Here is a 110,784-nt window from a genome sequence, read left to right as displayed (position 1 = left end):
AGTATGAGGCGGCCGATTGCTGCGAGCACAGGCGGGCGAATTTGCGCGCCTCCTCGTAATATTTGCTGTTTGCCTCGAGGTTCTTCTTCTGCGTCTCGTTCTTGGCCGCCCAGGCTTCGCCGCCGGGCTCGGGCAGTCGCGCGCCGCCGAACAGGATCACCGTCGAACGGATACCGCGCTCGGCCAGGATCATTTCCGGCTTCAGGAGTTCGAGCTGCAGCCGCACCGCGCGCAATTCGCGTCGCGTCATGAAGTCGGGATCGTTCCAGGCAAGCCGGTAGGTCTCGGCCCGCGTCTGCGGCGTGTCCGGCACGCTTTTCGACCGCTCCAGATCCTCGTCCGAATGCGGCAGCGGCGTCCACCCCGCCTTTTCCATAGGTGTCATCAAATTACCCGTCCAAATTTCCTTGACTGCGCCGTCCCATGACGCAGGTGCGATTGACCCCCATGGAGCCTTAACATAAGCAGGTTCCGCAGAAGTATCCGGCGGTTTTGCGACAAGAACCTGCTTATGCAAAGACCCAGACAGGCGAAGCATGCCTGGGGTCCGCGCGACTTTCAAAACAGGTTAAGGCGCAGCCCCTTAACAGCTTGGTAATGGAGCGAATTCATGTCGAAGCCCGATCTGGCGAGCCTCGAAAAGACCATCGAGAAGGCCTTCGAGGAGCGCGACACGATTTCGACCGCGACCCGCGGCGAGACGCGCGACGCCATCCAGGCCGCGCTCGACCTGCTCGACCGCGGCGCCGCCCGCGTCGCCGAACGTCAGCCCGACGGCAAATGGCACGTCAACCAGTGGTTGAAGAAGGCCGTGCTGCTCTCCTTCCGGCTCAATCCGATGGCGATCATCAAGGGCGGCCCGGGCGAGGCTGTCTGGTGGGACAAGGTGCCGTCCAAGTTCGATGGCTGGAGCGCCGTCGATTTCGAGAAGGCAGGCTTCCGCGCCGTGCCGTCGTCGATCGTTCGCCGTTCCGCCTATGTCGCGCCGGGCGCCGTGCTGATGCCATCGTTCGTCAATGTCGGCGCCTATGTCGATACGGGCACCATGGTCGACACCTGGGCCTCGGTCGGCTCCTGCGCCCAGATCGGCAAGAACGTGCATCTGTCGGGTGGCGTCGGCATTGGCGGCGTGCTGGAGCCGATGCAGGCCGGCCCCACCATCATCGAGGACAATTGCTTCATCGGCGCGCGTTCGGAAGTCGTCGAGGGCTGCATCGTGCGCGAAGGCTCGGTGCTCGGCATGGGTGTCTTCATCGGCCAGTCGACCAAGATCGTCGACCGCGCCACCGGCGAGATCTTCTACGGCGAAGTGCCGCCCAATTCGGTGGTCGTCGCCGGCTCGCTGCCGGGCAAGCCTTTTCCCAACGGCGAGCCTGGCCCCAGCCTCTACTGCGCCGTCATCGTCAAACGCGTCGACGCCAAGACCCGCTCCAAGACATCGATCAACGAATTGCTGCGCGATTGATCTTTTCGCCGGGCGGGCGCACCTTCCGCCGGCGCGACAATCCGTCGCGCTGGTTCAACGTGGAGGGGTGACATGGACTGGAAATACCTGCTGACCAGCTATGAGGGTCGTATCAACCGCGCGAAGTTCTGGGCTTGCGTTGGCGTCATTTTCGTTGGCGCGGTCATCGCGATGATCCTCGACAACATACTGGGCACGACATTCAACCAGATGCCCTACGGCTTTATCTATTTGCTCTACGGGCTGGCCATGCTCTATTCGGTCTTCGCCGTCTACGCCAAGCGCTGGCATGATCGGGGCAAGTCCGGCTGGTGGAGCCTGATCATCCTGGTGCCCTTCATCGGCGCGATCTGGTTTCTGGTGGAATGCGGCATTCTCGAAGGCGCCAGGGGTGCCAATCAATACGGACCGGACCCGCTTGCCTGACAGTTCAAATCTCACCTGGCTTTTCTTCAAGACATCGGGCCGCGTCAGCCGCGCGGCCTATTTTCTTGGTGGCCTGCTCGTCGCCATCATCCAGGCCTTCCCGCTCTACCGCTTCACGCTGGTGCCGGAAGGCTCGGCCGAGAGCAATATGTGGTCGTTCATCTTCTTTATCGCCTTCATCGCCTCGCTATGGTCGAACATCGCGCTGGCGGTGAAGCGGCTGCACGACCTCGACAAGCCGGGCATCGCCGCGCTGATCCTGTTCGTACCGGTCGTCTCGATCGTCGCCTTTCTTGTGTTGTGCCTGTTTCCAGGGCAGCCTGGGTCCAACCGCTACGGCCGGCGCACCAACGAGCCGGCGCAACCCTGAGCCGGTTGATCTCAGGTCGAATCGACCTGAGATCTGAATCCGGCTCTAAATCAAAGAGATAGAGCATGATGTCGTCCGAAAGCCGCTTCACACTTTTCGGCATCATGCTCTGAGGGCCGATCGGACATGCGCTACCGCACGCTTGATCCGGAACTGATCATCGACACCGCCGAACGGCTTGAGGAACGCGTTGCCGAGCGCTTTCCCAATGCCGGGCTGCGCGGCGTCGCCGCCGAACTGGTGTCGCTGTCGCGCGATCTGGCCAAGGCGGCCCAGGCGCTCGAAGCGCCGATCTGGTGGCTGCGCGGGCTGATCATCGCCGCCGTCCTCGCCGGCGCATTGATCTTCCTGTTCGTCGGCACCATTCTGCCCCTCATCCACATCTCCCAGGCCGACGATGCGGTGCAATCGGTGCAAGGCATCGAAGCCACGATCAACATGATCATCCTTGCCGTGCTCGGCCTGCTGGCGCTGGTCCGCACCGAGGAGCGCATCAAGCGCAAGCGGGTGTTTCGCCAGCTGCACGGCCTTCGTTCTCTGATCCATGTCATCGACATGCACCAGCTGACCAAGGATCCGGCGGCACTCTCGGCCAGTTTCAAGCCGACGGCACATTCGCCGGCCCGCATCACCAATGCCGCCGACCTGGCGCGCTACCTCGACTATTGCTCCGAAATGCTGTCGATCACCGGCAAGATCGCCGCGCTGTTCGCGCAGTCGGTCAATGACGATGTCGTCATCGACGGCGTCAACGACATCGAAAACCTGGCGTCCAACCTGTCGCGCAAGATCTGGCAGAAGATCACGCTGATCGAGAACCATCCGGCGGCACAACCTGTTCCGGCACCAGGCCCGGCGGGCCAAGCCGCGCCGCTTCGGCCGCGCGCACCAAAGCGGTAACGCTTTTCAAGAACGGCGCCGGGGTCCCCGTCCTCTGGGCGAGGTCGAGCACCGCGCCTTGCAGTTCGCCGATCTCCGTCGGCCGGCCGCGCTGCAGGTCGTCCCACATCGACGAGCGCGCCTGCGGGTCGATCGCCAGCATGCGCCGCGCGAGCCGTTTGAACAGCCAGTCCGGCAGCCGCAGCACTGTCGGCAGCAGCGCCGGCCGCAGGCCCGCGATTCGCGCCGGCGCGATGCCGGAGGCCTTCATGGCCAGCAAGGCTTCATCGATCTGGCCGGCCAGGATCAGCCGCCAGCGGCGGTCGGCGAGTTCGCGCGCCAGCGGCAGGCCCGACAGCGCCACCAGCGCGTTGTTGAGGTTCATCAAAAGCTTGCCCCACAGCACGGCCTTCATGTCGCCATGCGTCTCGACCGCCAGCCCTTCGACATTGAGGAAACCGGCGACATCGAGAACGCCGCCATCCTCGATCATCACCTTGCCCTCGCTGGCGCGGTGGACGCGCAGCGGCAGTTCGCCGTCGGGCGATTGCACCACATTGAACGGCACCATGCCGGCCAGCACGGTTCGCTGGCCGGATCCGGCGCGCAGCCTGTCGGCGTTGTCGACGCCATTCTGCAGGCTGACCACCACCGCATCGGGTCGGGCATGGGCCTCGATAAGCGCCGCCATTTCCTGCGTCGCGCCGCTCTTGACGGTCACCAGGATCACATCCGCCTGCGGCAGGGCGACGGCTGGATCGGCGGCTACCCCGAGCGCGTCCGGCTTGAGCAGGCGATCGCGGCCGTCAAGGTCGCTGACGCGCAATCCGCCCTGCCGCATCGCCGCCTCGATGCGCGGCCGGGCCAGCAGCACGACCTGCCGCCCCGCAAGCGCCAGGCAACCGCCGACATAACAGCCGATGCTGCCGGCGCCGGCGATGACGATCCGTTTTTCCCCGTCTGCCATCTCTTAACTCCGCACCGGCCGGACTATACGACATGAAAACCATAATGTCGGCGGCATCGTCTGCCATTGCGCTGGCCCCTATGTCTGCCCGTGACAGGCCCACCGCTTTCGACTATCGCTTTTGCCATGACGCTGCCGACCGACCCCGCCGCAAACCTTGCCGCCCTTATCCGCTGTGCCTCGGTGACTCCCGCCGAAGGCGGTGCGCTGAGCGCGCTGGAAACGATGCTGAAACCGCTCGGCTTCCTGGTCGATCGGCCGGTCTTTTCGGAAGACGGCACGCCCGACATCGAGAACCTCTATGCAAGGCGGTCCGGCAACGGCCCGCATCTGATGTTCGCCGGCCATACCGATGTCGTGCCGGTCGGCGACGAGGCCGCCTGGACGCATCCGCCTTTCGCCGCCGAGGTCGCCAACGGCGACATGTATGGCCGTGGCGCCGTCGACATGAAGGGCGGCATCGCCTGTTTCATCGCCGCGATAGCGCGCCATGTCGAGACGCATGGCGGCCCCAAGGGCTCGGTCTCGCTGCTGATCACCGGCGACGAGGAAGGCCCGGCCATCAACGGCACGGTCAAGCTGCTCGAATGGGCCGCTTCCAGGGGCGAGAAATGGGATGCCGCGATAGTAGGCGAGCCGACCAACCCCGACGCGCTCGGCGACATGATCAAGATCGGCCGGCGCGGTTCGCTGTCCGGTTCGATCACCGTCAATGGCCGCCAGGGCCATGCCGCCTATCCGCAGCTTGCCGACAATCCGGTGCGCGGGCTGATCGGCCTGGTCGACGCCTTGCTGCATCCCGCCTTCGACAAGGGAACCAGGGATTTCCAGCCGACCAATCTGGAGGTCACATCCATCGATGTCGGCAATCCGGCTACCAACGTGATTCCCGCCAAGGCAACCGCGACCTTCAACATCCGCTTCAACGACACCTGGACGGCCGAGACCGTCCAGGCCGAAATCCACAACCGGCTCGACCAGGCGGCGAAGCGCAAGAAGTACCGGCCGGGCAAGAAGACGCCGGTCGACTACGACCTCGTCTGGCGCGACCGGCCAAGCCATGTCTTTCTGACCCGCGACGACAAGTTGGTCGACACGCTTGCCGGCTCGATCATGGCGGCGGTCGGCAAGAAACCGGCGCTGTCCACGTCGGGCGGCACGTCGGATGCGCGCTTCATCAAGGATTACTGCCCGGTGGTCGAGTTCGGCCTGGTCGGCAAGACCATGCATATGGTCGATGAGCGCGTCGCCCTTGCCGATCTCGAAACGCTGACGCGGATCTACCAGCGCTTCATCGAAGACTGGTTCGGGCAGGGCTGAGCAGCATGCTTTCGGCGGATGAAACCCAAGCTTCGCTGACCGGTGCCTGGCGGCTGATGCTCGGCAAGGTCGACGGCCTGCGCCTGCTCGACCTGTCGGCGGACGGTTTCTGGAATTCCTTCTACGCCATCGTCGTTGCCGCGCCGGCGCTGATTGTCGGCTGGGTCGGCATCGCCAACCAGATCGGCGATCCCGACGCCTTCGTGGGCCGTTTCAGCATGCTGGTGCGCCTGGCGACGGTCGATATCGGCTCCTGGGTGCTGCCGCTGGTCGCGCTCGCTTTGGTCGCGCCGCGCGCCGGCATTGGCGGGCGCTTCGTCCACTATGTCGTGGCCAGCAACTGGGCCTCCGCCATCACGGCCTGGCTGATGTTGCCCTCGGCGCTGATCAGGCTTTTCCTGACGTCGGCAAGCCAGGTCTCGAGCCTTGTGTCGCTGCTCCTGTTTGCCCTGTCGATGGTGCTGACCTGGCGCATGACCAACGCCACCATCGGCAAGGGCGCGGCGGTCGGCACCGCCGTTTTCGTCGGCATGTTCATCGCTTCGCTGCTGGTGCTGTTCGGGCTGCAGATGCTGCTTGGCATCACCGTGCCGGACGATATCGGGACCCAGAGCCTTTCCGCACCGTTCCCGGGGTAGAGCCTGCCGGCTCATCCTGAATAGAGCCTCCGGACTCTATTCAGGGATAATCGACCCCAATGAGGAAAAGCCCGTCGGGCGGCGCCACCTGGCCGCAGGCGGCGCGGTCGCGCGCATCGAGCGCCGCCTTGAGGTCGGCCTCGGTCCAGCCGCCATCGCCGACGCGCTTGAGCGAGCCGACCATGGAGCGCACCTGGTTGTGCAGGAACGAACGGGCCGAAGCTCTCACCTCGATCATGTCGCCCGCCCGGGTTACATCCAGCCGCTCCAGTGTGCGAACCGGGCTGTTGGCCTGGCACTGCGTCGAGCGGAAGGTGGTGAAGTCATGCCGGCCGAGAAGGAGTTTCGCGGCCTCGTGCATGGCGCCGGCGTCAAGCCGCTTCGGCACCCACCACACCTTGCCCTTTTCCAGCGCCGCGGGCGCGCGGCGGTTGAGGATGCGATAGAGATAGTGGCGGCCGGTGGCCGAGAAGCGTGCGTCGAAATCGTCGGCCACGACCGTCGCCTTCAGGATGGCGACATGCGCGCCCGCCGCCTGCAGATGGGCGTTGACGGCATCGCGCACCTTGTCGCCAGGCCATGTCTTGGCGAGCTCGGCATGCGCCACCTGGGCGCTCGCATGCACGCCGGCATCGGTACGACCGGCGGCGCGCAGCCGCACCGCCTCGCCGCAGAATTTCTCGATCGCCTGCTCGATCGCCTGCTGCACCGAAGGCTGGTCGGCCTGGTGCTGCCAGCCGGCAAACAGGCTGCCGTCATATTCGATGTCGAGGCGAAAACGCGGCATGCCGGCAGCTTATACGCTCTCGCCTAGGCGGCGAGAGCGGTGAAGGCCGAGGCATAGACCAGCCTGCCGGCCTCCGGAGCGTCGCCCCAGGCCAGCGCCTGCAGCGCCTCGCCCTGGTATTCGCTCTCGAACTTCTCGGCCCGCGCATGGCTGTAGCCGAAACGGCCGTAATAGGCCGGGTCGCCCAGCACCACCGCCAGCGTCTCGCCGGCATCCTTGAGCCGGATATGTGCCTCGCGGATCAGCGCGCCGCCAATGCCGCTGCCGTGGAACGAAGGTTCCACCGCCAGCGGCGCCAGTGCCACGGCCGCGAAGCTCTTGCCGCCATTCTGGACGAACAGCCGCGAAAACAGGATATGGCCAACCACCTGGCCGTCTTCTTCCGCCACCAGTTCGACGACGGCGTCGCCGCCAGTCACCAGCGCGTCGACCAGTCCGGCCTCCGCCTGCTGGCCGAAGGCGTGTTCCTCGACGAGGCGAATGGCCTCGCGATCCCGCGGCGTCGCCGCGCGTATCGACATCATGCTCATGAGAACTTCATTCCTTTTACGATCTTGGCTCCGCGCAGGAATTCCGACGCGGCGGCGGGCTTTCCGCCCGCACGTTGAACTTCGACCAGTCTGATCGCGCCTGCCCCGCAGGCGACCGCCAGCCGGTCATCGAGAATTCCTCCCGACTCACCCAAATCGTCCGAAAGCGACAAGCCTTCGGACAGCGTCGAGCGAAGCAGTTTCAGCCGTTCCATGCGGCCGCCAATGTCAATTTCGGACCAGGCACCGGGAAAGGGCGACAGGCCGCGAATGTGATTATGGACTTCGGCTGCGGGCCGCGTCCAGTCCACATGCGTCTCGGATTTATCGATTTTCCTGGCGTAAGTCACCCCTTCAGCCGCTTGCGCGGTAAATGTCAGGGTGTTCCTTTCCAGCTGCGCCAGCGCTTCCACCATCAGGGCAGCGCCGACACTCATCAACCGATCATGCAGATCGCCGGCCGTCATATCGGGTTCGATGGCGCATTTTTCAAGCAATCCCACCGGTCCGGTGTCCAGGCCCGCTTCCATGCGCATCACCATCATGCCGCTTTCCGGGTCTCCAGCCATGATGGCGCGCTGGATGGGGGCGGCACCGCGCCAGCGCGGCAAAAGCGATGCATGGCCGTTGATGCAGCCAAGCCGCGGTGCGTCGAGTATGGCCTTCGGCAGCAGCAACCCATAGGCGACGACCACGGCGATATCGGCCCGCAGGGCGCTGAAAGCAGCCTGCTCGGCCTCGCCCTTGAGGGATGTCGGCGTGCGCACCTCAATGCCCAGCCGCTCGGCCTCGCGCTGCACCGGCGACGGCGTCAGCTCCAGCCCGCGCCGACCGGCGGCACGCGGCGGCTGCGTGTAAACGGCTGAAATCTCATGTCCTGCCTCGGCAATGGCGCGCAGCGTCGGCACCGAAAACTCCGGCGTACCCATGAAGATGACGCGAAGGGGCATTTTTCTTCCGATACCCTGTTTCTTTCTGCGTACCGTGAGCCGGCTCACGCCCCTGCTTCAAACGGGTTTACCAGCTTCAGGTCAAGCCCGTCGAAGTCACGGACATTGCGCGTCGCAAGCGTCGCATCATGGGCGAGGCAGATCGCCGCGATCATAGCGTCGGAAAGACTGATAGGGCGCCCGATCCTTTCGCGTGCCGCACGCAGCCTGCCGGCAAGTCGAGGGATCGAACCGGCAAATTCCACGACACGACCAGCGAACTGCTGCGAAATCAGCTGATCGAGCACGCGAACATAGCGGTCAGATCCGGTCTTGTTCAAAAACCGTTCGGCACCGAAAGACTGCTCCATGACGAATGGTCCGCATATATAGAGGGCGAGAAGATCCTGTTTGCGGAACCAGGTGGAGACATTCGAGTCGGGCACCGGCTTGCTGGCCTCCGACACAACATTTGTATCGAGGACAATCACTCGAAATCCTCGACTGGACGACCGAAGTCGCGTTTCCTGTCTGCTTCGATTTCGTCCATTATCTCCGAGAACTCGTCGCCGATTGCGTTTTCCGCAGCGAACGCCGAACGAATGGCATCCCACGCGGAAAGTCCCGGTTCCGGCTTGGCCTCTTTCTCCGCGACCATGCCTTTGCGCAGAAGATCGATGGCCTTTCCGGACAGGCTCTGGCCGCCCTTGCGCGCTGCCTGTTCGATTTCGCGCTTCAAAGGTTCGGGAATATCTCTGATCAACATGTCGCCCATGGGCATCTCCAGGGTTTGATATCAATGATATCATTCCCGGAACCCTTGATCAACAAGAGCTGCAATCTTCCGCCGCCACTACCTAGAGAGTTCGTTAACGCAACACCAATAGTCTGCGCGTATGATTCGAGCACCTATCCCTAGGAGCCTCATATGCAGCGGGATCAAAAGCCTTTTGGGAAACGCAGAGCACCCTTCGCCGAGTTCAAAACAGTTGAAGAACAATATGAGAAAGGCGAACTGTCGAGGCGAAGGGAAAGCAATTTCGCGATTTATATCAGGCCCCTCGTAGCAGGGGCGATCGTCATGGTTTTGATTTTCTCACCAGAGTCCCGTGCGCTCGCAATTGAAATCGGCGCGAAAGGAATCGAGATAAGCAAAGAATGGGTTCTGCGTGGCTTGCTAGAGTAAATCCTATCCCACCAGCTTGCCCGGCGCCTTGTCCCTGGCGAGCTTCTTGAACTTCTTCACCACCATGTCGCGCTTCAGCTTCGAGATGTGGTCGATGAACAGCACGCCGTTGAGATGGTCGATCTCGTGCTGCAGGCAGGTCGCCATCAGCCCCTCGGCCTCCATCTCCTGCAGCTTGCCGTCGCGGTCGAGATATTTCACCCGCACGGAAGCGGGGCGTTCGACCTCGGCGTAATAGTCGGGGATCGACAGGCAGCCTTCCTCGTAGACGGAGCGCGCCTCGGCGCTTTCCAGGATTTCCGGGTTGATGAAGACATGCGGGGCCGGCGTTTCGTCTTCCTTGGCCAGGTCGATCACCAGCATGCGCAGCGGCTCGCCGATCTGGATTGCCGCCAGCCCGATGCCGGGCGCGTCATACATGGTCGCCAGCATATCGTCGGCAAGTTTACGCAAGGGCGCGTCAACACGCTCCACCGGCTTGGAAAGCTGGCGCAGGATGGGATCGGGAAGGATGATGAGCGGCTTGATCGGCATGGCGTCCCACGTAAGACGTTCAGCGAAAAGCGTCAACCGGTGCGCCTGAGCCTCGTTCACGTTTTGATCTGTGCCATCAGGCCGAATCGGCTATGCTGTCCACATGAATGATCTGAGCACCATCCTTTCCGAGCCCGTCGCACGACTTGGCGCCTCGACAATCACCCTCGGCCACGCCCTGGCCTTCGGCGCCTTGTTGTTTCTTGGCCTGTTCGTGGCGCTGGTCGTCGCGCTGTGGCGGTCGGCCAAGGCGCGCGCGATCGCGGCCGCGGAAGCCGCCGACCATGCCCGCGACGCCGAGGCGCGGATGGCCGGCATCTTGCAAAGCCAGGCCGAGATGCAGGGCCGCATGGGGGCCATCGCCGAAGTATTCGGCGCCCGCCAGGCGGAGCTGACGCAGTCGATTGGCCAACGCCTCGACGCCATGACCGGCCGCATCGGCCAGACGATGACCGAGCAGACCAAATCCACGCATGAGAGCCTGGCCAAGCTGCAGGAGCGGCTGGCCATCATCGACGTCGCGCAAGGCAACATCCAGTCGCTCGCCGGCCAGGTCGTGCAGCTGCAGGCCATCCTCTCCAACAAGCAGACGCGCGGCGCCTTCGGCCAGTCACGCATGGAGGCGATCGTCGCCGACGGTCTGCCGCATGGCGCCTATGAATTCCAGGCAACATTGTCGAACGGCAGCCGGCCCGATTGCCTGGTGAAGATGCCCAACGGTGCGCCGTCGCTGGCCATCGACGCCAAGTTTCCGCTGGAAGCCTGGAACGCCATCCGCGCCGCCGACGGCGCCGACCTGCAGAAGGTCGCGGCACAGGCCTTCCGCCGTGACATCGAGATCCATGTCCGCGACATCTCGGAAAAATACCTGATCCAGGGCGAGACCCAGGACACCGCCTTCATGTTCGTGCCGTCGGAATCGGTGTTCGCCGAGATCCACGAAAATTTCGAGGCTGTTGTCCACAAGGCGCACCGCGCCCGCGTCGTCATCGTCTCGCCGTCGCTGCTGATGCTGTCGATCCAGGTCATCCAGGCGATCCTCAAGGATGCCCGCATGCGCGAACAGGCACATCTGATCCAGGGCGAGGTGATCCGGCTGATGGAGGATGTCGCGCGTGTCGACGAGCGCGTGCGCAAGCTACAGGTCCATTTCGGCCAGTCGGCCAAGGACATCGACGATATCCTCGTCTCGACATCGAAGGTGACCAAGCGCGGCCAGAAGATCGAGGCGCTGGAGTTCGGCGCGCAGGCCGAAGGCGATGCCGCCCCGGACGCGCCGTCACGGGCACCGGCCGCCAAACTCGAGCCCGGCCCGCGCGTTGCCGATTCGAAGACCGGGCAGCTCAGGCTGCGCGTCGTCGAAGGCGACGACTGAACGGATAATTTTGCCTACGCCACAGCCACGATGACGTGCGCCTGAATTTTGGCGGCAACCGCGCCGCTGCCATGTCTGGCCGCAATCGCGGATGCGGCATAGTCCGTCGCGGCGTCGAGTTTGCCCGGATCCCGGGCCTCGATTTCGGTGCGAAGCACCGTTCCCTGGCAGTAAGCGACGGCCGGAATGCGCGGCGAGGGCGCACGGCTTTGTTCGGCTCTCGTTTCGATAGCCACACCGGAGAAGCCGGCCTCTTCCAGCTCGCTGCGGATCAGTGTTGTATCGTGGCAGCCATGCGGCGTGCGGGCGAGAAAGCGCGGCGGATCGTTCGGGAAAATCCTGGCCAGCGCATTGGTCACATCATCGGCAAACACATTCTCCTCAATGCGATCCCATACGTTGAACAGGAAATGTCCGCCGGGCTTCAGCACCCGCCTGGCCTCGCGGTAGGCGGAGGGGCGGCTGGGAAAGAACATCGCGCCGAACTGGCAGCAAACGAGATCGAAGGCCGCATTTTCGAACGGCAGCGCCATGGCATCGGCCTGGCGCCATTGGATGCGACTGTCGGGAGCCTGTCGCGAAGCGGCATAGTCGAGCATCGGCTGGTTGAGGTCGGTCACGACATAGCTTGCGTCAGGGGACAGTTTTGGCGCCAAGGCGCGGGTGACGACCCCGGTGCCGGCGGCGACTTCCAGAACGGCTTTGGGCGAGAAGGACGCCGCTCGCTGTGCGAGGTCCACGGCGAACGGCTCGAAAATCAGCGGCACCATGTAGCGGTCGTAGTTTTCCGGGATCGAGCCGGCAAACAGTTTGTCCGTTTCCAACATCGCTATCACCCGCCCTTTGATGGTGGGCGAGGCTAGCACATAATTGGTGGTTTGGGTCGCGTTCGACCGAGAGGCGGGTGCTACTGCTCTTCCACGATGCTTATGCCATCGAATTCCGGAAGCCAGTGCAAGGCCGACCGGTGCCACTTCTGTTGTGTCGGCACCAGATCCTCGCGTTGCCGCGCCGTGCCCACCCTGATCCCATAGACCTTCGGGCCGTCGCCGACCGAAGTGGCGTAAAGATGCGAACCGCACTCGCCGCAGAAGGCCTGGGCGCGCTTGGCGCCGCTCGATCCGGTCTTGATATAGATTTTTGGCGTGCCCCGGGTGATCCGGTAGTGATCCTCGGGCGCGGGAACGGTGACGCGAAAGGCCGTGCCGGTCAGCTGCTGGCAGTCCGTGCAGTGGCAGATGGAGGTCTTTGCCGGGTCGACCTCCGCCTCATAAGTGATGGCGCCGCAATGGCACCCGCCGTCGATCTTCATGGTCATTCCTCCGAAATCCGTCGCCTGATCTTAGCAAGGCAATGCGACGGGGCAACGGTGCAGTGCTGGTCCAGGATTAGCAATTCCAGGAAAAGTGTGAGCGGTTTTCCGTCCGGAATTGCGCAAAAAGGAGTTAGGATGCGGTTTCGATCAGCTTGCGCCGCTGCTCCCAGGTGCCCGTGGTCTGCGGCTTGACGAACAGCCGCGTGATTTCCGGCATCTCCCTCTTCAGCCGTGCCTCGATGCGTTCGACGCAGGCCTCGATCTCCGGCGCCGCCAGATGGTCCTCGAATTCGATGCTGAGGCCGGCAACGATCTCTTGCGGTCCCAGGTGGACGGTCAGGACGCCGTTCGCCCGCTGCACCGCCGGATCCTGCTGGGCGATCGCCAGCACCTTTCTCTGCACCTCGGGCGAGGCCGGTTCGCCAATGAGCAGGCCTTTGCTTTCACGGGCGAGGAAAATCGCCGTCGCGCCGAGGATGAGCGCGATGCCGATCGAGGCGGCGCCGTCGAGCTCCGGCATCTCCAGCATCTCCGCCGCCAGTATGCCGGCAAAGGCGACGATCAGGCCGAGAAGCGCCGCGCTGTCCTCGAACAGCACGGTGTAGACACTCGGGTCCTTGCTCGACTGCACCGCCTGCAGCCAGCCCTGCGTGCCTTTCTCTCGGCGGAACTCCTTCAGCGCCACCATCCAGGAGCTGCCTTCGAATAGGAAGGAGAGGCCCAGAACGATATAGTTCACCTTGACGTTGGCGGCAGGTTCCGGCGCTATGATGTGGACGATGCCCTCGTAGAACGACACGCCGGCGCCAAGCGCGAAGACCAGCAGCGCCACGATGAAGCTCCAGAAATAAAGTTCGCGGCCATGGCCAAGCGGATGCGCGCGGTTGGCCGGGCGCGCGGCGCGGTGCATGCCGTAGAGCAGCAGCCCGCCATTGCCGGTATCGACCAGCGAATGCACGCCTTCCGACAGCATCGCCGAACTGCCGGTGAAGAAGGCGGCGGCGAATTTGGTCAGCGCGATGGCCAGATTGCCGGCGAGCGCCGCATAGATGACCATTTTGGAGCCGCCATGCCCGGCCATGCAATTGGTCCCCGTTCAACGCACCCAGTCTAACGGCCGGGCGGCCGAAGCTCCACTACAACGCGCCAACGGCCAGGTCGTTCAAGATGCGATTTGCCCGGGACCGGCCGGCGGAAGACGGCGGCTATTCGACGATCTCGTCGGTCCACACCTTGAAGCCGGCGAGCGTGCCCGGGCCGAAAATATGGGTCAGCGGCACATCCGCAGCGTCACGGCCCGAGGCGATCAGGATGCGGCCGATGCGCGGTGCATTGTTGCGCGGGTCGAAGACGTGCCAGCGGCCGCCGAGATAGACCTCCATCCAGGCAGCGAAATCCATGCTCGACCATGGCTTCGGCATGCCGATATCGCTGATGTAACCGGTGCAGTAGCGCGTCGGGATGTTGAGCGCCCGACAGAAGGTGACGGCGAGATGCGCGAAATCGCGGCACACGCCGCTCTGCTCGCGATAGGTTTCCGCCGCCGTGCGCGTCGGCCTTGCGTTGCCGTAATTGAAGACGATGTGGTTGTGAACGAAATCGCACACCGCTTGCACGCGCGGTATCCCGAGCGGCGTATGGCCGAACAGCCGCCACGCTTCGCTGGCCAAAAGGTCGCTCTCGCAAAACCGGCTGGGCAGCAGGAACAGCAGCGTTTCCGCCGGCAGGTCGCGCACCTCGTGCTGCCAGGCCATCAGCTCGCCCATTTCGAAGGTACCGGGGGCGCGGATCACCGCATCCGTGCCGAAGGTGAACCGCCCGGGCGGAGCCACGAAGCGGTTGCACCAATTGCCGAAACTGTCGCGATAGCTCTCGATCGGCACCGGTGGGTTCGAGGTCAGGAAATCCGGGCGCTCGAGATCGGAGGCGCGGGAATAGTGGACATTGAGCATCGCGATGAGCGGCGTTTCCTGCGGGAAGTCGAAACTCATCTCGCAGCCGATGTGGATCCGCATTGTCGTCCTGACGGCCTGCCCGACGATCACCCGGCGAATGCGCGGGTCGATGCTGCAGTGCGAAGATGAACATGACACGGACGGCCATGGTTTACGAGCAAATTAGAAACCGGTTGAAAGCAGCCGGCCTGCGGTTACGACAGACACTGCCCTCTTGCAGCAAAGCGTTTCTCTTGTTTCACTTCACTCCCCGCAATTGGAGGAACGAATCATGGCTAAAGGTGCGATGAAGGCAGGCAAGGAAGCCCGCAAGCCGAAGAAGGATGCCAAGAAGCCGGCGCCCGCTCCCGCCCTGAAGGCGCCGCCGGTCAAGGCGATGCGCATCAAGGAAAAGTAGGCCTCGGCAAGTCGGGCGCGGCAAAATCTCACCGGCGGCGTCAGATGATGTTACCGGCAGGTGTTGATCGGGTGTTTGGACAACCCTATATCTCGGGCGCGGGGACGACCCCGCGCTTCCCCCGAAAATTCGGTCGGGACGACCCGCCACAATGATCAGCATCTGAGGATCGGATCCTGTCTCCGGCGCGATGCTGGATGGAGCGTTCCCGATGTCTTGGATTCTTCTGTTTTTCGCCGGCCTGTTCGAGATCGGCTGGGCGATCGGTCTCAAATACACCGATGGTTTCTCGAAACTGGTGCCGACGGTCCTCACCGTCGCCTCGATGATCGTCAGCCTTACACTACTCGGCCTGGCTTTGAAGGCGCTTCCCGTCGGCACTGCGTATGCGGTCTGGACCGGCATCGGCACCGTCGGCACGGCGCTGCTCGGCATCTGGCTGCTCGGCGAGCCCGCCACTGCGATCCGGCTCGCCTGCATCGCGCTGATCGTCTGCGGTATCATGGGGTTAAAGTTCGCGGCCTGAATGCGTCCAAGCGTCCGCACGCTCGAACTTGGCCCGAGGGCGCGGCCGCTGGCACGACCTGCCTCAGAGGCTCAACGCGTTGTTTTCACGCAAACGCCTTCAGGGCCGCTGCAAGGCGACCCTGATTCCAAATTTCGAAGCTTGGCCGCTAAGGCGTTAGCGGGCGGAGAAGCCTGGGGGCGTCCTGCCGGTGCGCTGCTTGCGTGCCGCATAGCGTGCGTCGCGTTTCGCCTTGCGTTCGGCTTCGTCAGCCAGCAAACGGGCGATGCGCTCGGTCTCTTCGGCTTCCTTGATCTTCGCTTCAGCCAGTGCCGCCTCTTCGGCCGCAATGCGTGCCGCTTCGGCCGCTGCCTCGCGCTCGGCCTTCTCGACCGCCTCGCGTGCCAGCTTCTCCTGCTTCAGCCTTGCCTTCTCGGCTTCGCGGATTTCGCGGGCCTCGAGGATCGCCTTGCGTTCGGCCTGTCGTGCCAGCACTGCGGGATCGTCTGCCGCCGGCTTTGACTTGAAGCGCTCCAGAAGCGCCTTCTTTGCCTCGTTCGCGGCATTGCGCCGCTCGAAAATGTCTTTTTCCCTGTAGATAGCCAAGTCCACTTCCCTGAAGTCAATTCGCGAGGCTTACATACGCGCGAATGCCGAGAGTTCAAGCGCCAAAACGGTATGCCAGCCATGAAATTCCGTGATGTTGCAGCCGGGAGACGCCTTTCCACCCAAACCGACATGCACTGTTCACCGTCCACGCCTCTGGCGGTAAGGCAGGTCGCTCGCTACGTCTAGCGGCAAAACCCAACACCAGGATGACATGACATGGAACTCGGTCTCTACACTTTTGCCGACGTCAGCCCGCAGCCCGGCCCCGGCGCCATCGGGCCACATGAGCGCTTGCGCAACCTGATCGAGGAGGTCGAACTGGCCGATCAGGTCGGTCTCGACGTCTTTGGTCTGGGCGAACATCACCGGCCCGATTATGCCGCTTCCGCGCCGGTCGTGGCGCTGGCCGCGGCCGCCGAGCGTTCCAAACGTATCAAGCTGACCAGCGCGGTCACCGTGCTCTCCTCGGACGATCCGGTGCGGGTCTTCCAGCAGTTCGCCACGCTCGATCTCCTGTCGGGTGGCCGTGCCGAGATCATGGCCGGCCGCGGTTCGTTCATCGAATCCTTCCCGCTGTTCGGCTACAATCTCGAGGACTATGACGAGCTCTTCGCCGAAAAGCTCGACCTGCTGCTTGCCATTCGCGATCAGGTGAAGGTCACTTGGTCCGGCAATCTGCGTGCACCGATCAACGACCGCGGCGTCTATCCCCGACCCTTCCAGGACAGGCTGCCGGTCTGGATCGCCATTGGCGGGACGCCACAGTCCGCCGCCCGCGCGGGCGCGCTCGGCCTGCCGCTGGCGCTTGCCATCATCGGCGGCGAACCGGCGCGCTTCGCGCCGCTGTTCGACCTTTACCGCGAGGCCGCCAAGCGCGCCGGCAGTGACCCGGCCGGTCTCGCCACCAGCATCAACGTGCATGGCTTCATTGCCGACACGACCGAGCAGGCGGCGGACGATTTCTACGGTCCGCAGGCCGAAGTGATGAACCGCATCGGCCGCGAACGCGGCTGGGGCCCGACGTCGCGGGCGCATTTCGACCAGTCGCGTGGTCCGAACGGCGCCCTGTTCGTCGGCAATCCGGAGCAGGTGGCCGAGAAGATCGTCGCCCAGCACAGGATTTTCAACAATGACCGCTTCCTGCTGCAGATGGCGATCGGCACCATGCCGCACGCCAAGATCATGAAGGCGATCGAACTCTACGGCACCAAAGTGGCGCCGATCGTGCGCAAGGAGACGGCGAAATCCGCGCCGGCCGTGGCCGCGCCTGTCGCCTGAGTCACATGAGTAATGGCCTGCGGATGCGGGCCTGCCGGCTAACGGAACCTTGAGGCCACGCCAGCGTTTTCGGTCGGCGGATTGCGCCGATTGCGGTGCGCCGTCGAGGGACCATGATGAAAACCGAACCCGACGCGTTGGCCGCAGGCGTTGCCGAAGCGACCGAATCGCGCGCCGTGGCGCGAGCCGATACCCATCTGATGCGCTCGCTGCTGGTCGGCATTTTCATCTTCATGACTGTCTATGCGCTCTACTTCGCCCGCGCCTTCTTCATGCCGGTCATGCTGGCTTTCCTGCTCGCGCTGACATTGACGCCGATCGTGCGGCTGCTGCGCAAGCGCGGCATTCCCGAAGTGGTTTCGGCGACCCTGCTGGTATTGCTGTCGATCGCCCTCTTTGCCAGTGCCGGCTACCTGCTCAGTGGTCCGGTCATCGACCTCCTCAACAACACCTCGTCGATCGGCCAGCAGCTCACCGAGCGGCTGGCGCAATTGCGGCGTCCGCTGGAAAGGATCATGCAGATCTCGCATCAGGTCGAACAGATGACCGAGACCTCGCAGGAGCCGGGCATCCAGAAAGTCGCGGTCGCCCAGTCCGGCATCCTGTCGTCGGCCGCCAGCAATATCCTGTCGGCGGGGACAAGCCTCACCATCATCTTCGTGCTGTCGCTGTTCCTGCTCTCCTCGGGCACGATGTTCTACGAGAAGATCATCCAGTCCTTCGCCAGCCTCAGCGAGAAGAAGCGGGCGCTGCGCGTCGTCTATGACGTCGAGCGTGAAATCTCGCACTATCTGCTCACCGTCACCATCATCAATGCCGGTCTCGGCACCGTCATCGGCCTTGGCCTGTGGGCGCTCGGCATGCCCAACCCGCTGGTCTGGGGCGTCGCCGCCGCCCTATTCAACTTCCTGCCCTATGTCGGCGCGTTGCTGACCATCGTGCTGGTCGCGGTGATGGCGCTGATCAGCTTCGACACCATTTCCTATGCGCTGCTGGCGCCGGCCTTCGTGCTGTTGTGCGATGTCGTCGAAGGCCAGTTCGTGACCCCGATGGTGGTCGGCAGACGTCTCGAGATCAACGCGGTGGCGATCTTCATCGCCATTGCCTTCTGGTCGTGGCTCTGGGGTTTCGTCGGCGCGCTGATGGCGGTGCCGCTGCTGGTCGTCATAAAAGTGTTCTGCGACCATTTCGAGGGGCTTGGCCATGTCGGCAATTTCCTCGCCGCACAGCAAACCGCCGTGGTGGAAGACGAACCCGTCGAGGAGAACAACAAGGCCGCCGCGTAGCCAACTCGCTGTGTTTGCGACGCCCGGACCGAATGCCTATATCCGGCCGTACAATGGCCGGTGCCCCTTCCCGATGAACGACGTTTCCTTCGACCTCGACGCCTATCTCGCTCGCATCGGTTACGCCGGTCCGCGGGATGCATCGCTGGACACACTGAAGACGCTGCATTTCCTGCACCCGCAGGCGATCCCGTTCGAAAATATCGATCCGTTTCTTGGCCAGCCCGTTCGGCTCGAGCGCGCCGCGTTGCAAGACAAGATCGTCTTTGGCGGGCGCGGCGGCTATTGCTTCGAGCACAATCTGCTTCTTATGCACGCGCTGAAGACACTTGGTTTCGAGGTGGTCGGCCTGGCCGCGCGCGTGCTCTGGGGCCAGAGCGAGGACGCCATCACCGCGCGCAGCCACATGCTGCTGCGCATCGAGCTCGATGGCCGGACCTATATCGCCGATGTCGGCTTCGGTGGCCTGACCCTGACGGCGCCGCTGCTGCTTGAGCCGGGCCGCGAACAGGCGACGCCGCACGAGACGTTCCGCCTCGTCGAGGCCGGCGATCATTTCCGCCTGCAGGCTGCCATCGGCGGCGACTGGCGCTCGCTCTACCGCTTCGACCTGCAGCCGCAATACGAGGTCGATTATTCCGTCACCAACTACTTCCTGTCGACCAGCCCGACATCGCATTTCCTCGGCACTGTCATCGCGGCGCGCGCCGCGCCCGACCGGCGTTACGCGTTGCGCGGCAACCGCCTGTCGATCCATCACCTTGGCGGCCGCACCGAGCAGACAGAGATGGCCACCGCCGCCGAACTCGCCGACACGCTGGAAGGCCAGCTCGGCATCATCATTCCCGACCGCACGGCTTTCGAGGCCAAAGTGCGTGAGAAAAAGATCGTGGAGACCAACGCATGACCGAAATGTCCGTTCTCGACCTGTCGCCGATCGTCGAGGGCAGCAACGCCTCGCAGTCGCTGGCCAACTCGCTCGATCTCGCCCGCCATGCCGAACAGCTGGGCTACAAGCGCTACTGGCTGGCCGAGCATCACAACATGCCGGGCATCGCGAGCGCCGCCACATCGGTCGTCATCGCCCATGTCGCCGGCGGCACCAAAACCATTCGCGTCGGCGCCGGCGGCATCATGCTGCCCAACCATGCGCCACTGGTCATCGCAGAGCAGTTCGGCACGCTGGCCGCCCTGTTTCCCGGCCGCATCGATCTGGGCTTGGGCCGGGCTCCCGGCACCGACATGAACACCGCGCGCGCCTTGCGCCGCAACCTCGAGGCCGGCGCCGATAATTTCCCGCAGGATGTTGTCGAGCTGATGGGCTATTTCCTCCCCGCCGAGGAAGGCCAGCGCTTGCGCGCCGTGCCGGGCGAGGGCCAGAGCGTGCCGATCTGGATACTCGGCTCCAGCCTCTATGGCGCGCAGCTCGCCGCCATGCTCGGCCTACCCTATGCCTTCGCCTCGCATTTCGCGCCGGCCGAACTCGATCACGCGCTGGACATCTACCGCTCGCGCTTCCAGCCGTCGGAACAGCTCGACAGGCCGCATGTCATGCTCGGCCTCAACGTTTTCGCCGCGCCCACCGATGCCGAGGCGCGGCTGCTGTTCACCTCGCTGCAGCAGGCCTTCGTCAATCTGCGCACCGGTCGGCCGGGAAGACTGCCGCCGCCGGTCGAGAACTATGACCGCGATCTCGACCCGATGGCCAAGACCATGCTCGGCCAGGCCTTGTCCTGCGCCGTCGTCGGTTCTCCCGAGACGGTCCGCCAGGGCATCGACGCCTTCGTGCGCCGCACCGGCGCCGACGAGCTGATGGTCACCGCGCAGATCTTCGATCATGCGGCGCGGGTGCGGTCGTTCGAGATCCTGGCTGACGCTCACAAATCGCTCTCGCAGGCGGCCTGACATTTATCCGCCAGGTGCTTTTGCCTGCAGCGATGCTCTGCTAAGTGCGGCGCATCCCCAGGCAAGAGCGAGCCTTCCCGTGACACATGATCTTGACGCCCGCACGCAGTTTGCCATCGATCTGGCGCGGCGCGCCGGCGAACTCGGCCTCGAATATTTCCGCGATCTGGAAAGCCTGGCCATCGAGAGCAAGGGCCATCAGGACCTGGTCTCGCAAGCCGACCGTGAGGTTGAGCTGTTCATCCGCGCGGCCATCGCCAAGGACTATCCGCAAGACGGCATTGTCGGCGAGGAACATGCTTCGGTCGCCAGCTCGACCGGCTATGCCTGGGTCATCGATCCCATCGACGGTACCGCCAATTTCGTGCGCGGCATTCCGGCCTGGTGCGTGGTGATCGCTTGCGCCACGGACGGGGAGACGGTCGTCGGCGTCATCCACGAACCGTCGACCGGCGAGACGTTTCACGGCCGGCTCGGCGGCGGCGCCTTCATCAACGGCAGGCCGATCAAGGCAAGCGCGGCGACCAGCCTGGAAGAAGGCTCGGTGGGAACCGGATTTTCGAACCGGGCCGAGGCCGAGAATATCGCCGTGCTGATCCAGAAGCTCCTCGCTGAAGGCGGCGTCTTCTTCCGCAACGCGTCCGGCGCCCTGATGCTGGCGTATGTCGCCTCGGGCCGGCTGCTTGGCTATGTCGAGGAACACATGAATGCCTGGGACTGCCTGGCCGGCATGCTGCTGATCAAGGAGGCCGGCGGTACCGTTCTGAAGGCGGATCCCAGGACGGTGCTGCAGAGCGGGACGCAAGTCATCACGGGCGGCAAGGGCGTCTTTTCGAAGCTGCAGGCGCTTTGTTCCGGGGTGTTCGCGGTTTAAGCGCTCACGCTCTGCGCGATTGCCCCGAGCGGCCGGCACGAATTGCGGATCATCAGCCGGCCCTTGAGCACCAGCTTGCGCGGCGGTGCGTCCCGGTTGCCGGCGAGCCGGTCAAGCAGCAGATTGGCCGCCTGTTCGCCGATCGCCTGCACCGGCTGCGCCACCGTGGTCAGCTGCGGCTGGAACACGTCGGACCACGGAAAATCGTCGAAACAGGCAACCGAAATGTCCTCCGGGCAGGACAGGCCGATGTCACGGATCGCCTTCATGGTGCCGATCACCATCGGATTGTTGGCCGAGAAGATCGCGCTTGGCCGGTCATGCAGCGACAACAGCTGCATGGTCGCGTTGTAGCCGTCAATCTCATGGAAATTGCCGGAGCGGATCAGTTCCTCGGCCACCGGCAGGCCGGCGGCATGTAACGCCTCGCGATAGCCCGTCATGCGGTCATGCATCGGCGAAATGTCCGATGTGCCGGTGATGTAGCCGATGCGCCGGTGGCCAAGATTGATCAGATAGGTGATGACGTCGAACACCGCGCGCTGGTTGTCGAGCACCACCGCATCGGTGTCGACACCCTCGCAGACGCGGTCGAGCAGCACGACCGGCACGTTGGCGGCATCGACGATCCCTTTGAGGATCGCACCATCGCCGACGCGGGCCACGATCAGCCCGTCGACCATGCGGTCGAGCAGCAGCCGGATCTGGTCGTCCTGTGTGTTCAAATCCTCGTCCGTGCAGCACAGCATGACGGCATAGCCGGCGCGGTCGAAGGCCTGCTGGATCACCGAGACGACATCGGTGAAGAACGGATTGGTGATGTGCGGCACCGTCAGGCCGATGGTGCGCGTCGTGCCCATCTTCAGGCTGCGGGCGATGGCATTGCGCTTGTAGCCGATATCGCGGATCGCCTGTTCGATGCGCTGGCTGAGTTCCGGGCTGACGGTCGCCGTCCCGTTGATCAGCGCCGAAACGGTGGCGACCGACACACGCGCGGCTTCGGCCACATGCAGCATGGTCGGCGCCGTCGATTTCCGCTGTCTCGTCCGTTTGTTTGCCGTCATTTTCGAAACGTTTCGCCGGTGTCTATTCGCTATACCTACGGAATATCAAGGTTTTTCGCAAGAATTGAAAAGCGCCAATCCGCCACTATCAGATAGCGGCTTGACAGTATCGAAACGTTTAGAATAGCGTTTGGGCGAGATTGACGACGACGGAAGGGAGGCCGCCATTGTCATGGAGCACAGGGATTCCATCGCCCATGGGCATGCTGCGGCGGACCGTTCCGGCGTCGTCCTGAGTGCCGACCGCATTTCCAAGAGCTTCGGCGGCATTGCCGCTCTGGTCGATGTCGGCTTCGAATTGCGGCGTGGCGAGGTCCATGCGCTGATGGGCGAGAACGGCGCCGGCAAGTCGACGCTGATGAAGATCCTCTCCGGCGTCTACACCGGCTACGAAGGCACGGTCAGCGTCGATGGGCGGCCGGTCAGCTTCGCCGGCGTGCGCGAGGCCGAGGATGCCGGCATCGCCATCATCCACCAGGAGCTCAACCTGGTGCCGGAACTCAGCGTCGCCGACAACATCTTCCTTGGACGCGAAAAACTGATCGCCGGGCTGATCGTCGATCGCAAAGCGAGCAGCCGTGCCGCGGGCGCCCTTCTGCAGCGGCTCGGCATCGAACTCGATCCCGAAGCGCGCGTCGGCGCCCTGCGCGTCGGCGAACAGCAGCTGGTCGAGATCGCCAAGGCGCTGTCGATGGCGGCGCGCATCCTGATCATGGACGAGCCGACCTCGGCACTGTCGCCGGCCGAATGCCAGCGGCTGTTCCGCATCATCCGCCAGCTTGCCGAGAGCGGTGTCGCCATCGTCTACATCTCGCACCGCATCGACGAGGTCATGCATCTGGCCGGCCGTGTCACCGTCTTCCGCGACGGTCGCCATGTGCTGACGCGGCCGATGGCCGAGCTCGACGAGAATGCCATCATCTCGGCGATGGTCGGACGGGACCTGCTCGCATCCTCCCAGGACGAGCGGGATCCCGGCGGCAGGACCGTGCTTTCGGTCAGCGATCTGTCGCTGTCGAAGCCCGACCGCCAAGGCTGGCGGCAGGTGATCGACAGCGTCAGCTTCGATCTGGCCGCCGGAGAAATCCTCGGCATAGGCGGCCTTCTGGGCTCGGGCCGCACCGAGATCATGGAAGCGATCTTCGGCTCAAGCGACGGCCGGACCGGCGGCAAGATCCGGCTCGACGGGCTGCCCGTGGATATCCGCTCGCCGCGCGATGCCAGGCGCCTGGGCATTGCGCTGGTCACTGAGGACCGCAAGACGCAAGGCCTGCACCTGCAGGCCTCGATCACGGACAATGTGGCGCTGCCGCTGGTCGGATCGCTGGCGCGTTTCGGCATCCGCTCGCTGGCGGGCGAACAAAGGCTGGCGCGGCAGGCGGTCAAGGCGCTCGGCATACGCTGCCAGGACATCGACCAGCCTGCCGGCACGTTGTCGGGCGGCAACCAGCAGAAGGTCGTCATCGGCAAGTGGCTGGCGACGAGGCCAAGAGTGCTTCTGCTCGACGAGCCGACACGCGGCATCGATGTCGGCGCCAAGCGCGAGATCTACGACCTCATCTTCCAGCTGGCGCGCGATGGCCTCGCCATCGCCGTCATCAGCTCCGAACTGCCGGAATTGCTGCATCTGTCGGATCGCATCCTGGTGATGGCTGACGGCCGCCAGACCGGCATCCTTTCACGCGGCGCGGCCAGCGAAGAGGCCATCATGCGCCTCGCCGCCCCACGCCGCACCTTGTCGAGACCAGCAGCATGACCGCTCTGAAACTCCTGTCCCGGACCAAGCTCTATTGGGGCCTGATCGCCATCTTCCTGATCGGCGTGCTGGGCTCGCCGGTGAGTTCCAAGGGCAACAACATCTTCCTGTCCTATGGCAATCTGCTCGACGTGCTGCGCCAGGTGTCGACCACCGGGCTGATCGCCACCGGCATGACGGCGGTGATCATCACCGGCGGCATCGATCTTTCCGTCGGCTCGCTGATGGCCATCTGCTCTGTGGTCTGCGCCATGCTGCTGACGGTGCCCGGCGTGACGCCGGGTGTCGTGCTGGGCGTGCCGACCGTTGCCCTGGTGGCGCTTTGCCTCGGCTTCGTCGTCACCCGCTTCATCTTCCTCAATTTGCAAAAATCCCGCGCCGGTCCTGACGCCGCCGCGCGCGATGTCCCGCTGGACAATGGTCGCGGCCTGGTCACGCCTGCTATCGTCGGCGTGGTTCTGTGCGGCCTGTCGCTATGGTACCTGCTGCCGCAGATCGAGCCCAAATTCGGCGTGCTCGGCGTGCTGTTGGTGGCGCCCTGCGTCGGCCTGCTGTTTGGTGCCATCAACGGCTTCATCATCGTTGCCGGACGGCTGCAGCCCTTCATCGTCACCCTGGCGATGATGGTGACGGCGCTCGGTATCGCCCGGCTTACCGCCGGCCAGAACAATGCGGTGCTGCCCGTCTACACCGGCTCGAACGCCACCGCCGATTTCGAGATGCTGCGCTCGCTGGTGTTCGGCGTCATCCCGATGCCCGGCCTGTTCTTCCTCGGCGCCATTCTGATCTATGGCGCGGTGCTGCGCTTCACGCCGTTCGGCCGCTATGTCTATGCCATTGGCGGCAATGAGGAGGCGGCTAGGCTTTCAGGCATCGCCGCCGGCCGCGTCAAGATCGCCACCTATGCCGTCTCCGGTCTGCTCGCCGGCATCGCCGCCGTGCTCTACGTGGCGCAGTACCGGCAAGGCAAGCCCGATGCCGGCGCCGGACTGGAACTCGACGCCATCGCCGCCGTGGTCATCGGTGGCACCAGCCTGATGGGCGGACGCGGCAGTCTCATAGGCACCTTCTGTGGCGTGCTGATCTTCGGGCTGCTCTCCAACATCTTGCAGCTCCACAACATCAATTCGAACCTTCAGCTGGTGCTGAAGGGGATGATCATCATCGGCACCGTGCTCGTGCAGGAGCGCAATGCCGGTGATCTCCTGGCCTATCTGCGTCTGCCCGGCGGGCAAGCGGCGCGCAAGGAAACGGCCGCGGCAAAGCGACCGTCGCAAGAGACCCCGTCTCTCAATCTCGGAGGAAACAAGAAATGACACGACGTGACATGCTGAAGCTTGCCGCCGTCGGAGCGGCACTTTTGACCACCACCGCGCTGCTCTCGAGCAATGCCTTCGCCCAGGACAAGAAGTGGAAGATCGGCTTCTCGCAGGTGACCACCATCGAGCCCTGGCGCGCCCAGTTCAACAAGGACATCATTGCCGAAGCCGCCAAGCATCCCGAGGTCGAGCTGATCATTACCGACGGCGAGGACAAGACCGAGAAGCAGGTCGCCGATGTCGAGAACTTGATCCGCCAGGAGGTCGACGCGCTTTTGGTGTCGCCGAAGGAATCCGCCGGCCTGACCGGCGTCGTGCAGCAGGCCATCGACGCCAAGATCCCGGTCTTCGTGCTCGACCGCAATGTCGACACCAAGGATTTCACGCAGTTCGTCGGCGGCGACAACAAGCTGATCGGCCGCGCGGCCGGCGAATATGCCGTCGAACTGCTCGGCGGCAAGGGCAAGGCGGCGGGCAATGTCGTCGAGATCTGGGGCGGCATGGGCACCCAGCCGGCACATGACCGCCATGACGGCTTCCACGAATTCACCGACAAGGAACCGGGCATCAAGTACCTGCTCGACCAGCAGTCGGGCGACTGGAAGCAGGACCAGGCCTACAATCTGATGGCCAACGCGCTGAAAACCAATGAGAAGATCGATCTCGTCTACGGCCACAACGACCCGATGGCCTATGGCGCCTATCTCGCCGCCAAGGATGTCGGCCGCGAGAAGGACATCAAGTTCATCGGCATTGACGGCCTGCCCAATGAAGGCGTGCAAATGGTGAACAAGGGCGAGCTGACGGCGACCTTCACCTATGTGACCCCGGGCGCGGAGGGCCTGCGCCAGGCGATCAAGTTCCTCAACGGCGAGAAGGTCGAAAAGACCATCACGCTGCCGACCGAAAAGATCACCAAGGAAAACGCCGCCCAGGTGCTGAAAGACAACGGCCTGTGAAACGATAAGCTTCTGCCGGGCGCCGATCGGCGTCCGGCAGGAGGAGACTACGCCAGCTTGGCCAGCAGCTTCATGAAGTTGGCGATCTCCTTGGCCGAGAGCGGCGCCAGCGTTTCCCTGGTGATCTCGCGCGCCAGCGGGATCAGGCGTTCGATGGCGTCGCGGCCTTCGGCGGTCAGATTGACCAGCAGCCGCCTTTTGTCGACCTCATGCTTGGAAAGCTCGACCAGGCCGCGCGCCTTCAGCCGGTCGATAACGCCTTTCACCGTCGCGGCATCCATCGCGATCAGCGTGCCGAGCTGGTTCTGCGAGGTCTCGCCGACATCGCGCAGCTTGGCGAGTGCGGCGAATTGCGGCGGCGTCAGGTCGCCGATATGCGCGGCGAAGATAGAGACATGGCGCTGGTGCGCCTTGCGCAGGATGAAGCCGACCTGCTCTTGCAGGAGGTAATCATGTTCCTCAGGCTCTTCGGCCTCGACCAGCTTGAGCTCCCCGCCGCTCACCGCAGTCCGTCCCAGGCCTTGATGCCGTCGGCGGCAAGGCCACCCATGCGGTTGTGGATGCGCGGGCCGCAGGTCATGGCCAGGCAGAACAAGATCTCGTCGGGGCGCGGGCCGTCGCTGATGCCGACTTCCATGGTGTCGAAATGGCTGCGCACATAGGCGGCGTTGATGTGGCCGAGCGGCACGTCCAGCTTCGAGCCGAAGGCGCCGACCTTTTTGGCCGAGGGCACGATCGCCTTGGCGTCGCCGAGCCGTTCGCGCATGGCGTAGCCGCCGGGCACGTGCCAGAGCGCGCCATGCTCCAGCTCGCCCGCCGTGCCGACGATGGCACCCTTGCCGTAGCCGTCGATCTGCTTGACGTCGCCGCCCAGTGCCGCGATCAACCGGTCGGAAAGCAGCAGGCCGAGCGGCTTCAGATCGTCCATGGCGCTCTGTAGATCCTCGACATAGCGCCCGGCGAACGGGTTCTTGACCACGGCCATGGCCGCGGCACGCCGCCGCGGCACGTCCGCGACCGGCCCGCCTTCGTGAAATATCTCTTCGCTCAGCACCGCGATCTTGCGGATCGGAAACTCAGGCATGGGCAACTTCCTCCCTCGGATTTTTTTTGGGCGCGGCAAGCGCCACGGAACCACTGATGCGGGCCTCGCCGCCAAGAAACAGCGCCGATCCGGCAATCAGGCCGCGCCGGCGAAAATCTTCGGCGACGGCAAGGCCATTGTCCAGCGCCCGCGCCACATCGCTGGCCGCAAGCGAGCCGACGCTTTGTGTCACCAGACGCGGGCCAAGATCGCTGTCGGGCGCGAGGTCCTGCGCGGGAATGCGCTTGATGGCGGGATTGCCGGGCAGGTCGACCGCATTGGCGATGAGCGTCGCCGCCGCATCGGCCTCGGCGCCGGTCCGCGCCAGCACGGTGACGGCGTCTGCAATGCCAAGCGAGAAGGAACGGCCGCGCCAGCCGCTGGTGGCGACGCCGCGAACGCCATCTTCGGCGCGGATCGTGATCCGGTCGGCCATGCCGTTCCCGGTGCCGGCGACCGCCAGACCCATCCATCGGCCCTTGCCGATGTGAAGGGCACTGTCGCCGCCATTGTTGACATAGGCGCGCTCGAGCCTGCGGCCGGCAAGCAATGCGGCGAGCATTTCGTCGGCTACCGATCCCGCGACGGCGGCCATCGGTGTGATGAAACATTCCGCCAGCGGCATGACGGCCGCTTCCATGCGGCGCGCCGTCGGCCCGTCGAAGGCGCGCGGGGCCAGGAAAAATGCCGGGAGCCGCAATTCGGGAAGCTCCCGGACCAGCTCGATCAGGATCGTCTGGAAACGCGCGACAGCTTGCTCATAGGCCAGGCGGCATTCCCGCGCCTCGCCAAAGGCCTCGACGATCAGATCGATCGGCCCATGGTTGAGATGCAGCCGCTTGCCGTCCTGCAGCCAATGCGCCTGCGGGCCGTCCATCGTCAGGCTCCGTTCGACGGGGCGCGCCGCAACTGCGCCAGCGGCGGCCATGGATTATCGGACGGTGCACCGGTGCCGTGGCGCGGGTTGAGGTATTCGCCGCCCTTGGCGACGATATCCTCGACACTGCGGATCTCGGCCTCGTAGCCGCCGAGCCTGACATAGTCGTCGCGGCGCAAGGTGAACTCTATCGGCGCCACCAGCGCCGGAGTCGGCACATAGCCGAAGGCCCCTTCCGGCACGCGCGTCACGTCGACCATCAGCGTGATGCCGCCGCCCGGCCAGACATAGACCGGCGCGCCGCCGACCGTCACATAGGTCTTCAGGCCTTGCACCGAACGGGTGAGATTGACCGGGTTTTCAGTGACGCCGGCGCGCAGCGAGCCGCCGGCGCCGCCGATGAACAGCACGGTGCACAAGGCCGGCTCGCAATTGTCCTCGATCAGATTGACCGACTTCTGCAGCCGCTCCGGAAACGGTTTTTCGACGGGCTTCAATTCGTCGTCGAGTTCGAAATAGGCGAACTGCTCGCCGGTGGTCGAAACCATCAGCAGCGACAGGCCCGGCCGCGCGCCCTTCTTGGCGTTCCATTCCCCGAGGATCGACAGCGGGTCGGAAATCGAGGTGCCGCCCCAGCCGAGGCCGGGCTCGGAGACCTTGAAATAGCGGCCCGGCGTCGAGCGGCGGCCAATGATTTTGATCCCCGTATCCTGCCAACCCAGCACCTTGCCGGCCTGATGCTCGGAGACGACGCCGGTGATATGGTCGTCGACCACCACCACCTCGTCGACCAGCCCGCGCCATTGCGTTGCGAACATGCCGATGGTCGCCGAGCCGCAGCCGACGCGCATGCGGTGTTCCTGCTTGCCGTCGATGACAGGTGGTTTGCCGGCTTCGACGATGATGGTGGCGCCGCCATCGATGGTCAGTTCCACCGGCTTGCGGTTGCACAGATTGAGCAGCGCGTCGCAGGTGGCGCGGCCTTCCGCCTTGGAGCCGCCGGTCAAATGATGCACGCCGCCCAGCGACAGCATCTGCGAACCATACTCGCCCGTGGTGACATGGCCGATCGCCTCGCCCTGCGAGCGCACGACAGCCGTTTCGGGTCCAAGATGACGGTCGGTGTCGATCTTCACCTTGACGCCGCAATACGAAAAAATGCCTTCGGTGACGACGGTGACGAGATCGACGCCCTCGACTTCCTGGCTGACGATGAACGGCGCCGGTTTGTAGTCCGGATAAGTGGTGCCGGCGCCTATTGCCGTGACGAAGCGGCGCCCGGTGTTGACCAGTTCGCCATCCCATGCCTCCCCTTCAGCAACGAAAGGCACGATTGCCGCGCCGGTTTCTGCCGCATGGTCGAGAATGGTCAGCGGATCCATGCGCACGATCCGGCCGCCGGAATTGCCATAGCGGTCGCAGGCGCCGGTGCGGCCATCGGCGATGTAGCACATGACCGGGCAGGCATCGCAGCGGATCTTCTCCGCCACCTGCTTCTCGCCGGGATCATGGGTCTCGAAACGCTCGGCAAGCTCGCTCATACGCGTGCCTCCTTTTCACGGATGCCAGCGCGGATGCGAGTCGGCGTCGCCGGAACCTTGGTGATGAGCACGCCGGTGGCGTGGCGGATGGCGTTGAGGATCGCCGGCGCCGTCGGGATCAGCACATGCTCGCCCAGCCCCTTGGCGCCGAACGGCCCCTCGGGATCGGGAACCTCGACCAGAATGGTCTCGATCGGCGGCACGTCGCCGATGGTCGGGATGAGATAATCGTGCAAATTCTCGGTGCGGCCGGGAATGTATTCCTCCATCAGCGCCATGCCGATGCCTTGCGCGATGCCGCCCTCGATCTGACCTTCGACCAGCAGCGGGTTGATCGCCTTGCCGACATCATGCGCGGCGGTGATCTTCAGCAGCTTCACCGTGCCGAGCTTGAGATCGACCTCGAGTTCGGCGATCTGCGCGCCATAGCCATAGACCGCATAGGGCTTGCCCTGGCCCTTGGCATCGAGCGGCAGCGTTGGCGGATCATAGGTCTCTTCGGCGCGGAAGACAAAACCATCGGCGTCCACATCGAGCGTAGCGAGATCGATGCGGCGGGTGGCCTCGCCCTCGCGGATGACAATCGCCGCGCCGTCCAGTTGCAGAGACGCCTTTTCGGAGACATTGGCAAAACGCAGGATCTTGTCGCGCAAGGCGCGGCCGGCTTTTTCGGTCGCCTTGCCGGTCACAAAAGTCTGGCGCGATGCGGACGTCTTGCCGGCATCGGGGCTGATTGCCGTGTCGGCGCTCTTCAACCGGAATCTTTCCAGCGGCAGGCCAAGCGCGTCGGCGCAGATCTGGGTGATGACGGTGTTGGAGCCCTGGCCGACATCGACGGCGCCCTGGTGCAGGATGACGGTGCCGTCGGCCGCGATGCCGACCCGGATGGTCGACGGATTGGGCAGGGAAGTGTTGCCGCAGCCATACCAGCAGGACGCGACGCCAACGCCGCGTTTTTTATCCCGATTGGCGCTGTTGAAAGCATCCACGTCGGCCGTCGCACGCGCCCAATGCGGCCGCAGCGCCTCGAGACATTCGGCAATGCCCACGCCGGACCCCAGAAGCTGCCCGGTAACCGTTTCGGATCCGTTCCGAAGGCAGTTTCTCAGGCGAAATTCGAGCCGGTCGATGCCAAGCTTGCCGGCCAACTCGTCATAGAGCGTCTCTTGCATGATCGTCGCCTGCGGCACGCCGAACCCACGGAAAGCGCCGGAGATCGGGCCATGCGTGTGGACGGCACGGCCCTCGGCACGGTAGTTCGGCGTCGCATAGGGGCCGGAAGCATGTACCGGTACGCGGTTGGCCACCGTCGGGCCCCAGCTGGCATAGGCGCCGGTGTTGAAATCGCCGGCAAAGATCATGCCGGTGACATGGCCGTTGGCGTCGGCGCCGATGGTCGCCTTCATCTCCGAGGGATGGCGCTTGGTGGTCGACATCATCGATTCGTTGCGGGTGTAGGCAAGTGCCGCCGGCCGTCCGGTCTTCAGCGCCACGAGGCCGATCAGCGGCTGCAGCGAAACGTCGAGTTTCGAGCCGAAGCCGCCGCCGGTGGCGGTCGGCACGATGCGCACCTTGTCGACGGCAAGGCCGAGCACCTTGGCGGTGTCATCGCGGTCCATGTAAGGCGCCTGGGTGCAGGCAACGACAACCAGCGTGTCGCCATCAAGGTAAGCATAGCCGGCTTCCGGCTCGATATAGGCGTGCTCGACATAGGAGGTGTCGATCACGCCCGTCACCGTAGCGGCCGCATTGGCAAGCGCCGCCTCGGGGTCACCGCGCTCGACGAAGCCGGAGGTCAGCAGGTTCGAAGGGCGGTTCCGATGGATCAGCGCCGCACCCTCGGCCTGCGCTTCGCCGGGCTGCAGCACATGCGGCAGTTCGGTCCAGTGGACCGGGAAATCCGACAGATCGAGATCGAGCATCGCCTCGCGCTCGCCGGCGATGACCGCCACCGCCTCGCCGCGCAGCCGCGCAAACCCTTCGGCCAGCGCCGGCTGGTCGGCGAACGGGGCAATGACGCCGAAACAGTTTTTGCCCGGAATGTCGGCCGCCGTGAAGACACCAACGACGCCGGGATGCGCTTTGGCCCAGCCGTCGAGATCGCCGAAGGCGAAGCTGGCGTGATAATGCGGCGAACGGACCACCAGCACGGCAAGCGCATCGGCCGGGAAGGAATCGCTGCCGAATTTCTCAGCCCCGGTCACCTTTGGCAGGCCGTCGAGCCTGACGGGCGACGCGCCAACGGCGTGGCCGGACTGGGGCAGGCAGAAATCGAGGCTTGCTGCCTGCTGAGAAGCCTCCATCACCGCCGCGATGATCTTCCGGTAGCCGGTACAGCGACACAAAATACCGCCCAGGGCATCCTGCACCTCGGTCTCCGTCGGGTTCGGCTTCGTATCCAGCAGCGCTGTTGCCGCGACCAGCAGCGCCGGCGTGCAGATGCCGCATTGCGCCGCGCCATGGGCGAGGAAAGAGGCCTGCAGCGCTGACAGCCGGCCATTGGCGAGCCCCTCCACTGTTGTCACCGAAGCACCGGCGGCCGAGGCCGCAGGCATCAGGCAGGCGCAGACCGGATCGCCGTCGACCAGCACCGTACAGGCGCCGCAATCGCCGGCGTCGCAGCCAACCTTGGTGCCGGTGAGCCGCAACTCGTCACGCAGCACCTGGGACAGCCGGCGCAGCGGCGGCACGTTGACCGAGACGGCGGCGCCATTGACCGCGAAGGCAATGTCTGTTCGTTCAAAGCCGAGGCCAGGCGGGACCCTACGCAGATCGAGCTGAGCTTCATCCACTTCAGGCAGAACCTGGTTCATGTCAGGCTGAGCTTGTCTCATGCCGCCGCCACCATATGATCGTTTGTCGGTCCGGCCGCCGTCAGCACGGCCCGCGCGACGATCTCGCGCACGGCATCCAGCCGATACTCAGCGCTGCCACGCACATCGGCGATCGGCGACAGTTCCGTCATCGGCGCGGACTGGATCGCATCGGCGAACCCATGATCGGCCGGCAACCCGCGTATGGCGGCCTCGACGCCGGCAAGCCGCTTGGCGACAGCCGAACACGATCCCACGGCGATTGCTGCCTCAATGACAGTGCCGTTCTCAACGGCCAGACGCGCCGCCACCATGGCAATGGAAATGACGAGGTAGCGCCGGGCGCCGAGCTTGACGAAGGCGGACGTGCCGCTGGCGGCAGGTTTCGGCACGCGGATAGCCGTCATCATTTCGCCAGGCTGCATGGCCGTGCGGCGGTTGCCGAGAATGAAATCCGGCAAGGGCAGATGGCGCGTCGTCGTTGCCGAACGCAGCTCGACCTCGGCGTCAAGCACGAGCAGGCCAGGCACGCCATCGGCGGCCGGCGAGGCGTTGCAGAGATTGCCGGCGACGGAAGCGACGTTCTGGATTTGCGGTGAACCGACCTCGCGCGCGGCCTGTTTCAGCGCGTCGAAGGCTGGCGGCAAGGGATGGCGGATGATGTCTGTCCACGTCGTGCGCGCGCCGATGACAAAGTGGTCATCCGTCTCGGCGATGCCGCGCAGCGCGGCGAGGCCGTTGATGTCGAGGACATTGTCGCGGAACGGCTTCGCGCCTTGCGCCGGATAGAAATCCGTACCGCCGGCAAGAACGCGCCACGCGCCCTCGCCAAGCAGCGCGAGCGCCTCGTCGACCGTGGTGGGTTTCGCGTAACGGATCACGCTTTGCCTTCCCAAAGAGTGGGCCTTCCCCGAAATGGCCCTCCCGGGGCGTTTACCCCAGGCATGATCTTGCCGGTTTGCAAAACCGGAAATTCATTCGTATGCAAATGATATCAAGCCGGGTGAAATTGTCAAAGCCAGAGTTTGGGCTGTCGTGCTTGCCGAGGGGCAGGCAACAAGATTGTTACGCCATCGGAGGTTGACGCGGCCGGCCATCTGGTCAAGTTTCTGCCTCCGGTCGCGTCAGCGGCATCTTTCTACTGGAGCCCGAGCCCAACGCAGAGAAGAAGGAGGCCCAATGGCCGACGAAGCGCTTGTTGTCATCGACCTGCAGAACGATTTTTGCCCGGGCGGCGCGTTGGCCGTGACCGGCGGCGACGAGATCGTGCCGCTGGTCAATGATATGATCCGGCACGCCGACCATGTCGTGCTGACGCAGGACTGGCACCCTGCCGGCCATTCCAGCTTTGCCTCCAGCCATCCGGGCGCACAGCCTTTCACCATGATCGAAATGCCCTATGGCCAGCAGACTTTATGGCCGGACCATTGCATCCAGGGCAGCCTCGGTTCGGATTTCCATTCCGGCCTTGCCTGGACCAAGGCCGAACTCGTCATCCGCAAGGGGTTTCGCCCCGCAATAGACAGCTATTCGGCCTTCTTCGAGAACGACCACACGACGCCGACCGGCCTCGGGGGCTACCTCAGGGAACGCGGCATCGACGCCATCACCCTGGTCGGCCTGGCGACCGATTTCTGTGTCGGCTTTTCGGCGCTGGATGCCGTCAGCCAGGGTTTCAAAACCACCGTCCGGCTCGATGCCTGCCGTGGCATCGACCTCAACGGCTCGCTTGATGCCATGCTGCGGCGCATGCGCGACGCCGGCGTGACGCTTGAAGACCATCTGTCGGACTGAACCGACGGTGGGGCATCAGGGGGGCTTTTCGCGGATCAGCGCAGGCATCATGACGGCTGCGGCGATCGCCTTCGCCATGCTGTTTCCGGGGGCAGCCTTCGCGGCCGATGAACACGCCCTGCCCGGCGCCTCGATGTCGCTGTGGTGGGCGCTGCCCTTCGCCGGCTTGCTGTTGTCGATCGCCACCGGCCCGCTGCTGTTTCCCCATGTCTGGGAGCATCATTACGGCAAGATCGCAGCCCTTTGGGCCGCGTTTGTGGTCGTGCCGCTGGCGCTTGCCTTCGGTCTGCCTTCGGCGACCGAGGCGGTGCTGCATGCGCTGCTCACCGAATACATGTCATTCATCATCCTGCTGTTCGCGCTGTTCACCATTTCGGGCGGCATCCTGGTCGCCGGCAACATCCACGGCACGCCGCTGGTCAATGCCGGGCTGCTGCTGGTCGGCGCGTTGCTCGCCTCGGTCATCGGCACGACGGGCGCCTCAATGATCCTGATCCGGCCGATCATCCGCGCCAATGACAACAGGCCGTTCAACGCCCATGTCGTCGTCTTCTTCATCTTCCTGGTGTCCAACATTGGTGGCTCGCTGACGCCGCTCGGCGACCCGCCGCTGTTCGTCGGCTTCCTGCGCGGCGTCGATTTCTTCTGGACGACCGCAAACCTCTACCGGGAGACGCTGTTCGTCGGCGGTGTGGTGCTGGCGGTATTCCTGGCGATCGACATCATCCTGCACCGGCGCGAGGCCGGAGCGCCGAAGATCAAGGACCCGACGCCGGATTCGAAGGTTCGCATCCGCGGCCTGCCCAACGTTCCGCTGCTGGCCGGCGTCATCGCCGCCATCCTGCTGTCGGCGACGTGGAAACCTGACGTCACCTTCTCCATTCAAGGCGTGACGCTGGAACTGCAGAACCTGGTGCGCGACGCCATCATCCTGGTGCTCGCCTTCGTGTCGTTGGCGGTTTCGCGCCGGGAATACCGCGCGGCGAACGGCTTCAACTGGGGGCCGATCGCCGAAGTGGCAAAATTGTTTGCCGGCATCTTCATCTGCATCGTACCGGTCATCGCGATCCTGAGGGCCGGCCACGAGGGCGCGCTGGCGCCGCTGGTCGCGCTCGTCACCTCGGCACAAGGCACACCCAACGATCTCGCCTATTTCTGGCTGACCGGAGCACTGTCGTCCTTCCTCGACAACGCGCCGACCTATCTGGTGTTCTTCGAGCTTGCCGGCGGCGACCCACGCCACCTGATGACCGAATTCGCCTCAACATTGGCGGCGATCTCGGCCGGCGCCGTGTTCATGGGCGCCAACACCTATATCGGCAATGCGCCCAACTTCATGGTCTATGCCATCGCCCGGCAGCGTGGCGTCGAGATGCCCGGTTTCTTCGGCTATATGGCGTGGTCGGGAGCGGTGCTGATCCCGACCTTCTTGATTGCGGGTCTTCTATTTTTCGGCTGATCAGCCAACGCCGACATAGCGCCTGACCGCCGATGGATCCGCGCGCAATTCCTCGACATCGACCGTCTCGCGATTGCGGCCGTTCTCGATGAACGAGACGCGGTCGGCGACCGACAGCACGGCATCGACCCGCTGTTCGACCAGGATGGTCGAGACACCCATGTCGCGCAGCTTCGACACCGTCTCGCGGATCTTTGCGATCATCGACGGCATCAGCCCTTCGGTCGGCTCGTCGAGCAGCAGCACTTGCGGTTCGAGGCAGAGCGCGCGCGCCATCGCCAGCATCTGCTGCTCACCGCCGGACAAGGTGCCCGAACGTTGCCGCAGCCGCTGACGCAGCAGCGGAAAGAGGTCGAGGACGTTTTCGCGCACGGCCTTGCCCTTGCCGCGCGCCATCAGCCCGATCTCGATGTTTTCGGCCACCGTCATCTCGGCGAATAGCCGCCTGCCTTGCGGCACATAGGCGACGCCGGCCTTCGGCACGTCGTGCGCCGGCAGGCCGGTCAATTCCTTGCCGGCGAGCTTGATCGAGCCGGCACTTGAAGGAACCAGTCCCATGATCGCCTTCAGTGTCGTCGTCTTGCCGGCGCCGTTGCGGCCGAACAGGCACAGCACCTCGCCCTCGTTCAGCACGAGGTCGAGCCCGTAAAGCACCTGTACCTCGCCGTAGAAGCAGTCGAGTCCGGCGATCCGCAATGCTTCCGCCTTGCCCGTCTCGGCCTTGCTTGTCTCACTCATGGGGCGGTCCCCAGATAGGCTTCCTGCACCGCCGCGTCGTCGCGGATGGCCTCGGGCGTGCCTTCGGCCAGAATCTTGCCGGCATTGAAGACGGTGATGCGGTCGGCGAGCTGCATGACGACAGGCATGTTGTGTTCGATCAGAAGCACGGTGGCGCTGCTGGTGATGTCACGCACAAGCGTGATGAAATTGTCGATCTCAGAGTCGGCCAGCCCTTGCGTCGGTTCGTCGAGGATCAGCAGGCGTGGCTTCAGTGCCAGGCCCATCGCCACCTCCAGCAGGCGCTGGTGGCCATAGGACAACTGCCCGGCCGGCATATGGGCGCGGTCGGCCAGGCCCGTGCGTTCGAGCGCCGACATGGCGCCGGCACGCACCGCGCCTTTCGATCGGCCATCGCTCAGCGTGCGCTGCACCGGCAGCGCGACATTGTCATAGGCACTGAGATTGGCGAAGACGCTGGTGATCTGGAACGTGTAGGCAATGCCCTGGCGCACCCTGACATAGGCCGGCTGGCCGGTGATGTCGGCGCCGCCGAAGACGATCACCCCCGAAGAAGGCTGGATGCGGCCACTGACCAGGCTGACGAAGGTGGTTTTCCCTGCCCCGTTGGGGCCGATGACAGCGCGGATCTCGCCCGGCATCAAGGTGAAGTCGACATTGTCGACGGCGCGCAGGCCGCCGAAATGGCGCGACAGGCCCTTGGTGGTCAAAAGCGGCGTCATGGCAACCACCCAAGCCAGCGCTGGCGGATGGTGCCGAGAACACCTTTGGGGAAAAACAGGACCAGCAGGATCAGCGCCACGCCGACGATCAGCAGATAGGCCGAGGTGTAGCCGCTGGTGACGTCGATGACATAGTACATGAAGACCGTGCCGATCAGCGGCCCGAGCGTTGTGGCGGCACCGCCGAGCAGCACCCACAGCAGCGGCAGGATCGAATATTGCACCGAGGCGAAGCTCGAGCCGACATAACCGAACAGCAGCGCATAGGCGGCCCCCGAGGCCGCGCAGATCGTGCCGGAGACGACAACGGCGATGAGCTTGTTGGAGAAGGTGTCGTAGCCCAGCATCTTCGTGCGTTCTTCGTTCTCGCGGATGGCGACCAGCACGCGGCCGTAGCGGGAGCGGACAATCGCCAGCGTCACCAGAAGCACGAGCGAGAACAGCGCCAGCGCGCTCATGTAGCGCACGGTAGGGTTGGTGAGATCGAGCGTGGCCGCTCCGAAATTGAGCACACGCGCCGGCTGCGGCACGACCTGGCCCTGATCGCCGCCGGTCCATGTTGCGAAATAGAGGATCAAGAGATAAAACACCTGCGCGAACATCATGGTGACGATCATGAAGGCGACACCCGTGGTGCGTAGCGCCAGCAGGCCGATCGCCAGCGCCAGCACCGCGCCACAGGCAATCCCGCCGAGGAAGGCCAGTGGCACGTTCCAGCCGAGCTGGATGATGGCAAGGCCGGCGCCGTAAAGCCCGGCGCCGAAGAACATGGCATGGCCGAGGCTGAGCAGGCCGACATAGCCGAACAGCATGTTGTAGCCCATGGCGAACACCGCCAGCACCATGATGCGGGCAAGCAGGCCGTGATAATAGTCCGGCAACACGAAGCTCAGCATGAAGAGCAGGGCGATGACGCCGAGATGCAGGGAATAAGCCTTTGCCGGCGAAGCTTCGCTCATCGCGATGCCGTCCCGAACAGGCCTTGCGGCCGGAACACCAGCACCATGGCGACCAGCAGCGTGGCGATGATCTTGGCCAAGGTCGGCGAGAAGAACATCGAGATGATGCCGTCGGAGAGGCCGATCAGCACGGCGGCGACGACGGTACCGCGCAGCGAGCCGAGGCCGCCGATGATGACGACGATGAAGGAGAGCAGCAGTGGATCCTGCCCCATCAGATAATGCGCCTGGCTGATCGGCACGATCAGCACCGCGGCAATCGCCGCCAGCATCGCGCCAAGCGCGAAGACGCCGCCATAGACTCGGCCGACCGCGATGCCGAAGGCCTGCGCCGTCTCGCTGTCATATTGCGTGGCGCGCATGACGAGGCCGATCCTGGTGCGCGTCAGCACCAGCCATGTCGCGATCAAGAGAAGCGCGGAAGCCGCAATGATCGACAGCTTGTAGCCGGAATAGCCGAACCACGGCAAAAGGATGCGGTAGCTGAACGGTGGCTCCACGGGCCGCGCCTCGGGGCCATAGAAGCTCAGTGCCAGCTGCTGGATGATGTAGAGCATGCCGATCGTGGCAACGATGGTGGCTTCCGGATTGTAGTTGAGCCGGCGCAGCACCAGCCGCTCGGCGACCAGCGCGATCGCGCCGACAATCAGCGGCGCGATCACCAGCGCCGCCAGGAAGCCGAGCGCCGGATGGCCCGATATCGCCGTCGAGATCGCCCAGGCGAGCACCGCGCCCAACATGAAGAACTCGCCATGCGCGACATTGACCACCCGCATTACACCGAACACCAGCGACAGCCCGAGTGCGGTCAGCGCAAGCACGGCTGATGTGACAAGGCCTTCGAGGGCGGCAAGGAGGAGGTGGGGACCGAAGTGCATGGTCTAAGGACCGGCGGATGCGCGAGGCACCCCCCTCTGCCCTGCTGGGCATCTCCCCCTCAAGGGGGGAGATTGGATGCTGTCTCTGGTTTCGCCAACTATCAACGCTGGCGGACGGGCGCTGCCGCACAAACTGCCGATCTCCCCCCTTGAGGGGGAGATGCCCGGCAGGGCAGAGGGGGGTGCCTTGGCGCTCACGCTTGCCAGATGGCTAAATCTAAAGCGCCTGCGTCGTATAATCCCCCTCGGCCTCGTAGAGCCCATCCTCGATCTTGGTCTTGTGCACCACCTTGAGCTTGCCGCCTTCGACCTTGGAGATGTTCTGGATGCCGAAGCACTGGTGGATCTTGCCGTTGAAGGTTTTCGCGCCTTGCGGATGCTCCGGCCCTTCGGCGAAGGCGGTCAGTGCCTCGGTCGCCTCGACCAGCTTGGCGCGGTCCTCCGGTCCCTTGTAGCCGGCGTCTTCCATGGCCTTCTTGACGACGTAGAGCGTTTCCCAGCAGCCGAACATGTGCGCGGCGGTGGAGACGTCCTTGGGGTCGCCGACGGCCGCACCATTGTCGTCGATGCCGACAGCGGTGCGATAGGCCTTTTGCGCGGCGCTATCATCGGGCTGGGCGTAGCGCGGCGAGCCTTCCCAGAAATGGCTGCCGTCCAAGAATTCCAGGCCGGGGCTGTTGATGTCGGTGGCCTCAAGCGAATCGATGAAGCCGAACAGCTGTGGCCGGTTTGAACCGTAGAACTCGCCGAGCTCCTTGACGAAGGTGAGCACCGCCGGACCGACCATGACATGGTAGATCACCTCGGTCTCCGGCGGTATCTGCGGGAAATATTTGGTGAAGGAGGATTCCGTCGGCGGGATGGCGATCTGCGCGATGACCTCGGCGCCTTGCGCCTTCAGCGCTGGCGGCAGGTAGTCGCGGTGGTCGTAGCCGAAAGCGAAATCCGGGAAGATCTGCGTCACCTTCTTGCCGGCATTGGCCGCGATCCATGGCGCCATCGACTGGATCTGGCTCTTAACGTCGGTGATGCCGGGCTGGAAGACATAGCGGTTGAGCTTGGTCGAGGCGACGTGGTGGCCTTCGCTGACGACGAAATAGGGGATCTTGTTTTCGCCGGCGGCGGGCGCCGAGCCGATCACGACATGCGAGAACAGCGTGCCGTAGACGATGTCGGTCTTGTGCTGGGTGGCGAACTTGCCGACCACTTCGGCACCGCGGCCGGGATCGGTGCCGTCATCCTCGATGATCACCTCGACCTGGCGGCCATTGATGCCGCCGGCGGCGTTGATCGCCTTGACTGCGGCTGCGGTGGTCTTCTCGTACCAGCGGCCATAGGCGGCACCGATGCCGGTGCGGTGCGACTGGAAGCCGATCTTGATCGGCGCCGAACTCTGCGCCTGGGAATAGCGGACGAAACCAGGCGCCACGGCAAGGCCGGCGCCCGCGGCCAGGCCCCTCAGCGCGGTGCGGCGGGTGAGGCCAGTCTTGGAGGCGAAGGCAGTCTTGGAGAGGTCGAAAAATCCGTTCTTGTCAGCCATGTTCGTTCCCCTGTTTTTTCAGTCTTGACCAACGATAAGGCGGCTTCGGCCCCCTCGCTCGGAGGAGGCGGAAAATTGCATGTGTACAAACTAAATCACCAAAGCCTTGATGTGGCAAGCGAGCTTTCCCCAACGACATCGGGGCCGCCCTTTTCTCATCCGACGGTCGGTGTGGCAAGCAGCCAGAGGCCGAAGACCGTGTAGGCGATCATGAGCAAGGTGAGCGGAAACTGGCTGAGTGCGGCGCGGGCAGGCTCCGGATGCAGGCGCCAGGCAAAGCCGTGCGCGACGAGGACGGCGAGCACATGGCCCAGGATGATGGAGCCGGCCTGGATGTTCCACAGCCACCAGGCCGACTCCGCGCCGGCGACGATGCCGGCTTCGATTGGCATGTCGGCGGTGCCGAACAGGTTCCAACCGAGAGCGAACGGGTCGGACAGGGAGGCTGCCGCATATTGGCCGTCGACCAGCAGCGCGGTCAGATAGTGGGCGACATGGTAGGCGAGCGCGATCGGCACGATCGACCACACCAGCAGGCCCGCGGCTTGCCCCATGGGCGGACCGCTGCCGGCCAGGCGCTGGCCGAGCCAGACCGCGAGAAAGAACACCGCCGACAGCAGCACGAACGTCAGGATGAGCCCCAGGCTGCCGCTGCCGATCAACGCCGTGCGCCCGGGAAATTCGAGCGGATTGACGCCGAACAGGCCGAGCCAGAAGAAGGTCTTCGACAGGCCGTCGAAGGAGACCGAGGACAGAGCCAGCAGCAGGAACGCAATTCCGCTGGGCGGCAATGGTTCTGCCGCCAGCAGCTTGGCGCCGGGCCAGCAAAGTACAAGCCGGCCATTCCCGTCGCGCTCGACCGGTGCGAAACGCGCCGCCATCGAGAAGAAGATCGTCAGGAACTCGCCGCTCCGGCTCCACTGCGGATAGCCAAACACCAGCATGGCTAGGAAAGAGACCAGCCAGTAGAGGCCGGCGGCCCATGCAAGGCGCGCCGGATCGTCGGGCGCCGGATCGATCAGTTCGAACCAGGCAAAAGCGAAGAACAGGATGACCGCCGGCCAGCAGCCGCCCCACCTGGGAAGGCGCCATGGTCCCTCATCGCCTGTGCCGAGCAGGCTCGAGACGAGACGCCACGGTCCATACCAAGGGTTCAGCCATGACCAGAGATCGCCGAAGACACCTTGCAGCAACGTGAGGCCGGCCCACAGCAGCGTCCAGATCGCCAGCGGCAAGGGGTTGGAGAGCGGGTCGCGGCTGCCAAAAAAGCCGGCGGTGATGAGAATTGCAAAGCCGGCAAAGGATGTCAGGCCGAGGGCGGTGCGGGCAGTGTCGCCGAAGGCGAAAAGCGGCCGGCGCCGACTCCAGAATGTGTCGAGCGCCGCAGGCGGCAGCAGCGCCAGCACGAGGAAGCTGATGGCCACGGCGAACGCGCCGCCGATCAGGTAGTATCCGGTCGGCAGGAGCAGGACGTGGCCACGGTCGGAGGCGTGCGCGAAGGCTGGGGTGGGGAGAAGCGCCAACGAAGTGGGGATGCCTACAGGCAGAAATCCCGAAGGAAGCCGCCCTACGAGGCCCCCCTCTGTCCTGCCGGACATCTCCCCCTCAAGGGGGGAGATCATGCTGTCATCTTCGGAAGGGAGCCTCTGTCGCTGAGGACTGGCGCCTGCTCGGACAGCCTGGCGCCCTTCCTCTCCCCCGTCGATCGGGGGAGAGGTGTCGAGCGCAGCTCGACGGAGTGGGGGTCGACCCTGGCGCGGGTCGCGCGTGGTTCTCTTTCCCATGTCCGGTGGGGCGGTTGCCAGGTGGTTCCCCCACTCCGTCGCCGCTTCGCGGCGCCACCTCTCCCCCCTCCGGAGGGAGAGGAAAGGAGCCTCTGCCGGGTACTGTAGCCCCCCGTGGGGGCGATGTCCGGCAGGACAGAGGGGGGCGGCAAGGAACTCGACCTATCCAAGAAACCCGCCGATCCCGTCACACCTTGACCAGTTGCTCCACACGATCCTTTTGCCCGAATATCCGAAGATACCGCTCGATCTCTTCCTCGTCCCCCGTCGCCTTGGCGGGGTTGTCGGAAAGCTTCACCGCCGGCCTGCCATTGGCCTCGGTGACCTTGCAGACCAGCGATATGGCATCGAGGCTGTTGGTTTCGATTGGCGCGCAGCCTTCGAAATCATTGGTGAGGTTGGTGCCCCAGCCGAACGACATGCGCACCTTGCCCTTGAAGTGGCGGTAGGTTTCCTCGATGGTTTCCACCTCGAGACCGTCGGAGAAGATCAGCAGCTTCTGCTTGGGGTCCTTGCCCTTCTCGCGCCACCAGGACAGGATCTTCTCGCCGCCCTCAATCGGCGGCGCGCTGTCGGGGCGGAAGCCGGTCCAGTCGGCCACCCAGTCCGGCGCGTCGCGCAGGAAAGAGGCGGTGCCGAAGGCGTCGGGCAGCACGATCAAAAGGTTGCCGCCATAGTAGCGCTGCCAGTCCTGCAGCACCTTGTAGGGAGCCTGTTTCAGCTCCTTCTCCGAAGTGGCCAGTGCCGCAAACACCATCGGCAGTTCATGCGCGTTGGTGCCGAGCGCTTCGAGGTCGTTGTCCATGGCCAGCAGCACGTTGGAGGTGCCAGTGAAGGCCTCGCCGATGCCTTCCTTCAGCGCCTCGACGCACCAGCGCTGCCACAGGAAGGAATGGCGCCGGCGTGTGCCGAAGTCGGAAATGCGGATGCCGGGCAGCGCCTTCAACCGCTCGGTCTTGGCCCACATCTTGGCCTTGGCGCGGGCATAGAGCACATCGAGCGCGAAGGGGCCGAAGGCGCGCATGGCCGCGCGGGATCGCAGTTCGTTGATGATGGCGAGCGCCGGGATCTCCCACAGCGTGGTGTACATCCAGGGACCGGGGAAGGTCAGTTCGTACTGGCCGTCGCGCTTGGACAGTTCGTAGTCCGGCAGCCGGAAACCTTCCAGCCAGGCTAGGAATTCCGGTTCGAAGATCTGCTTGCGGCCGTAGAAATTGTTGCCGCCCAGCCAGATCATCTCCTTTTTCGAGAAGCGCAAGGTGCGGGCATGGTCGAGCTGTTCGCGCAGTTCGCCCTCATCGATCTCGTCGGAAAGGCGCACCGAGGTGGTGCGGTTGATCAGCGAGAAGGTGGCATCGACCTTGGGGTACATGCCCCAGATCATCTGCAGCATCAAAAGCTTGTAGAAATCCGTGTCGAGCAAGCTGCGCACGATCGGATCGAGCTTCCAGGTGTGGTTGTAGACGCGCCGCGCAATATCGGTCTTAGCCATGTTTCAACACCGCCTTCGCTGCCTGCCGTCCACTGTCGCGACAGGCCTCATAGCATCGAATTGGCCGGAACGCTTCCCGCTTTCAGGCTGGCCCGACAAAAAGAGCGGCCTGCGTATGGCCGTGCGCAGCCGGTCTCAGCCCGTGGTCTTTGCGCCGATCACCTTGAGTTGCGGACGCTTGCGGCGGCTGATGATACGGCCGGCGACCGGGGCGTCGGCGCGGCCGTCATCCCCGGCCTTCTCGGCGAACAGCCAGTCGATGAACACCTGCACGATCGGCGTCGTCCGCATTTCGTTGCGGCAGACGACATAGAATTCATCGACCGCCGGTACCGACAGGCTGAACGGGGCGACCAGCATGCCCCTGGCCAGCAACGCGCTTGCGGTGACGGAATCGCCCAGCGCCACGCCATGGCCGTGCACCGCGGCTTCCGTCGCCATGCGCGCGTCGCCCAGATGATGGCGGCGGCCCCTTTCGAGGTCCAGCGCGTCGGCGGCTGCCAGCCAGGTGTGCCATTCGCGGCCGTCATCGCCATGCAGGAAGACATGGTCGGCCAGGTCCCTGACGCTGCGGATCGGCCGGTTGTTGATCAAGGTCGGGCTGACCACGGGAAACAGCTCAAGCCCCGACCATTTTCGCATCCAGCAATCGGCCCAGCTGCCATTGCCATAGTGCACGCAGACATCGATATGCGGCGCACGGATATCCTTGGGATCGTTGGAGGGAATGAGCGTCAGCTGGATGTCGGGATATTGCGCGGTGAAGCTGCCGAGCCTCGGCGTCATCCATAAGAGCAATAAGGCCGGTACGCAGGACACCGACAGCGCGCCGCTGCTGGCCGGCCGCGTCAGTCGCTGCGTGGCGGCGGCGATGCCGTCGAAGGCTGTCGACACCGCCGGCAACAGCTCCGCGCCATGCGGCGTCAGTCTGACCCGCTGGCCGACACGCTCGAACAGCTTGACGCCGAGCGACTGCTCCAGCGCCTTGATCTGGTGGCTGATGGCGCCATGCGTGACATTCAGCTCACCCGCCGCCTTGGTCAGCGAGCCATGACGCGCCGTTGCCTCGAAGGCGCGCAGCGGGTTCAGGGGTGGCAGGCGCTTGGCCATGGATGCTCGACTTTTCTGTGAGATTTTCTCACAGAAAACACCCTAACAATATCAATTGATTTTTCAATGCGGCTGCCGGACACTTCAGCTCGGAACAGCATCAAGACGTGAAATCTGCAGGCAGCCAGCGGGACAGCGACCCGGCCGGATGACGGTCAGTTCGCTCTAGGTCGCCGACGGTCGTACTGCATCAGCCAGGAGGAACGGATATGGGATACGATCGCGGCAAGCTCGACGCGTTGCGTCGCAAATATGGCGAGAGCCATGGCGGCGAGATGTTCGACCCGAAATTCCGCAAGGTCGCCGACAAGATCTTTTCCAAGTCGGGCACCAGGCTGGCGCCCTATTCCGGCATCCCCACCTTCCTCGCTGCGCCCTACCGCGAAATCGCAGCCGAGAATCCCGATTTCGGCGATCTGCAAGTGGCCATCATCGGCGTGCCGATGGACCTTGGCGTCACCAACCGGCCGGGCTCGCGCTTCGGGCCGCGGGCGCTGCGCGCCATCGAGCGCATCGGCCCCTACAATCACGTGCTGGAATGCGCGCCGACGCACGAGCTTCGCGTCGCCGACATTGGCGACACGCCGTTCCGCAGCCGCTACCGGCTGGAAACCAGCCATGAGGACATCGAGCGCCGCACCAACCAGATCGTCGATGCCGGCGTGCTTCCCCTCTCTGTCGGCGGCGACCATTCGATCAGCCATCCGATCCTGAAGGCTGTCGGCAAGAAGGCTCCGGTCGGCCTCATCCACATCGACGCCCATTGCGACACCAGCGGCCTGTTCGACATGACCAAGTTCCACCACGGCGGCCCGTTCCGCAACGCGGTACTCGACGGCGTGCTCGATCCCACGCGCACCATCCAGATCGGCATCCGCGGCTCGGCCGAATACCTCTGGGAGTTCACCTATGAGTCGGGCATGACCGTGGTGCACGCCGAAGAGGTGACCGGGATGGGCATTCCGGCCATCATCGAGAAGGCGCGCAAGATCGTTGGCGATGGGCCGACCTACGTCTCCTTCGACATCGACAGCGTCGATCCGGCTTTCGCGCCGGGCACCGGCACGCCGGAAGTCGGCGGGCTGACCACACGTGAAGTGCTTGAGCTGCTGCGCGGCCTCAAGGGCCTCAACATTGTCGGCGGCGACGTCGTCGAGGTGGCGCCGCAATATGACGCCACAACCAACACCGCGCATGCCGGCGCCCAGGTGCTGTTCGAGATCCTGAGCCTGATGGTGTTCAGCCCGGCCATCACGGGCAAGGGCGCCTGACAGCTGAAACGAAAAGGCTGCCGCCGCGCTGGAGCCGGCGGCCGCCTCAAACAATCAAAAGCTTCCAGAAGGGGAATACCAATGACAATCCACTCGACACTGAAATCATCCATTGCCGCCATCCTGGTGCTCGGCGCCACCGGCCTCGGCATCACCACCCAGGCCGCCAATGCCGACGCGCTGGCCGACATCACCAAGGCCGGCACCATCAATGTCGGCGTCTTCGCCGACTTCCCGCCCTTCTCCTCGGCCAGTGCCGATATGAGCCTCAAGGGCTATGACATGGACGTCGCGCAATACATCGCCGACACGCTCAAGGTGAAGCTCAATCCCGTCGCCGTCACCGGCCAGAACCGCATCCCGTACCTGAACGACCATCGCGTCGACATTCTGATGAGCGTCGGCTACTCGAAGGAGCGCGAGCAGGTCATCGACTTCGCCGCCGCCTACGCGCCCTACTACATCGCGGTGATCGGTCCGGCGGCAATGACGGTCAAAGGCAAGGAAGACCTTGCCGACAAGTCGATCGCCGTCAACCGCGGCACGCTCGAGGACACCTCGCTCACCGAGGCCGCACCCGCCTCGGCCGACATCAAGCGCTTCGACAACTACAATTCGGTCATCCAGGCCTTCATCTCCGGCCAGACCCAACTGATGGTCGTCGGCAACGATGTCGGCGCCCAGGTGCTGGCCAAGCAGGATGCGCTGAAGCCGGAACAGAAATTCCAGCTGCTGACCTCGCCCTCGCATATCGGCCTCAACAAGAACGAGGATGGGTTGAAGAAGGCGGTCAACGACGCCATCGCCAAGATGCTGGCCGACGGCAAGATGGACGAAAGCTCGAAGGCCTGGCTGAAGACGCCACTCAACCCCGACAACCTCAAGGATTGAGTTCCCGTGGCCTTTGCCTGGCTCCCGGGTGCCTTGGGCGACATCGCGCATGGTGCGGTCACGACGATCCTGCTGATCGCCGTGACCACGCTGGCCGGGACGCTGCTCAGCATCCTCGGCGCCGCCGGACGGCGAAACGGCCCCGCGCTGCTCAAGCGGGCCATCGCCTGGTATGTCGAGGTGATGCGCAACACGCCGTTTCTGGTGCAGCTGTTCTTCATCTTCTTCGGCCTGCCCAGCCTCGGCATAAGGCTCGACCCGATCCTGGCCGCCATGCTGGCGATGACGCTCAACATGGCGGCCTATACGATCGAGATCGTCGGCGCCGGCCTTGACGCCGTGCCGGGCGGGCAGACGGAAGCCGCCCTGGCCTTGGGACTCAGGCCCCGCCAGGTGTTCATCAAGATCGTGCTGCCGCAGGCGCTCAAGATCATCTATCCGGCGCTGACCAGCCAGATTGTCATCATGATGCTGGAATCGGCCGTGGTCTCGCAGATCGCGGTGCGCGAGCTGACCTACGAGGCCGACATGCTGCAGGCACGCACCTTCCGGTCCTTCGAGACCTATTTCGTCGTGACGCTGGTCTACCTCGCAATGTCGATGGCCTTGCGCCGGCTTCTGGTCACCGGCGGGCGCCGCGCGCTCGGAGCGGGCGTGTCATGATCGAGTTCACTCTCTGGGACATCGTGCGCAACCTTCTGCTGGCCACACGCTGGACGGTGCTGTTGTCGCTGGCCGCCTTCATCGGCGGCGCGCTGGTCGGCATGGCGGTGCTGTTCTTCCGGATCTCCAAGCATAAATGGAGTCGGCGCCTTGCCTCCGGCTACATCGCCCTGTTCCAGGGTACACCGCTGCTGATGCAGCTGTTCCTGATGTTCTTCGGCCTGCCGATGCTCGGCCTGCGCATCGAGCCATGGACCGCGGCGGTGTTAGGCCTCACCTTCTTCGCCAGCGCCTATCTCGCCGAGATCTGGCGCTCCGGGGTAGACGCGCTGCCATTGGGCCAATGGGACGCCGGCGCCAGCCTCGGCCTGCATTATCTGCAGGAACTCAGGCTGATCATCCTGCCACAGGCGTTCTCGATCACCCGTGCGCCGACGGTCGGTTTCCTGGTACAGCTCATCAAGTCCACCGCACTGACCTCGATCATCGGCTTCGAGGAACTGGTGCGGACCTCCAACGCCATCAACAACGCCACCTTCGAACCGTTCAAGGTCTATGGGCTGGTGGCGCTGATCTTCTTCCTCATGTGCTTCCCGCTGACGCAATATGCCCGTTCACTCGAACGGCGCGCGGCGACCCGCTGAAGCAATTCCAGGAAAAGTGTCAAACGGTTTTCCCGGGAAAAGCGCGTAGCGCTTTCCCTTAGGAATTGCGTCACACAAAAGAGCTTTCCCTCACTTCGCCACGCAAGCGTGATTTGCGGTAAGCCGGTCTGCGCCGCACTGTGAGCATCACGGCTTTCAAGGAAGAGGGGGCTTTGACGATGCAGGCGAAACATCTTGTCGTTCTCGCAGGCCTGTTCGCCCTTGGGCTGGCACAGCCGGCTGCCGCCGCCGGCCAGGCAGCCGATCTCATCCGCATTCCGGCCGATGGCGAGAACGAGCCGGCGACACTGGACGCAATGCTGTTCAAGCCGCAGGGACAGGGGCCGTTTCCGGCGGTCGTGGCCATGCATGGCTGCAGCGGCCTGTGGAGCAGCAAGAACAAGACGGAACTCAGCCCGCGCCATGCCGATTGGGGCCAGCGCCTGGCCGCTCTCGGCTACGTCGTGATCTTTCCGGACAGTTTCGGCTCGCGCGGACTTGGCCCGCAATGCAAGAACGGCGACCGGGAGGTCGAACCCTATCGCGAGCGGGTGGAGGATGCCAACGCCGCCCGCCGCTATCTGCAGACGCTGCCCCATGTGAAGCCCGACGCCATCGCTATGCTCGGCTGGTCGAACGGCGGCTCGACGGTCCTCTACACGGTTCGGCCGAAGGACAGACCGAAGGCTGGTACGCCGGACTTCCGCGCGGCGGTCGCTTTCTACCCGGGCTGCACGGCTCCGGCCGAAAAAGGCGATTGGGCGACCCGTGTGCCGCTGCTGATTGTGATGGGCGACGCGGACGATTGGACTCCGGCCAAGCCGTGCAAGGTGCTGGCGGACGCCAACCCCGACAGCGTCAAGCTCATCCTCTATCCCGGCGCCTATCATGATTTCGACAATGAGGCGCAGCCGCTGCACGAACTGCACGGGCTGGCCTACACGGCCAATGGCGACGGTGTGGCGCACACAGGATTGAATCCGGCGGCCCGTGCGGCGGCGCTCAAGGACGTGCCCGATTTCCTCGCTGTGCTGAAGCAGTAGGGCGACATCAGACCAACCTGATTGTCACCGGGCAACGGGCGCTTCCGATCACCCGCGCGCCGACCGTCGGCTTCCTGGTGCAACTGATCAAATCGACGGCGCTGACCCCGATCATCGGCTTCGAGGAACTGGTGCGGACCTCCAACGCCGTCAACAACGCGACCTTCGAACCGTTCAAGGTCTACAGACTGGCGGCGCTGACCTTCTTCGTCATGTGCTTCCCGCTGATGCGATACGCCCGTTCGATCGAGAAGCAGGCGCCGGTGCGCTGAGTTGAAGGGTTGAAGGTACGAATGGCGGCTTTGCGCCACCGCCTCATGGCAGTCTTTCCCACGATCCCGTCCATTTCACCAAAAGCGGTCATCGCTATTGCAGAGGCCACAGGCAGCTTTGCGCCACAAGCTGACATTGGCTCGCTGCTCCATGCAGCACAATTCCTGAGACGTGATATCTTTCTTGTTCGAAGGGAGGTGATGAACCAAATGCGGAAGATCGCAGCGATTCTGGTTGCGGATGTGGTTGGCTATAGCCGCCTCGCAGAAGCGGATGAGGATCGGACACTTGCGCGGCTGCGGGTTCTGCGGAACGAGTTGCTCGATCCGACGATCGCCGCACACCATGGGCGAGTGGTCAAGCGTACTGGAGACGGCGCTCTCGTGGAGTTCCGCAGCGTTGTCGAGGCCGTGCGTTGCGCTGCTGAGATGCAGGAAGGCATGCTCGAATGGAACACAGGACTGCCTCACGATGAGCGCATTGAATTCCGCATCGGCATCCACGTCGGCGATGTCGTCGAGGAGAGTGACGGAGACCTGATGGGCGACGGAATAAACATCGCCGCCCGCCTGGAAGGCTTGGCGAAGCCGAACGGAATCTGCTTGTCGGGCTCGGCATACGAGCAGGTACGTGAAAAGCTCAAGGAACAGTTTGTCGATCTGGGCGAGCAAACCTTGAAAAACATCGCCAGGCCAGTGCGCGCCTATCACATGCTGTCCGGTGCCGCATCGACGGAACCGGAAGTCGCACGAGGGAGACTAGTCCAGCAAGACAAGCCTTCGATCGCCGTCCTCCCCTTCCAGAACATGAGTGGCGATGTCGAGCAGCAATACCTCTGCGACGGGCTTACAGAGGACCTGATCACGGAGTTTTCACGCTTCCGGCAGATGCAGGTTGCGTCGCGCAATTCGTCCTCCCGCTTCCGCGGAGCCGACGTTGACGTGATACGAGCGGGACGCGAACTCAGCGTGCAGTACCTCGTCGAAGGCAGTGTCCGCCGTATGGGAACGCGCATCCGGATAACGGCCCAATTGATCGATGCTACGACGGGCAATCACGTCTGGGCAGAGCGTTATGACAGTGCGCAAGACCAGATATTCGATGTCCAGGATCGCGTCGTTCGCACTATCGTCGGAACACTTGTAGGACGAATGACAGCCGCGCGCACCGACTTGGTCGTGCGCAAGCCGCCAGCCAGCCTGGCGGCCTATGAATGTGTCCTGCGCGGCGATGCGTTGCCAATGGGTACGCCGGAGATTGAGGCAGAGGCACGGCATTACTTCGAAAGGGCCATCGAACTCGACCCCAGCTACGCTCGTGCCTACGCATTATTGTCGTCAGCTATCGAGCGAGAGTGGCTTCTCGATATGAGTGATTCGAACCGCTTGCGCGACGAGGCGTTCGAGATGGCGCGGAAAGCCGTCGCGCTCGATGAAAACGACCATCTTTGCCAACTAGTAATGGCTTGGGCACAGGTCGATCGCGGCGCCTACGAAGTGGGTGAACAGCATTTCGCCAAGGCCATTTCGCTAAATCCAAACCATCCGGTCAATCACACCGACTTGGCGATGTTCTATAATTATCGCGGCGAAACCGAGAGAGCCATTGAGGGGATGCTGGAGGCGAAGCGCCTCGACCCATTTTTCAACCCTTCTTGGTATTGGGGCGAACTCGCCGCCGTCTACTTCAACGCGCGCCGCTATGACGACGCCATTGCCAACATGCGCCGATCAAGTTCTTTGTCGTTCTCGAAACAGGTTTGGTTCGCCGCAAGCTACGCAATGGCTGGCAAGCCCGATCTTGCGAGAGAATGCGTTGCTGGTTTGCTGCGCCGGATCCCAGAATTCTCCACTGCCAGATACGTGGCCAAGGAGCCGCTGTTTCGCATCGAAGACCGCCAGCATCTAGCTGAAGGCATGCGCAAAGCAGGCTTGCCGGAATGACCGCTTTGGGTCAGGCCAAGGCATCAGTTCTTCTCACAGTTCCGCTATCGGCGACGAGGCTTGACGGTCGCGGTCGCGACTGGCGCAAAGATCAGTCGAGGCTGATCCGCGTTCCCTTGGCGCCGTTGAGCAGCCGCTTGAGATGGAAGCTGGCGAGCTCGTCGTCCGGACATTTGCCGATATGCGCGGCGAAAGCCGTAAGCGCGTTTGCCTCGCCGGCCTCCAATCTGCCAAAGGCTTCAAGATAGCTGGCCGTCGAAGGATCATCATACTGCTTTGACGACAAAGGCTCGAACGCGCGCAGCGCCTCGGCCCTGCCGCGCAGCATCAGATCGCCGACCGGCCGTCCGCGGAAGCCGTCGACCCTTGCAGCGGCGCTCGCGCTGACGCAGATACGCGTGCCCAGCTGCTTGTTGGCGCTTTCCAGCCGCGCCGCTATATTGATGGTGTCGCCATAGGCCGTGTAGTCGAAGAAGCGGCCTCCGCCGAAATTTCCGACCAACGCCGGACCTGCATGGACGCCGATGCGGGTCGTACCGACCGCGACGCCCTTGTCGCGCCAGCTATCGCGGAACGATTGCGACAGCGCGTCGAGCTCGAACGCGCAGGCAACCGCGCGTGCCGCATGGTCCTGCTGCTCGCCAGGCGCGCCGAACAGCACATGCAGCGCATCGCCGACGATCTTGGCGACGGTGCCTTCATGCGCGAACACGACGTCGGTCATGCCAGCCAAATAGTCGTTGAGGAGCGCGCCAAGCGTGGCAGGGTCGATCGTTTCCACCAGCGTGGTGAAGCTGGTAATGTCGGTGAATAGCGAGGCGACCTCGCGCCACTGCCCGGCCAGCGCCGACCCGTCCGCGTCGCCGGCCAGCCGCTCGGCCAGATTGGGCGAGAAGTAGCGCGACAGCGATGCATGCGCGCGCTCCGCGACCGCTTGCCGCCTATGCGCCTCGTGCAGCACCTCGCGATGCTTCAAGGTCTTGGCGATCGTGGTCTCCAGGTCGGCAAAGTCGATCGGCTTAGTGATGAAGTCGAAGGCGCCGCGGTTCATCGCAGTGCGGATGTTGGCCATGTCACCGTAAGCGGAGACGATGACCGTCGAGAGCTGCTGCCCCTCGGCCTGCTGCAGCTTCTCCAACAGCGACAGGCCGTCCATGCGGGGCATGTTGATGTCGCAAAGCACCATGTCGATGTCGCTGTTGCCGTCGATGACGGACAGGGCGTCCACACCATCGCTGGCGAACAGGAAAATGACCGCGCCGTCGCGGATCTGACGCCGGAACTTTTGGACGATCAAGACCTCAAGGTCGGGCTCGTCGTCAACCACAAGAATGCGCGCCGTCACGCCACCATTCCCAGCCGTGTTTCGATCTGTTGCCTGAGCGCCGCAAAGTCGATCGGCTTGGTCAGCAGCGCTTCGGCGCCGTCCTCCAACACCTTGCGCTTGGTTTCGGCGTCGCCATAAGCGGTGATCATGATGACCGGGACGTCTGGCCGCTGCACCTTGATCTTCGGCAGGAGCTCGAGCCCGCTCATGCCGGGCATGTTGATGTCGGACAGCACCAGGATCAGTGTCACCCCTTCGGCGTGGTCTATCTGCTCCAACGCATCTACCGCCGATTGCGCGAACTCCATGGTGAAGCGGCTGGCTCGGATGTCGCGGCGGAACTGCTGGCGAAACAGCGGCTCGACGTCGGGCTCGTCGTCGACGACCAGGATGAGGAGGCTCATTCTTCACCTCCCGATTTTGCGAGCGAGGCCGCAGCGCGCGGCAGCACAATCCGAAACTCGGTGAACTCGCCTGGCTGGCTGATGACGTCGATCGTGCCGGCATGCTGTTTGACGACGATGTCGTGGCTGAGCGACAGGCCGAGCCCGGTACCCTCGCCGGCTGGCTTGGTCGTGAAGAATGGATTGAACATCTTCTCCTTCACCTCCGGCGGAATGCCGGTGCCGTTGTCGCGGATCCTGATTTCGACACGGTCGCCGAGACTCATGGTGGTGGCGGAGAGCGTCGGCTCATAGCCCGGACCATTTGCCGCGGCGCTGCGCTTGGCTGTTGCATAAAAGCCGTTGGAGATGAGGTTGAGAAGCACCCGCGTGATCTCCTGCGGGTAGAGATCGACATCCCCCGCCTGCGGGTCGAAATTCCGCGTCAGCGTGACGTTGAATCCCGGCTTTTCGGCGCGCGCCCCGTGATAGGCAAGGTTCAGGCTCTCCTCCACGATGGCATTGATGTCAATCGGACGATGCTCTCCTGAACCCGCGCGCGAATGCAGCAGCATGTTTCTGACAATGGAATCGGCCCGCTTTCCGTGCTGGACCACCTTGTCGAGATTGCTCTTGAGAATGGCTATCAGCTCGCCGACCTCTTCGCGCACGGATGCCTCCAAAGGCGCTCCGGCCAGCACACTGTTCAAATCATCGATGAGTTCGCCGGAGAGCGCTGAGAAGTTGTTGACAAAGTTGAGCGGGTTCTTGATCTCGTGGGCGATACCGGCGGTCAACTGGCCGAGTGAGGCGAGCTTCTCCGTTTGCACGAGGCGGTCCTGCGCGGTCCTTAGATCTTCGAGCGAGCGTGACAATTCGTGGGTACGCTCCTCCACCTCGTCGAACAGCCGAACGTTTTCGATCGCTATGCCGGACTGGTCGGCAAACGTCTCGACGAGCTCGATCTGCCTCGGCGTGAAGTCCCGCACCCGTGACCGCGTCAGCGCGAACACGCCGACCGGCGCGCCTTCGCGCAAGATTGGAACGCATAGAATGGTCCGGTAACCGCCGAGCTTCTGAAGCTGCGTTGCCCCGTAGTCCGGGTCGGCGAGCACGTCCGAAACGTGGACGGCGCGGGCTTCGAGGGCCACCCTTCCGGTGACGCTGTCGCGACCGGCGGCGAAGGGATTGGCTTTGGCGAAAGCCGCGGCTTCGGGCAAATTGCCGTACTCGGCCGACCACCGGTAGAGATCGCCATCACGCTTGAAGATGACGCTCGTGTCCGCGTCGCACAGCTTGGCCGCTGATTCTGCCAGCGTGTCGAGAACCGGCTGCAGGTCGAATGTGGAACGGCTGATCGCCTTCAGAACATCCGCCGTTGCCGTCTGCAGCTGCAGCGATTCGCTCAATTCCGCCGTGCGGGCCTGCACCTCGTCGAACAGACGGACATTTTCGATGGCGATCACTGCCTGGTCGGCAAAGGTTTCGACGAGTTCGATCTGCCTTTCGGTGAAGGGCCGCACCGTCGAGCGGGTGAGTGAGAAAACGCCGATTGGAACCCCCTCGCGCAGCAGCGGCACGGCCAGCACCGTGCGGTATCCGCCAAGCCGCTGTCCTTCCCACAGCGTGTAGTCGGCGTCAGCCAGCACGTCTGGAATCTGGACGGCCTTGCCTTCGAGCAGGACTCGGCCGACCCCGGTGCCGCGCCCCGGGACGTGCACAAAACCGCTGAAATATTCCTCGAGATCGGCCGGATAGCCGTAACTCGCAGCCTCGACGAATTTGCCGTCCGTCTCACGCACGATCGAGGCGTTGTCCGCTTCGCACAGCCGGGTTACCGATGCGGCCAGAGCGTCGAGCACTGCCCGGAGGTCGAACGTCGAACGGCTGATCGCCTTTAGCACATCCGCAGTCGCCGTTTGCTGCTGCAGTGACTCGCTCAGTTCCGCCGTGCGTGCCTGTACCTCTTCAAACAGGCGCACATTCTCGATGGCGATCACCGCCTGATCGGCAAAGGTCTGGACAAGTTCGATCTGGCTATCGGTGAAGGGCCCGGGTTCGGGCCGCGTCATTGCGAAGACGCCAATTACCGATCCTTCGCGCATGAGCGGTACACAGAGCACAGCCGAATATCCTCCGAGGCGCGGAGCATCGGGAAGGCCATGTTCGGTGTCCTTGGTAACATCTGGAATATGGACGACTGCCTTGTCGAGTGCTGTTCGGCCGACCCAGGATTGTCGGCTGATCGGGCTCGGATTCGCCTCTTCATACGCGCGATACTCCGGGGTTTGGTCGTAGCCTGCCGCAAGCCGGAAGACATCGCCGTCCCGCATAAAGATGCCAGACGTTTTCGCACCGCAGAGCCTCACAGCAGAATCGATAAGTGTCTGCAGGACGCTCTGCAGGTCGAATGCGGAGCGGCTTATGACCTTGAGCACATCCGCAGTCGCAATCTGCTGCTGTAATGCTTCACCAAGCTCGGCGGTGCGAGCCTGCACCTCTTCGAAGAGCCGCACATTGCCGATTGCGATGACGGCCTGGTTGGCGAAAGTTTTGAGAAGGCCAATTTGGCTGTCGCTAAAGGCCCGCGCCTCGATGCGCCGGATCATAAGCGCTCCAATTGCTTTTCCTTCCTGCAACAGCGGCGTGGCGAGAATCGCGCGAAAACCAAGAAGTTGAGCCATCATTCGGGCGCTTGCAAACTCCTCTCCAGCGATGGTCAAGTCGGGAACGTGGACTGGCACCCGATCCAATACGGCGCGGCCGGTAACGATGTCGCGCGCGACCGGCAAGCCAGTGCCGTCAATCGGAATCGGTCCGTGATGCGCTCCCACAGCCAGCCTATCGGAGCGCAGCAGATAGATCGTTGCGTCATAGGCGTCGCAGAGCCGAGCGGCTCGTTCAGCGACGGCGTCCAGCACAGGCTGGATGTCCGTAGGAGACCCGGCGATCACTTGCAAAATCGCGCCGGTGGCCATCTGCTGTTCCAGCGACTCGGCTAGTTCGCGGTTGCGGGACTCCACCTCTTCGAACAGCCGCACGTTCTCGATCGCGATGACCGCCTGATCCGAAAATGTCTGCACCAGTTCGATTTCGCGCGTACTGAACGGCGAGACTGACGAACGGGCGAGGACGAAGACGCCGGTCACGGTGTCGTCACGCATCAGCGGAACGCCCAGCAGGGTGCGGAAGCCGCCGAGCCGCTGGCCTTCGATGTTGGTATACTCCGGATCGTCGAGAACGTCGGCGATCTGTTCTACGGACCCGCTCTGGGCAACACGGGCGGCAATGCTGCCCCGGCCCGGCGTGACCGGGAGGTTATTCATGTGGTCCTGGAATTCTTGGCTCCATCCGATCTGTACCGTCGGCTGCAACACCTCGCCCTGGCGAAGATAGATGTAGCCCATCCCGGAATGACAGAGGTCGGACGCGGACTTCACCAGCGTATGCAGCACGGAATCGAGATCGAACACCGAACTGCTGATCGTCTTCAACACTTCGGCCGTCGCCGTCTGCTGATCCAGCGACTCGGCCAGTTCACGATTGTGCCCCTCGACTTTCTCGATCAGCCGGGCATTCTCGATTGCGATCACGGCCTGGTCGGCGAAGCTCTCGACCAGTTCGACTTGACGCGGTGAAAATAGCCCGATCGTCCGCCGCCCCAAGCCGAATACGCCTATGGTCTCCTGACCCCGCTTCAGCGGAACAGAAAGTACTCCGCGGAAACTGCCCATGACTGCCGCTTCCGGCCTTTCGTATTCCGGGTCTTCAAGCGCGTCCGCCACGTGGATCGTCAATCCCTCCAGGGCGGCGCGGCCCTGGAACGTCCCTCGTCCCACGACATGTGGGTTGGCTCGTTCGTATGCTTGCAGCTCGGCACCTTGCCCACCGCCTGCCATGAACCGCAACGTATCGCCAACGCGCAACGTGATTGCGCCCATGTCCGCCCCGGCCAGGCGTATTGCCGAGTCGACCAGCGTCTGCAGTACCGGTTGAAGATCGAAGGCCGACCTGCTGATTGCCTTGAGCACATCGGCGGTCGCGGTCTGCTGCTCCAGCGCCTCGGCGAGATCGCGCGTGCGCGCTTGCACCTCGTCGAACAGGCGGACATTTTCGATGGCGATTACGGCCTGGTCGGCGAAGGTCTTGAGTAGCTCGACCTGCTTTTCGCTGAACGGTCTGACCTCCGTTCGCCGAATGACTAGCGCTCCAATGGCCTCGTCCTCACGCAGCAAAGGGGTGGCGAGAATTGTCCGGTGACCAAGCCGCAGCGCCATCGATCGGCCTGCAGGGAACTCGCCCTCCAGGGCGAGTAGATCATGCACGTGGACCGGCCTGCGATCGATCACGGCGCGGCCGGTGACCCACTCCCGCGTGATCGGAAAAGTGGCGAAGTCGATGGGGATCGGCCCGTGGTGTGCGCCAATGGCGAGCGATTCGCCTTGCCGCAGAAAGATCGCCGCGTCATAGGCGTCGCAGAGTTGTGCGGCGTTTTCGGCGACCGCATTCAGGACCGGTTGGATGTCGGTCGGCGATGCGGCAATCACCCTGAGGATCGCACTCGTCGCTGTCTGCTGTTCAAGGAGACTGGCGACCTCCGCGGTGCGCACCTGATTTTCTTCGCGCGCCGCTGTCAACTCGGTTCGGAGCGAGCTGATAGTCATCTCAGAGTCGGAGTCGGGCCCTCCCACTGAGGTGCTCCTGTCTTTCTCTGCTCAGTGTCGGCTTTGGCCAGCCTAGCGTCAACTTTGGTGACCTGCAACGTCCGTTTGTGACGCAGCGCGGCCTTGGTGATGCACCTGAGGGTCGGATTTCGGAGCTATTGCAGATAAGGGAATACGTCCGAGATGGTATCGTAGGCCGAGTGCCCGCTTCTTCGCACCTTGACCTAAAACCAGTCGGCCAGCTTCCGGCCATATTGAGACGTTCACTGCCGCCGCACCGGCGACCGCTTCGCTTCAATGCCCAAACACCAGCGGCGGCGCGATGCGGTCGCGGCGCAGCCAGCGCGCCAGGAGCAGGGCCGCCACCACCGCCAACCCTGTCGAGAGGCCCATCCAGATGCCGACGCCGTGGAAGCCGAAATGGAAGGCGAGCAGCACGCCGAGCGGCAGGCCGACGCCCCAATAGCCGATCGCGGCATAGATCATCGGCACCTTGGTGTCGTGCAGGCCGCGCAGCATGCCGGCGGCGACCGCCTGCGCGCCGTCGAAGACCTGGAAAAGCGCTGCAAACAACAGGAACGACACGGCGAGCGCGATCACCCGGGCATTGGCCGGGTTGGCGAGATCGATGAAGGCGCTGATCAGCAGATGCGGCCACAGGACCATCACCAGCCCCATCAGCGCCATGAAGGAGACGCCGATGACGAAGGCGGTCCAGCCGGCTCGCGACACGCCTTCCGGATTGCCGGCGCCATGTGCAAGCCCGACGCGCACCGTCACCGCCTGGTTGAGGCCAAGCGGCACCATGAAGGAGATCGAGGCGATCTGGATGGCGATCGCATGCGCGGCCAGCGAATCCGCATCGATCAGGCCCATCAGCAGCGCGGCCGCGTTGAAGATCGTCACCTCGAAAGCCAGGATACCGGCGATCGGCAGGCCGAGCCGCAGCAGCCCCTTGAAGCGCGGCCAGTCGGACCGCCAGAAGCGGCCGAACAGGTGGTAGCGCCGGAACTTCTTCTCCAGCATCACCACGACAGCCATGCCGACGAACATCAGCGTGCTGGACAGCGATGTGGCGAGGCCCGAGCCGGCGATACCCATGGCCGGTACACCGAGATTGCCGAACATGAACACCCAGTTGAAGACGGCATTGCAGGCAACGGCGACGAAGACGATGGCCAGCGCCCAGCCCGGCCGTTCCAGTGCTGAAATGAACGAGCGCAGCACGATATAGCCATAGAAAGGCAACACCGCCCATTCCAGCCAGCGCAGATAGATGCCGGCCTGGTGCGCCAGTGCCGGCTCCTGGCCCATGGCCAGCAGAATAGTCTCGCCGTGCCAGAGCACGATCCAGATCGGGATCGAGATCAGGATCGCCAGCCACAGACCCTGGCGCACGGTGCGGCGCAAATCGCGCACCGAATGGCGGCGGCGGCCAAGCTCGGTCGCGATCATCGGCGAGGTTGCCAGCATCAGGCCAAGGCCGAAGATCAGTGGCATGAAATAGAGGTTGGCGCCAAGCGCGCCGCTGGCCAGTGTATCCGCTCCAAGGCGTCCCATCATCATGACGTCGGTGGCCGTCATCGCGGTCTGGCCGAGATTGGTCAGCACCATCGGCCAGGCCAGCGCCAGCGTCGCCCTGATTTCCTGACGCCAAAGATTTTCCGGCGCGCGAGCGCCGGCTTCGATCGCAGACATTGTTCCGCTCTTTCCAGATACGGCACGTCGGCAAAGGGCCGGAAGCCGCATGTCAAACGGCAAAACCTTCGGTTTCGCGGCGTTTGCGTCAGCTTTTGGACGAAACGCTACATGAAGGCAAGGGAGGAGGAACGGGCACCGATTGAGCCAGCGCCCTTCCAGGGGGGCCGTTGCCGCGTTCCCTTGCCGGCCGTGGGCTGTTACGGATTGCCTTGGAGATCGGCAGTGAGCGAACCCGCCGGGAGGAGTGGATGGCGTTCAGACAGCGAAAGAACCCGGCCGCGATCCCGCGGACAGCGCCGGCCTTCGAACATATCGTCACCGAGGCGAGCGACAGCTTTCTGTGGCGCCTCGACGACTATCCCTGGGAACGCAATGTCTGGAACTTCCACCCGGAGTATGAAATCCACCTGCTGCGAAAATCCTCTGGCGTTGCGCTGGTAGGTGATCACATCGGCGAGTTCGGCCCGGGCTATCTCTCTATTGTCGGCGGGGGGCTGCCGCATGACTGGGTGACGGCGGTACAGCCGGGCGAGCTGATCGAAGGCCGCGACATCGTCCTGCAATTCGATGCGCAGCGGCTGCGCGGCTCGGCGGGCCTGCTGCCGGAATTGCGCGAATTAGAGCCGTTCCTCGAGCGGTCGTTGCGCGGCATGGTCTTTCACGGGCGCACCGCACTGGATGGCGCGGCGCTGATGGAGCGGATGGGAACGGTGCATGGGCTCGCCCGCCTCTGCCTGTTCCTCGAACTGGTCGACCTCCTGGCCAGGACCGACGAATGCGAGCTCTTGTCGTCGCCGGATTTCTCGCCGGCTCTCGACGCCGCCTCGCTCGACATCATCCAGCGCACGCTGACCTATCTGTTCCAGCATTTCGCCGAGGATCTGAAGCTGCCTGACGTGGCCGAACGCGCCGGGATGACCGAGAGCACATTCTCGCGCTTCTTCCAGAAGAACACCGGCAACTCGTTCAGCGACCACCTCGCCAAGCTCCGGCTCTGGCAGGCCTGCAAGCTCCTGGCCGACACAGATGTCGCGATCACTGACATCTGTTTCCAGGTCGGCTATATGAATATTTCCAACTTTAACCGCGCCTTCCTGCGCAAGCACAAGATGACGCCGTCCTCCTATCGCAAACTGTCGCGCCGACGGCTGGCGATGCGCGCTTAAGCGCCCCCTAAAATCAACGGCTTAGGCAGGATCGATACTCGTGTGAAGGAGTTCGCCACGAGGTGCCGGATTTTGCGCTGCACAATGCATAAAAGTACAGGTTTGCTGCAACGGGGCTTCTAGCTTGGCCCATCGCAACTCCGCATTTTGGCGATGGGTGGCATGTCACTCGGGCGATGGTGAGGATCGCATAACCCGAGGACGCGCGCTTCCTGCGACATATTCCTGGAGGAGAAAAGATCATGAAACCAGTTAGGCTCGCTGCCAGCCTTGGCGCAGCTTTCGTGCTTTCCGCTACAGTTTCAACCATCGCCCTGGCACAGGCGCCGGTCTGCTCGGCCCCGGTCAAAGTGCTGGCGCAGCCACGCGACGGCCTGACGCTTCTGGAGGACTCCAAGGCCGAGTTCCAGAAGCTCTCCGGCGCCGGCTTCCAGATCGACTATCTCAACGAAAACGACCGCCGGGCAAAATCACGCGCCGATGCGTCCACCGTCGGCAACTACAATGTCTACTATGTCGACGAAGCCAATGTCGCGCTGTTTGCCTCGTCGAAATGGATCGTGCCGCTGACCGATTATTATCCGGCTGACTATGACTATGCCGACTTCGATCCCGGCCGCCAGAAGGTCGCGACCTATGACGGCAAGGTCTGGTTCGCGCCGCTGACCGGCGGCGGCGACCTGATGGTCTACCGCAAGGACGTGCTCGAAGCCGCTGGCATCCAGCCGCCCAAGACGCTGGACGAACTGATCGCCGACGTTCCGAAGCTGACCAATCCGGACAAGGGCATGTATGGCATCGCGCTGCGCGGTGCACGCGGTTCGGGCGCCAATGTCTGGCGCTGGATGCCTTTCTTCAAGGCCTATGGCGGCCAGTGGTTCGACGGCGACAAGCCGGTCTTCAATTCGGACGCCGCCGTCAAGGCGACCGAGACGTACCTCAAGCTGTTCAAGGATTCGGCCCCCGGCACGCAGACCGGCAGCTGGGATGAATCGACCGGCGCCTTCCTGTCGGGCCAGGTCGCCATCCTCGTCGAATCGACGCCGCTGTCGGGCATGGCGGTCGACCCGAAGACTTCGCAAGTGGTCGGCAAGATCGGCTTCCTGCCGCCGCCCTCGCCGCTGCCCGGCGGCGGCTACGGCCATGGCCTTGCCATTGCGGCGAAGGCCAATGCCGACGACGCCTCGAAGAAATGCGCCGGTCTGTTCATCGCCTGGGCGACGTCGAAGGAAAATGAGAAGCGCCGGCTCGACGCCCACCAGTTCGGCGAGCTGAACCGCACCAGCATCCTGTCCAGCAAGGAATTCGCCGACATCTACGGCGCCGACCTCGGTCAGGCTTTGGCCGAGACCGGCAAGGTGACGGCGGTCAACTTCTGGCAGGATCCGCGCTGGCCCGATCTCGGCGACCGCTGGGGCATCATCCTCGAGGAACTGGTGACCGGCACCCGCACCGACATCAAGGGCGGCCTGAACGAGCTCGAGGCCTATGCCAACGAGCTGGCGAAGAAGAAATAGAGCCATCGTCCGCGGCATTGCCTGCAATGCCGGGACCTGCGCGCCACGGGGACTTTGCTCCCTAGAGCAATTCCAGGAAAAGTGTGATCGGTTTTCCGTCCGGAATTGCGTCAAAACAAAGAGTTAGAAATCATGCCGACACGATCGAGACGCAAGCGAGGATAGATGCCGATGGCCCGACGCACGTCGCTCCCAGTCACCTTCGTCGCTCCGACCATCGCCATCCTTCTGGTGCTGTCGATGGTGCCGACGCTCTACGCCATTGTCATCGCCCTGCAGAATCGCGAGTTGAGCACGCCTGACTATTCCTGGGTCTGGCTTTCGAACTTCGCCGACCTGTTCCTCGACCGCCGTTTCCTTAATGCGGTCTGGGTGTCGGTGAAATGGGAGATCGTCACCGTTGTCGCGACCATGGTGGTGGCGATCGGGCTCGGCGTGCTGATGTTCGAGGTCGCCGGCCCACGCCGGCGCAATGTCTACTGCCTGCTGTTCATCATCCCGGTGCTGTTGCCCCGCGTCTCGGCGGCCTTCGTCTGGAAGTTCGCCTATCACCCGCTCTACGGCATCGCCACCTATCCCTACCGAATGCTCACCGGCGGGCTGATCTTCGACCCGCTGTCCAAGCCGGCGACGGCCTTGTTCGCCGTCGCTTCGGTCGATGTCTGGCAATGGGGGCTGTTCTTCGCCGTCATCGTGCTGAAGCTGCTCGAAACCCTGCCGCCGCAGCCGATCGAGGCGGCGCGGCTCGACCACGCCAAACGCTGGCAGATCCATGCGTATGTCACCTTGCCGATGCTGAAGGCGCCATTGATCAGCCTGATGTTCGTCAAGATGATCGAATCGCTGCGCTCCTTCGACCTCATCTATGTGATGACCCGCGGCGGACCGGGCGTGGCCACCGAAACGCTCGATATGTACGCCTTCTCGCAAGGCTTCATCGAGTCCGGCAAGGTCTCCTACGCCTCGGCCATGGCCGTGCTGATGATGATCGCCACCGTCATCACCTTCACCATGCTGTGGAAGCGGGTGCAGGCATGAGGCCGGGCCGGCTGATCGGCAGGATCGTGCTGGCATTTGCCGGCTTCATGGCGGTGTTTCCGCTGCTGTGGACCGCGCTCAATGCGCTGAAGAACAATGTCGACATCATCACCCGCGTGCCGCGCCTGGTGTTCACGCCGACATGGGCCAACATCAGCTACATCCTCGGCCGCGACAGCGTGCTCACCGGGCTCTACAACTCGGTCGTCGCTTGCGGCTCGGCCGTGCTGATCGGTGTCGTGCTCGGCCTGCCCGCGGCGTACGCGGTGGCCCGCTATCCCAACCGCTGGGCCGGCGACATCCAGTTCTTCGTGCTGTCGCTGCGCTTCCTGCCGCCTGTGGCGGTGGCCATCCCGCTGATGGTGATCTGGCTGCAGGTCGGCCTCTACGACACTTTGCCGGCGCTGATCATCACCTATTCGCTGCTCACCATCTCGGTGATCATGTGGCTCGCCATCCCCGCCTTCCAAAGCGTGCCGAAGGAGATCGAGGAAGCCGCCTTCGTCGACGGCTATGGTGCCTATTCGGTGTTCTGGCGCATCGCGTTGCCTGTCGCCGCCCGCTCCCTGGCAGGGGCGGTTGCCTTCAGCTTCGTGCTGGTCTGGAACGAGTTCCTGATTGCGCTGATGCTGTCGAGCTCCAACGCCAAGACCTTGCCGATCGTCGCCTCGGAACTCTCCCAGCAAGGCATGAATGTGCCGTGGGGTATTCTCAACGCCTCGGTCGTGCTGCTGTCGCTGCCGCCGCTGCTGTTCCTCGGCGTGCTGAGTGGCTTCCTGAATTCCGTTTTCCGGCAAAAGAAGACTTGATGTGAGGATTTCCCGATGCGGGCACTGGTGCTTGAGAAAAAAGGCGAACTGTCGCTACGCGAGATCGCGTTGCCGCTCGATGTCGGGCCGGACGATGTCAAGATCGCCATCCACACGGTCGGCGTCTGCGGCAGCGACGTGCACTATTACACCCATGGCGCCATCGGCAGCTATGTCGTGCGCGCGCCAATGGTGCTCGGCCACGAAGCCGCGGGAACGGTGATCGAGACCGGCGCCAATGTCGAGACGTTCAAGGTCGGCGACCGCGTCTGCATGGAGCCGGGCGTGCCGAACCTGTCGTCGCGGGCGACAAAGCTCGGCATCTACAATGTCGACCCTGACGTCAGTTTCTGGGCAACGCCGCCGGTGCATGGCGTGCTCGCGCCCTATGCAGTGCATCCCGCCGCCTTCACCTACAAACTGCCGGACAATGTCTCCTTCGCCGAGGGCGCGATGGTCGAGCCCTTTGCCATTGGCATGCAGGCGGCAAGCCGCGCCCGCATCGTTCCGGGCGATGTCGCCGTCGTCGTCGGCTGCGGCCCGATCGGCATCATGATCGCGCTTGCCGCGCTTGCCGGCGGCTGCTCGAAAGTGCTGATTTCCGATTTTTCCGCGCCCAAGCTGAAGATCGCCGCGCAATATGCCGGCATCGTGCCGGTCAATATCGGCGAGCAGTCGCTGGCCGATGCGGTCGCTGCCGCGACCGACAAATGGGGTGCCGACATCGTCTTCGAGGCCAGCGGCAGCCCGAAGGCCTTCGCCAACCTGTTCGACGTCGTGCGGCCCGGCGGCGCGGTAGTGCTGGTCGGGCTGCCGGTGGAGCCGGTGGTCCTCAACGTGCCGGCGGCGATCTCGAAGGAGGTGCGCATCGAGACGGTGTTCCGCTACGCCAACATCTTCGACCGCGCCTTGCAACTGATCGCCTCCGGCAAGGTCGACCTCAAGCCGCTGATCACCGGCACCTATGACTTCTCCGACAGCATCGAGGCATTCGAGCGGGCTGCCCAAGGCAAGCCGGAAGACGTCAAGCTGCAGATCCTGCTCGCTGGCGACAAGGGATAATCATGTCCGCGATTGTTTGCTCCCATGTCGACAAGGCCTACGGCGCCACGTCAGTCATCCGCGACCTCAACCTCAGTATAGAGGAGCATGAATTCGTCGTGTTCCTTGGCCCGTCCGGCTGCGGCAAGTCGACCTTGCTGCGCATGCTGGCGGGGCTGGAGGACATCAGCGGCGGCGAGGTCTCGATCGGCGGCAAGGTGGTCAACGACCTCGATCCGGGTGACCGCGGCATCGCCATGGTGTTCCAGAACTACGCGCTCTATCCGCACATGACGATCTTCGACAACATTGCCTTCGGGCTGCGGCGGCAGAAGGTGCCGGCGGCCGAGATCCAGAAGCGTGTCGAAGCGGTGTCGAGGACGCTCGGACTGGAGCCCTATCTCGGCCGCAAGCCCGCAGAGTTGTCCGGCGGCCAGCAGCAGCGCGTGGCCATTGCCCGTGCCATGATCAAGACGCCGAAAGTGTTCCTGTTCGACGAGCCCCTGTCCAATCTCGACGCCAAGCTGCGCAACCATATGCGCGTCGAGATCGCGCGCCTGCACCAGTCGCTGAAGACCACGACCGTCTACGTCACCCATGATCAGCTGGAGGCGATGACGCTCGCCGACCGCATCGTGCTGCTCAAGGACGGTGTCATCGAGCAGATCGGCGCGCCGGCTGAGATCTATCTGCGGCCCGCCAACATGTTCGTGGCCGGCTTCATCGGCACGCCGAATATGAATTTTGTCGAGGTGACGGTTGGTCGGAAAGGGGACGGCTGGACGCTGACCGGCGCCGGAACGGTGCTTTCGATAGACGGCTCGGCCTTCCATCTCCAGCATGGCGACCGCGCGGTGCTGGGCATCAGGCCACCGGACCTGAAGACAGCCGTCGCCGGCGCCGCGAGCATCCTGCAAGGCACCGCCGATCTCATCGAATTCCACGGCAATGATGCGCTGGTGACATTCGGCTCCGGTGGCAAGGAGATCAGCGCGCTGGTTCCGGCACGCGAATGCCCCGTGCTGAATGCTCCTGTCCGCTACACGTTCGAGGAAGAAAGCATTCATTTGTTCGACGCGACGTCGGGCGCGTCGCTGCGCAAGCAGTAGGCAAAAAGGCCTACCGGATCGCGTCGAGCGCCTGGCGCTGGCGATGCATTTCCAGGAAAATCCGGTAATCGCGATCGAAGCGGGCGCCGGCAGCCGGGTTGGCGGCGCGCGCCTTACCGCCTTGCTGCATGGCAAGGCAGGCGGCGTTGAGGTCGGGGAAAAGCCCGGCGGCGGTGGCAGCCACCATGCCAGTGCCGAGCAGCACCGCTTCATCGGCCAGCGGCTCGACCACCGTGCAGCCGGTGGCGTCGGCGTAGAGCTCCATCAGCAGCGGGTTCTTGGTGTGGCCGCCGGTGACATGCAGCGTGTCGATCAGGTAGCCGTTCTCGTTCAGCGCCTCCAGCACATGGCGCACTCCGAGCGCGATGCCGACGGCGGTGCGCCAGTAGAGCTTGCACAGGCTGTCGAAGGAGGAATCCAGCGTCAGCCCGCTGACGACGCCGACGGCATGCGGGTCGGCAAGCGGCGAGCGGTTGCCGTGAAAGTCCGGCAGCACATGCAGCCGTGCGGCGAGGTTCTCGCCCTCGGTGGCGCGCAGTTCGGCGACACGCCGGGCGATCTTGGCATGCATCGCGGCATCCGGCTCGCCGCCGGCGCCGTGCCAGCGGATGATGTGGTCGAGCAGGGCGCCGGTGGCCGACTGGCCGCCTTCCGACAGCCACAGCTTCGGCAGCGCCGCGCCGTAATAGGGACCCCAGACCCCGGCGAAAGGCTGCGGGTCGGGCGACATCGCCATCACGCAGCTCGACGTGCCCGCGATCAGCGCCAGATGCCGGCCGATATCCTGCTCGTCGCCGGCAAAGCCGCCAAGCACGCCAAGCGCGCCGGCATAGGCATCGATGACCCCGGCGCCGACCCGGCAGTTTTCGCTCAGGCCGAGCTCCGCCGCCGCTTGCGCCGTCAGCGGACCAATGTCGGCGCCGACCGGGCTGGCCCGCTCCGGCAGATTGCCGTGCTCGAAGAGATCGCCGAGACCGACGATTTCGAAGAAATCGCGCTGCCAGGCGCTTTCCTCATGCGCCAGATAAGTCCATTTGGCGGTCAGCGTGCATTGCGAACGTGCCAGCGAACCGGTTGCCTGCCAGGTCAGGAAATCGGCCAGGTCGAATAGATAGCCGGCTTCCTTCCAGGTATCAGGCAGATTGCGCTTCAGCCACATCAGCTTCGGCGTCGCCATCTCCGGCGACATCACGCCGCCAATATAGTTGAGCACCTCGTGGCTGCTCTCTGTGCATTCGTCGGCTTCGGCAATGGCGCGGTGGTCGAGCCAGACGATGGTATCCCAACGCTTGTCGCCGCTGGTCGAGACGCTGAGCTGATCGCCTTGCCGGTTTCGGACAACAAGCGAGCAGGTGGCATCAAAGGAGATGCCGACAATGTCCTGTGCCGCGACGCCGGCCTTTTCGCGGGCGGCGCGCACGGCGGCGCAGACGGCCGACCAGATATCGCGCGAATCATGCTCGGCGTGATCGGGCTTTGGCTGGTTCATGGCGATCGGCCGATCGGCGCGGCCGAGCAAGGTACCATTGGCGTCGAGAATGCCCGCGCGAGCGCTCCCGGTGCCGACATCGACCGCGCAAACAAACTGTTTCGTCAAGATGCTCTAACTCTCGCTCCCAGGCCTGCAATCAGATCGGGCAATTGCAGCATGTCAGCGAATATAAAGTCCGGTTCACTCGACGCAAGCCGCGCTTTCAGTGCGGGGTTGCCGGCGTGTGCGCCACCGGTGAAGGCAAAGACGCGCATGCCCGCCGCGCGCGCCGCCGCGACACCGGCCGGGCTGTCCTCGATGACGAGGCATTTGCGCGGATGCGCCCGCATGCTGGCGGCGGCATGCAGGAAAAGGTCGGGCGCCGGCTTTCCCTTGGCGACCATGACGGCGCTGAACAGATGCGGTTCCATCAACCCGAGCAGGCCGGTGACGTCGAGCGCATAGCGGATGCGTTCCAGCGTGCCGGAGGAGGCGACACAGAACGGCAGGCCAAGCTTCGGCAACATTTCCTTGATGCCGGGAATCGGCCTCAGCTCCTCGCGGAACTTTTGCATCAGGTCGACGCGCATCGCGGTCAGATGCTGATCGGTGATCTCCAGGCCGAAGTCGCGGCCAAGGATCTCGCGCACGCTTTTCATGCTCCTGCCGAGGAAATGCTCGTAGGCGGCGTCCTCGCTGACGCTGCCGCCGGCAAGTTCGATCATGCCGAGGAGCGCCGAGACGGAGAGCGCTTCGCTGTCGACCAGCACGCCGTCGCAGTCGAAGATGACCAGTTCAGGCGTCATGATGGCTGATAGCTCTCAGAGCTTGCCGGCGATGTAGCGGGTCAGCGTGGCGCGCGCGCCATTCGCCCACAGCACGTTGAGCGCATGGCCGAAGGCCTCGACGAAGGCTGTGGCGCGGCCGACATCGCCATAGATGTCCTCCATGGCGAGCCAGGCGGCGGGGGCGTCGTTTGCCGCCCTTGCCGTCGCCTGCAGCCGGTCCCAGCTCGGGTCGTTGGGTTCGATGACGGCGCCGCTGTCGGTCGTGCCGAAGCAGTAGCGGCACCAAAGTGCTGATTCCAGCGCCAGGCCGGCAACACCTTTTCCGGCCTTCAGCCGGTCGGCGATGGTCGGGATGATGAATTTCGGCTGGCGGTTGGAGCCGTCGAGGCAGAGCCGGCGGACGGTGTCGCCAATCTTGGGATTGGAGAAGCGCTTCTCGATGAGCTGGTAATAATCCTCCAGCACCGTGTCCGGCACCGGCGGCACCGTCGGGATGATCTCGTCATGCTCGAGCTTGTGGAGAAAGCCGCGCACCAGCGGCTCCTGCATTGCCTCATGCACGAAATGGATGTCCATCAGCCCGGCCGGATAGGCAATGGTGGCATGGCCGCCATTGAGGATGCGGATCTTCATCAATTCGTAGGGGGCGACGTCCTTGACGAACTGCACGCCGACCTTTTCCAGCGGCGGACGGCCATCGGTGAAACGGTCCTCCAGCACCCATTGCCGGAACGGCTCGCAGAACACCGGCCAGGCGTCCTCGACGCCGAAATCCTTGGCCAGGATGCCGCGCTCGCGGTCGGTGGTGGCAGGCGTGATGCGATCCACCATGCCATTGGGAAAGGCGACATGGTCGCTAACCCAGCTGGCCAGATCCTCGTCGATCAGCCGCGCCAGACCGATGACGCCATCCGAGGTGACATGGCCGTTGTGAGGGATGTTGTCGCAGGACATCACGGTGAACGGCACGGTGCCTTCGTCGCGCCGGCGCACCAGTCCGGCGAGGATGATGCCGAACACCGTCTTTGGGGTGGCCCCCGGTTGGGCGTCGGCGACGATGTCGGGATGGGCGGGGTTGAAGACGCCCGACGCCGGATCGATGAAATAGCCGCCTTCGGTGATGGTCAGCGACACGATCCTGATTGCAGGATCGGCCAGGCGATCGATGATGCCGGCCGCATCGCCCGGCATCAGGAAGTCGATCATCGCGCCGGTAACGCGTGCGCTCATATGGCCGTCATCCTGCTCGACCACCGTGGTCAGCCAGTCCTGCTCTTCGAGCTTGCCGCGACCGATCTTCTCGCCCTCGAACACGCCGGCGCCGACCAGCGCCCAGTCATGGCCGATACCTGCATTGAACAGATCGTCGAGATAGACGGCCTGGTGCGAGCGATGGAAATTGCCGACGCCGAAATGCACGATGCCGGCCTTCAGCCTGGCACGGTCGTATTTCGGACCCGCGACCTTGGCGGGGAGGTTGGCGAGAGTGGCGGAAGAGAGTTTCACGGTCATCTGTTTTACCCTTTGGCCGGTCTACGGCCTCTTTAACTCCGCCTCTCCCCGTTCTGTCGGGAGAGGCTAAGGGACGGCACATGCCTCTGATGTTGGCCTCTGCTCCCCGCGGAGGAACGAGAAGCAGAGGCCGTCCCCCTCAACTCATCCACTGGCCGCCATCGACATTGTAGGTCTGGGCGACGATGTATTCGGCGTCGGCGCTGGCCAGGAACACTGCCATGCCGGCGAGGTCCTCCGGTTTGCCCATCCGGCCGTAAGGCACGCCCTCGCCAACCAGTCTCTTCTTCTCGCCCTTCGGCCGGTTCTCGTATTTGGCGAACAGCGAATCGACCTCATCCCACATATCGCTGTCCACGACCCCGGGTGCGATACCGTTGACGTTGATGCGGTGCTTGATCAGGTCGAGGCCCGCCGACTGGGTCAGCGAGATGACGGCGGCCTTGGTGGCGCAGTAGACGCCGACCAGCGGCTCGCCGCGCCGGCCTGCCTGGCTTGCGATGTTGATGATCCTGCCGCCCTTGCCCCGCGCGATCATCGAGCGGGCGGCCGCTTGCAGCATGAACAGCGTGCCGGCGACATTGACGGAGAACAGTTTCTCGTAGCTTGCCCGCGAGATCTCGACGATCGGCGCCAGGTCGAACAGAGCCGCGTTGTTGATCAGGATGTCGAGGCCGCCAGCCTTGCTCTCCACCGCCTTCACCGCGGCGTCGATGGAGACCTGATCGGTAACATCGAGTTTGACGGCATAGGCATTGGCGCCGATCTCGGAGGCGGTCTTTTGCGCGGCCTCAAGGTTGATGTCGGCAATGGCAACCGTGGCGCCTTCGCGCACATAGGCTTCGGCAAAGGCCCTGCCGATGCCCCGCGCCGAACCGGTGATCAGCGCCGATTTGCCGGCCAGGCGCATGCTCACATTGCCTTTCCGTCGGCACCGAAGCGATGCAGCTTGGCCTTGTCGGGCGTCAGATAGATGGTGTCGCCGTGATGGACGGCGAGCTCGCCATCGGCGCGCACCGTCAGCGGCCCGACGCCGTCAGCTTGAACGTGCAGGAACGTGTCGGAGCCCAGATGCTCGGCAACGCCGACGGTGGCTTTCCATTCGCCCGCCGTGGTCGAGATTTCCATGTGTTCCGGACGGATGCCGATGGTCTTGGCGCCGTATTTGGCCGCCGGCGCGCCTTCGATGAGGTTCATCTTTGGCGAGCCGATGAAGCCGGCGACGAACAGGTTCTTCGGCGTCTTGTAGAGTTCCATCGGCGAGCCGACCTGCTCGATATTGCCGGCATTCAGCACCACGATCTTGTCGGCCATGGTCATGGCCTCGACCTGGTCGTGGGTGACGTAGATCATGGTGGTCTTGAGCTGATGATGCAGCTCGCTGATCTCCAGCCGCATCGTGCCACGCAAGGCGGCGTCGAGGTTGGACAGCGGTTCGTCGAACAGGAAGGCGGTCGGCTGACGCACGATGGCACGACCGATGGCGACGCGCTGGCGCTGGCCGCCGGAAAGCTGGCCAGGCCGGCGTTCCAGGTAGTTGGTGAGGTTGAGCACCCGCGCCGCGTCTGCCACCTTCTTGTCGATGGTGGCCTTGTCTTCACCGGCCATCTTCAGCGGGAAGCCGATGTTCTTGGCCACCGTCATGTGCGGATAGAGCGCGTAGGACTGGAACACCATGGCGAGCTTGCGTTTGGCCGGCGCTTCGCCGGTGACATCACGGCCATCGATGTTGATGCTGCCGCCGCTGGTGTCCTCCAGCCCGGCGATCAGCCGCAGCAGCGTGGACTTGCCGCAACCCGACGGGCCGACGAAGACGACGAACTCGCCATTCTCGATCACCAGGTCGAGGCCGGGGATGATAGACGTCGCCCCGAAGGACTTGGAGACGTTCTTGAGCGTGATGTTTCCCATGGTTTCCTCCCCGAGGGGTTATTGTCCGTCGTCGGTTGCGTGCGGCGGTATTACTTCACGGCGCCAAAGGTCAGGCCGCGCACCAGCTGCTTCTGGCTGAACCACCCCATGATCAGGATTGGCGCGATCGCCAGCGTCGAGGCGGCCGAAAGCTTGGCCCAGAACAGGCCTTGCGGGCTGGAGAACGAACTGATGAAGGCGGTGAGCGGAGCGGCATCCGTGGTGGTCAGGCGGATCGTCCAGAACGCCTCGTTCCAGGCCAGGATGATGTTCAACAGCATGGTCGAGGCAATGCCGGGCACCGCCATCGGCGTCAGCACATAGATGATCTCGTTCCACAGCGATGCGCCGTCCATGCGCGCCGCCTCCAGGATCTCGCCGGGGATCTCGCGGAAGTAGGTGTAGAGCATCCACACCACGATCGGCAGGTTGATCAGCATCAGCATGACCATCAGGCCGACGCGGCTGTCGAGCAGGCCGGTGTCGCGGAAGATGAGGTAGATCGGGAACAGCACCGCGACCGCCGGCATCATCTTGGTGGACAGCATCCACATCAATATGTCCTTGGTCCGCTTGGTCGGCGAGAACGCCATCGACCATGCCGCCGGAATGGCGACCAGCAGGGCCAGGATGGTCGAGCCGACCGAGAGCAGCACCGAATTGAAGAAGAACTTGAAGTAGCCGCTCTGCGCCTGAACCTCGGTATAGCTCTCGAATGTCCCAGACGGGATCAGGGCAAAGCCCTGGATCGCCTCCTGTTCCGACTTGAATGAGGTGATGATCGTGTAGAGGATCGGGAAGAAGATCAGCAGGGCAACGATCCAGGCAGCGCCTGTCGCAATGACCTTGTGTTGGGTGGTGACTGCACGTGCCATCTTATCCTCCCTTACTTGTCGAGGTTCTTGCCGACCGCGCGCATGGCGAAGAAGGCGACGATGTTGGCGAGAATGACGGCGATCACACCGCCCGCGGATGCCTGGCCGATTTTGAACTCGAGCAGTGCCTTCTGATAGACGAGGAAGGGCAGGTTGGTGGAGGCATAGCCGGGGCCGCCATTGGTGGTGACCAGGATCTCGGCATAGACCGAGAGCAGGAAGATGGTCTGGATCAGGATGACGACGGTGATGGCGCGCGACATGTGCGGCAGCGTCAGATAGATGAAGCGGCTGATGAAGCCGGCGCCGTCCATTTCGGCGGCTTCCTTCTGTTCGCCGTCGAGCGATTGCAGCGCGGTCAACAGGATCAATGTCGCGAAAGGCAGCCACTGCCAGGCGACGATGATGATGATCGCCGTCATCGGATGTTGCCCGAACCAGTCGATCGGTTGCGCCCCGAAGAAGCGCGCTATGTCGGCGAACACCCCGTATTGCGGGTGCATGATCATGTTCTTCCAAACCAATGCGGCTACCGGCGGCATGACGAAGAACGGTGAAATGACGAGGATGCGCACGATCCCCTGTCCCCACATCGGCTGATCGATCAAAAGCGCCAGCAGGATGCCGCCGATCACTGTGATCAACAGAACGCTGACCACCAGGATCAAGGTGTTGAGGATCGATTGCAGGAAGGCGGGGTTGGAATAGAACAGCGCGTAGTTGGAGAAACCAACGAAGCCGTCGCGGATCGGGTTGAGCGGATTGTACTGCTGGAAGGAGAACCACAGCGTGATGACCAGCGGCACGATCATCCAGACGAACAGCAGCACGACGGATGGCGCCATCATGAAACGGGCAAGCGAACGGGTCTGCTGAGTAGCCATGACGGTCACCCTCCAAAGGTCAGCTGGATTTTTAGAGTTGTGCCAGAAATTCCAGGATTGTGAAGATGGCCGCCCGAACTGGGACTCGGGCGGCCACTGCCGGTCATGGTGCGCGACCGGCATTCGGCACCGGGAGGAGCCTTACTTGATATACCCGCCTTCGGTCATTGCCGCGGTGGCAGCGTCCTGGGCCTGCTTCAGCGCATCGTCGACGCTCGACTGGCCGGCAAGAGCCGCCGAGAAGAGCTGGCCGACAGTGGTGCCAAGACCCTGGAACTCAGGGATGGCGACGAACTGGACGCCGACATAGGGCACCGGCTTGACGGTCGGATGCGTCGGGTCGGCGGCGTTGATCGAGTCCAGCGTCATCTTGGCGAACGGAGCCGCCTTCTGGTACTCGGCATTGGCGTAGAGCGAGGAACGCGTGCCCGGAGGAACGTTGGCCCAGCCTTCCTTCGAAGCAACGAGTTCGGCGTAATGCTTGCTGGTCGCCCAGGACACGAACTTCTCGGCGGCGTCGGCCTTCTTGGTGCCCGCCGGAATGGCCAGTGACCATGCCCACAGCCAGTTGCCGCGCTTGCCCAGGCCATTGTCGGGCGCCAGCGCATAGCCGACCTTGTCGGCGACGGTCGAGTTCTTCGGGTCCGAAACGAAGGATGCCGCGACGGTGGCGTCGATCCACATGCCGCACTTGCCCTGCTGGAACAGCGCCAGGTTTTCGTTGAAGCCGTTGGAGGATGCGCCTTCCGGACCGTCGGCCTTCATCAGGTCGACATAGAACTGCAGCGTGTTCTTCCACTCGGGCTGGTCGAACTGCGGCTTCCAGTTCTCATCGAACCAGCGGGCGCCGAAGGAGTTCGACATGGCGGTCAGGAAGGCCATGTTCTCGCCCCAGCCGGCCTTGCCGCGCAGGCACACGCCGTTCACGCCGTTGGCGCGGTCGGTCATCTTGTCGGCGGCCTGCTTGATGAAGTCCCAGGTCGGTGCGTCTGGCATCTTCAGCCCGGCCTTCTCCATCAAATCCTTGCGGTACATGACGAAGGAGCTTTCGCCGTAGAAGGGCGCGGCATAGAGCTTGCCGTCGACCGAAAGGCCGCCGGCAATGGCCGGGATGATGTCCTTGGCGTCATAGTCGTCGCCGAGCTTGTCGAGCGGCAAAAGCCAGCTCTGCTTGGCCCAGATCGGCACTTCGTAGGTGCCGATGGTCATCACGTCATACTGGCCACCCTTGGTGGCGATGTCGGTGGTAACGCGCTCGCGCAGCACGTTCTCTTCGAGTGTGACCCAGTTGAGCTGGATGTCGGGGTTCGCCTTTGTGAAGTCTTCGGTCAGCTTCTGCATGCGGACCATATCGCCATTGTTGACGGTGGCGATGGTGATGGATTCGGCATGTGCGGCAAAAGCGAGAGCGCTGGCCGACAACAAGCCCAGGGTGAGCGTGCGCAGTTTCATCAAATTCCTCCCATGAACCAAGATGAGCATTTGCCTTGGCTATGAGCAATTACTCACTTGCCGTGAATTATGTCAAGCCGGATTCGATGCTGCAGCGCAGCACTCGGCCAGCCGATAGACCGACGACAAGCAGCCCGCGTGCCGGATATCAGGCGACGGGATAGGGAGGGCGTGGAGGCTTGGATCGAGTGAAAAGCGCCTCTCAGCAGGCGATCTCGGCCAGCAGCCAGTCGCGGAAGGCGCGGATCTTCGGCACATTGCGGCGCGCTTCGGGATAGACCAGCCAGTAGGCATGGCCATCGTCGCCGACCAGGTCGAAAGGCTGGATCAGGCGGCCATCGGCGAGTTCCGCCTTGAACAGCGCCCGGGTCAGGATCGCCACGCCGTGGCCTGCTATGGCGGCATTGGCCTCATAGGCCTGCGCGCCCATGCTGCTGCCGGGCCGCTTGGCAAGGTCGTGCGCATGCACGCCGGCGGTCTCGAACCATTGCGTCCACCAGATGTCGCCGGGATCGAGGATCGGCAGCCGCAACAGGTCGGCCGGCTCCTTGATGCCGCCGATGCTCGCCGCGAGCTTCGGGCTCAGCATCGGCGTGAAATCGGCATCGAGCAGCTTGTGGGCTTCCAGTCCTGGCCATTTGCCGCCGCCCGAACGGATGGCGAGATCGACATCCTCGCGGGCGAAATCCGTCAGCCGGCTCGATGTTTCGAGCCGCACGGCAAGGGCTGGATGGGCCATCTGGAACGAGCCCAGATGATGCGCCAGCCAGTTCGAGGCGAAAGTCAGCACCGTGGTGACGCACAATAGCCCGTCCGCGCCGCCACGCGCGGCGGCATAGGCCTGGCTGAGAATGGCAAAGGCCTCGCTGACCGCCGGCGCAAGGCGCTGGCCGGCTTCGGTCAGCTCGATCTGCCGCGGCCGGCGCAGGAACAGCGGTGACCCGACACGTTCTTCCAGCACCTTGATCTGATAGCTGACGGCGGCCTGTGTCATGGCGAGTTCCACCGCCGCCTTGGTGAAGGAAAGATGCCGCGCCACCGCTTCGAACACCCGGATCGCCTGCAGCGGCGGGAGTTGCGAAACATGCGGCGAGCTGAGGTCAGGCATAAAGGCTCCTTATGGGTCCTTATCGACGTTCGATTGGCAAAGCCGGCCGGCAAGACCGACATTCAGTGTCAACCCGTCATTGGGTTCACGATAGCGAAGGTTCACGATCATGACCATGGCGCAGCAAAAATGCACTCCCGCTCCGGATCACCTCTGGATTTCGTGGCTTACGGACGGATTCGGCTGGTTGGTGATCAGGAAAAGGGCGCATCTCGACATCAGGGATCTGTCGCCGCATCTGCAGCGCGACGTCGGTTTCCTCGATGGCAATGACCCTTTCGGCCGGCACCGATAGACTTGTCGGCTTTATCGCAAAAAGCAGTCGCCGCTGCCGCACCTGGCAGGGTCTGCGGTCAGATGCCGGCCAGCAAAGCGGTCGCTGTCCGCTCATCGGTGATGAGGCCATTGACCAGCCGGCGGTTCACGGCCGCCAGGATTCCCGGCAGCTTGCGCTCACCCATGGCCAGCGCGATGACCAGCGATTTCTCGCGCGACGGCAGCGAAGCCGACGATACCCGGTCGTTGGTGATGCCCTCGATCATGCGGCCATCGCGATCGAACACCCAGCCGACGATCTCGGCGATGCCGCCAGCCTTCTGCAGGGCTTTCAGCTCGCTTTCGGAAATGAAACCGTCCTCATAGAGCGGTGCCTTCGGACCGAGGTCGCCAATACCGATGAAGGTGACGTCGGCTTCCGCCGCAAGCGCCAGCGTCGGCTGGATCATCGGCTGGTTGAGCAGCATCTCGCGCTCCTGCGGCGAGGAGGCGATGACCGGCAGCGGCATCGGGAAGGAGCGCGCCTTGACCCGGTCGGCCATGGTGAAGATGACGTTGTAGAAGGCGGCCGAACCGTCCGGAGAAATGTTGCCGGTCAAGGACACCACCTTGTGCTGCGGACATTCCATCGGCGGCAATTGCTCGATCGCCGCCTTCAGCGTGCGCCCGGTGCCGATGCCCATGACGATTGGCGTCGGAGAGCGCAGCCGCCGCTCAATCTCGGCGGCCGCCGCCTCGGCGATGCCGATGGTGGTGGAGGATGAATTCGGATCGCTCGGCACCACCTCGACCAAATCGAGCGCGAAGCGCGATCTCAGCCGGGCCGCGAGGTCGAGACAGTTGGCGATCGGATGATCGACACGGACCTTGATCAAGCCTTCCGACACCGCCAGCGACACCAGGCGCTGCGCCGTCTGCCGCGAAATGCCGAGCGTGGCGGCGATCTGGTCCTGTGTGTTGCCGGCAACATAATAGAGCCAGCCGGCGCGCGCCGCATCGTCCAGCCTGTTGCTGCCGCCATCCTGCCGGGTATTCACGTCCTGCCTCCCAAGGCCGCCGGCTATCAAGGCGGTCCACTCTTAGTTTCGCAGGGAACGGCGTCCTGCGCAATTGTCAATATCAAGAGCAATTGTTCGCAGCTGCGAGATTGAGATTGTCCCACCGACAATCTCTGACCGCGCAGAGCAAGCCAGCTTCGGTTCCAGTCACGGCCGCCTTCTGTGATCCTGACGGTTTATCTCCCGGCGCAAACCCTTTAAGGGGATCGCAAAAGGAGCACTGCATGACACCGAAGGCGGTTTTCTGGGACATGGACGGCACGCTGGTCGACAGCGAACCGCTGCACGAGGCGGCCCTTGTGGCGGCAATGCGCAGTGTCGGCCTCAAGCCGCCCGCCGACCTGCATGAGCGTGTGCTCGGTGTCGCCGCCTGGCCGGTCTACGAGATGATGCGCGACGAGTTCGGCCTCGATCTTCCCTTCGACGATTGGATCATGCGCAAATACGAGCATTATCTGCCGCTGGTCGAAGGCCTGAAGCCGCGCCCCGGCGCGATCGAGGTCTTCAACGAATTACGAGCGCTTGGCGTGCAGCAGGCGGTGGTCTCCAATTCGGACCGGATGATCGTCGACGCCAATCTGCGCATGGTCGGCCTTGTCTATCCCGGCATGAAGACGGTCAGCCGCAACGATGTGCGCGATGGCAAGCCGCACGCCGAACCCTTCTTGCGCGCCGCCTATCTGGCCGATGTCGATCCCGCGCGCGCGGTGGCGGTCGACGACAGCTGGCCGGGCGCCATGGCGGGTCTGGCGGCGGGCATGAAGACGATCTTCTGGCCGGAAAAGCCGATGGAAGGACCGCCCGGCGCCATCGTCATCAACAGCGCCGAGGAATTGCGTAGAGAGATTGGGCTGTAAGTCTTAATTCCGGTAAACCGGCTCTTCCTCGTCGAGGATCGCCTTCAGCTCGCTGAGATGGCGTTCGGCCTGGCCGGGATAGTCGTCCATCTCGCTCGCCGTCTTCTCGGCGATGGCATCGGACAGCGTGCGCAGCGGGCGGCCGGTCCACAGCGCCTTGATGTAGGTCTCGGCCGCACGCTCGAAATAGAACATGCGGTTGAAGGCGTCGGCCACCGTGTCGCCGATCACCAGCACGCCGTGATTGCCCATCACCATCACCTTGACCTTGGGATCGGTGAGAAGCTGCGAGCAGCGCTCGCCCTCCTCCTCGAAAGCCAGCCCGCCATAATGCGCGTCGACGACATGGCGGTTGAAGAACATCGCCGAGTTCTGGTCGATCGGCGGCAATGTCGAGTCGGCGAGCGAGGCCAGCACCGTGGCATGGATCGAATGGACATGCATGACGCAGCGCGCATGCGGCACATTGCGATGAATGGCGCCGTGCAGGCCCCAGGCCGTCGGGTCTGGCGCATTGGGGCCGGAAAGCGTGCTGGGATCGTTGGCGTCGATCATCAACAGGTCGCTCGCCTTGATGCGCGAGAAATGCACCTGGTTGGGGTTCATCAGGAACTGGGTGCCGTCGCCGTTGACCGCCAGCGAGAAATGATTGGCCACCGCCTCATGCATGTTGAGTCGCGCCGTCCAGCGGAAGGCGCAGGCGAGATCGACGCGCTCCTCGTAGAAGGGCAGGTTGCTCAGCGTTTCCTTCTGCAGGCGGGCGATGCTCATCGAAAATCCTCCGGTTTTGGCCAGAATGCCGTGACCCACGGCGGCCCGCAACGGGTTTCGGTTGGTGCAGGAGGAAGCTTTCTTGTCTATCAGGCTGCGGTGCTGGCGGCGGTCGCGGCCCTGAGCCCGCCATGCTCGACGATGAAATCGATGACGTCCTGCAACCCTTTGCCGCGCGACAGATCGGTGAAACCGAACGGCCGCTTGCCACGCATGCGGCCGGCGTCGCTCTCCATGACGTCGAGGTTGACGTTCACATAGGGCGCCAGATCGCTCTTGTTGATGATGAGGAAATCCGAGCGGGTGATAGCCGGCCCGCCCTTCCTCGGGATTTCCTCGCCCTGGCAGACCGAGATGACATAGAGCGTCAGGTCCGCAAGATCCGGCGAGAAGGTGGCGGCAAGGTTGTCGCCGCCGGATTCGATGAAGATGATGTCGAGATCGGGGAATTTCCGGTTGAGTTCGGCGATCGCCTGCAAATTGATCGAAGCGTCCTCGCGGATGGCGGTGTGCGGACAGCCGCCGGTCTCGACGCCGACGATGCGCTCCTCCGGCAGCGCCTGTAGCCGGGCCAGCATCATGGCGTCTTCTCTGGTGTAGATGTCGTTGGTGACGACGGCGATGGAGAACTCGTCGCGCAGCGCCTTGCAGAGTTTTTCGGTGAGCGTCGTCTTGCCGGAGCCGACAGGACCGCCAATGCCGATGCGAAGAGGGCCGTTGGTTTGAGTCATGCCGGAAACTCCGTGATGGCAAGGATAGCGAAGCCGAGCCCGATCAGCAGGCAGAGCGGCGAATAATAGCTGGTATCGAGGCGGGCGAAAGGCTGCTCGGGCGCCAGCCGCCGCCACCACGGCGTGAAGCCGGCAATACCGCGCCCCAAAAACACCAGCCCGATGAGCAGCGAGGTGGCCGCAAGGCCTTCCCTGGGGAAGGGCGAGGCAAAGAAGCCGATGAGCGCCAGCGGCCACAGCGTCGCCAGGCCAAGACAGGCCGCAACGGCGAAACTGGCGAAGGGCGTCGGCATTTCGTCAACGCCGCGAAAACCGACAACCGCGCGGGCGCAAGAGGCCGCATCCCGACCCGGCCAGATGCCACCAATGCCCCAATAGACATGCAGCGCCGTGATCAGCAGCAGGACGAAGGAGAGGACAAAGGCGAGGGCGATCATGAACGGAACAGCCGCGAATATTGCGTTTCGTGCCTCATCGCCATGACATCGGAGACGAAGGCGCAGCCGCCGAGATCGTCCACTGTCGAACGGGACGCGCGGTCGGCGGTCGAGATCGCCAGCGGCTCGAAACCGGCCAGCAGCGTGGTGGCCTCGCTCTGGCCGACGACACCCAGCCTGATCGCCGCCTGGACGAGGTTGGAGAAGAAGGCTTGCAGGAAGGCGGACAGCGCGTCCTGCAGCGCGATACCGTTGCCGCCGGCAATGGCGCCGACGACGACGCAATAGGCGCATTCGGCCGGCAAGCGTTCCAGCACAGGATTGGGCCAGGCGGCGGCCGCTTTCAGGAAGGCGGCACCTTGCAGCATGGTCTCGGTATGGCGTTCCCGCGATCCGGCGAGCGCCTCGGCCAGTGCGGCCATTTCTTCGAGATCGCCGGAGTTGCGGGCGCGGCGCCAGCTCTCGGAAAACAGCACGGCATCGTTCCAGCCCGAGCCCATCTCGACCAGCGTTCCCAACCAGTTGGCCAGGCTCCCGGCATCGGCAACCAGCCCGTCATGCACCGCCCGTTCGAGACCGTGGCTGTAGGCAAAGCCGCCGACCGGAAAGGCCGGCGACAGCCACGCCATCAGCCGCAGCAGGGCGATGTTCGAGGGCTGGTCAGTCATGATCGTGATGATGGCCGTCGTGAGAATGGCTGTGCGAATGGGAATGCGATTCGCTGTGCGCGTGCGAATGCGCTTCCGCGTGGCTGTGCGCATGGCCGTGATCATGGCCATGTCCACCGTCATGCCCGGAATAGGCGCCGCGCACCGGCTTGAACGGCTCGGAGACCTCGCGCACCGTGGCGCCGAGCCCCTCCAGCATCGCCTTGATGACGTGGTCGCGCAGGATGACGATGCGATCCGCCTCGATGCCTGCGGCGAGATGGCGGTTGCCGATATGCCAGGCAAGTTCGGTCAGATGCACGGCGTCGCGGGCGCGGATGTCGTAGACCTCTTCGGGCGCGGCCAGGATCTCGATGTGGCGGCCGTCCTCCAGCACCAGCCGGTCACCGTCGTCCAGGGCGACGGGCTCGGGCAGGTCGACCAGTACCTTGCTGCCGTCGGACAATTCGATGGCGCGGCGGCGCAGATGCCGCTCGTCGTGAGGGAGAACCGCTTGGCCGGAGGGCGCTGTGGATCCCACACTGCCTGCGTGCAGCACGGAGACGGCGCGCGGGAATTTGGTGAAGTCGGTGTTGAGGTTGAGCTTCATTTCAAGGAGCCTCCGTTGGCTTGTGCCCGCGCACGGGCGGGCCGCGCCAGAACGCGGTCGAAATAGGCGTTGACGCGGTCGGACTCGATCGGGAATTTGCCGGCGCGGGCCCAGCCGCCCATGTCGCCGAGCAGCACGTCGACGGCGGAAAACCGGTCGCCGAGCGCAAACGGCCTGTCGCCCAGCCGGCGGTCCAGCGCCTTGGCCTCCGAGGCGAAATCATAGGCCGCAGCAGGGCCGACATCGACCCGAACCTCCTTCGGCAGCAGGAAGCGGTGGCGCAATTTGTTCCACAGCGGCGCCTCGAACTCGCTCTGGGCAAAATGCATCCAGGAATCCATCTCGGCACGGCCGGCGACACCCGGATTGGCGCCCATCCCTCTGTCGGCGTGCTTGTCGGCCAGGTAGACGCAGATCGCTGCCGAATCCGTCACCGTCAGCTCGCCATCCATGAGGATCGGCACCTTGCCCGACGGATTGAGCGCATAGGCTTCCGGCGAGCGCAATTTGACTTCGACGAATTCATAGGGCTGCCCGAGTTCCTCGAGCATCCAGAGAACGCGGCTGACCCGGGATCCCCGCGACCCAATGGCCTTGTACATGGTAAAATCCTGCCTTTCCCCGGACTCTAGACCATCCGCTATAGTCATACGATCGTGTCGAAGAGCCGCAGGATGAACGATATCTGGTAGATCAGCGCCGCCGCGACAAAGGCGATGTGAAAGCGGCGGTCGCTCACCACGATCGCGGCGATGCACAGCGCCACGAAGACCGGCGTGCGGAACAGATATTCATTGCCGAAGCGGGCGAAATGCTCCGGCCCTTTCATCAGCGTATCGATGACGTCGAGCAGATAGGTCGCCGCCAGCAGGCCGAAGAACCAGGCACGGCGCGAATAGAAGAAATCCTCGTAGCTGGTGTAGTCCAGCATGGAGTCGGGAAACAGCAGCGCGCAGAGCAGGAACAGCGTGATCGCGTAGAAGATGATGAACAGGTATTTGCCGAAGGTCCAGGTCTCGATGGTGTAGAGGCCGAACTCCCACCACCAGAAGTGCACCAGCATCAACAGCACCGAGGCGACCCAGGCCAGATGCACGGGATAGAGCCGGTATTGGCCCGGATGCTGGACGATGCGCGCCACCCCCGACAGCAGGCGGGCAACACCAAGCCCGATCACCATGCCCATGACGATGCGGATATGCGGGAAAATGTCGTGAGGAGAGGCGATTTCGGTGGTCATTCGTCTGTTCTACGAGCTGCTTGATAGAAGCGGCATCAATCATACCAGAGCCATAGCTTTCGGTAACCGGCCGGAATCTCAATCTGCTCGGCGGGTAGGTGGTCTACATCTCCCTCCCAGGTTTCGTCCGGCTCAAAGCCTGATGGCAGCCAGCCAATCACATGTTCTTCGCTGGCGCGCGTTGTGATGACGACCTTGTCGGAGAACGGCCATTCTCCATTATCGCACTGCACGATTGCTATCCGGACGTCGTGAACTTCGGGCCTTTCACGTATCGATCGAAATGCGGCTAGAACCGTGTCATTGTCTGGCGCCTCCGGGCTATTGCACAGCAGTCCGGCTTCGCCTCCCGCTCCATCGAAATATTCTTCCAATGTAACAAGGGGCATCGCGAGCGGAGCAACGCCGCCATTGTATTTCTGCAGCGCGCCCATCCTTGAAATTAAGGCCAGTTTCTTTTGCTCGTCCATGATGCGTCCGGTACTTCGTGGCGCACCAACCCTAAAACAGAAAATACCGCTGCGCCATCGGTAGCACCGTCGCCGGCTCGCAGGTGAGCAATTCGCCGTCGGCGCGCACCTCGTAGGTTTCGGGGTCGACCTCGACATGCGGCGTGGCGTCGTTGAGCACCATCGAATGCTTGCCGATGCCGCCGCGGGTGTTTTCGACCGCGACGAACTGCTTGTCGACGCCAAGCCTGCCATGCAGGCCCGACTCGAATGCGGCTTTGGAAACGAAGGTTACGGACGAGTTGGTCTTGGCCTTGCCATAGGCGCCGAACATCGGCCGGTAGTGCATCGGCTGCGGCGTCGGGATCGAGGCGTTGGGGTCGCCCATCGGGGCGGCGGCGATCATGCCGCCGATCAGCACCATGTCCGGCTTGACGCCGAAGAAGGCCGGGTTCCACAGCACCAGGTCGGCGCGTTTGCCGACGGCGATCGAGCCGATGTCTTTCGACAGCCCATGCGCGATGGCCGGATTGATCGTATATTTGGCGATGTAGCGGCGGACGCGGAAATTGTCGTTGTCGCCGGTCTCCTGCGGCAGCGAACCGCGCTGGCGCTTCATCTTGTCGGCGGTCTGCCAGGTCCGGATCGCCACTTCACCAACACGGCCCATCGCCTGGCTATCCGACGAGATGATCGAGAAGGCGCCGATGTCGTGCAAGATATCCTCGGCCGCGATCGTCTCCTTGCGGATGCGGCTTTCGGCAAAGGCGATGTCTTCGGGGATCGAAGGCGACAGATGGTGGCAAACCATCAGCATGTCGAGATGCTCGGCCAGCGTGTTGACGGTGTAGGGCCGCGTCGGATTGGTCGAGGACGGGATGACATTGGGCAGGCCGCAGACCTTGATGATATCGGGCGCATGGCCGCCGCCGGCGCCTTCGGTGTGGAAGGCATGGATGGTGCGGCCGTTGATCGCCGCCACCGTGTTTTCGACGAAGCCGGATTCGTTCAGCGTATCGGTGTGGATCATCACCTGCACGTCGTACTCGTCGGCGACCGACAGGCAGCAGTCGATGGCCGCCGGCGTCGTGCCCCAATCCTCATGCAGCTTCAGCGAGCAGGCGCCGCCCAGCACCATTTCCTCCAAGGCGGCAGGCAAGGAAGCATTGCCCTTGCCCGATAGGCCGATATTCATCGGAAAGGCATCGAAGGACTGGATCATGCGGGCCATGTGCCATGGCCCCGGCGTGCAGGTGGTGGCCAGCGTGCCATGCGCCGGGCCGGTGCCGCCGCCGAGCATGGTGGTGATGCCTGACATCAGCGCTTCCTCGATCTGCTGCGGGCAGATGAAATGGATATGCGCGTCGAAGCCGCCGGCGGTCAGGATCTTGCCCTCGCCGGCGATGATTTCGGTGCCCGGGCCGATGATGATGGTGACGCCATCCTGCGTATCCGGATTGCCGGCTTTGCCGATGGCCGCGATGCGGCCATCCCTGAGGCCGATATCGGCCTTGAAGATGCCGGCGCTGGCATCGATCACCAAAGCGTTGGTGACGACGGTGTCGACCGCTCCCTGGGCGCGGGACACCTGGCTCTGGCCCATGCCGTCGCGGATCACCTTACCGCCGCCGAACTTTACCTCTTCGCCGTGGATGGTGAGGTCTTTTTCAACCTCGATGAACAGTTCGGTGTCGGCCAGCCTGACTTTGTCGCCGACGGTCGGCCCATACATCTGGGCGTAGGCGGCACGCGAGATTCTGGCCATCAGCGAATGCTCCGAAAATGCGGTTTGGTTGAAGCGAGGCTGCACATTGCCGCCATCCAATGGTCACGGAATGACCCGCTGGGCGACACCTTCTGATCCGATTTGGCGGTTGAGGTGACGAGGTCACCCCAAAACGACCGTTCGCCAAATCGATGGAAGGAAAATCCATGCGCAAAACGATAATTCTTGCAGCCGCCGCCAGCCTGATGCTGGCCGGTGCCGCCAGTGCCCAGCAGCAGCCCGCTCCGGCCACACCTGCCCCCAAGGCGACGACGCCCGCCCCCGGCGGTCAGCAGGCCGCGCCGGCGATCCAGAGCGTCAACATCGTCGACATCACCGAACTGCCGAAGGATACCCAGACGCAGGTCAATCAGGTGATCGCCCAGCGTGGCGATGCTGGCCTGCAGAAACTGCGCAGCTCCATCGACGCCACGCCCAAGGTGAAGTCCGCCCTCGAGGCCAAGGGAATGACCTCGGCGCAGGTGGTCGCGGCCAGCATGGAGCCCAATGGCGCGCTGACCTTGATCACCAAGAAGGCCAGCTGACGACCCGGCGCGGCGGGCCGGTATCCGGTCCGCCGGCCGTATCATGAGGGGAACCATGGCAGGGCTGGAGTCGTTTCGTTCCTTGAACGGCGAAACAAACTTCGGAAGCGCACGATGACCTCCACCACCTTGCTTGATGCCCGATGGCTGCATGCCGTTGCCGCGGCCACTTTCCTGGCGGCAAGCGTCCCTCAAGCCGCGCTGAACGCGCAGGGTCTTGAAAGCCCGGAGACCGTCGACCGGATCGTCGGCTCGCAAGTCAACGAGGAACAGGCCAAAACAACAGCTGAAATCGGAAAAGTCAGCTCGGCGATCGACCGCACGCGCGAAAACATCAGCACGGTGCGCAAGACCTCCAAGCTCGACAAGGTCGATATCGTGTTCCTGACCGACGCGGCACGCAGCGAAGGCGGCCCGCCGCCGGCCATCGAGAACAAGGTCCGGCAGCACAAGGAAGATGTCGCGGAACTGCGCAAGGAGATCGAGGCCAACGCCCTGCTCTACAACGCCATCGATTCGCGGCGGCTGGCTGCGCAGGACGTCCTCGCCGTCGAGTTCGACGATCCCGGAAAGATCGTCATCTATGCGGCTGCCAAGCCGTCGAACTGAGTCGAAAGCACTGCTTGCCGCAAAGCCGGTTACCATCCTTGAGCGATGCACATGAGACGCCACCGGTCTCACAGCTTGCCCATCACCTTCTGCTGGAATCCGTAGACCTCGCGCTTGCCGCCGAGCGGCACCAGTGTGACGTCGCGTTCCTGGCCCGGCTCGAAGCGCATGGCGGTGCCGGCCGCAATGTCGAGACGCATGCCGCGCGCCTGTTCGCGGTCGAACTTCAGCCCCTCATTGGTTTCGAAGAAATGGTAATGGCTGCCGACCTGGATCGGCCGGTCGCCGCTGTTGGCGACTTTCAGGGTGACGGTCGGCAGGCCCTTGTTGAGCTCGATGTCGCCTTGGACGGGGATGATTTCGCCGGGGATCATCTGATGTCACACGACGCCGAAGGCGAGGCCGACGCCGATCGCCGCGCAGGCAGCACCGGCGGCGCGGGCCAGACCCCGGAACCTCATGCCAAGGCTCAGCCCTGCGGCGATGCCGACGGCATGCAGCAGCACGGTGGCGACGGCAAAGCCGGCCATGTATTCGAGCCCGCCGGCATTTTCCGGCACTTCGGTGCCATGCGCGTGACCGTGGAACAGCGCGAACAGGCCGATAATGGCGACGCCGGCCGCGAACGGCAGATCGATCGCCAGCGCTACCAGCAAGCCGAGCGCAACGACGGAGGCCAGTATGCCCGGTTCGACGAAGGGCACCGGCACATGCGCCATGCCGAGGGCCGCGCCGCCCAACATGACGCCGACAAAGGCGGCCGGCCAGGCCCAGATCGCTCTGCCGCCCTTGAGTGCCGCCCACAGGCCAACGGCGACCATCACGGTCATATGATCAAGGCCGGACACGGGATGCATGAAGCCGGCTGTGAAGGACGAGGTCGTGCCGACGCCGACATGGGCGTAGGCAGGCATGGCCGCGGCCAGAAACAGGATGGCCGAGAGGGACAGTCGTTTGGCAGGGATCATTTCTATTTGCCTTCCGTTTCCGGTGTCACGGTGTTCACGCGGCCTTGCGCGGGCCGCAGCCCTCGGCCTTGAGGACGCGCTTGCTCGAGGCCGGATATTTTTTCAGCATCGCGGCTGGGCGGATCGGCCGGGCCGAAAAATTGCCGCCGCAATTGGGGCAGCCGCCGTCCAGCACGTTTTCCACGCAATCGGCGCAGAAGGTGCATTCGAAGGTGCAGATCAGCGCATCCGTCGCCTCCGGCGGCAGATCCTTGTCGCAGCACTCGCAGTTTGGGCGCAGCTCGAGCATTTCTGTCTCCTTACCGGATGGGCTGGTGCACAGTCACCAGCTTGGTGCCGTCGGGGAAGGTCGCTTCCACCTGCACGTCATGGATCATCTCGGCGATGCCTTCCATCACCTGCGCGCGGGTGACGACATGGGCGCCTGCCTCCATCAGTTCGGCGACCGGGCGACCGTCGCGGGCGCCTTCGACGACGAAATCGCTGATTAGCGCGATCGCTTCCGGATGGTTGAGCTTGACGCCGCGCTCCAGCCGCTTGCGTGCCACGATCGCCGCCATGGCGATCAGCAGCTTGTCTTTTTCCCTTGGCGTCAGGTTCATGCGATTTCCAAAGATGAGGCAGACAGGATCACAGTGACCATAATTTGGGCAGCCCCGCCTTTCCGTTGAGCAATCCGACGAGCGGAACCAGCCGCTGGCGCAGTTGGTAGCCGTCCTCGGCGTAAAGCCTCGCAAGAAGCTTGCCAGATGCTCTCACGCTCCAGGCGCTGGCACCGCCCTGGTCGCCAACGATCTCCCGGACCGGATCGAGCAGAGCTTCGGCCCGTGACGACACCAGCAGCAGCGTTGCCACCGCGATCGCGCCGCCGCCGGCCGCCGGACGTGCCAGGGCACCAGTGATATAGGGTCCGATGCGGAAATCCTCGGCATGGATGAGGAAACCATCCTGGCGAACACGCCAGCGGTCACGAAAAACACCTTGCGCGGCGCGTTCGCCCATGGCCAAGCGGCCGAAGACGGTGGCCTCCAGCACCAGCGCCTCGGCCCCGGCGGCAAGTTCGACATCCAATGTGCGGGCAAAGGCCGCCCGGTCGAAGACGATGGTTTCCTGCGGCAGCCAGGCGATGCGGCCGTTCTCGCCGACAGTCAGCCTGACCCGCACCTCGGCTTGGTCGGATGCGGCGCGATAGACCTTTTCGCAAGCCTGGGTCGTTATCGACACGGAGGCATTTTGGCCGACGTCCACATCCCAGGCGATGCGGTCGCCGCCGGTCAGTCCACCGGCGGTGTTGATCAGCACCGCCTCCAGCGGATCGGCTGAAACGGCCGGCAGCCTTATCTTGGCGGAGCCATCCTGATAGAGGCGCCGCAGCCGCGTGCGGCCGTCCGCGCTGGCGCAGCCCAGCTGCGCCAGACCCGCGGCACGCTGGGCCAAAGGGGCCGAAAACTTCGTATATTCGATCGTATCCACCCCGTCAGGTTAAGCACTGCGGCGGTTTTGTCGATATGAAGCTTGTTGCTTGATGGCGTTTCCGTTTCTATAGAGGGAGCCACCTCGATACGGTCAGGCGATGCTTGGCGGGGGTAGAAGGCGATGATCGCGGCCTGATATCGAGGACAGAAGGCGCTGTTCAGTTGGCGTCGGGAAACGACAAAGTGGGGAAGAGACCGAATGGCTGACCAACTGGCAACGGATATCATCGAAAAGATCAAGGCCCATGCCGAGCCGGGCGGTGAAGAAATCACCACCAGCACCGAATTGACGTCGCTGGGCATCCATTCGCTGGAGTTGACGGAGATCATTTTCGACCTCGAGGAGCAGTATGGCATCGAGATCGAGATGAACACCGTCGATGCCTGGAGCAATCTGAAGAATGTTGGCGACATGGTCGAGGCCGTTCGCGCGCTGATCGCGAAAAAAGCCTGACCGAATGCTGAAACGCGTCGTCATTACCGGCATTGGCGGGCTGTGCGGACTTGGCGTCGATGCGCCGGCCATCTGGGCCGAAATGCGGGCCGGCCGTTCGGCCATCGGCCCGATCGACAATCCCTTCCTGCATGACCTGAAGGTCAAGACCGGCTGCGAGATCAAGGCGCTGCCCGATCACGGCATCGAGCGCAAGCAACTGGTGTCGATGGACCGCTTCAGCCTGCTGGCGGTGATCGCTGCGAAGGAGGCCATGCAGCAGTCCGGCCTGGCCCCGCATGCCGACAACACCTATCGCATGGGAACCATTGTCGGCGTCGGCGTCTGCGGCTTCGAGACCGTCGAGGAGAACTATCGCGCCATCCTGGTCGAGGGCAAGAATCGCGCCGGCATCTTCACCGTGCCCAGGGTCATGCCAGGCGCTGCTGCCGGGCAGGTCAGCATGCATCTTGGCCTGCGCGGACCGGTCTTTGGCGTCACGTCGGCCTGCTCGTCGGCCAACCACGCCATCGCCACGGCGGTCGACCAGATCAGGCTCGGCCGTGCCGACGTGATGGTCGCCGGCGGCACCGATGCGCCGCTGGTCTGGGGCGTGCTCAAGGGCTGGGAGGCATTGCGCGTGCTGTCGCCCGACACCTGCCGGCCGTTCTCGGCCGACCGCCAGGGCCTGGTGCTCGGCGAAGGCGCCGGCATGGCGGTCCTGGAAAGCTACGACCACGCCATGGCGCGTGGCGCCACCATCCTCGCCGAAATCGCCGGCGCCGGCCTTTCAGCCGATGCCTCCGACATCGTCGCTCCGACCATCGAGGGGCCGGAGGCGGCGATGCGCTTCTGCTTGGCCGATGCCGGGCTCAATCCCGAGGACATCGATTATCTCAACGCGCATGGCACCGGCACCAAGGCCAACGACCAGATCGAGACCAACGCGATCAAGCGCGTCTTTGGCGAGCACGCGCGTTCGCTGTCGATCTCTTCGACCAAGTCGATGCATGCCCATTGCCTGGGCGCGTCGGGCGGGCTGGAGATGATCGCCTGCGTCATGGCGATCCGCGAGGGCGTCGTGCCGCCGACCGCGAATTACCGCGAACCCGATCCCGATTGCGATCTCGACGTGACGCCCAATGTCGCGCGCGAACGCAAGGTGCGCGCCGCGATCAGCAACGGTTTTGCTTTCGGCGGCACCAACGCGGTGCTGGCATTCAAGGCCATTTGAATCCGGGCGGTCAGTACCTGCCCCGGGCGGTTATACCTGCTCAGGCGGTCGCCCGAGGAATTAACGTCCGTCCACGATTCGGTTGACTGTTCGTGCGTGGCGAAACTGGCGCCGCTATATTGATCCTGCCTGGCCGAGCGCCTAATTCTTGGCAACCCGCCAACACCGCGCCTCTCGGCGCCAAAATCCCCGCTCAGGAGTTTTCGATGGCCGATCTGTCCGCCTTTCCGATCGCAACACGCTGGCCGGCCAAGCATCCGGACCAGATCCAGCTTTATTCATTTCCAACGCCCAACGGGGTGAAGGTCTCGATCGCCCTGGAAGAGATCGGCCTGCCCTACGAGCCGCACGCAGTCAACATCGGCAAGGACGAAAGCTGGACGCCGGAATTCCTGTCGCTCAATCCCAATGGCAAGATCCCGGCGATCATCGATCCCAACGGTCCGGGCGGCAAGCCGATCGGCCTGTTCGAATCCGGCGCCATCCTGCTCTATCTCGCCGAAAAGACCGGCCTGCTGCTGCCGGCGGACGCGGCGCGGCGCTACGAGACCATCCAATGGGTCTTCTTCCAGATGGCTTCCGTCGGGCCGATGTTCGGCCAGCTCGGCTTCTTCCACAAATTCGCCGGCCGCGAGATCGCCGACAAGCGCCCGCTGGAGCGCTACCGCGACGAATCGCGGCGGCTGCTGGGCGTGCTCGACGGCAGGCTGAAGGGCCGCAAATGGATCATGGGCAATGACTACACCATCGCCGACATCTCGCTGCTCGGCTGGGTGCGCAATTTGATCGGCTTCTATGAAGCGCGCGACCTCGTCGGCTTCGATGATTTCGCCAATGTCGCGGCATGGCTGGAGCGCGGCCTGGCGCGGCCGGCGGTGCAGAAGGGCCTGACCATTCCTGCAAGGGGCTGAAACGAGCCCTTAGGGCTATTGCCTTGCCTGGGCGGACGATGGAGGCCCTTTTCTACTTCGCCTTCGCCTTCGAACCGCCCCTGCCGATCACCGAGGCGGCCAGCGAGACGGCGCCACGCGCGGTGGCGACCACCGCGCCGGCGGCGACATTCGCCGCCGTCCGAACCGCACCGGGCTTAGCCGGCGCCGTTTTGCGCGAGCTGGCGGTCTTCGCGGCCGGGACGACCTTTCTGGGCGCGGCCTTGCCGAAAGCGCCCTTGGCGTCTTTAGAACGTTCGGCAATCGCTGGGCCAGCACCGGCCTTCGCCTGAGTTGCCTTCGCAGGCCTCGTCTTTGCGGGTTTTTTTGCCTTGGTTGCCATTGGAAAATCCCTTACGCCGGACAAACGGGTTGTCAGGCATAACGGCGTGAAACTCTTAAGGTTCCCGTCCAAAAATACCGAAAATTAAGCGTGTTAACCAATGATCAGGTCGGCTGCCCGGCGTCGGGCCAGCACGCGTTCGATGTTGGGCATGTCGTTGGAGGCGATCCAGGCGCGCGCGTCCTCGTCCGAACGGCCATGGCCGTGCCAGCGCTCCATCAAGCGGCGCTCGAGTTCATTGCGCGGCACGTCGACGAAGATCGAGAAATCGAACAGCGGCGCCAGCCGCGACCATGGCTCTTCGTCGAGCAGCAGGTAATTGCCTTCGACCAGGATGAACTTGGTCTCGGTGCCGATGATCGCCGCGGCGGCGCGCGACAGCTCCATGTTGCGGTCGAAGACCGGAATCGCGATGTCGGGCTCGCCGGCCCGGATGCGTTTCATCAGGGTTTCGAAGCCGGCAAAGTCGAAGGTTTCCGGCGCGCCCTTGCGTGCGCGCAGGCCGCGCGCGTTGAGCACGATGTCGTCATAGTGGAAGCCGTCCATCGGCACGACTTCCACCGCTCCTTCCGGCAAAAGGTCATGCAGGCCGGCCGACAATGTCGACTTTCCCGCTCCCGGCGGTCCTGCAATGGCGACGATGAAGCGCTTTGCCTTGCCGGCGCGCTTGAAGATGGTGGCGGCGAGGTGAGCAATCTCGGACATGGGGGCCTCACTTGCCTGAAGGACAGGCACTGTATTTTCGTCCTATCTTGGCGGCAGTCGATGGAAATTTCAAACCCGCGCTCGCGCAATCCCCGCTCAGGCGGCAACAGGCTGACCGATGCGCAGGAACGCGCTGTCGAACGGCACGTCCCTGGTGGACCCGCCGGCCGCGAGCCGCATCCGGCCGTCGGCCGTGGTGATCTCCTGTGGCGGTTTTCCACCGGAAAGCGGCAGGGCGCCGATGACGTGACGAAACGAGACGCTTCGACCTTCGCCAAGCGCAAAGGCGGTCGCCACGCCTTCGCGTTTCAGCCAGTTGTCGCCGATCGAGGCGGCATGGCCGACCGCGGCGCGGCCGTCCTCGATGCCGAGCACGCCGAGATGCCGGCCGCTCCACGGCGCATAGTCGCGCCCGCCATTGCTCAGCCACAGCATGGTGATCGGCAGCTCCGCCGGGTTCTTCAGCACCAGCACCAGATCGTCCTCGGCCTGGCGTGCCAGCGCCGTCCAGCCCGGTCCGCCATGGTGGGCCTCGATCAGGGTGATGAAATCCTCGCGCCGGTCCTCCATGCGGTATTGCGTCAAGTCGGCCGTACCGCCGTCGGCGGCGGGAAAATGGGCGAGGTCGGCCGAGCGCCCCGGATAGGCCAGCATGAAACGACCGCGCGCGGGATCGGGCTCCAGCGGATCGGCTAATGTCGCGGCAAAGCGCTTGCGCGAAAAGGCCAGCCTGCCGCCGCCTTTCATCACCGTCATTGGGTGGTGGGCGACGGAAATCGCGCCGGACCCGCCGGAAAACACATGTTCCTGGTAGAGGAAAGGATGGCCGTCACGCAGCGTGAAGATCTTGTCGACGCTGGCGCCCATGACCTTGTGCCGCAGCCGGAAGACCGCGCGCCAGCCGCCATCCGTGGCGGCGCTGTCGATGACATCCCAGGCGCTGTTGGCGGTCCAGCCATGCAGCGGCGCGTCCTCCACGTCGCTGCGCGAAAACGGTGCGCAGAGGAAATCGCCGGACAGCCGGACCGTGCCTTGCGGCAGGTCCTTCGGCAGTGTCTCGCCGGCGTCGACCCAGGGCGCGCGGTGCAGCGGCTTGAGCTGGCGTCCGCCGCTTTCGACGACCATGTCGGCGATGTGGCCGACGGTGAGATCGAGCGAAACCGAAATACCCTTGGCCTTGATCGTGCTGATGGTCATTGCGTGGTCACCGATTCTGAAGGCGCAAACAGAAGCCTTTCGGCGCGCATTACGCAAGCGCCGCGGCCGGCATTTCGCATCAGCTACTGCCGCTTATACTCCCGCACCGGCGATTTCGTCCCGTCGGTATAGGTGACCTGCACCGACATCGATTTCACACTGTCGGCGACCTTGAAATAGCCCTTGGCGTCGTAGGGAATGGCGTAGGGATCCTTCTTGTCGCAAGGCGGGATGTCGAGCGACTTGTCGAGCGCGGCACCGTTCAGGCTGTAATGCACCTCCTTGATGGCACAGCGATAGGACAGCATCTGCGTGAAATAGACCAGCCCGTGATTGCCGCCGGAGTCGAAGGCGATCCACGACGTCCAGAACTGGTCGAGGATCTGCTTGTCGCCTTGCTGCAGCGCGGCATCCGGGTCGAAGCTTATGTCGAACGGGCCGGTCTCCCGGCCCCTGATGTCGAGATACTTTATCGCAATCGTGGTCGCCGCCGTGCTGTCGGGCAATTCGAAGCTCGGATTGGCCATCGGCTTGCCGGTGGTCTGGTCCTTCATCGCCAGGAAGCCGGTGTCCGTGAAGGGACCGCTGGTGCCCAGACGCCAGGAGATCGCGGTCGCCGGCTCGGGCAGCGAAATGGTCATCGACCAGCCCTGGTTGGAGCGGATTGGCGTCAGCGAAGGCGCAAAGCGCGCGGGGTCGAGCACGTCGCCAAGCGCCGCCAGCCGGCTGCGGCTGCGGTCCAGCCAGTCGGCCAACTGGGTCTGGTCGACGAAATATTTGAGCAGCCCGCCATCCTTTTCATAGGACACAAACTTAGTCAGCGCCTGGGCTTCGTTGCGCTTGTCGGCCAGCGTCTGGCTGCCGAGGCGGTCTTCCGAAAACTCCTGCGCCTTGAGGAAATAGGCCGGCGCGTAGTCGGGATTGGCCGTGATGAAGGCGTTGAGCTTGTCGAGCCGCTGGGCGTCCTCGAACTGCAATATATGCACCAGCTTGATCGACAGCGCCTTGCCCTTGTCGGCCAGCTGCCCGAACACTTCGCGCGCGCCGGCCTTGCCGTCCTGCACCCGAAGCAGCGTGGCAAAGCGCGTATAGGGATCGATGGCGTCGACATCGAAGCCGGCAAAGGCGAGGTAGGAGCGCCTTGCATTGAGCATGTCGCCCGACAATTCGAAGACGCGGGCATTGTGGTAGAACTCGTCCGGCCGCATCGGCTCGGCGATCGCCCCGCCCTGCGCCGCGAGCTGGGCAAACCCCTTGGCGATGGTATCGATCGAGGCGGCGATCTGCTCGGTGGTGGCCTGCAGCTTTTCCGCCTGGGCCTGCTGCTGTTGCTGGCCGGCGGCGAGCGTCTCGGTCGTCTGCTTGACCCCCTCGACGGTCTTTTGCGTCTGCGCGCCCTGTTCCGTCTGCTGCTGCTGGGTGGAGGCGATCTGGTCGGTCTTTTGCGCGACCGTGTCGGTCGTTTTCTTGACCTCTTCGACGGTCTTTTGCGTTTGCGTCACCGTCTGCTCGATCTTGGCCACCTTCTCGGAGACGATGCCCATCGATTGCTGCAACTGCGCGATCGCCGGCACCAGGCTGGCGATGACGCCATTTTGCGAATTGGTCTCCTGCTGCACGGCATAGACGCCGCCGGCGACGGCCGCAGCACTGGTGGCGAACAACAGCGCCGGCAGCGCCTTGGCCGCCAGCACCAGCTTGAGCACAATGGCGATGGCGATGATGACCGCGGCGATTGCCGCGACCAGCGCGATATAGGCGGCGAACGGCGCCAGCGGATTGAGGACGTCGCCAACGGCGCCGCTGATGAAAGCGACGCTGCCGGCCCATTTGCCGGTGCGGCTGAGCGATGCCTTGATAAGCGAAGGCGCTACGCCCCCGGCCCCGATGTCCGTCATGCCACCCCCCCCAAGCCAACCAATGCCACGCCCCTTCCCACAGGAAGCGCGGCTTTGGCAAGGAAAGACACAGAAACAGGCGTTTTCGGGGCGGGCTGGCAAGCTTGCGAAGGCTCGACAATCCTGGGACTAACCGCCATTAACCAAATGGACGCATCAAGCGCGTTACGTTAGCTTCGCCTCATCTCAGCAACAGCATCGCCAGAACAGTCCCGCCCTTGTCCAAATTGCGTCCCTTTCCGCTCCTCCAGAGAGTTCTCGTCGCCCTTGGCCTGTTGCTGATGGTCGCCGGCTGCTCGACCACGACCCCGCCGGACCAGGTGCTGGCAGTGCCGGCACCGCCGCAGAAATATGCGGCGATCGTCGTCGACGTCAGGACCGGCAAGCAGATGTTCGAGGTCAATTCGACGGCGCAGCGCTATCCGGCCTCGCTGACCAAGATGATGACGCTCTATCTCCTGTTCGAGGCGATGGAGTCCGGCCGCGTCACCAAGGAAACGCAGATCCCGGTCTCCGACCATGCCGCCTCGCAGCCGCCGACCAAGATGCGCTTCCGGCGCGGCGAGACGATCGATGTCGATTCCGCCATCCGCGCCATCGTCGTCAAGTCAGCCAATGACGTGGCGGTGGCGGTCGGCGAGTATCTCGGCGGCTCGGAGGACCAGTTCGCCGCCATGATGACGTCCAAGGCGCGCGCGCTCGGCATGACCAGCACCACCTTCCGCAACGCGTCCGGCCTGCCCGACGACGGCCAGATGACGACGGCGCGCGACATGGCGGTGCTCGGCATGGCGCTGCGCCAGCGCTTTCCCCAGCATTTCCACTATTTCTCCGAAAGCGACTTCATGTTCCGCGGCCGGCTGGTGCGCGGCCACAACGACATGCTCGGCCGGGTGCGCGGCGTCGACGGCATCAAGACCGGCTACATCAGGGCGTCGGGCTTCAACATCGTCACCTCCTACAATGCCGATGGCCGCCAGCTGATCGTGGTGGTGATGGGCGCCGACTCAGCCCGCCAGCGCAACGACCATGTCGAAGCCCTGATCCAGCGCAGCCTGTCGCCGAGCATGGACGGCACCAAGACCAGGCTGATGTTCGCCGAACAGCAGTAGGTGAGGAGTGGTCCGCGCAGCGGACGAAAAGCCAATTGCTTGGCTTTTCGAATGACGAACGCCCTGAGCCTGCGAAGGGCTGTCCGACCCCCTGCTTCGTCATCCTCGGGTCTCCGCGACGCCGCTTCCGCTCCTCGCTCCGCCCGTGGATGACGAGGCAGAGAGGCCTCGGCCAACCCCCAAAAACCCGCAGCCGGCTATTGTTATCCTGTTGTCACGCAATCGTTGGGAAGCCATGGCATAGGCAGCGCAATCCGACAGTGGATATGCCCCGTCGCCTTGGCGTATCCTCAGATACAGCAGCGCCACAGCAGGAGCCCGCACCATGAGCACCCTTCCCAAGGCATCCGAGCAGCAGGCGGCGGACAATGAGAACGACAGCGGCGGCGAATATTTCGAGGCGCCGATCACGCCGGAGGAGCTGCACGAGGTTTCCGACGAGCATTTCGACACGCCCGAAGTGCCGGATTCCGAACCATCAGGCCCCGGTGCGTCGCGCATAAAGCCGAAGAAGAAGCCGTCGGCGATCTCGGGCCGCAAATTCCACAAGCGCGACCTGGTGCGCATCGACACGCTGCGCCCGAGCCTGGCCGACCGCATCCGCTCCGACCATCCGGACCTGCCCAGGGGCGCCCGCATCAGCCGCGAGGAGCTCGGCCGCTACCGCATGCGCTACATGGAGGAACTGCTGCAGCAGGAGCATGGCGAATTCTCCGAACTCGACCGCCAGGTGGTGGAATCGATCGCCAGGCAGGACACGATTTCCGAAAACTCGGAAGAGGAGTTCGAGGAGCACCGCACCTTCCCCGACCGCGTCTCCGACAACATGGCCGCCTTCGGCGGCAGCTGGTGGTTCCTGATCTCGTTCGCCAGCGTGCTTTTGGTCTGGATCGGCATCAACCTGTTCGAGGGTTTGAATGGCGCCTTCGACCCCTATCCCTTCATCCTGCTCAACCTCCTGCTCTCCTGCATCGCCGCCATCCAGGCGCCGATCATCATGATGAGCCAGAAGCGCCAGGAGGTGAAAGACCGCCTGCGCTCCTTCAACGAATACCGCGTCAACCTCAAGGCCGAGCTCGAAGTGCGCCATCTGCACGAAAAACTCGACTACCTCATCTCCCGCCAATGGACGCGGCTGGCGGAGATGCAGCAGATGCAGCTCGAGGCCATGCAGGAGCTGGCGGGGGCGAAGAAGGTGAAGCGGGCGGTGCGCGGGGTGCGGAGAAGGACGGTGAAGGGTGAGGCATGATCCGCGAAGCGGACGAAAAGCCAATTGCTTGGCTTTTCGAGCGACGAACGCCCTGAGCCTGCGAAGGGCTGGGTGCGATCATGAGAGCGAGCTTGCGATCGGTTGCCCGGTGACGGCAATTATGCTATAAATTCGCCCATGGTGCTGATTTGCGCCAGCGACCCGCCGCCGAGGCGGGTTTTTTGTTTCAGGCGCCATCTTCCCTCAGTCGCCCTGGCGTCTCGGAGTCGTCGAAGGGCTCGATCAAGCGACGTCCATGGCATTAGCAATCCCGAAAGCGCATTAATCCGAGTTCGCGGCCCTGCGGCCCGCCAATTGCCCGTTGAAGCCCGCGCCCGCTTCCGCTAAGAAGCCGTGACTTGCCGGTTCACCGGCTGGTTCGTTTTCCGGCTCGCCGGGAAGCACCCGTAGCTCAGCTGGATAGAGCGCTGCCCTCCGAAGGCAGAGGTCACAGGTTCGAATCCTGTCGGGTGCGCCAACTGCATCCAGATACTCCATGCGCCTTGGCTGCCGTAGCGAGCGTCGTGCCTGCTCTTCCCGGAACTCATGGCTGGATTGCATAGACGCTGCAAGGCGCGGCAATTCCATGCAGTTCATGATCCCCAAGTCGATATAGTTTTTCGGATGTCTCCCCTGCGAAGTCTCCTGATACGAGGACGTCCCGACCAAGCGACCGGCACAGTCCTTCAAGCCGGCTGACGAGGTTGACCGCCCTCCCTATCGCGGTAAAGTCCAGTCTGTCGGCGGCGCCGATATTGCCCCAGAATATCTCGCCGACATGCAGTGCGATTCCAAATGCGAGCTCGGGAGCATCTTGCTGCCGTCGCAAATCGTTCAGATGATCCATCCCTGCTTGCGCCGCCTTTACGGCGCGAACTGCGGCATTGCAGGCAGACCGGGCGTTGCGTTCGCCAATCGGGAAGATCGCGAGAACGCCATCCCCGATAAATTTCAGCACCTCGCCGCCGAAAGCGTGAACGGCGCCGGCCACGCGGTCGAACCAGGCGTCGAGCGCCTGCACCACGTCCCCGGAAGGCGACCTTTCAGATAGTGGCGTGAAGCCGCGCAGGTCCGCGTAAAGCAATGCGGCGCGAATGGTCTCGCCGTGCTCGCGGCGCGATTGGCCGCCGAGCACCTGGGCAGCGCTGCGCTTGCCGAGATAGGTTTCAAGCAGTGCGCCAAGGGTCGAACGTGCAACCAGTACGGCGAGAGGCGCTGCAGCGAAACGGGAAACATCGCTCAGCAAGGTGGCTTCCGCGTCGTCCAGCCGACGCGTCATTACCCATTCGAGCCTGGCTCCTTGCGCCGTCGGTTCAACAGCCGCCTCTGCGGGGAAACCCGACAGGCCGTCCAGCCAAACGCGGGCGACACTTTCATCGGCGCTTGCCTCCACCGAAAAGCCGAAGCCAAGTGCTTCGATGACTTGTCCCGTATCCGCGCGCCACAGCCATGTCCGGCGTGCAATGATCGGGTGTGAGGCCTCCTGGGTCAGCGCCCCGCCGAGCAATGGTAACCCGTCGGCCGTCAGCTGAGTTGCGAGGCCTGTCAGAAAAGCGTCCGCATCAACGCAGGCGGCGGCATCATCAAGAAGAAAAGCGAGTGACTTTGGCAGTTTCATCGTGGGGATCATGCTATGCTGATCAGCGCCTGTCATCAGCTTCTCAAAATCTTCGGGCAGGCGAAAGAACAACATTACATCGCATCATACGCCGGAGCCCACCGATGGCTGCAACGCTTTACACAGAGGTCGAAGTCTCCGCCCCCCAGGCAACGGTATTCGCGTTGCTGACAGATCCAGACAAGATCCTACGATGGATCGGCACGGAAGCAGCCATCGAAGCGAGCCCGGGCGGCATCTACCTCGTCAACGTCGGCGGCAAGCATGTGGCGCGCGGCGAGTTCACGGAGGTGATCCCGGTTCACCGTCTCGCCTACAGTTTCGGTTGGGATGACAACGACACCGTGCCGCCGGGATCGAGCCTCGTCGAGATTGATCTGGTGGCAAAGGACAGCGGTACACTCGTCCGCTTCACGCACAGCGGGCTGCCGAATGAAAAGGAACGCGTCAGCCATCAGAAAGGCTGGAACCATTATCTGGGACGATTGAAGGTTGTCGCGGCGGGCGGAGAAGCCGAACCCGACAGGCCGATGGAAATGTAGTCGCCTATGCCTTTGCCGGCTGGGGCGTTTCACCACTCTGACGGTTCATCTATTCGATCCGCATCGCGCAGGCTTCCTTCAGCGCCTCGTAGCAGCCGATCGCGGTGCGGTCGTTCTGGCGGAAGATGGCGGTCTGGCGGTCCTACGGTGCCATCGCCCTCCTCAAGTCGAAGGCATCCGCGGCTCCTCCACCAGGTAAAACCGATCCTTCGGCGAAAAATCCGTCACCAAAAACGAAAACGACGCGCTCTCCAGCGGGTCGACCTTGCCTTTGCTGAACAGCAGCCTGTCAGAGGGTTCGAAGTCGCGTTTGAATTCGGCGAAGCTGTCGGACTTGATCATGTTGTCCACGCGCTGTGCCTGGTCGAAGGACAGCCCGTCGCCATAGTCGCTCGGCACGTTCAGGATCGACTGCAGCTCGAAGCCGAATTCGATCCAGGCGTCGCCGCTGTTGTTGCGGGCGACGATCTTCAGCGGCAAGAAGCCGGTCGCGTAGTTGCCCGACGATCCGAACGGCTGGATCGGCCTCGCCGCACGGATGGTCAGCGTCACCGGGTCGGCGGTGTCCAGTTCCTCGGTCACCACGATCGGGTCGGCGCGGGTCCCGGTGCCCGTGGCCGAAAGGATCCGGAAGCCGCCGCGTTCGTCGGAGAAGGAGTAGGCGCCGGCTTCGAAGATTCCGTCAGCTTCGGCGCGCGGGCAGCTCGCGGCCAGCAAAGCCGCGAGTACCTGCACACAGCGCAAGCCTGGACGCGTCATGGCCCGAGTATGAACGACAATTGCCCGGCCGCATACTGGCCGGAGGCATCCTGCAATGACGATGACTTTGGCGGGCGTCGAAAGAAGACCGCCGCTTCCGCGCAACGGGTTGGCTCGGTCGTCTTGCCTCAGCCTTCCGCCAGCGCCCGCACACTCTCCCGCTCCACCAGCGGGCATTACAGCTTGGTGATCGGATAGCGTCCCCGCCCTTGCATCGCCAGCGCCTCGCGCAGGTTTGGGAACCCGCCGGTATTCGCAGCGTCGCCGGCGGCAGCCGCAATGCCAGCTATCGCTATTCGATATTGCTCGTTAGTGCTGCTCGCCGAAGGATGACAGAGATTTATGGTGTTCATGGCGGTGAGGTCTTCGGAGACACCGGCATTGTTGCTGCAGCAGGCCCACCAAGTTCCTAGTCACATGAGCCGTCCAGCGTTATATCGCCGTGGATGTGGTATTTTTTGTCCTTATCGATGAAAATTGTGAAGATTTGGCTTGGCGCACCCTCAACAACGAGTTTTCCGCCCTGTCGAGCCGGCTTTTTAATGACGGCGATTGCGATCTCTTTCCCCAAAGTCTCGATCTTTGACTGTGTCGGATGACTGGCCTCACCCCCGGACCATTCGAAAGACTTAGCTTTTGTATCGACTGAAAAATTCTCTGCAAGTTCATCAGTTCCACGGTCTCCGACCCAGCACTGGAGCGTGAGGGCGCGGGCTGGAGTGCAGATCGCGGAGCACCCAACTACAAGCGATAAAACCGTCAACCGAAATTTCATGTCCCCCCCCTCCGAGATAATGCTTATGAGCGAGAACTTATCCCTCGGTTTTTATTTGCGCAATCCATGCCGTTGGTAGATGAAAAATCGCACAGTGCTGTGTGGCCTTCTTATTGGTCAATTCGCCATTCCGAATACCACCTTCGCCCCAAGGTACCGAATAGATGGGCGACCAGCAATCTCCGAATGATGTAGAGCGCTTGCGGCGCTCTTGAAGGTATAATAGTCTGCATTGGGCAACCTGATCTTTATGGAGGAGCAAATGGCATTCTCTAAGGTTCTTTGGGTCGTCAACTACAACAACATCAACGACTTCGTGAAGGCTGCGGGTGACTGCGGCGCCACTGATGTCGCCATCCGGTCGGACAACGATGTTGAAACCGCGATCAACGCATTTACGAAGAAAGGTATCGGCGTTTACTCCTGGCGTTGGCCAAGTGCGAACAAGGACCCTGCCATGAAGGAGGCTAAAAAAATCGTCGGCCTGTTCGGGAAGGGCCTCAAAGGATATTATGTTGACCCTGAAGGGGATCACGGAAAGCCTTGGGATTGGGATCAGACCGGGCTCGCAACGCTGGCGAAAGACTTCTGCGCGGCAATCAAAAGCGCGCCAGGTGCCAAACTCGGAGTGACGTCGCACTATCGGGCGGACAAGGTATTTCCTCATTTGCCCTGGAAAGAATTTTTTGCGGCGGCCGATGTACTGCTGCCTCAATCATATTGGCGTGTAACTGGCGGCGTGGTTGGCCATGGCATTCCTGATGACAACTATAATCAGGGAATTGCATTCTGGAAGGCGGCTGGTGGCAAGGTGAATCTCATTCACCCCATGGCTGGTGAAATCGACAAAGTTACAGTGGCCGAGATCAACAAATATGCCGCTGCCGCCAAATCAAACGGCATCGACGAGCTTCATTTTTACACTTGGGTGCCGAGCGTAAAAGCGTCCGTGATGAATGCCATCAAGGCCTTATAGCCGGCCTGTCCTGATTGGTTTGCATCCGTCCGGAACGTTGGCGCGTTGCGGACAGGCCCGTTGGCCAAGCTGATGGTTGGCGGATAGGGGCGCCGGCTCGCGGGCGGACGCTCTAACTCACCGAAGCTTCGCGGGCACTTGCGGACGAGCCCGCCACCGGCCTTACACTCTCCCGTTCCACCAGCGGGCACTCCAGCTTGGTGATCGGATACCGCCCGCGCCCGGGCGCCGTCGGCGCTTCGAGCTGTTCGATCGCCCATTGGCCCATCGCCATATGCGGCAGGATCGAGGTGGTCAGCGGCGGGAAGAGGTGCCGGGCGATTTCCTCGTCGTCGTAGCCGACCACCGAAATGTCCTGCGGAATGTGCAGGCCGGCTTCCTTCAGCGCTTCGTAGCAGCCGATCGCGGTGCGGTCGTTCTGGCAGAAGATCGCCGTCGGGCGGTCTTTCAGGGCGAGCAGCTTCACCGTCGCGGCATAGCCGGCGCTGGCCGACCAGTCGCCCTCGACCACCAGCTCCGGGTCGAAGGGGATGTCGGCGGTGGCGAGCGCGCGGCGGTAGCCTTTGAGGCGGTCCTGTGCCGCCTGCATCCAGGGCTCGCCGGTGATGGTGGCGATGCGGCGGTGGCCGTGGCTGATCAGATGCCTTGTCGAGCTCTGGCCGCCGGCGATCTCGGAAGGCACCACGGCGGGGAAGGCGTAGTCGGCCGTATAGCAATTGAGCAGGATCACCGGAATGTCGAGGCCGTAGAGGAAGTCGGGCGCCGTGATCTCGCGGGTGAAGATGGTCATGTAGATCAGCGCCGAAATGCCCCGCCTGGTCAGCGCCTGGATGGCGCGCGGCTCCATCACCGCGTCGCCCATGGTCTGCGCCACCAGCAGCACATTGCCGGCATTCCACGAGGCCTGGCGCGCGCCTTCGATCGCCACCACCGCCTCCGGGCTGGTCGCCAGCTGGTCGACGGCAAAGCCGATCACCCCGTCCAGCCCGTCAAAGGCGGCAACCGGTTTGCGCAGCGCGGAGAAGGCGGGCGCGCTGTAGCCCAGCGCCCTCGCGGCCTCGATCACCCGTTCGCGGGTCTGCTGCGACAGTTTTATGCCGGGCGAATTGTTGAGCACAAAGGAAACGGTCGCCTGCGAACAGCCGGCGGCCCGGGCGATATCGGTCATCGTGACGCGCCCCTTGGGCTTTGCCGGCGCCTTGCGGCGCTTGACCGTGTCGATGGCCGTATCCCTGGTCTCGCTCATGGCAGTCCTGTCCCCAATCCCGGCCTGTCTAGCGGCAGCCTGCTTGCCCGACAAGATGGCGCGGCGGCGTCGATTTATAGAAACTGTCGTTACGTTTATACATATTAGTAGGCGCGTGGTCCATCAATCATAAGGCTCCGAATGTGCAGGGAAAGCTTTGACTGCCGGGCTTTGAGTGCCGTCCAGTCATGGCATGGGTTCGTCAACCATCGTCCGTGGTGGCGCCACGGCGTGCTCGGATGTCGGCTCAAAACTAATAGTGTTTACTAATACAAAAATGCGCTGTAACGTCAATCCGTCGCTCCCGGCCTCTTGGGTTCCGGGGCGGCGGGAAAGCGAACGTCGATGGCCCGATGGCGAGCGGATATTGCCTCCGCGAGCCTTGTAGCAGATATGTGATATGTCAGACAAATCGGACTATTTACGAGCGGAGAATGAGTCTCTAAAGTCCGTGACCGTGGCTGGAGCGAGGCCATTCTTGTGAGTGCCGGGAAACCCTGAGGAGGAGGGGGGTATCCAAGCCGCGAACGGCAAATTCAGGTGAGCAGGCAATTCTAGTGAGCAAGACCGGTCAGCCCGACGGCTGGACCATAAAGGGAGGTTGAACATGAAATCCTTGATACGCAATGCATCCGTGGCCGCTGCGGCCCTGGTTGTCGGCCTGACGGCGACGGCCATCGCGCGCGCCGACGACAAGCCGACGCTGGCCTTCGTCGTCAACGGCGCTTCCGATTTCTGGAAAGCGGCCGAAGCCGGCGTCAAGAAGGCGCAGGGCGAACTGCCCGACTACAATCTCGAACTCAAATATCCCGAGCAGTCGTCGGTCGCCATCCAGCAGCGGCTGATGGACGATCTGGTGACGGCCGGCGTCAAGGGCATCATGGTCTCGGCCGTCGATCCCAAGACCTCCACCGATGGCCTGAACAAGATCGCCTCGCAAACCGCGCTGTTCACCACCGACAGCGACGCGCCGCAGACCAAGCGCGTCGCCTACATCGGCTCGTCCAATGTCGACGCCGGCAAGCAGGCGGCCGAAATTGCCAAGAAGGCGATGCCCAATGGCGGCAAGTGCCTCGGCTTCGTCGGCCTGCTCGGCGCCGACAATGCCAAGGAGCGCATCCAGGGCATGAAGGATGGTCTCGCCGGCACCAAGATCGAGCTTGTCGACGTGCGCGGCGACGATATCGACCAGGCGCGCGCCAAGAAGAATGTCGAGGACGCGCTGGTCGCCAGCCCCGACGTCACCTGCATGGTCGGCTTCTATTCCTACAACACGCCGCGCATCTATGAAGCGCTGCGCGATGCCGGCAAGCTCGGCTCGATCACGGTCGTCGGCTTCGATGACGATCCGATCACGCTGGGCGGCGTCAAGGAAGGCACCGTTGCCGCCACCGTCGTGCAGCAGCCCTTCGAATGGGCCTATCAGGGCATGAAGCTGATGGCTGCCTACCTAAAGGGCGACAAGTCGGGCATCCCGGCCAACGGCCTGATCATCATCCCCACCAAGATCATCGGCAAGGATGATGTCGACGCCTATGCCGCCAATCTCAAGGCGATGTCCGGCAAGTAAGACCACAGGCAGTTCAGCCGGCTCAACATCGCTTGAGCCGGCTGCGCGCATTGACGAACCCTTCGAGGATCGTCAGTCTGCCGGAAAGCCGGCCCGCTAACTGCTGTCAGGCATGATGAACTATTCCGATACATCCATCGTAGCGACCACACCGTTCCTCAGCCTCGAGAACGTGCGCAAGACCTATCCGGGCGTCGTCGCGCTGGATGGCTTCTCGATGGAGGTCAGGCCTGGCGAGGTCATCGGCCTCGTCGGCGAGAACGGCGCCGGCAAGTCGACCCTGATGAAGATCCTCGGCGGCGTCACCACGCCGGACACCGGCACCATCACCGTCGACGGCACCGCCCACAACAGCTTGACCGTCGAAGGCAGCCTGGGCTCGGGCATCGCCTTCGTCCACCAGGAACTCAATCTGTTCGAGAATCTCGACGTCGCCGCCAACATCTTCTTCGGCCGCGAGCCGCTGCGCGCCGGGCCGCTCAAGCTTGTCGACCGCACGAAGCTGCGGGAAATGGTGGCGCCGCTCTTGAAGCGCGTCGGTGCCAATTTCTCCGCCGACACCCAGGTCGCCGCCCTGTCGCTCGCCCAGCAGCAGATGGTCGAGATCGCCAAGGCGCTGTCGATCAAGGCACGGCTGGTCATCCTCGACGAGCCGACATCGAGCCTGCCGATCGCGGAGACCGACAAACTGCTCGACGTCATCAAGGCGCTGAAGGCCGACGGCATCAGCGTCATCTTCATTTCGCACCGCCTGCACGAGGTCGAGCGTGTCGCCGACCGCGTCGTCGTGCTGCGCGACGGCATGCTGGCCGGCACGCTGGGCAAGCGCGACATCGGCCACGACCAGATGGTCAAGCTGATGATCGGCCGCATGCTGAAGGAGCGCGAGAAGGCCTCCGAAGCCGCACGCGCGCCCGGCGCCGTGGCCCTTGCGGCCAAGGCAATCCGCACCCCCACCTATCCCAGCCGGCCTGTCGATCTCGATGTCCGGCGCGGCGAGATCCTCGGCCTTGCCGGTCTGGTCGGTTCCGGCCGCACCGAGCTGGCTCGCGTGTTCTTCGGCATAGACGGCAGCCTTGGCGGCACGATCGAACTCGACGGCAAGACGCTTGTGCTGGGTTCGGCCGCCGATGCCGTCGCGCACGGCATCTTCCTGGTGCCGGAAGACCGCAAGCTGACCGGCATCCTGCTCGATTTGTCGATCGCGCAGAATATTTCGCTGCCCAATCTGCCGGCGCATGCCAGGCGCTCGCTGGTGTCGGCAAGCGCCGAAACGGCAACCGCCGAGAAGCAGAAGAAGGATCTCGGCATCAAGGCGCCTTCGGTTCAGACGCGCACCGGCACGCTGTCGGGCGGCAACCAGCAGAAGGTCGTGCTCGGCAAATGGCTGGCCATGAACCCGAAGGTGATGATCCTCGACGAGCCGACGCGCGGCATCGACATCGGCGCCAAGGCCGAAATCTACGGGCTGATGCGCGCGCTGGCCGATGCCGGCGTCGCCGTGCTGATGATCTCCAGCGACATGGAAGAGGTGATCGGCGTGTCCGATCGCATCGCCGTCATGCATGAGGGCCAGATCTCGGGCATTCTCGACAAGGACCAGTTCAGCCAGGAGAATGTGCTGCTCTTGGCGGTGGGCAAGCAGCCGAAATAGTTTTTGCGCTGGGGTCGCGAGACCGCGCAACCTGCTCAGGCAGGCATTGGGGAGAAGACGATGAGCAAGAAAGATCTCGGCCTGCTGATCCTGATCCTGGTGGTCGGGGCGATCGTTGCGATCATCAATCCGCGCTTCCTCTTGCCGATCAACCTTGCCAACACCTCGAACCTGATCGGCCTGTTCGGCATCCTGTCGATCGGCCAGGCCTTCGTCATCATCACCGGCGGCATCGAACTGTCGGTCGGCTCGGTGGTGGCGCTGCTGGGAACGCTGTTCATCGACTTCATCGCCGTGCGCGAGCTGGACTGGCCGCTGGCCTTCGTGCTGATCATCGTGCTTGGCGCCATCATCGGCCTGGTGCATGGCTGGCTGATCACGCGGCTGAAGCTGCAGCCCTTCGTCGTCACCTTGTGCGGACTCTTGATCTATCGCGGCGTCGCCCGCTTCTACACCGCCGACGGCACCGCCGGCTTCGCCTTCGGCCAGAATTTTCCCGACCTCGAATTCCTCACCGCAGGCCGGTCCTATGGCGTGCCCAACAGCTTCATCGCGCTGATCGTCATTGCCATCGTCATGTGGGTGGTGCTGCATCGCTCGGTGTTCGGCCGCTATCTCTACGCCATCGGCAAGAATGAGGAGGCGGCGAAATATTCCGGCATCCGCACCGGCCGCATCGTCATGGCCGCCTATGTCATCTGCGGCGTGCTGACGGCGCTGTCGGCGATCTATTTCGCCATGTACACGCGCTCGATCTCGCCGGCCAGCCACGGCCAGTTCTATGAACTCTACGCCATTGCCGCGGCCGTGCTCGGCGGCTTCTCGCTGCGCGGCGGCGAGGGTTCGCTGATCGGCGTCATCCTCGGCACCGTGCTGCTGCAGGAGCTGCAGAACCTCGTCAATCTGCTCGGCATCCCGTCCTCTCTCAATTTCGCGGTGATGGGCGGCGTCATCCTCATCGGCGTGCTGGTCGACCAGCAATGGGGCGTGTTCCGGGCCAGGCGATTGATGGTCGATGCCGCTCGCAAGAACGTTGCCGGCGCACCGGCGGAATAACCGCGGGGGTGACGCTGCCGCTTGCCCGACTCCTATAGATATTATAATAGCATAACCCGGCAATGCTCGGGGGTGGACGGTACATGCGCTGCGATTTGCGAGGCAAGGTAGCGATGGTCACCGGGGCCGCGGGGGCCATTGGCAGTTCCATCGCCAGGCGCCTGTCCGACAATGGCGCCGCGGTCGTCGTCGCCGACATCAATGGCGAGGGCGCAAGCGAGGTGGCGGCCGGGTTGACCGATGCCATGGCCTGCGCCACCGACATCCGTGACGCCGCCTCGGTCGACGGCGCCATCGCCGCGATCATGCAGCGCTACGGCCGCCTCGACATCCTGATCAACAATGCCGGCGTCAACACGCTGGCGCACCGCGTCACCCTGGACGAATTTCCGCCCGAGGAATGGGACCGCATCACCGGCATCGACCTCGACGGCCTCTACATCATGAGCCGCGCGGCATTGAAGCCCATGCTCGCCGCCGGCAAAGGCGGGCGCATCGTCAACATCGCCTCGGTGGTCGGGCTTGCGGCGATGCGGCTGCAGAGCCCGTTCGTCGCCGCCAAGGCCGGCATCATCCATCTGACACGATCGATGGCGATCGAACTCGGCGGCAAGGGCATCCTGACCAATGCCATTGCCCCGGGCTCGGTGATGACGGCACTGACCGCCAAGCTGTTTTACGGCGAGGACGGCAAATTCGCCGGCCGCACGCAGGAATTCCTCGCCCATGTGCCGCTCGGCCGTCCGGCCGAGCCGCGGGAGATCGCTGAGGCGGTGCTGTTCCTGGCCTCGCCGGCCGCCAGCTATGTCAACGGCCAGGTGCTGGCCGTCGATGGCGGCTGGACGGCGGGATACATGATGTGAGCAACGCGATGGAAATCGATCTCAATGGCGCCGCGGTGGCTCTCGATGGCGAGACCAACCCGATCGTCGACGCGGCGTTCACCGCGCTGCGTGCCAATGGCGGCACATTTGTCGAAGCAACTGATACCGCCGACATTCTGCTGATGTCCAATCCGCTGCGCCCGGGAACGACGGCGCAGGATCCCCGCTGCCAGCATGCCGATGCGCGCAAGGCGGCCTTGGCCATGGCCGAGCGCGGCGGCGGACGCATTGTCTTCCTGATCTCGGCCACCGCCGGCATGCCGATGCGCCGCCATCCGCGCTTTTCCATGGAAAATGCCTCGATCCTGGCCGGCATGCGTACGCTGGCCATGGAGTTCGGCCCGAAGGTGCTGGTCAATGCCGTTGGCTTCGGCGCGGTCGAGGATGGAACCATGGTTTCGGGCGACAAGGCGATGCTCAGCCACACGCCGGTCGGGCGCGCCGGCTGCATTGAGGAAGCGGTCGCGGCCGTGCTGTTCTTCTGTGATCCGCTCAACACCTACACGACGGGCCAGATGCTGAGCGTCGACGGTGGATGGACGGCAGGTTATGGGCGTAATTTCTGAACTCGTGATGCTCGCTATCCCTGCCGGGTCCGTCGCTGGAAACCGTCCGCCACAACAGCTATGAATGGCCGCTTACGGCGCGATAGGCAGAACATTGCCTTGCTGGATCGCGCTTTCTTGGAGCACGGTGATGACCGACAGACCGCCGGCGGGTGAGAAGAAGCGGCAGCGTCTTGGCGTCCGCGAGATCGCCAAGCGGGTCGGCGTCGCGCCGATGACGGTGTCGCGTGCGCTCTCCAATCCCGACATGGTCTCGCCGGAGACGCGCGCCAAGGTGCTCGAGGCGATAGAGCAGGCCGGTTTCGTGCCGAATCGCTTGGCCTCCAGCATGCGCGGCCATGGCCGCATGATCGGCACGGTGGTGCCGCCGCTGATCAATTCGGGCATCGCCGAACAGGTGCAAGGCATGTCCGACGAATGCCATGAGAGCGGCTATTCGATGCTGCTGGTGCAAGGCGAATTCACGCAGGAGGCCGAGGAGCATTCGATCCGCAATCTGCTCGGCTGGCGTCCGGTCGGCATGATCCTGCAGAGCTTCGTCCAAAGCGAGACCGCGCGTGCGCTTCTGAAGAGCAGCGGCGCGCCGGTGGTCGAAATATCGGAGATTAAGGGCCGCAAGCCGATCGACATGGTGGTCGGCGTCTCCAACTTCGAGACCGCCTATGCCATGACCATGCATCTCGCCGCCAAGGGCTAC

At 63.6% G+C, this 110,784-nt stretch carries 114 protein-coding genes, 1 tRNA gene and 1 pseudogene (2 of these 116 running past the window's edge); 51 read left to right on the top strand and 65 right to left on the bottom strand.

All coding sequences use genetic code 11. The annotated features are described in order from the left end of the window. A protein-coding gene (locus tag AC04SF_RS13750; RefSeq protein ID WP_488478236.1) for an LOG family protein crosses the window boundary here: on the bottom strand, window positions 1-385 show its beginning. Its footprint begins 461 nt before the window's first position; 385 of the gene's 846 nt are visible here — the first part of the coding sequence; the start codon lies at window positions 383-385; its stop codon lies off the left edge, out of view. A gap of 225 nt (window positions 386-610) precedes the next feature. Between AC04SF_RS13750 and dapD the strand changes: the two genes are divergently transcribed. The 4 genes from dapD (at window position 611) to AC04SF_RS13730 (ending at window position 3,161) form a co-directional block, all read left to right on the top strand. Continuing rightward, entirely contained in the window at window positions 611-1,465 is an 855-nt protein-coding gene (gene dapD, locus AC04SF_RS13745) for a 2,3,4,5-tetrahydropyridine-2,6-dicarboxylate N-succinyltransferase (RefSeq protein ID WP_488478235.1), read from the top strand. A gap of 72 nt (window positions 1,466-1,537) precedes the next feature. Then, the gene (locus AC04SF_RS13740; protein WP_488478234.1) at window positions 1,538-1,891 is read left to right on the top strand and encodes a DUF805 domain-containing protein; all 354 of its coding nucleotides are present in this window, start codon (window positions 1,538-1,540) and stop codon (window positions 1,889-1,891) included. After that, window positions 1,884-2,261: a DUF805 domain-containing protein gene (locus AC04SF_RS13735; RefSeq protein ID WP_488478233.1), complete on the top strand. Its 378-nt coding sequence runs from the start codon at window positions 1,884-1,886 to the stop codon at window positions 2,259-2,261. Before AC04SF_RS13740 ends, AC04SF_RS13735 begins: the two co-directional genes overlap by 8 nt. 126 nt (window positions 2,262-2,387) lie before the next feature. Further along, the gene (locus AC04SF_RS13730) at window positions 2,388-3,161 is read left to right on the top strand and encodes a hypothetical protein (protein WP_488478232.1); all 774 of its coding nucleotides are present in this window, start codon (window positions 2,388-2,390) and stop codon (window positions 3,159-3,161) included. Here the strand turns inward: AC04SF_RS13730 and AC04SF_RS13725 are convergent. Continuing rightward, complete coding sequence (locus AC04SF_RS13725) at window positions 3,064-4,107, bottom strand: 2-dehydropantoate 2-reductase (protein ID WP_488478231.1); 1,044 nt, start codon at window positions 4,105-4,107, stop codon at window positions 3,064-3,066. The genes AC04SF_RS13730 and AC04SF_RS13725 overlap by 98 nt on opposite strands. A gap of 126 nt (window positions 4,108-4,233) precedes the next feature. Between AC04SF_RS13725 and dapE the strand changes: the two genes are divergently transcribed. Both dapE and AC04SF_RS13715 read left to right on the top strand, forming a co-directional pair. Beyond that, window positions 4,234-5,427 (top strand): succinyl-diaminopimelate desuccinylase, encoded by a 1,194-nt coding sequence (gene dapE / locus AC04SF_RS13720; protein ID WP_488478230.1) that lies wholly within the window; start codon window positions 4,234-4,236, stop codon window positions 5,425-5,427. Window positions 5,428-5,432: 5 nt separating this feature from the next. Next, complete coding sequence (locus tag AC04SF_RS13715; RefSeq protein WP_488478229.1) at window positions 5,433-6,065, top strand: transporter; 633 nt, start codon at window positions 5,433-5,435, stop codon at window positions 6,063-6,065. Between the two features lie 40 nt (window positions 6,066-6,105). Here the strand turns inward: AC04SF_RS13715 and truA are convergent, their stop codons facing one another. The 5 genes from truA to AC04SF_RS13690 are packed head-to-tail and all read right to left on the bottom strand — an operon-like array spanning window position 6,106 to window position 9,086. Then, the gene (truA, locus tag AC04SF_RS13710; RefSeq protein ID WP_488478228.1) at window positions 6,106-6,852 is read right to left on the bottom strand and encodes a tRNA pseudouridine(38-40) synthase TruA; all 747 of its coding nucleotides are present in this window, start codon (window positions 6,850-6,852) and stop codon (window positions 6,106-6,108) included. A gap of 23 nt (window positions 6,853-6,875) precedes the next feature. Further along, window positions 6,876-7,382: a GNAT family N-acetyltransferase gene (locus tag AC04SF_RS13705; protein ID WP_488478227.1), complete on the bottom strand. Its 507-nt coding sequence runs from the start codon at window positions 7,380-7,382 to the stop codon at window positions 6,876-6,878. Continuing rightward, a complete protein-coding gene (gene fmt / locus AC04SF_RS13700) occupies window positions 7,379-8,332 on the bottom strand; it encodes a methionyl-tRNA formyltransferase (protein WP_488478226.1) in 954 nt (317 codons plus the stop codon). The genes AC04SF_RS13705 and fmt overlap by 4 nt, the downstream gene beginning before the upstream one ends. A 44-nt stretch (window positions 8,333-8,376) precedes the next feature. Next, window positions 8,377-8,802 (bottom strand): PIN domain-containing protein, encoded by a 426-nt coding sequence (locus AC04SF_RS13695; RefSeq protein ID WP_488478225.1) that lies wholly within the window; start codon window positions 8,800-8,802, stop codon window positions 8,377-8,379. Then, window positions 8,799-9,086 carry a plasmid stabilization protein gene (locus tag AC04SF_RS13690; RefSeq protein ID WP_352728432.1) on the bottom strand — a complete coding sequence of 96 codons (288 nt, stop codon included), beginning with the start codon at window positions 9,084-9,086 and terminating at the stop codon, window positions 8,799-8,801. Before AC04SF_RS13690 ends, AC04SF_RS13695 begins: the two co-directional genes overlap by 4 nt. Before the next feature lie 153 nt (window positions 9,087-9,239). On the opposite strand from AC04SF_RS13690, the gene AC04SF_RS13685 reads away from it, so the two are divergent. After that, the gene (locus AC04SF_RS13685; protein WP_488478224.1) at window positions 9,240-9,497 is read left to right on the top strand and encodes a hypothetical protein; all 258 of its coding nucleotides are present in this window, start codon (window positions 9,240-9,242) and stop codon (window positions 9,495-9,497) included. A 3-nt stretch (window positions 9,498-9,500) separates the two neighbouring features. Here the strand turns inward: AC04SF_RS13685 and def are convergent, their stop codons facing one another. Continuing rightward, a complete protein-coding gene (def, locus tag AC04SF_RS13680) occupies window positions 9,501-10,031 on the bottom strand; it encodes a peptide deformylase (protein ID WP_488478605.1) in 531 nt (176 codons plus the stop codon). A gap of 103 nt (window positions 10,032-10,134) precedes the next feature. Between def and AC04SF_RS13675 the strand changes: the two genes are divergently transcribed. Next, window positions 10,135-11,406, top strand: coding sequence for a DNA recombination protein RmuC (locus tag AC04SF_RS13675; protein ID WP_488478223.1), 1,272 nt, complete (start codon window positions 10,135-10,137; stop codon window positions 11,404-11,406). A gap of 14 nt (window positions 11,407-11,420) precedes the next feature. Here AC04SF_RS13675 and AC04SF_RS13670 read toward each other — a convergent pair whose 3' ends face one another. The 4 genes from AC04SF_RS13670 to AC04SF_RS13655 all read right to left on the bottom strand — a co-directional run bounded on the left by AC04SF_RS13670 (window position 11,421) and on the right by AC04SF_RS13655 (window position 14,736). After that, window positions 11,421-12,233 (bottom strand): class I SAM-dependent methyltransferase, encoded by an 813-nt coding sequence (locus tag AC04SF_RS13670; RefSeq protein ID WP_488478222.1) that lies wholly within the window; start codon window positions 12,231-12,233, stop codon window positions 11,421-11,423. An 80-nt stretch (window positions 12,234-12,313) separates the two neighbouring features. Next, a complete protein-coding gene (locus AC04SF_RS13665; protein ID WP_488478221.1) occupies window positions 12,314-12,718 on the bottom strand; it encodes a GFA family protein in 405 nt (134 codons plus the stop codon). A 133-nt stretch (window positions 12,719-12,851) separates the two neighbouring features. Beyond that, window positions 12,852-13,802: a cation diffusion facilitator family transporter gene (locus AC04SF_RS13660; protein WP_488478220.1), complete on the bottom strand. Its 951-nt coding sequence runs from the start codon at window positions 13,800-13,802 to the stop codon at window positions 12,852-12,854. A gap of 124 nt (window positions 13,803-13,926) precedes the next feature. Beyond that, window positions 13,927-14,736, bottom strand: a complete 810-nt coding sequence (locus AC04SF_RS13655; RefSeq protein WP_488478219.1) for a transglutaminase-like domain-containing protein — start codon at window positions 14,734-14,736, stop codon at window positions 13,927-13,929. A 211-nt stretch (window positions 14,737-14,947) separates the two neighbouring features. Here AC04SF_RS13655 and AC04SF_RS13650 point away from each other — a divergent pair, with 211 nt between their 5' ends. Beyond that, complete coding sequence (locus AC04SF_RS13650; protein WP_013891842.1) at window positions 14,948-15,073, top strand: hypothetical protein; 126 nt, start codon at window positions 14,948-14,950, stop codon at window positions 15,071-15,073. Window positions 15,074-15,284: 211 nt separating this feature from the next. Further along, a complete protein-coding gene (sugE, locus tag AC04SF_RS13645) occupies window positions 15,285-15,599 on the top strand; it encodes a quaternary ammonium compound efflux SMR transporter SugE (RefSeq protein ID WP_064990686.1) in 315 nt (104 codons plus the stop codon). A 156-nt stretch (window positions 15,600-15,755) separates the two neighbouring features. Here the strand turns inward: sugE and AC04SF_RS13640 are convergent, their stop codons facing one another. Next, on the bottom strand, window positions 15,756-16,184 hold the full coding sequence (locus AC04SF_RS13640; protein WP_064990121.1) for a DUF6481 family protein: 429 nt from the start codon (window positions 16,182-16,184) through the stop codon (window positions 15,756-15,758). 219 nt (window positions 16,185-16,403) lie between these two features. On the opposite strand from AC04SF_RS13640, the gene AC04SF_RS13635 reads away from it, so the two are divergent. The 5 genes from AC04SF_RS13635 (at window position 16,404) to AC04SF_RS13615 (ending at window position 21,530) form a co-directional block, all read left to right on the top strand. Next, window positions 16,404-17,465, top strand: coding sequence for an LLM class flavin-dependent oxidoreductase (locus tag AC04SF_RS13635; protein WP_488478218.1), 1,062 nt, complete (start codon window positions 16,404-16,406; stop codon window positions 17,463-17,465). A 116-nt stretch (window positions 17,466-17,581) separates the two neighbouring features. Next, on the top strand, window positions 17,582-18,751 hold the full coding sequence (locus AC04SF_RS13630; RefSeq protein WP_488478604.1) for an AI-2E family transporter: 1,170 nt from the start codon (window positions 17,582-17,584) through the stop codon (window positions 18,749-18,751). 73 nt (window positions 18,752-18,824) lie between these two features. After that, window positions 18,825-19,658 (top strand): arylamine N-acetyltransferase family protein, encoded by an 834-nt coding sequence (locus tag AC04SF_RS13625; protein ID WP_488478217.1) that lies wholly within the window; start codon window positions 18,825-18,827, stop codon window positions 19,656-19,658. Continuing rightward, complete coding sequence (locus tag AC04SF_RS13620) at window positions 19,655-20,656, top strand: LLM class flavin-dependent oxidoreductase (protein WP_488478216.1); 1,002 nt, start codon at window positions 19,655-19,657, stop codon at window positions 20,654-20,656. The genes AC04SF_RS13625 and AC04SF_RS13620 overlap by 4 nt, the downstream gene beginning before the upstream one ends. A 79-nt stretch (window positions 20,657-20,735) precedes the next feature. Then, window positions 20,736-21,530: an inositol monophosphatase family protein gene (locus AC04SF_RS13615; RefSeq protein WP_488478215.1), complete on the top strand. Its 795-nt coding sequence runs from the start codon at window positions 20,736-20,738 to the stop codon at window positions 21,528-21,530. On the opposite strand, the gene AC04SF_RS13610 is transcribed toward AC04SF_RS13615, so the two are convergent. Then, entirely contained in the window at window positions 21,527-22,546 is a 1,020-nt protein-coding gene (locus AC04SF_RS13610; protein WP_488478214.1) for a LacI family DNA-binding transcriptional regulator, read from the bottom strand. The two genes, AC04SF_RS13615 and AC04SF_RS13610, sit on opposite strands and share 4 nt — an antisense overlap. Before the next feature lie 220 nt (window positions 22,547-22,766). Here AC04SF_RS13610 and AC04SF_RS13605 point away from each other — a divergent pair, with 220 nt between their 5' ends. From AC04SF_RS13605 to AC04SF_RS13595, 3 genes are read left to right on the top strand one after another with little or no spacing between them, the layout of a single operon-like run. After that, complete coding sequence (locus tag AC04SF_RS13605; RefSeq protein WP_488478603.1) at window positions 22,767-24,350, top strand: sugar ABC transporter ATP-binding protein; 1,584 nt, start codon at window positions 22,767-22,769, stop codon at window positions 24,348-24,350. Then, window positions 24,347-25,666, top strand: a complete 1,320-nt coding sequence (locus AC04SF_RS13600) for an ABC transporter permease (RefSeq protein WP_488478213.1) — start codon at window positions 24,347-24,349, stop codon at window positions 25,664-25,666. The genes AC04SF_RS13605 and AC04SF_RS13600 overlap by 4 nt, the downstream gene beginning before the upstream one ends. Beyond that, window positions 25,663-26,628 (top strand): substrate-binding domain-containing protein, encoded by a 966-nt coding sequence (locus AC04SF_RS13595; protein ID WP_488478212.1) that lies wholly within the window; start codon window positions 25,663-25,665, stop codon window positions 26,626-26,628. Before AC04SF_RS13600 ends, AC04SF_RS13595 begins: the two co-directional genes overlap by 4 nt. Before the next feature lie 47 nt (window positions 26,629-26,675). Here AC04SF_RS13595 and AC04SF_RS13590 read toward each other — a convergent pair whose 3' ends face one another. Genes AC04SF_RS13590 through AC04SF_RS13565 form a run of 6 tightly spaced genes read right to left on the bottom strand, consistent with a single transcriptional unit; the run spans window position 26,676 to window position 33,824 of the window. Next, entirely contained in the window at window positions 26,676-27,131 is a 456-nt protein-coding gene (locus AC04SF_RS13590) for a MarR family winged helix-turn-helix transcriptional regulator (RefSeq protein WP_488478211.1), read from the bottom strand. Then, entirely contained in the window at window positions 27,128-27,712 is a 585-nt protein-coding gene (locus AC04SF_RS13585; RefSeq protein WP_488478210.1) for an amino acid synthesis family protein, read from the bottom strand. Before AC04SF_RS13585 ends, AC04SF_RS13590 begins: the two co-directional genes overlap by 4 nt. Further along, the gene (locus tag AC04SF_RS13580) at window positions 27,705-28,589 is read right to left on the bottom strand and encodes a UPF0280 family protein (protein ID WP_488478209.1); all 885 of its coding nucleotides are present in this window, start codon (window positions 28,587-28,589) and stop codon (window positions 27,705-27,707) included. The genes AC04SF_RS13585 and AC04SF_RS13580 overlap by 8 nt, the downstream gene beginning before the upstream one ends. A gap of 2 nt (window positions 28,590-28,591) precedes the next feature. Continuing rightward, the gene (locus AC04SF_RS13575) at window positions 28,592-30,130 is read right to left on the bottom strand and encodes a 6-hydroxynicotinate reductase (protein WP_488478208.1); all 1,539 of its coding nucleotides are present in this window, start codon (window positions 30,128-30,130) and stop codon (window positions 28,592-28,594) included. Further along, entirely contained in the window at window positions 30,127-32,943 is a 2,817-nt protein-coding gene (locus tag AC04SF_RS13570; protein WP_488478602.1) for a molybdopterin-dependent oxidoreductase, read from the bottom strand. Before AC04SF_RS13570 ends, AC04SF_RS13575 begins: the two co-directional genes overlap by 4 nt. Before the next feature lie 17 nt (window positions 32,944-32,960). After that, on the bottom strand, window positions 32,961-33,824 hold the full coding sequence (locus tag AC04SF_RS13565) for an FAD binding domain-containing protein (protein WP_488478207.1): 864 nt from the start codon (window positions 33,822-33,824) through the stop codon (window positions 32,961-32,963). Window positions 33,825-34,122: 298 nt separating this feature from the next. Here AC04SF_RS13565 and pncA point away from each other — a divergent pair, with 298 nt between their 5' ends. After that, window positions 34,123-34,737: a bifunctional nicotinamidase/pyrazinamidase gene (gene pncA, locus AC04SF_RS13560; protein WP_202351950.1), complete on the top strand. Its 615-nt coding sequence runs from the start codon at window positions 34,123-34,125 to the stop codon at window positions 34,735-34,737. Window positions 34,738-34,786: 49 nt separating this feature from the next. Beyond that, window positions 34,787-36,196, top strand: a complete 1,410-nt coding sequence (locus AC04SF_RS13555) for a sodium:proton antiporter (protein ID WP_488478206.1) — start codon at window positions 34,787-34,789, stop codon at window positions 36,194-36,196. Here AC04SF_RS13555 and AC04SF_RS13550 read toward each other — a convergent pair whose 3' ends face one another. From AC04SF_RS13550 to gcvA (AC04SF_RS13515), 8 genes are all read right to left on the bottom strand, one after another. After that, a complete protein-coding gene (locus tag AC04SF_RS13550) occupies window positions 36,197-36,934 on the bottom strand; it encodes an ABC transporter ATP-binding protein (RefSeq protein ID WP_488478205.1) in 738 nt (245 codons plus the stop codon). Beyond that, window positions 36,931-37,656 (bottom strand): ABC transporter ATP-binding protein, encoded by a 726-nt coding sequence (locus AC04SF_RS13545; RefSeq protein WP_488478204.1) that lies wholly within the window; start codon window positions 37,654-37,656, stop codon window positions 36,931-36,933. The genes AC04SF_RS13550 and AC04SF_RS13545 overlap by 4 nt, the downstream gene beginning before the upstream one ends. Continuing rightward, on the bottom strand, window positions 37,653-38,615 hold the full coding sequence (locus tag AC04SF_RS13540; protein WP_488478203.1) for a branched-chain amino acid ABC transporter permease: 963 nt from the start codon (window positions 38,613-38,615) through the stop codon (window positions 37,653-37,655). Before AC04SF_RS13540 ends, AC04SF_RS13545 begins: the two co-directional genes overlap by 4 nt. Further along, complete coding sequence (locus tag AC04SF_RS13535) at window positions 38,612-39,493, bottom strand: branched-chain amino acid ABC transporter permease (protein WP_096452504.1); 882 nt, start codon at window positions 39,491-39,493, stop codon at window positions 38,612-38,614. Before AC04SF_RS13535 ends, AC04SF_RS13540 begins: the two co-directional genes overlap by 4 nt. 217 nt (window positions 39,494-39,710) lie before the next feature. Continuing rightward, window positions 39,711-41,033, bottom strand: a complete 1,323-nt coding sequence (locus AC04SF_RS13530) for an ABC transporter substrate-binding protein (RefSeq protein ID WP_488478202.1) — start codon at window positions 41,031-41,033, stop codon at window positions 39,711-39,713. Between the two features lie 155 nt (window positions 41,034-41,188). Continuing rightward, on the bottom strand, window positions 41,189-42,631 hold the full coding sequence (locus tag AC04SF_RS13525) for a hypothetical protein (protein ID WP_488478601.1): 1,443 nt from the start codon (window positions 42,629-42,631) through the stop codon (window positions 41,189-41,191). 373 nt (window positions 42,632-43,004) lie between these two features. Continuing rightward, window positions 43,005-44,309 carry a nicotinate phosphoribosyltransferase gene (pncB, locus tag AC04SF_RS13520; RefSeq protein ID WP_096452508.1) on the bottom strand — a complete coding sequence of 435 codons (1,305 nt, stop codon included), beginning with the start codon at window positions 44,307-44,309 and terminating at the stop codon, window positions 43,005-43,007. 135 nt (window positions 44,310-44,444) lie between these two features. Next, the gene (gene gcvA, locus AC04SF_RS13515; RefSeq protein ID WP_488478201.1) at window positions 44,445-45,419 is read right to left on the bottom strand and encodes a transcriptional regulator GcvA; all 975 of its coding nucleotides are present in this window, start codon (window positions 45,417-45,419) and stop codon (window positions 44,445-44,447) included. Between the two features lie 209 nt (window positions 45,420-45,628). Here gcvA (AC04SF_RS13515) and speB point away from each other — a divergent pair, with 209 nt between their 5' ends. The 7 genes and pseudogenes from speB (at window position 45,629) to AC04SF_RS13480 (ending at window position 52,147) form a co-directional block, all read left to right on the top strand. Next, on the top strand, window positions 45,629-46,690 hold the full coding sequence (gene speB / locus AC04SF_RS13510) for an agmatinase (protein WP_096452512.1): 1,062 nt from the start codon (window positions 45,629-45,631) through the stop codon (window positions 46,688-46,690). 81 nt (window positions 46,691-46,771) lie between these two features. After that, complete coding sequence (locus AC04SF_RS13505) at window positions 46,772-47,581, top strand: transporter substrate-binding domain-containing protein (protein ID WP_488478200.1); 810 nt, start codon at window positions 46,772-46,774, stop codon at window positions 47,579-47,581. A 6-nt stretch (window positions 47,582-47,587) separates the two neighbouring features. Then, the gene (locus AC04SF_RS13500; protein WP_202351942.1) at window positions 47,588-48,244 is read left to right on the top strand and encodes an amino acid ABC transporter permease; all 657 of its coding nucleotides are present in this window, start codon (window positions 47,588-47,590) and stop codon (window positions 48,242-48,244) included. Next, a complete protein-coding gene (locus AC04SF_RS13495; RefSeq protein ID WP_488478199.1) occupies window positions 48,241-48,888 on the top strand; it encodes an amino acid ABC transporter permease in 648 nt (215 codons plus the stop codon). The genes AC04SF_RS13500 and AC04SF_RS13495 overlap by 4 nt, the downstream gene beginning before the upstream one ends. Before the next feature lie 179 nt (window positions 48,889-49,067). Continuing rightward, complete coding sequence (locus AC04SF_RS13490) at window positions 49,068-49,931, top strand: dienelactone hydrolase family protein (protein WP_488478198.1); 864 nt, start codon at window positions 49,068-49,070, stop codon at window positions 49,929-49,931. 38 nt (window positions 49,932-49,969) lie between these two features. After that, window positions 49,970-50,203: pseudogene (locus AC04SF_RS13485) on the top strand (amino acid ABC transporter permease); the annotation flags it as partial. A 21-nt stretch (window positions 50,204-50,224) separates the two neighbouring features. Continuing rightward, window positions 50,225-52,147 carry an adenylate/guanylate cyclase domain-containing protein gene (locus tag AC04SF_RS13480; RefSeq protein ID WP_488478197.1) on the top strand — a complete coding sequence of 641 codons (1,923 nt, stop codon included), beginning with the start codon at window positions 50,225-50,227 and terminating at the stop codon, window positions 52,145-52,147. 91 nt (window positions 52,148-52,238) lie between these two features. Here the strand turns inward: AC04SF_RS13480 and AC04SF_RS13475 are convergent, their stop codons facing one another. The 4 genes from AC04SF_RS13475 to AC04SF_RS13460 all read right to left on the bottom strand — a co-directional run bounded on the left by AC04SF_RS13475 (window position 52,239) and on the right by AC04SF_RS13460 (window position 60,219). Beyond that, the gene (locus AC04SF_RS13475; protein WP_488478196.1) at window positions 52,239-53,492 is read right to left on the bottom strand and encodes an adenylate/guanylate cyclase domain-containing protein; all 1,254 of its coding nucleotides are present in this window, start codon (window positions 53,490-53,492) and stop codon (window positions 52,239-52,241) included. Next, window positions 53,489-53,878, bottom strand: a complete 390-nt coding sequence (locus AC04SF_RS13470) for a response regulator (RefSeq protein ID WP_202295053.1) — start codon at window positions 53,876-53,878, stop codon at window positions 53,489-53,491. Before AC04SF_RS13470 ends, AC04SF_RS13475 begins: the two co-directional genes overlap by 4 nt. After that, window positions 53,875-58,521, bottom strand: coding sequence for a GAF domain-containing protein (locus AC04SF_RS13465; RefSeq protein WP_488478195.1), 4,647 nt, complete (start codon window positions 58,519-58,521; stop codon window positions 53,875-53,877). The genes AC04SF_RS13470 and AC04SF_RS13465 overlap by 4 nt, the downstream gene beginning before the upstream one ends. A gap of 294 nt (window positions 58,522-58,815) precedes the next feature. Then, complete coding sequence (locus tag AC04SF_RS13460) at window positions 58,816-60,219, bottom strand: MATE family efflux transporter (protein ID WP_488478194.1); 1,404 nt, start codon at window positions 60,217-60,219, stop codon at window positions 58,816-58,818. Window positions 60,220-60,470: 251 nt separating this feature from the next. On the opposite strand from AC04SF_RS13460, the gene AC04SF_RS13455 reads away from it, so the two are divergent. The 6 genes from AC04SF_RS13455 (at window position 60,471) to AC04SF_RS13430 (ending at window position 66,902) form a co-directional block, all read left to right on the top strand. Next, complete coding sequence (locus AC04SF_RS13455) at window positions 60,471-61,388, top strand: AraC family transcriptional regulator (RefSeq protein WP_488478193.1); 918 nt, start codon at window positions 60,471-60,473, stop codon at window positions 61,386-61,388. A 242-nt stretch (window positions 61,389-61,630) separates the two neighbouring features. Then, on the top strand, window positions 61,631-62,905 hold the full coding sequence (locus tag AC04SF_RS13450) for an ABC transporter substrate-binding protein (RefSeq protein ID WP_488478192.1): 1,275 nt from the start codon (window positions 61,631-61,633) through the stop codon (window positions 62,903-62,905). Window positions 62,906-63,076: 171 nt separating this feature from the next. Further along, window positions 63,077-63,943 (top strand): carbohydrate ABC transporter permease, encoded by an 867-nt coding sequence (locus tag AC04SF_RS13445; RefSeq protein WP_488478191.1) that lies wholly within the window; start codon window positions 63,077-63,079, stop codon window positions 63,941-63,943. Then, complete coding sequence (locus AC04SF_RS13440) at window positions 63,940-64,752, top strand: carbohydrate ABC transporter permease (protein ID WP_488478190.1); 813 nt, start codon at window positions 63,940-63,942, stop codon at window positions 64,750-64,752. The genes AC04SF_RS13445 and AC04SF_RS13440 overlap by 4 nt, the downstream gene beginning before the upstream one ends. Window positions 64,753-64,767: 15 nt before the next feature. Then, the gene (locus AC04SF_RS13435; RefSeq protein WP_488478189.1) at window positions 64,768-65,814 is read left to right on the top strand and encodes an NAD(P)-dependent alcohol dehydrogenase; all 1,047 of its coding nucleotides are present in this window, start codon (window positions 64,768-64,770) and stop codon (window positions 65,812-65,814) included. Window positions 65,815-65,816: 2 nt separating this feature from the next. Continuing rightward, entirely contained in the window at window positions 65,817-66,902 is a 1,086-nt protein-coding gene (locus AC04SF_RS13430; protein ID WP_488478188.1) for an ABC transporter ATP-binding protein, read from the top strand. A gap of 10 nt (window positions 66,903-66,912) precedes the next feature. On the opposite strand, the gene AC04SF_RS13425 is transcribed toward AC04SF_RS13430, so the two are convergent. From AC04SF_RS13425 to gcvA (AC04SF_RS13385), 9 genes are all read right to left on the bottom strand, one after another. Further along, the gene (locus AC04SF_RS13425; protein ID WP_488478187.1) at window positions 66,913-68,499 is read right to left on the bottom strand and encodes an FGGY-family carbohydrate kinase; all 1,587 of its coding nucleotides are present in this window, start codon (window positions 68,497-68,499) and stop codon (window positions 66,913-66,915) included. After that, on the bottom strand, window positions 68,496-69,179 hold the full coding sequence (locus tag AC04SF_RS13420) for an HAD-IA family hydrolase (RefSeq protein WP_488478186.1): 684 nt from the start codon (window positions 69,177-69,179) through the stop codon (window positions 68,496-68,498). Before AC04SF_RS13420 ends, AC04SF_RS13425 begins: the two co-directional genes overlap by 4 nt. Before the next feature lie 15 nt (window positions 69,180-69,194). Continuing rightward, complete coding sequence (locus AC04SF_RS13415; RefSeq protein WP_488478185.1) at window positions 69,195-70,673, bottom strand: mannitol dehydrogenase family protein; 1,479 nt, start codon at window positions 70,671-70,673, stop codon at window positions 69,195-69,197. 139 nt (window positions 70,674-70,812) lie between these two features. Continuing rightward, on the bottom strand, window positions 70,813-71,583 hold the full coding sequence (locus tag AC04SF_RS13410; RefSeq protein ID WP_488478600.1) for an L-iditol 2-dehydrogenase: 771 nt from the start codon (window positions 71,581-71,583) through the stop codon (window positions 70,813-70,815). Window positions 71,584-71,585: 2 nt separating this feature from the next. Further along, the gene (locus AC04SF_RS13405; protein ID WP_488478184.1) at window positions 71,586-72,584 is read right to left on the bottom strand and encodes an ABC transporter ATP-binding protein; all 999 of its coding nucleotides are present in this window, start codon (window positions 72,582-72,584) and stop codon (window positions 71,586-71,588) included. A gap of 50 nt (window positions 72,585-72,634) precedes the next feature. Further along, on the bottom strand, window positions 72,635-73,459 hold the full coding sequence (locus AC04SF_RS13400) for a carbohydrate ABC transporter permease (RefSeq protein ID WP_096452546.1): 825 nt from the start codon (window positions 73,457-73,459) through the stop codon (window positions 72,635-72,637). Window positions 73,460-73,470: 11 nt separating this feature from the next. Next, window positions 73,471-74,343, bottom strand: a complete 873-nt coding sequence (locus AC04SF_RS13395) for a carbohydrate ABC transporter permease (RefSeq protein WP_096452548.1) — start codon at window positions 74,341-74,343, stop codon at window positions 73,471-73,473. A 141-nt stretch (window positions 74,344-74,484) separates the two neighbouring features. Further along, entirely contained in the window at window positions 74,485-75,795 is a 1,311-nt protein-coding gene (locus AC04SF_RS13390) for an ABC transporter substrate-binding protein (RefSeq protein ID WP_095203035.1), read from the bottom strand. A gap of 202 nt (window positions 75,796-75,997) precedes the next feature. Continuing rightward, complete coding sequence (gcvA, locus tag AC04SF_RS13385) at window positions 75,998-76,903, bottom strand: transcriptional regulator GcvA (protein WP_488478183.1); 906 nt, start codon at window positions 76,901-76,903, stop codon at window positions 75,998-76,000. Window positions 76,904-77,012: 109 nt separating this feature from the next. Between gcvA (AC04SF_RS13385) and AC04SF_RS13380 the strand changes: the two genes are divergently transcribed. Further along, entirely contained in the window at window positions 77,013-77,198 is a 186-nt protein-coding gene (locus tag AC04SF_RS13380; RefSeq protein ID WP_488478182.1) for a hypothetical protein, read from the top strand. Between the two features lie 58 nt (window positions 77,199-77,256). Here the strand turns inward: AC04SF_RS13380 and AC04SF_RS13375 are convergent, their stop codons facing one another. Beyond that, complete coding sequence (locus AC04SF_RS13375; protein ID WP_488478181.1) at window positions 77,257-78,216, bottom strand: sugar-binding transcriptional regulator; 960 nt, start codon at window positions 78,214-78,216, stop codon at window positions 77,257-77,259. A 245-nt stretch (window positions 78,217-78,461) separates the two neighbouring features. Between AC04SF_RS13375 and AC04SF_RS13370 the strand changes: the two genes are divergently transcribed. Then, on the top strand, window positions 78,462-79,094 hold the full coding sequence (locus AC04SF_RS13370; RefSeq protein WP_488478180.1) for an HAD family hydrolase: 633 nt from the start codon (window positions 78,462-78,464) through the stop codon (window positions 79,092-79,094). 3 nt (window positions 79,095-79,097) lie between these two features. Here AC04SF_RS13370 and AC04SF_RS13365 read toward each other — a convergent pair whose 3' ends face one another. The 9 genes from AC04SF_RS13365 to ureC form a co-directional block, all read right to left on the bottom strand. Further along, window positions 79,098-79,865 (bottom strand): class II aldolase and adducin N-terminal domain-containing protein, encoded by a 768-nt coding sequence (locus AC04SF_RS13365; protein WP_488478179.1) that lies wholly within the window; start codon window positions 79,863-79,865, stop codon window positions 79,098-79,100. Window positions 79,866-79,954: 89 nt separating this feature from the next. Then, a complete protein-coding gene (ureG, locus tag AC04SF_RS13360) occupies window positions 79,955-80,596 on the bottom strand; it encodes an urease accessory protein UreG (RefSeq protein WP_488478178.1) in 642 nt (213 codons plus the stop codon). Next, on the bottom strand, window positions 80,593-81,033 hold the full coding sequence (locus tag AC04SF_RS13355) for a DUF3995 domain-containing protein (RefSeq protein ID WP_488478177.1): 441 nt from the start codon (window positions 81,031-81,033) through the stop codon (window positions 80,593-80,595). Before AC04SF_RS13355 ends, ureG begins: the two co-directional genes overlap by 4 nt. After that, window positions 81,030-81,701, bottom strand: coding sequence for an urease accessory protein UreF (locus AC04SF_RS13350; RefSeq protein WP_488478176.1), 672 nt, complete (start codon window positions 81,699-81,701; stop codon window positions 81,030-81,032). Before AC04SF_RS13350 ends, AC04SF_RS13355 begins: the two co-directional genes overlap by 4 nt. Further along, on the bottom strand, window positions 81,694-82,290 hold the full coding sequence (ureE, locus tag AC04SF_RS13345; RefSeq protein ID WP_488478175.1) for an urease accessory protein UreE: 597 nt from the start codon (window positions 82,288-82,290) through the stop codon (window positions 81,694-81,696). Before ureE ends, AC04SF_RS13350 begins: the two co-directional genes overlap by 8 nt. Then, window positions 82,287-82,892 (bottom strand): glutathione S-transferase family protein, encoded by a 606-nt coding sequence (locus AC04SF_RS13340; RefSeq protein ID WP_488478174.1) that lies wholly within the window; start codon window positions 82,890-82,892, stop codon window positions 82,287-82,289. The genes ureE and AC04SF_RS13340 overlap by 4 nt, the downstream gene beginning before the upstream one ends. A 44-nt stretch (window positions 82,893-82,936) precedes the next feature. Further along, window positions 82,937-83,530 (bottom strand): hypothetical protein, encoded by a 594-nt coding sequence (locus AC04SF_RS13335; protein ID WP_488478173.1) that lies wholly within the window; start codon window positions 83,528-83,530, stop codon window positions 82,937-82,939. Between the two features lie 35 nt (window positions 83,531-83,565). Continuing rightward, a complete protein-coding gene (locus tag AC04SF_RS13330) occupies window positions 83,566-84,000 on the bottom strand; it encodes a hypothetical protein (protein WP_488478172.1) in 435 nt (144 codons plus the stop codon). 31 nt (window positions 84,001-84,031) lie between these two features. Beyond that, complete coding sequence (gene ureC / locus AC04SF_RS13325; RefSeq protein ID WP_488478171.1) at window positions 84,032-85,744, bottom strand: urease subunit alpha; 1,713 nt, start codon at window positions 85,742-85,744, stop codon at window positions 84,032-84,034. 167 nt (window positions 85,745-85,911) lie between these two features. Here ureC and AC04SF_RS13320 point away from each other — a divergent pair, with 167 nt between their 5' ends. Together AC04SF_RS13320 and AC04SF_RS13315 are read left to right on the top strand one after the other, a co-directional pair. After that, window positions 85,912-86,289, top strand: a complete 378-nt coding sequence (locus tag AC04SF_RS13320) for a hypothetical protein (RefSeq protein ID WP_488478170.1) — start codon at window positions 85,912-85,914, stop codon at window positions 86,287-86,289. Window positions 86,290-86,403: 114 nt separating this feature from the next. After that, window positions 86,404-86,898, top strand: coding sequence for a hypothetical protein (locus tag AC04SF_RS13315; protein ID WP_488478169.1), 495 nt, complete (start codon window positions 86,404-86,406; stop codon window positions 86,896-86,898). A 68-nt stretch (window positions 86,899-86,966) separates the two neighbouring features. Here AC04SF_RS13315 and AC04SF_RS13310 read toward each other — a convergent pair whose 3' ends face one another. Genes AC04SF_RS13310 through AC04SF_RS13290 form a run of 5 tightly spaced genes read right to left on the bottom strand, consistent with a single transcriptional unit; the run spans window position 86,967 to window position 89,339 of the window. Further along, window positions 86,967-87,272 (bottom strand): urease subunit beta, encoded by a 306-nt coding sequence (locus AC04SF_RS13310; RefSeq protein WP_115141435.1) that lies wholly within the window; start codon window positions 87,270-87,272, stop codon window positions 86,967-86,969. Window positions 87,273-87,278: 6 nt separating this feature from the next. Continuing rightward, on the bottom strand, window positions 87,279-87,866 hold the full coding sequence (locus tag AC04SF_RS13305; protein WP_488478168.1) for a HupE/UreJ family protein: 588 nt from the start codon (window positions 87,864-87,866) through the stop codon (window positions 87,279-87,281). A gap of 34 nt (window positions 87,867-87,900) precedes the next feature. Then, window positions 87,901-88,155 (bottom strand): DUF1272 domain-containing protein, encoded by a 255-nt coding sequence (locus AC04SF_RS13300; protein ID WP_488478167.1) that lies wholly within the window; start codon window positions 88,153-88,155, stop codon window positions 87,901-87,903. 10 nt (window positions 88,156-88,165) lie between these two features. Further along, a complete protein-coding gene (locus AC04SF_RS13295) occupies window positions 88,166-88,468 on the bottom strand; it encodes an urease subunit gamma (RefSeq protein ID WP_488478166.1) in 303 nt (100 codons plus the stop codon). A 28-nt stretch (window positions 88,469-88,496) separates the two neighbouring features. Then, window positions 88,497-89,339 (bottom strand): urease accessory protein UreD, encoded by an 843-nt coding sequence (locus AC04SF_RS13290; RefSeq protein WP_488478165.1) that lies wholly within the window; start codon window positions 89,337-89,339, stop codon window positions 88,497-88,499. A 201-nt stretch (window positions 89,340-89,540) separates the two neighbouring features. Here AC04SF_RS13290 and AC04SF_RS13285 point away from each other — a divergent pair, with 201 nt between their 5' ends. The 3 genes from AC04SF_RS13285 to AC04SF_RS13275 all read left to right on the top strand — a co-directional run bounded on the left by AC04SF_RS13285 (window position 89,541) and on the right by AC04SF_RS13275 (window position 91,919). Then, entirely contained in the window at window positions 89,541-89,795 is a 255-nt protein-coding gene (locus AC04SF_RS13285; protein WP_010912831.1) for an acyl carrier protein, read from the top strand. Window positions 89,796-89,799: 4 nt separating this feature from the next. Further along, on the top strand, window positions 89,800-91,008 hold the full coding sequence (locus tag AC04SF_RS13280) for a beta-ketoacyl-[acyl-carrier-protein] synthase family protein (protein ID WP_202351926.1): 1,209 nt from the start codon (window positions 89,800-89,802) through the stop codon (window positions 91,006-91,008). 206 nt (window positions 91,009-91,214) lie between these two features. Further along, window positions 91,215-91,919 carry a glutathione S-transferase family protein gene (locus AC04SF_RS13275; protein WP_488478164.1) on the top strand — a complete coding sequence of 235 codons (705 nt, stop codon included), beginning with the start codon at window positions 91,215-91,217 and terminating at the stop codon, window positions 91,917-91,919. Window positions 91,920-91,971: 52 nt separating this feature from the next. On the opposite strand, the gene AC04SF_RS13270 is transcribed toward AC04SF_RS13275, so the two are convergent. From AC04SF_RS13270 to AC04SF_RS13255, 4 genes are all read right to left on the bottom strand, one after another. Continuing rightward, window positions 91,972-92,280: a hypothetical protein gene (locus AC04SF_RS13270; protein WP_202351924.1), complete on the bottom strand. Its 309-nt coding sequence runs from the start codon at window positions 92,278-92,280 to the stop codon at window positions 91,972-91,974. 93 nt (window positions 92,281-92,373) lie between these two features. Next, window positions 92,374-92,985, bottom strand: coding sequence for a nucleoside triphosphate hydrolase (locus AC04SF_RS13265; protein ID WP_488478163.1), 612 nt, complete (start codon window positions 92,983-92,985; stop codon window positions 92,374-92,376). Between the two features lie 96 nt (window positions 92,986-93,081). Beyond that, window positions 93,082-94,182, bottom strand: a complete 1,101-nt coding sequence (locus tag AC04SF_RS13260) for a hypothetical protein (RefSeq protein WP_488478162.1) — start codon at window positions 94,180-94,182, stop codon at window positions 93,082-93,084. A gap of 83 nt (window positions 94,183-94,265) precedes the next feature. Next, window positions 94,266-96,080 carry a methyl-accepting chemotaxis protein gene (locus tag AC04SF_RS13255; protein WP_488478161.1) on the bottom strand — a complete coding sequence of 605 codons (1,815 nt, stop codon included), beginning with the start codon at window positions 96,078-96,080 and terminating at the stop codon, window positions 94,266-94,268. A gap of 218 nt (window positions 96,081-96,298) precedes the next feature. Here AC04SF_RS13255 and AC04SF_RS13250 point away from each other — a divergent pair, with 218 nt between their 5' ends. The 3 genes from AC04SF_RS13250 (at window position 96,299) to AC04SF_RS13240 (ending at window position 98,919) form a co-directional block, all read left to right on the top strand. Next, the gene (locus AC04SF_RS13250; RefSeq protein WP_488478160.1) at window positions 96,299-97,192 is read left to right on the top strand and encodes a D-alanyl-D-alanine carboxypeptidase family protein; all 894 of its coding nucleotides are present in this window, start codon (window positions 96,299-96,301) and stop codon (window positions 97,190-97,192) included. A gap of 325 nt (window positions 97,193-97,517) precedes the next feature. Then, on the top strand, window positions 97,518-98,441 hold the full coding sequence (locus tag AC04SF_RS13245) for a DUF1003 domain-containing protein (protein ID WP_488478159.1): 924 nt from the start codon (window positions 97,518-97,520) through the stop codon (window positions 98,439-98,441). A 401-nt stretch (window positions 98,442-98,842) separates the two neighbouring features. Continuing rightward, window positions 98,843-98,919, top strand: a tRNA-Arg gene (locus AC04SF_RS13240). Window positions 98,920-98,985: 66 nt separating this feature from the next. Here AC04SF_RS13240 and AC04SF_RS13235 read toward each other — a convergent pair. Further along, window positions 98,986-100,059, bottom strand: a complete 1,074-nt coding sequence (locus tag AC04SF_RS13235) for an adenylate/guanylate cyclase domain-containing protein (RefSeq protein WP_488478599.1) — start codon at window positions 100,057-100,059, stop codon at window positions 98,986-98,988. Between the two features lie 104 nt (window positions 100,060-100,163). Between AC04SF_RS13235 and AC04SF_RS13230 the strand changes: the two genes are divergently transcribed. Beyond that, the gene (locus AC04SF_RS13230) at window positions 100,164-100,601 is read left to right on the top strand and encodes an SRPBCC family protein (protein ID WP_488478158.1); all 438 of its coding nucleotides are present in this window, start codon (window positions 100,164-100,166) and stop codon (window positions 100,599-100,601) included. A 162-nt stretch (window positions 100,602-100,763) separates the two neighbouring features. Here AC04SF_RS13230 and AC04SF_RS13225 read toward each other — a convergent pair whose 3' ends face one another. From AC04SF_RS13225 to AC04SF_RS13215, 3 genes are all read right to left on the bottom strand, one after another. Next, on the bottom strand, window positions 100,764-101,360 hold the full coding sequence (locus AC04SF_RS13225; RefSeq protein WP_488478598.1) for a hypothetical protein: 597 nt from the start codon (window positions 101,358-101,360) through the stop codon (window positions 100,764-100,766). A 176-nt stretch (window positions 101,361-101,536) separates the two neighbouring features. Further along, window positions 101,537-101,713, bottom strand: a complete 177-nt coding sequence (locus AC04SF_RS13220) for a hypothetical protein (protein ID WP_488478621.1) — start codon at window positions 101,711-101,713, stop codon at window positions 101,537-101,539. Window positions 101,714-101,769: 56 nt separating this feature from the next. After that, on the bottom strand, window positions 101,770-102,135 hold the full coding sequence (locus tag AC04SF_RS13215) for a hypothetical protein (RefSeq protein ID WP_488478157.1): 366 nt from the start codon (window positions 102,133-102,135) through the stop codon (window positions 101,770-101,772). Between the two features lie 232 nt (window positions 102,136-102,367). On the opposite strand from AC04SF_RS13215, the gene AC04SF_RS13210 reads away from it, so the two are divergent. Next, window positions 102,368-103,111, top strand: a complete 744-nt coding sequence (locus tag AC04SF_RS13210; RefSeq protein ID WP_488478156.1) for a hypothetical protein — start codon at window positions 102,368-102,370, stop codon at window positions 103,109-103,111. 112 nt (window positions 103,112-103,223) lie between these two features. On the opposite strand, the gene AC04SF_RS13205 is transcribed toward AC04SF_RS13210, so the two are convergent. Beyond that, window positions 103,224-104,357 (bottom strand): LacI family DNA-binding transcriptional regulator, encoded by a 1,134-nt coding sequence (locus AC04SF_RS13205; RefSeq protein ID WP_488478155.1) that lies wholly within the window; start codon window positions 104,355-104,357, stop codon window positions 103,224-103,226. Window positions 104,358-104,964: 607 nt separating this feature from the next. Here AC04SF_RS13205 and AC04SF_RS13200 point away from each other — a divergent pair. The 6 genes from AC04SF_RS13200 to AC04SF_RS13175 form a co-directional block, all read left to right on the top strand. Further along, window positions 104,965-105,927 (top strand): sugar-binding protein, encoded by a 963-nt coding sequence (locus AC04SF_RS13200; RefSeq protein WP_096452609.1) that lies wholly within the window; start codon window positions 104,965-104,967, stop codon window positions 105,925-105,927. 115 nt (window positions 105,928-106,042) lie between these two features. Next, window positions 106,043-107,581, top strand: coding sequence for a sugar ABC transporter ATP-binding protein (locus AC04SF_RS13195; RefSeq protein WP_488478597.1), 1,539 nt, complete (start codon window positions 106,043-106,045; stop codon window positions 107,579-107,581). A gap of 60 nt (window positions 107,582-107,641) precedes the next feature. After that, window positions 107,642-108,637: an ABC transporter permease gene (locus tag AC04SF_RS13190; protein WP_488478154.1), complete on the top strand. Its 996-nt coding sequence runs from the start codon at window positions 107,642-107,644 to the stop codon at window positions 108,635-108,637. 62 nt (window positions 108,638-108,699) lie between these two features. Further along, complete coding sequence (locus AC04SF_RS13185) at window positions 108,700-109,500, top strand: SDR family NAD(P)-dependent oxidoreductase (RefSeq protein ID WP_488478153.1); 801 nt, start codon at window positions 108,700-108,702, stop codon at window positions 109,498-109,500. After that, window positions 109,497-110,087 carry an SDR family oxidoreductase gene (locus AC04SF_RS13180; RefSeq protein ID WP_488478152.1) on the top strand — a complete coding sequence of 197 codons (591 nt, stop codon included), beginning with the start codon at window positions 109,497-109,499 and terminating at the stop codon, window positions 110,085-110,087. The genes AC04SF_RS13185 and AC04SF_RS13180 overlap by 4 nt, the downstream gene beginning before the upstream one ends. A gap of 130 nt (window positions 110,088-110,217) precedes the next feature. Continuing rightward, window positions 110,218-110,784 carry the 5' portion of a substrate-binding domain-containing protein gene (locus AC04SF_RS13175; RefSeq protein WP_488478151.1) on the top strand. Its footprint extends 465 nt past the window's final position, so 567 of the gene's 1,032 nt are visible here — the first part of the coding sequence; the start codon lies at window positions 110,218-110,220; the stop codon falls past the right edge of the window.

The sequence above is a fragment of the Mesorhizobium sp. CNPSo 4671 genome, assembly GCF_057784245.1.
Note: the sequence above shows the minus strand (reverse complement) of the source record. Positions and strands in the feature narration are given on the sequence as shown.

Bases quoted from the DNA above. Each gene is read 5' to 3' on its own strand.
- dapD (WP_488478235.1), top strand. From the start codon at position 611: ATGTCGAAGCCCGATCTGGCGAGCCTCGAAAAGACCATCGAGAAGGCC.
- AC04SF_RS13740 (WP_488478234.1), top strand. From the start codon at position 1,538: ATGGACTGGAAATACCTGCTGACCAGCTATGAGGGTCGTATCAACCGC.
- AC04SF_RS13730 (WP_488478232.1), top strand. From the start codon at position 2,388: ATGCGCTACCGCACGCTTGATCCGGAACTGATCATCGACACCGCCGAA.
- AC04SF_RS13725 (WP_488478231.1), bottom strand. From the start codon at position 4,107: ATGGCAGACGGGGAAAAACGGATCGTCATCGCCGGCGCCGGCAGCATC.
- dapE (WP_488478230.1), top strand. From the start codon at position 4,234: ATGACGCTGCCGACCGACCCCGCCGCAAACCTTGCCGCCCTTATCCGC.
- AC04SF_RS13715 (WP_488478229.1), top strand. From the start codon at position 5,433: ATGCTTTCGGCGGATGAAACCCAAGCTTCGCTGACCGGTGCCTGGCGG.
- truA (WP_488478228.1), bottom strand. From the start codon at position 6,852: ATGCCGCGTTTTCGCCTCGACATCGAATATGACGGCAGCCTGTTTGCC.
- AC04SF_RS13705 (WP_488478227.1), bottom strand. From the start codon at position 7,382: ATGAGCATGATGTCGATACGCGCGGCGACGCCGCGGGATCGCGAGGCC.
- fmt (WP_488478226.1), bottom strand. From the start codon at position 8,332: ATGCCCCTTCGCGTCATCTTCATGGGTACGCCGGAGTTTTCGGTGCCG.
- AC04SF_RS13690 (WP_352728432.1), bottom strand. From the start codon at position 9,086: ATGGGCGACATGTTGATCAGAGATATTCCCGAACCTTTGAAGCGCGAA.
- AC04SF_RS13685 (WP_488478224.1), top strand. From the start codon at position 9,240: ATGCAGCGGGATCAAAAGCCTTTTGGGAAACGCAGAGCACCCTTCGCC.
- def (WP_488478605.1), bottom strand. From the start codon at position 10,031: ATGCCGATCAAGCCGCTCATCATCCTTCCCGATCCCATCCTGCGCCAG.
- AC04SF_RS13675 (WP_488478223.1), top strand. From the start codon at position 10,135: ATGAATGATCTGAGCACCATCCTTTCCGAGCCCGTCGCACGACTTGGC.
- AC04SF_RS13670 (WP_488478222.1), bottom strand. From the start codon at position 12,233: ATGTTGGAAACGGACAAACTGTTTGCCGGCTCGATCCCGGAAAACTAC.
- AC04SF_RS13665 (WP_488478221.1), bottom strand. From the start codon at position 12,718: ATGAAGATCGACGGCGGGTGCCATTGCGGCGCCATCACTTATGAGGCG.
- AC04SF_RS13660 (WP_488478220.1), bottom strand. From the start codon at position 13,802: ATGGCCGGGCATGGCGGCTCCAAAATGGTCATCTATGCGGCGCTCGCC.
- AC04SF_RS13655 (WP_488478219.1), bottom strand. From the start codon at position 14,736: ATGCGGATCCACATCGGCTGCGAGATGAGTTTCGACTTCCCGCAGGAA.
- AC04SF_RS13650 (WP_013891842.1), top strand. From the start codon at position 14,948: ATGGCTAAAGGTGCGATGAAGGCAGGCAAGGAAGCCCGCAAGCCGAAG.
- sugE (WP_064990686.1), top strand. From the start codon at position 15,285: ATGTCTTGGATTCTTCTGTTTTTCGCCGGCCTGTTCGAGATCGGCTGG.
- AC04SF_RS13635 (WP_488478218.1), top strand. From the start codon at position 16,404: ATGGAACTCGGTCTCTACACTTTTGCCGACGTCAGCCCGCAGCCCGGC.
- AC04SF_RS13630 (WP_488478604.1), top strand. From the start codon at position 17,582: ATGAAAACCGAACCCGACGCGTTGGCCGCAGGCGTTGCCGAAGCGACC.
- AC04SF_RS13625 (WP_488478217.1), top strand. From the start codon at position 18,825: ATGAACGACGTTTCCTTCGACCTCGACGCCTATCTCGCTCGCATCGGT.
- AC04SF_RS13620 (WP_488478216.1), top strand. From the start codon at position 19,655: ATGACCGAAATGTCCGTTCTCGACCTGTCGCCGATCGTCGAGGGCAGC.
- AC04SF_RS13610 (WP_488478214.1), bottom strand. From the start codon at position 22,546: ATGCTGCATGTGGCCGAAGCCGCGCGTGTGTCGGTCGCCACCGTTTCG.
- AC04SF_RS13605 (WP_488478603.1), top strand. From the start codon at position 22,767: ATGGAGCACAGGGATTCCATCGCCCATGGGCATGCTGCGGCGGACCGT.
- AC04SF_RS13600 (WP_488478213.1), top strand. From the start codon at position 24,347: ATGACCGCTCTGAAACTCCTGTCCCGGACCAAGCTCTATTGGGGCCTG.
- AC04SF_RS13595 (WP_488478212.1), top strand. From the start codon at position 25,663: ATGACACGACGTGACATGCTGAAGCTTGCCGCCGTCGGAGCGGCACTT.
- AC04SF_RS13585 (WP_488478210.1), bottom strand. From the start codon at position 27,712: ATGCCTGAGTTTCCGATCCGCAAGATCGCGGTGCTGAGCGAAGAGATA.
- AC04SF_RS13580 (WP_488478209.1), bottom strand. From the start codon at position 28,589: ATGGACGGCCCGCAGGCGCATTGGCTGCAGGACGGCAAGCGGCTGCAT.
- AC04SF_RS13575 (WP_488478208.1), bottom strand. From the start codon at position 30,130: ATGAGCGAGCTTGCCGAGCGTTTCGAGACCCATGATCCCGGCGAGAAG.
- AC04SF_RS13570 (WP_488478602.1), bottom strand. From the start codon at position 32,943: ATGAACCAGGTTCTGCCTGAAGTGGATGAAGCTCAGCTCGATCTGCGT.
- pncA (WP_202351950.1), top strand. From the start codon at position 34,123: ATGGCCGACGAAGCGCTTGTTGTCATCGACCTGCAGAACGATTTTTGC.
- AC04SF_RS13555 (WP_488478206.1), top strand. From the start codon at position 34,787: ATGACGGCTGCGGCGATCGCCTTCGCCATGCTGTTTCCGGGGGCAGCC.
- AC04SF_RS13550 (WP_488478205.1), bottom strand. From the start codon at position 36,934: ATGAGTGAGACAAGCAAGGCCGAGACGGGCAAGGCGGAAGCATTGCGG.
- AC04SF_RS13545 (WP_488478204.1), bottom strand. From the start codon at position 37,656: ATGACGCCGCTTTTGACCACCAAGGGCCTGTCGCGCCATTTCGGCGGC.
- AC04SF_RS13540 (WP_488478203.1), bottom strand. From the start codon at position 38,615: ATGAGCGAAGCTTCGCCGGCAAAGGCTTATTCCCTGCATCTCGGCGTC.
- AC04SF_RS13535 (WP_096452504.1), bottom strand. From the start codon at position 39,493: ATGCACTTCGGTCCCCACCTCCTCCTTGCCGCCCTCGAAGGCCTTGTC.
- AC04SF_RS13530 (WP_488478202.1), bottom strand. From the start codon at position 41,033: ATGGCTGACAAGAACGGATTTTTCGACCTCTCCAAGACTGCCTTCGCC.
- AC04SF_RS13525 (WP_488478601.1), bottom strand. From the start codon at position 42,631: ATGTCCGGCAGGACAGAGGGGGGCCTCGTAGGGCGGCTTCCTTCGGGA.
- pncB (WP_096452508.1), bottom strand. From the start codon at position 44,309: ATGGCTAAGACCGATATTGCGCGGCGCGTCTACAACCACACCTGGAAG.
- gcvA (WP_488478201.1), bottom strand. From the start codon at position 45,419: ATGGCCAAGCGCCTGCCACCCCTGAACCCGCTGCGCGCCTTCGAGGCA.
- speB (WP_096452512.1), top strand. From the start codon at position 45,629: ATGGGATACGATCGCGGCAAGCTCGACGCGTTGCGTCGCAAATATGGC.
- AC04SF_RS13505 (WP_488478200.1), top strand. From the start codon at position 46,772: ATGACAATCCACTCGACACTGAAATCATCCATTGCCGCCATCCTGGTG.
- AC04SF_RS13495 (WP_488478199.1), top strand. From the start codon at position 48,241: ATGATCGAGTTCACTCTCTGGGACATCGTGCGCAACCTTCTGCTGGCC.
- AC04SF_RS13490 (WP_488478198.1), top strand. From the start codon at position 49,068: ATGCAGGCGAAACATCTTGTCGTTCTCGCAGGCCTGTTCGCCCTTGGG.
- AC04SF_RS13480 (WP_488478197.1), top strand. From the start codon at position 50,225: ATGGCGGCTTTGCGCCACCGCCTCATGGCAGTCTTTCCCACGATCCCG.
- AC04SF_RS13470 (WP_202295053.1), bottom strand. From the start codon at position 53,878: ATGAGCCTCCTCATCCTGGTCGTCGACGACGAGCCCGACGTCGAGCCG.
- AC04SF_RS13465 (WP_488478195.1), bottom strand. From the start codon at position 58,521: ATGACTATCAGCTCGCTCCGAACCGAGTTGACAGCGGCGCGCGAAGAA.
- AC04SF_RS13460 (WP_488478194.1), bottom strand. From the start codon at position 60,219: ATGTCTGCGATCGAAGCCGGCGCTCGCGCGCCGGAAAATCTTTGGCGT.
- AC04SF_RS13455 (WP_488478193.1), top strand. From the start codon at position 60,471: ATGGCGTTCAGACAGCGAAAGAACCCGGCCGCGATCCCGCGGACAGCG.
- AC04SF_RS13450 (WP_488478192.1), top strand. From the start codon at position 61,631: ATGAAACCAGTTAGGCTCGCTGCCAGCCTTGGCGCAGCTTTCGTGCTT.
- AC04SF_RS13445 (WP_488478191.1), top strand. From the start codon at position 63,077: ATGGCCCGACGCACGTCGCTCCCAGTCACCTTCGTCGCTCCGACCATC.
- AC04SF_RS13440 (WP_488478190.1), top strand. From the start codon at position 63,940: ATGAGGCCGGGCCGGCTGATCGGCAGGATCGTGCTGGCATTTGCCGGC.
- AC04SF_RS13435 (WP_488478189.1), top strand. From the start codon at position 64,768: ATGCGGGCACTGGTGCTTGAGAAAAAAGGCGAACTGTCGCTACGCGAG.
- AC04SF_RS13430 (WP_488478188.1), top strand. From the start codon at position 65,817: ATGTCCGCGATTGTTTGCTCCCATGTCGACAAGGCCTACGGCGCCACG.
- AC04SF_RS13420 (WP_488478186.1), bottom strand. From the start codon at position 69,179: ATGACGCCTGAACTGGTCATCTTCGACTGCGACGGCGTGCTGGTCGAC.
- AC04SF_RS13415 (WP_488478185.1), bottom strand. From the start codon at position 70,673: ATGACCGTGAAACTCTCTTCCGCCACTCTCGCCAACCTCCCCGCCAAG.
- AC04SF_RS13410 (WP_488478600.1), bottom strand. From the start codon at position 71,583: ATGCGCCTGGCCGGCAAATCGGCGCTGATCACCGGTTCGGCGCGGGGC.
- AC04SF_RS13405 (WP_488478184.1), bottom strand. From the start codon at position 72,584: ATGGGAAACATCACGCTCAAGAACGTCTCCAAGTCCTTCGGGGCGACG.
- AC04SF_RS13400 (WP_096452546.1), bottom strand. From the start codon at position 73,459: ATGGCACGTGCAGTCACCACCCAACACAAGGTCATTGCGACAGGCGCT.
- AC04SF_RS13395 (WP_096452548.1), bottom strand. From the start codon at position 74,343: ATGGCTACTCAGCAGACCCGTTCGCTTGCCCGTTTCATGATGGCGCCA.
- AC04SF_RS13390 (WP_095203035.1), bottom strand. From the start codon at position 75,795: ATGAAACTGCGCACGCTCACCCTGGGCTTGTTGTCGGCCAGCGCTCTC.
- gcvA (WP_488478183.1), bottom strand. From the start codon at position 76,903: ATGCCTGACCTCAGCTCGCCGCATGTTTCGCAACTCCCGCCGCTGCAG.
- AC04SF_RS13380 (WP_488478182.1), top strand. From the start codon at position 77,013: ATGACCATGGCGCAGCAAAAATGCACTCCCGCTCCGGATCACCTCTGG.
- AC04SF_RS13370 (WP_488478180.1), top strand. From the start codon at position 78,462: ATGACACCGAAGGCGGTTTTCTGGGACATGGACGGCACGCTGGTCGAC.
- AC04SF_RS13365 (WP_488478179.1), bottom strand. From the start codon at position 79,865: ATGAGCATCGCCCGCCTGCAGAAGGAAACGCTGAGCAACCTGCCCTTC.
- ureG (WP_488478178.1), bottom strand. From the start codon at position 80,596: ATGACTCAAACCAACGGCCCTCTTCGCATCGGCATTGGCGGTCCTGTC.
- AC04SF_RS13355 (WP_488478177.1), bottom strand. From the start codon at position 81,033: ATGATCGCCCTCGCCTTTGTCCTCTCCTTCGTCCTGCTGCTGATCACG.
- AC04SF_RS13350 (WP_488478176.1), bottom strand. From the start codon at position 81,701: ATGACTGACCAGCCCTCGAACATCGCCCTGCTGCGGCTGATGGCGTGG.
- ureE (WP_488478175.1), bottom strand. From the start codon at position 82,290: ATGAAGCTCAACCTCAACACCGACTTCACCAAATTCCCGCGCGCCGTC.
- AC04SF_RS13340 (WP_488478174.1), bottom strand. From the start codon at position 82,892: ATGTACAAGGCCATTGGGTCGCGGGGATCCCGGGTCAGCCGCGTTCTC.
- AC04SF_RS13335 (WP_488478173.1), bottom strand. From the start codon at position 83,530: ATGACCACCGAAATCGCCTCTCCTCACGACATTTTCCCGCATATCCGC.
- AC04SF_RS13330 (WP_488478172.1), bottom strand. From the start codon at position 84,000: ATGGACGAGCAAAAGAAACTGGCCTTAATTTCAAGGATGGGCGCGCTG.
- ureC (WP_488478171.1), bottom strand. From the start codon at position 85,744: ATGGCCAGAATCTCGCGTGCCGCCTACGCCCAGATGTATGGGCCGACC.
- AC04SF_RS13320 (WP_488478170.1), top strand. From the start codon at position 85,912: ATGCGCAAAACGATAATTCTTGCAGCCGCCGCCAGCCTGATGCTGGCC.
- AC04SF_RS13315 (WP_488478169.1), top strand. From the start codon at position 86,404: ATGACCTCCACCACCTTGCTTGATGCCCGATGGCTGCATGCCGTTGCC.
- AC04SF_RS13310 (WP_115141435.1), bottom strand. From the start codon at position 87,272: ATGATCCCCGGCGAAATCATCCCCGTCCAAGGCGACATCGAGCTCAAC.
- AC04SF_RS13305 (WP_488478168.1), bottom strand. From the start codon at position 87,866: ATGATCCCTGCCAAACGACTGTCCCTCTCGGCCATCCTGTTTCTGGCC.
- AC04SF_RS13300 (WP_488478167.1), bottom strand. From the start codon at position 88,155: ATGCTCGAGCTGCGCCCAAACTGCGAGTGCTGCGACAAGGATCTGCCG.
- AC04SF_RS13295 (WP_488478166.1), bottom strand. From the start codon at position 88,468: ATGAACCTGACGCCAAGGGAAAAAGACAAGCTGCTGATCGCCATGGCG.
- AC04SF_RS13285 (WP_010912831.1), top strand. From the start codon at position 89,541: ATGGCTGACCAACTGGCAACGGATATCATCGAAAAGATCAAGGCCCAT.
- AC04SF_RS13280 (WP_202351926.1), top strand. From the start codon at position 89,800: ATGCTGAAACGCGTCGTCATTACCGGCATTGGCGGGCTGTGCGGACTT.
- AC04SF_RS13275 (WP_488478164.1), top strand. From the start codon at position 91,215: ATGGCCGATCTGTCCGCCTTTCCGATCGCAACACGCTGGCCGGCCAAG.
- AC04SF_RS13270 (WP_202351924.1), bottom strand. From the start codon at position 92,280: ATGGCAACCAAGGCAAAAAAACCCGCAAAGACGAGGCCTGCGAAGGCA.
- AC04SF_RS13265 (WP_488478163.1), bottom strand. From the start codon at position 92,985: ATGTCCGAGATTGCTCACCTCGCCGCCACCATCTTCAAGCGCGCCGGC.
- AC04SF_RS13260 (WP_488478162.1), bottom strand. From the start codon at position 94,182: ATGACCATCAGCACGATCAAGGCCAAGGGTATTTCGGTTTCGCTCGAT.
- AC04SF_RS13255 (WP_488478161.1), bottom strand. From the start codon at position 96,080: ATGACGGACATCGGGGCCGGGGGCGTAGCGCCTTCGCTTATCAAGGCA.
- AC04SF_RS13245 (WP_488478159.1), top strand. From the start codon at position 97,518: ATGAGCACCCTTCCCAAGGCATCCGAGCAGCAGGCGGCGGACAATGAG.
- AC04SF_RS13235 (WP_488478599.1), bottom strand. From the start codon at position 100,059: ATGAAACTGCCAAAGTCACTCGCTTTTCTTCTTGATGATGCCGCCGCC.
- AC04SF_RS13230 (WP_488478158.1), top strand. From the start codon at position 100,164: ATGGCTGCAACGCTTTACACAGAGGTCGAAGTCTCCGCCCCCCAGGCA.
- AC04SF_RS13225 (WP_488478598.1), bottom strand. From the start codon at position 101,360: ATGACGCGTCCAGGCTTGCGCTGTGTGCAGGTACTCGCGGCTTTGCTG.
- AC04SF_RS13220 (WP_488478621.1), bottom strand. From the start codon at position 101,713: ATGAACACCATAAATCTCTGTCATCCTTCGGCGAGCAGCACTAACGAG.
- AC04SF_RS13215 (WP_488478157.1), bottom strand. From the start codon at position 102,135: ATGAAATTTCGGTTGACGGTTTTATCGCTTGTAGTTGGGTGCTCCGCG.
- AC04SF_RS13205 (WP_488478155.1), bottom strand. From the start codon at position 104,357: ATGAGCGAGACCAGGGATACGGCCATCGACACGGTCAAGCGCCGCAAG.
- AC04SF_RS13200 (WP_096452609.1), top strand. From the start codon at position 104,965: ATGAAATCCTTGATACGCAATGCATCCGTGGCCGCTGCGGCCCTGGTT.
- AC04SF_RS13195 (WP_488478597.1), top strand. From the start codon at position 106,043: ATGAACTATTCCGATACATCCATCGTAGCGACCACACCGTTCCTCAGC.
- AC04SF_RS13190 (WP_488478154.1), top strand. From the start codon at position 107,642: ATGAGCAAGAAAGATCTCGGCCTGCTGATCCTGATCCTGGTGGTCGGG.
- AC04SF_RS13185 (WP_488478153.1), top strand. From the start codon at position 108,700: ATGCTCGGGGGTGGACGGTACATGCGCTGCGATTTGCGAGGCAAGGTA.